Raw genomic sequence first — 115,343 nt, 5'->3', positions numbered from 1 at the left:
CTTTACTAGCACGTCCTTCTAGACTTTTAAAACCAGACATTATTCTTCTTTTCGTTTCACAACTAGATTCTGCATCTGATTTCTGCTTATTAAAAAGGCGCAAGGTATTGTTTGCTAGGAGTGTGTCTGTATTTATAGGCCCATCATCAGGAAATAAGTCAATAAAGTCATCCAAAGACTTTTTTTGCGGGAACATTAACTGACAAGTAAATATTTTCTCCGTAAGAAAATCACTTAAATCCTTATAGTCAACCTTAGTTGTGAAATATAGCTCATTATGAGGAGTTTTAACTATTGAGTCATTAAACTTTGAAATTATAGAATCTAGCTCTAACTGCTTTTTGGAAATAGAAGCATCAAACTCTATTATTTTCGCTTTTTTATAAGGATCATAAATTTTTCTTACAAGTTTTTCACATTTATCTTTAATTCGACTATTTCTTAGAACGTCCCCTTCACGCTCAAAAGGTCGCTCTCTTTTCATTAAATTAAAAGTGTCTTCTGAATTACCAGCACATGTATATTGAGAATAATTCATTAGGCTAAGATTTAAAGACGGAAATGATTTAATCTGCTCTAGCAAGTCAATGGTTTCTTTATCAGTGGTTTTAATATCTCTTTTCGATTTTAGAAAGAGAGATAATGAAAAACCAAAAGATTCTTTAAAAGATTTTTCTAGTAAACTTTTATCTTCAGACTTTTTATATTGAAAAATTTCAAAACGACTTTTATGTCCATCCTTAGAGAACAATAAGTTCTCACCATCTAATTCGAAACTTATTTCATTCGAGTAACCAAAGCTTACAAAGAAGAGAAGTGTAACAAGTAGTTTAGTAATAGGTTTCAATTAAGGTTCCCGATAACATATATGAACAAATTCACACAAGCACATCGGATTAGTAGACTTAAAACTGCAGTATTTTCAACAACTTAAGACATAATTAAGTTTGTATTTATAACTATCTAAATTTAAAGGGAATAAGCAGGCCATTTAATTCCACAGAAACATAAACGCCGAGCTTTGACTCGGCGTTCCATGTGGAGGATTCGATAGATTCGGGTCTTCTCGGTTCGCAGTGGAAACCTTAATACAAGACTAATTTACCCCACAAAATAAACATGGATATTCTCGTTTAAAATAGTTTTACCACAAACAATTTTGAACAAAGGAAATACCCATGCTTGAGTATAAGTTTAACAAGTTTTTATCCCTACCTGAAGTCAAATTTATCAAAAAACGTAACCTCACAAATCATACGATTGAATTTGAGGCCATTAAGCAATCTACTTTTGAAGTCTGCCCAAAGTGTGCAACAAAGTCTTATAAAGTTTACGATCATGTCTATGTAAACATCAAAGATACACCTATTCGTGACAAACAGGTTTTCCTTAAAATTAGAAAGAGAAGGTTTAAATGTCCTAACTGTTCATCAGTATTTCGTGAGCCAGTACAAGGCATTGTAAAGGGCTTTAGAAGCACACAAAGATTTAGATCTCACATTAGATGGTGTGCTTCTAATTTCACTGATTTAAAGCGTGTGAAAGACAAGTGTAAATGCTCTACTTGGATGGTTTACAAAGCCTATTATGAGCAGCTCAATTTAGAGGTAAAAAAACTTGATTATCCATGGCCTAAAACGATTGGGATTGATGAACATTCCTTTGTTCGAAACACAAAAACTCACTTTAAAGAATTTGCTACGATCTTTGTAGACTTCAATAACGATAGAGTTCGTGATGTAGCTCTAGGACGATCTTATAATGAATTATCAAGTTCACATATTATGGATATTAAAGGCCGTGAGAATGTAAAAAATGTTGTCATTGATATGTCTACAACTTTTAAAAAGTTTGCTCGCTCTCACTTCCCAAATTCAACCATCACAGTTGATAAATTTCATGTAATTAAGCTTTTTAATCATCACTTAAATACAATAAGAATTGAGACAATGAAGCATCGAGTATTTGAAAAGAGTCGAACTTCACCAATGCGAAGACTTTATCTAACAAACAGAAGTCGTCTTAATCGCTCTCAGCGCAATATTGTAGATCACATTAATTGGATGTTTGGTGAACTAGGAGAGATTTACGAGTTCAAAGAGCAGATGCTTAAAATTTACAATATGAGAGGTAAGAAAAGAGCTGAGAAGGCTTACATTAAACTTACCGATGCGATGGCATTATCAGGAAGAAAACAAGTGCAATCCCTTCGTCGAACTTTGATGAAATGGCGAAAAGAAATATTGAATTATTTTAGAACCAGGATCACCAATGGAAAGACAGAAGGGTATAACCGCAAGGCCAAACTAATACAAAGAAAGGCCTACGGATATCGAAAATTTGAAAATTATAGACTTAAACTGATTTACGACTGCCGATAGTCTGAGATTTAAAATTGTCTATTTAGCATGAATTATAGAATTCAAGTGGAGAGGTGCATTTAAAGTTAAAAATATTTAATAAGAAAACCGATACTTAAATTACTAACGGCAAAGTTATTGAAAATGAGAATGTTCAAGTTAATTTATTAGAGGTTTGTTTTGTTATTCTTCCACTGTCTACCGAGTACTTCCGGCAACCGCCAAAAGCAATTAGATCTGATACTAATATCAACAAAAACAAAAAAGCCCACTCGCAAGAGTGGGCTTTTTTGTTTTGGTGGACCTTAGCGGGATCGAACCGCTGACCTCTTCGCTGCCAGCGAAGCGCTCTCCCAGCTGAGCTAAAGGCCCATATGAAATGGTATAAAGTATAATAGGCCAACCCATGTAGGGTTGGCAATATTATAATTCCGGTAAATCACCACTTTGATCAAGTTCGCGAGCGATTTCTGCTTTCTTTGTGCTTACGGCCTCTTCGTAGTCACGATAGAAACACTGGTTCTTGTAAGCTTCGTTCTTTGTTGAGAAGCGCTCTTGGCCTTGGATGAGGTAAGGGATACCACCGCTCTTATCAAGTAGCTCCTTACACCTTTTGAGGACGTATTTCGCACGTAGGCCCATCCCTTTTTGTTTAATCATTGGGTAGTAGATGGCACAAGAGTGGAGAGTGTCGCGATAGATATCGTGACGGCTTCCTTTGTCTAAGGCAACTTTTACGTTCTTATTAAGTACCTTGATGATTTCTTTTGCGAAAACTTTTTCAAAGTTACGACGTGCTGTATTCATCAATGGAATATTACTTGCCCCAACGTTGTCTCCTCGTAGCAGACTTTCTTGAATGCTACGGTAAATTGGAACTAGGAAAATATACTTAGAGTAATTTAAGCTATCCTCGTAAGTTAGCTTTGGAGACTCTACATATGGAAGTCCATAGAGAAAGTACTCTTCCACAGTACGGATATAATTGTAAAAGCTAGCATCAATAGTTTCAACTGAGAGCACGTCACCATCTGAAAGATTATTTGCAAGGTATGTATAGGCGGCTTGAGAGAGATCCTTAAAACTACTACACTGACAAGTCGGATTATCAATATCGCAATCTTCTGGAGTCAGCCCCTGTGTATCTGTCACGACATTCTCAAAATTAACTAATGCCTTAAGCGCTTTTAGTGCTTTCCTGATTCTTATTGAGAATAAAGAAGTCGCCTGTGGCCTTGTTTCAGTATTATTTAAATCCTCTTCAAAGATCTGAATAACTTCAGTGATAGAGAAGTCTTTTTTGTTGTCACGCCAATTGTCTTCAGCTTCGATAATTTTATAAAGCCTTTCGACGTTTACTGAGTTTCTAAGTTTTTCAGAAAGTCTTTCCTTATCTGCTGCAAGGTCTGCTAAGGCAGGTTTTACAACATCTTGGATATATTGTGTACGATCTTCGTTACGTGCAATAGCATCTTCTTGGCAATCACTACTTTCTTTTACCCAGTATTTTCCGTTTTGGAATTCACGACAGTACACTTTTAGTTTTGAGTTGATATTTGAGTACCAAGTCAGCATATTAGACCACTGAGCCCATGGACGAATATTTTGGAAACTATCGTCCCAGTATTCAATTGAATACGGGTCAGGTTGGTAAAGTCTAAGCTTTGCCTGCTCTTTTTGAAGTGTGGCTATGGTAACAATCGTATCTTGCTGGTTTGCTGTTTCGTAAATATCTCGTAATTCACTTAGAATACGCTGTAGGCGAGGGTAGTGCTTTCTAAGGTCTTTAATTCGTTCAAAATCCTTATTCGGTGTATCTAGCTCTCTAATGTAATTGTAAAGCCACTTTGCTTCTTCTCTCGTTGCATTCTTACGACGGAGGTTACAAGTCATGGCATTGATATTCTTGTAGGCACACTTATAAGATACATAATAGTTACGACTATTGTAGAGGTCTTTAAGTGCTTGGTTTGCATCATTTCCTTTAAACTGAACGTATGAAACGAGGCTATCTACCATATTTGCTAGGCCGGTTGAAACTGCGGCCGTAAATAGGTTTGAGCCTGGATAAAGTGCTCCAGCAACTTGGCCCATTAGCATGATCGTTGGACGAATCATCTTTGTTCCAAGGTCCTCGTCACACTCCGGAGCCGCCCTGAGATCATCAAGGATTGTTGTGGCCATACTTAGAGAATCTACAACTCCATTATTGTGATGGTTGTCTTCGTCGAGAAGTTCTTGTCTTCTGCGCTGAAGGCTTAGAATCTCCTGGTCATATTCTCCTTCATATGAAGCATCGGTTATGCGTTTGTAAACTTCACTTGATATTGTTTCTAGGTTGGCATCTATAATTGAGAGTTCATTAGAGCTAGAACGGTATTGCTCACTTAAAGAAGCAAGGAATGCTTTTGAGTTTGCATAAATTGATTGGCAGCGATAGCGCTCATCATTGATATCTTTTATTGCAGTAATAAGTGTGTCTACGACCTCAAGGACTGCCTGATCACTTACAAATTGACATGAGTTAGCTAGGCGCCCGTTAAAGAGTATTGAGCTATTAAATTGAGCCTTAGAAAATGTGGCCACCATCGTGATGGCCACAATCTTAATTAGAATTTTAATCATTAAAAAAACCTGTGTGTTGTGTTCTTGTGTGTTTGTGTTAAGTTTTTTAATTTTTTTTAATTTTAAAGTCTGCGACGATCTACTTTACTTGGCCCCGCGATACATTTTTTAAGTGCACTCACAACCTCATCCTGATCATTGCATGAGTACTTTGACTTACACTGCGTCTCAAAGCAGGCAACATCAAAAGTACCAGTACATTGGTTTGTAATTGCTTTTAAATCTTCAAGGCTATCAAAGTCTCTTGACTGTAGTCTTGATAGGGCACTTGTTAAACAAGAGTTTTGAACAAGCCAAAGTCTTGAGTTAATAAATGTGACTTCTGAAAACTCATCGCGATCATAACGGTACATATTCTTCATGGCCGTTTGGTGAGCGTTTCCTGAAACATACTGACAAGAGCGAGCAATTGAGATCATCTCTTCTAGGTCATTTTGTTCATAGCTTGAGATTAGCTTCATTGAAAGATCAACACATCCTAGATCAAGTTGTCTTGAACATGCATCAATGATCATACGATGCTGCGTTTTTGAACTACATTCTCCTGGATTGTTTGCACATAGCTTCTCTACGCATTGAGCTTGTGTATGAGATGGAATTTGTGGTGCTTGAAATTGCGCCATTGTACTTGCCATTGTACTGGTAAGATAAACAATAGCCGCTAGCAAGATTACTGCTCTAAACATAAATACCCCCAAAAATTTCCTATTCTTATATAATTTTGGTGGGCCTATGCAAAGGTCTTTATGATACGGCGCGGAGCGAAGTGTTCGTAATCACATTAGGGGTTATAAAATTTATCGAGCCTAACCTTCATATTTGGATATATTTTAAGGGCCTGCTCATACCACTCTTGAGTACTTTCCTTTTTACGCTTCATTTCCACAGATCGTTTAATAATGATTTCGTAAAGTATCTCTGAAGTATAGCCACTATTTAACGTATCAATGGCCATCTTTAATGATTGAGAAGCAGTGGAGTCTTTGTCACAAACAAGGGCATCCATGAGAGGTGCATTCTCATATTGCGGAAATTTTTCTTTTTGCTTAATTTGAATATATTTAGTTGTTCTATTGTCTGGTGTGTGGGCAAGAATAACAAGCATGCGTTCTAAGATTGCTGGCTTTGTTGTACAAATAACAGAAGCCTCTTCTAAAAGTTTAAGTGATTCTCTGTATTTCTTATTAACTGCAAGATCTTGAATTGTTGCTTTGTCAAAATCAATCTTATCTAATTCACATTGGACATATATAACGATAGCTGCAGCAATTGCATCTTTTATATCATAGGCCGGCTCATTAACTTTCTTATAGGCATCATAGTAATTTAAAATAAGCTCATGCTTTCTTGCAGCTACTGCAACCATTGAAAGATCTCTTAGCATATCTGGAGAAATAGGGTAGGCTTCGTGCATCTTCAATGAATACTGAAGAGACATATTGTAATTTTTTAAATGTTTATATGTTTTAAAAAATAGCTTTAAAGTGTTGAAGTCCTTTGGGTTTAGTGCATAAGCCTGTTCTAGTGACTTGATAGCATCATCATATTTCTCTTCTTTATAGTTACATAGACCTTCTAGGTAGAACGTCTCATATGAATTTTTTTGCGAAAGTTCACGAGCTTTTTGTGTTATTTCAAAAACCTTGTCATGGCCTGTGCCCACGTATTCATAAGCTTCATTAATTAACTTTCTATACTCACTTGGAGAAGACTTCATTTTGTAAAGTTCTTCCATGAGTGCCTTTATACTATCAACCGTAAAAGGAATAGGAAGAACTAGGTCAACTTGTTGTTGAGCAATTCTTGAAATAGCATCAATAGAATCATTTTGTGTTAAAAGAATAAAGCTATTCTTTGTACGGTTAGGAAGAATTTTTAAATGTTCTTTCAGTACTTTATTGTAGCGTCCTTCAGCAAGTACTTCATACGAGAATACAAGAGTAGGCTTAAAGCTTTTCATCTCCCTAATAGCATCTTCGTAAGTCTTGGAAAATCGCACGTTCTTCCTCTGAACCCCCAGAGTTTTAAACGCATTTTCATAGGCTACGCGTGCGTTTCCTATCGATTCGACTACCAAAACTTCCATGTCGTTAAAAAATATATCTCTATTCATTTCTTCTGTTCCGTACTTGTCTCTAATTCTTATTCGTTGTGTGTGTTTCTATATTGATTTAAAAGTTCGTTGAAGCGCTCTTGTCTTTCTAAAATTACGGCCTCAAATTTCTTATGCTCTTTTAAATTGTCTTCAAGTAAACGAAAGACAACTTTATTTTTCTCTGGGCCATAGTCTTCAATCTCAATCACTTCGCTTACAAGCTTTATGACATTAGCAAGCTTTGTAATATTACCGAGCTGACCTTTTGGCACTTGCGAGCTTTGAATAATGTAGAGATTGATCTTGTGCCCGTTTGCACATGTTTTCTTAGGTATAATTGCACAAATACTACTAGGTGATTCCAGCATGAGTATTTGGTTCTTCTCTGTATCGTAGACGTTTGTATTACTTGTGATATTCTCAAACGCTAACATAAATTTATTGCTTTTTTCCGAAGCAATTTTAATAGCTTGCTTATCCATTTCTAAAGACTAGCTTAAGCTTAGATTTGGTGCAAAGGTGACCATTTTACCCACTTATTTAGTTGAGATCAGGGGGTTTTATCGACAAATTAAAGAGGCATTCCGTTTTTTTATTGACGTAGTTTAGGCCAGGTACTTAAAATTACATTATTACAAAAATTTCATTAAAAACACTAAACACGAGGTTTAAAATGGCAAAGAAAAAAGCTACGAAAAAAGCAGCTCCAAAGAAGGCAGCAAAGAAAGCAGCTCCAAAAAAAGCAGCTAAGAAAACAGCTAAAAAAGCAACTAAGAAAAAAGAAATGCTTCTAGTTGGTTCAAAAACTAAAGAAGCTCTTAAGGGTAAAGGATACAACGTATCTTCAGATGCTCTTGAAGCAATGAACGAGTACGTATACTGGCTAGTTGATCAAGCTCAAAAGAGATGTACAGCTAACGGTAGAAAGACAATTCGTCCATACGATATCCTAGGATAATCGACACGAATCAATTTCGTTAGAAATAAAAAAGCCTCGCTTTGCGAGGCTTTTGTTTTATCTGCTTACTTCTGTTTGTTCTCCAGACTCCATATGTTTTACTTGTAACACACCTTTTTCTTTTTCGGCCTCGCCATAGAAGATTACATTCTTTACTCCGCGTTTATTAGCGTAAGTCATCTGCTTCTTCATTTTTGCCGAAGTAGGGTAGATTTCAATAGAGTGGCCTTCTGTTCTAAATTTTCTAGCAATTTGAAGGTATTGCTTTTGGTCGTTCTCATCCATATTGATGATCATGTAATCAACACTTGCACTAATATCTTCAAATAAACCGCGATCTAGCATCACATCATAAATTCTTTCGGCTCCAAATGAGATTCCAACACCAGAAAGCTTCTCTTTTTGGCCAAACATACTTGTTAGGTCATCGTAGCGTCCACCGCCGCCAATGCTTCCCATTGAGCCGTCAACTAGTTTTACTTCAAATATACAACCTGTGTAATAATCGAGTCCACGGGCAAGAGTTGGATCAAAAACAAGGTTTTCAATACCAAGCTCTCTTACATTTGAAAGAACAAATTCCAGCTCTTCAAGTCCTAGCTTCCCAATCTCATCTTCACCAAGAAAGTCTTTAATCTTTGCTAGTTTCTCATCTGAGCTACCTTCAAGAGTTAGAAGAGTTGAAAGACGACTTACTTGGTCCTCATAGAAGCCACGATTAAGTAGTTCTTCTCCAACTTTCTCAGCGCCAATTTTATCGAGCTTATCAATGGCAATTGTCATATCTGTTAATTTATCACTAACACCTAGAACACTTGCAATTCCTTGTAGGATTTTTCTATTATTAATAACGATTTCAACACCGTCGATTTTTAGGTCTTTAAATACATCGTGATAGACTTCAACAAGTGATACTTCACTTAGAAGTGATTCTGTTCCGATGATATCTCCATCACACTGGTAGAACTCTCTATAGCGTCCTTTTTGAGGACGATCAGCACGCCATACCGGCTGAATTTGGTAGCGCTTAAATGGCAGTGCAAGATCATTTAGGTTTGCACACACATAACGAGCGAAAGGAATAGTGAGGTCGTAGCGAAGTCCACGCTCACACATCTTACTCGAAACGGCACTAAGGTTCTTTTCTTGAAGATCTTCAGGTTTAACTTTCTTTAAAAAGTCTCCAGAGTTCAAAACGCGAAAAAGAAGTTTATCTCCTTCCTCACCATATTTTCCCGTCAGTACGTTCAAGTTTTCAACGGCCGGAGTTTCAAGTGGCATAAAACCATGAGATTGAAACCTTTTTTTAACTGCTTCAAAAATGTGATTTCTTCTTGATGACTCAATTGGACCAAAGTCTCTTGTACCTTTTGCATTTTGCGGCTTAATAATCGCCATTAAATTACCCCTTCGAAATAAATATATTTGTTTATACCCTGATTTTTAGTACTTTTAAAGCAATAGGCCTTTAAAAAACGTGACTTCTTTGTCATAATTTTATTATGAGACAACACACAAAGCTATTACCACTTTTCTTTATTCTATTTATCTATTCATGTGCTGGAATCAGGCCGCTTCCACAACTTGGGACATATGAAGTTGAACAGCGAGTTGCCCATCCTGGTAAGGTCAATAAAATTGTCTTGGAATTGCCAAGTATTGGTGAGAAGTTTCGTGTAATTTGTGGTGAAGACACTCTCGGACACAATATAACAGGAAGTACTCTAGAGACTGTATGGGCTCCAGATTATTGGTACTTTGAAACAAAAGACGGAGAAAAGACAAACGCTGCGACTTCTGTTCATTGCTACTTGAAGTCTGAGGTTTACGGGCAAGAGATTCAGTACCATATCGCAACATTTGAAATAAAACCTTTTGATTATAAAAAATCTTATATCAAGGTTTCTAAGAAACATGTTGATCTATCTCCCGAGGCGGTAAAGCGCTGGCAAGAGGAAGTAAGACTTCAAAAGGAAGCTTATGCTTCAGCTGAATTAGAGAAGTCGTTAACGGATAAAGATTTTATTAAGCCTCTAAATTCTAAAATTACGGCCCATTATGGAAATCGTCGTGTCTTTAATAATAAGAAGAATAGTTGGCACTCTGGAACGGATATGCGTGCCAGAAGGCCAACTCCGGTAAAGGCATCGAATGATGGCAAGGTTATTTTAGTAAAAGATCTCTTCTTCAATGGAAATGCCGTCTTTATCGACCACGGAGCCGGTGTCATTACAATGTATTGCCACTTGTCAAAATTCAAGGTTAATCAAGGTGACACAGTAAAGCGTGGTCAAATCATCGCTTTAAGTGGTAATACTGGTCGATCTAGTGCTCCACACTTGCACTGGGGAGTTCGCGTTCAAGGTAAATGGATCGATGGACTACAATTTATTAAAGAAAAGGGGCGAGTCCAACAGGCCCAAAAATATGTCATGCCAAATGTTGAAGGGAAGAATTAATGACTCCAATTATTATTGTCATCGTTTTACAAGTTGCAATCCTAGCTTTCTTATTTCTTATTTTTAAGAAAGAACATACTGTTAATTTTGATGAAGTAACAAACCTCATCCGTTCTCAAAAAGATGATATTACTGAGACGCTTTTTAGAAATAATAATCAACTAGCAGAGAACTTTTCAAATCTTCGTGAGATCGTGGTTGAGCGCCTAATGGAGACGAAAGGTGCACTTAATAAAGATATGTTTAGTTTCAAGGACCAATTAACACAAGATCTTGAAAAGAAATTTGATAAGACTAATCATGCTATCCAAGAAAAGCTAGAGAAGATCAATAACAAGGTTCAAGAAAACTTAAATGAAGGTTTTAAAAAAACCAATGAAACCTTTACTGGGATTATTGCTCGTCTAGCAAAAATTGATGAGGCCCAAAAGAAGATTGAATCCCTTTCAACTAATGTTGTCAGTTTACAAGAAGTTTTAACAGATAAGAAATCACGCGGGATTTTTGGGGAAGTTCAGCTTACGTCGCTTTTGAAATCGGTCTTTGGAGAAGGAGATAAGTACTATAAGCTTCAGTACAAACTTAAGAATGATAAGCTCGTAGATGCTATGCTTGATCTTCCTGAACCCATTGGAAGGCTTTGTGTGGACTCGAAATTCCCTCTTGAGAACTTTAAGAGAATGTTTGAGGGCTCGGTCGAGGAAAAGACTGTTGCTCGCCGAGAATTTGTGAAGAACGTTAAAAAGCATATCGATGATATCTCTTCTAAGTATATTATTAAGGGGGAGACTTCTGAGCAGGCAGTTTTATTTCTTCCTGCAGAAGCAATTTTTGCTGAGATACATGCCTATCACGAAGATATTATCGCTTACTCTCAAAAGAAGAATGTATGGATTGCTTCACCAACAACCTTTATGGCCACATTAACAACTGTTCAATCAGTTCTGATGAATATGGAGCGATCTAAGTATATGTCGATTCTACACGAAGAGATCAATAAGCTGGGCGTTGATTTTGGCCTATATGAGAAGAGGTGGGGTGACCTGACTAAGCACTTAGCAACAGTAACTAAAGATGTAAATAATATAAATATAACGACTGGGAAGATTTCTAAGAGATTTCAAAAGATTATGGAAGTTGAAATCGATAAGGGGCAGCTTCCAGAAGTCGAATTATCTAGTCAGGAAAGCTTAAATGACTTATAATGGTCATTAGATTTCAAAGAAGTTTAGATTAAAAGGAATAATATATGAGTTTAGAAGTATTCGTAGCACTTAGTTTAGTTGGTTTCTGGGCCCTTCTTCCAGCTTCTCTTGCAATTGCATGCAAAGATTTTGATGATGCAATGATGGATGATCATCACTAGGAATAAAGGATAAGTTTTCCTTTATTTCAATTACTTAAATAAGCTCCTATAATAGTATTTAAATATATATTATAGGAGTTCAGATATGGCCAAAAACCGCCGCCGTCTAAAACAAATCTGGATAAACCCAGAATTTCAAAAACACTTTCTCGTTAAATTTGGATTTTTAAACCTCATCTCATGTGGACTCTTTGTTGCTACAATTTTGTCTTTCTTAGTTAATGTCAAAGAGATGGCAGAGGAGAGTGGTTTTTTTCAGAGTCAAGCATTTCAAGGATTTTGGGATGTGCAGGTTCAAATTATAAGTTTTTCTCTTCTAATCGCTGTGCTCGTTTCATTCTTGCTATTTCTTTATTTAGGCCTAACGATGTCTCATAAGATAGCTGGCCCACTGTATCGATTGGATCAGCATTTTAAAAAATTGGCCAATTCTCAAGAAGATAAAGAGCAATTTTTAGAGAAGGTAACTTTTAGAAAAGGCGATTACTTTAAAGAGATCGAAGAGTCGTTTAACGAGCTAGTAGATAAACAAGGTCTTCGTAAGTAAATTTTGTTACCTTGGTGCCAAGAATAGTTATCACATATTTTTAGGTACATAAGAGGTTTGTGTTGTTGAGTTTTGTGAATTCAGTAAGTTGAAAGTACTTAAATTAGTGATGTTAAACTAAAGAAAATTACTTACTGAAAGGAAATAGTGAAATGATAGCATTCTTATTTTTAATCATATTTAGTGGTCATCAGACTTTCGCTCAAGGAATTTCAGTTATACCTAATAATACAGCTCTTGGGGTCAAGCTAAATCAAGTCGGTAATGTTGTTAAGAAAAACTCTTGCGACCAATTTCGTTCTAAACATTTAAATATTACCCTTACACCGACATGTTATGGTGCGAATCTTCGTCACGCTAAGAGTTCAATTGATCCACGTGGCGGTGATATTAAAATGAACGTTAAGCTATCAAATGGTGGAAAGTTATTTGAAAGTAATACTATCTTCTCGCCTCAAGTTACTTGGCCAAATACTTATGGACAGTCTTGTAGTTGGGAAGCTGATACAAATAAAGTAAAGTGTTTAATTCAAAGTGGTAATTCATCGCGAAATGTCGATTATAATTGTTCTTATAATAGAGCAAAATTTTTCTTAAATGACTATCTTGATTGCTCTCGTAAAGGTGACCCTTTAGGACAGGCCGATCTTAATAAGAAAGTAAAATGTAAGTTTTTTTATAATTGGAAGGGGACAGGTTATGCTGCTAAGTCTTCTTATACCAAGAAGCCTGAAATTGCTAATTGCGGAATTCGCGGTAAAGAAACAATGGATGTAGAAACTAGTATTGTTTCAGGTGCTAATAATAATGCTGAAAGTGAAATTCATGAAGGGGAAGTTAATGTCCTCATACCTGAGGTACAGGTTCCTAAGCGTACAGGAGCAAGAGATTTAAGTACTGGGAGAGTTAAGTTTTCTGGTAAATCAAGTGATGTGAGTGTTGAGTTTTTTCAACATAATGTTGATGAAGATAAATGGGTTAAGTTAGATTACAAAGGTAGTATTGGCCTTAATGAATTTGAGGATTGTTTGAATATAAAAGCTGCTTTCTTGGGACGTAATCAATTCTGTGGCTCTTATTACTCGCCATTAATGTTATTTTTCGACTCTGAGCTACCACAATTTCTAGGTCGAAGTTCGTTTCCACTTATCAATGATGTTCCAGTCATAAATTGGGTTGAACCAAAATCGAAGGGATACTTTCTTGCGTTGGATCGTAATAGAGATGGAAAAATTAATAGTGCATTAGAGTTATTTGGTAATCAAAATACATATGAAAATGGTTTTAGAGCACTTGCTAAATATGATTCAAATAATGACGGTGTCATTGATGCTGATGACGACATTTATACAAATCTTATATTGTGGAATGATGTAAATGGAAATGGTGTAAGTGAAAGCTACGAGTTAACAACGCTCCTAAAGTTAGGAGTTACATCAATAAGCTTAGATTATAAGAAGGGGCATATCGCCTTTGAAGGAAGGGCCGAAGCGAGAGAAAGATCAATCTTTACTACTGAAGATGGACGAAATGGAAGTGTTTATGACATTTGGTTTTCTCCTGCTCTTTAGTAATTTTTTTGATTAAAAATGGAATTTTATGAAATTAATAAAAAATGAAAAAGGTGGCGCAGCCTTAGCATTCATAATTTTTGCCTCTGTTGCAGCAGCATACTTAACTATGAACCTTAATAAGGTTCTAGACGTGGTTTCGAAAAAGAAGAAAGATGGCCGTATAAACGCCGAAATTGATACTTTTACCCGAGGACTGATCTCTTATACTTCTCATGCATTAAAGAATCGTTGGTGTATGGATGATAGTTGGGAGCGTAGTGAAAAATGCTCTGGTGATATGCATGAGGTAATTAGTAATAAATATAATCTTGAAAGGCTTCTTTGGTCTAGTACTGCCGTAACAGCAATAAAGAAAGCATATCAAAATGAATATAATAGAGAAATTGGATTTGAGCCTGCCTTAAACGAAGTAGAAACAATCGTAAAAATTAAGTCATTAGAAGAGCTGAGCAAAAGTCATCCTATTAACTTATCCCTCACACATACTTTGCGAAACTGTATGGATGAAGTGCTGATTAAACTTAATCGTGCTGAAAGTAGTGCTCTTTATACATCTGGGGATGATCGTTATATAGAAATTTATATTGAAGCGAAGATGAAAGATGATTCACAATGTGAAGACTACGTTAAAAAGCCTTATGCACGTAGTTTAGTGGGGCTATACCCTCGTACTTTGAATCAATTTGCAATTATTAAAGGTGGAGACTTTGATATAACGAAGTACTCCGGTTCAAAAAGTGCTAAAGGATTAAATATTCATGCACCAATCTATGTCGATAATGATTTAATTATTCCGACCTCTTCATATGCCCCTGTTGGATTATATTCAAATATTCACTTAGGACGAGGGAGTATTAAAGGAAGCAGTGGAGATTTTGAACCGCCAAGTCATGGTGGATTCGATGACCAACTTTATTCAACTTATCCAATGGTTAAAACGATAAAGAGAGGGGTCATCTTTGAGGATGAGGTCGATGAGGGGATTGCTGTCTTATTTGGTAATGTTTATTATACAGATACAGGCCTTGCTAAGAAGTGTGATATTTGGCGAAAACTAGAAGAGAACTTTTCTGAAACTCGTGATTCTCGCTTATTTGGTAGAAAAGCGAGTAGTGGTTTCAGTGTTGGATTATCTAAAACGGACCTTCCGATTTCAAATGAGTTTAAGGAGTATGGCTATCCTAGTGCTTTGGTTAGTGAAAAAGAAGGTTATATAAAGATATTAGAGAATACTAAGAATACTGTTTCATATATAGATCCTGGAAAATCAGAAAAACCGATCATGAAAATGGATGTTACTGTACCTGTAAATGGTGAGTATGCAGAGATCTTATTAGCAAGAGATTCTCAGTTTAAAATTAATTTAAATTCTAATATTAACTTTATAAAATCTAAAGATGTTTTGAATCAAGAAACTGTTTCGGAAGAACAATTTGACGACACTTATAAAGAGAATGAATTTGAAGATATCGTTCGTCGTATGAAAGATAAATGTAATAGACTTGACTCAAGAAATTCAAATGTGAGATCTAGTCAATGTCTCCTCGTCAGTACCGGGTTTAATACTGATAAGAGTGGAAGTTGTTCAAGTGAGTATGCTGACAAACCTTTAAGAAAGGCCACTTGTGATACACGTGTAAGTGAAATTGAAAAGCTGTCAGATGATTATAAAAAGCTGAAGGATGATTCATTAAAAGAGATTGATGATTTTTTAAAAAATCAACCTAGTATTGATTTGAAAATGTCTGCATCTTCGACAAATATCACGAACTTTAATTTAGGCATAACAAATAAAGATCAGCTGAATACTGATGTTTATAAGAATATATCACAAATAATACTTTCAATAACAGCATTTGATTTTGCCATTGAAAATAGTTCGAACCCAGTTTCTGGTGCACGTCGAAGTGAGCCTCAAAGACCAGGTCCAAATGAGCTAGGAAATCCTAATATTATAAATATCGTGTTTTTAAGGGATAAAGTTGGAAAGTTTAGTGGTGTTAAGTTCACTAATGCCGAAGGTAGAGAGCTAGGAGGTTGGACACTTCTTAAAAAAGACAACTCTTCAAATGAACCACCAAGAAAACCTGAGGAAGGATTTTTTGATAAGTTAAGTGATGAGATTTATATTCCGGAGGACGGACTAACATTATCAGAAAGTAAGGAACTCAAAGATAAGTGTTCTGGTATACCTGATAATGATAATTTCTCTTGGGATATTTCTTTTACCAAGAATACTCTACATTCATGGATGTACGATGTTGGAGGTAATGGAGTAACCTTAACTGATGTCATGGAGATGCAAGATCTTTATCGCTTTAATCAAGGCAATATGTTTCCAGGAGATGCTGGTGGTATTCCAAATCAGTCAGTGACTAAGAAATGTATTATACCTAGTGAGGTTGATTTTATCTTTGGTTTCTATGCATGTCAGAACTTAGTAGTCGAAGCAAGGTCTACACCTTTAACATTTGTGGGGACATTACTTGTAAATAAATTAGAAATACCTAGTGGAGCTCTTAATGCTGGAGTTGACTTCTATAATATTTGGCATCCAGCTGCCATTGAAAAACTTCGAGAGTATAAATGGCTTGCTCGAAGAAGAGACAACGGAGATGTTTTAAATTGTAATAATAATATTACGGTTTGGGATAAGAATATCTCAAGACAAGAACAGTACGATTTAAGAACATGCTCTCCAATTCACTTTGTGCTTGAGGGCCCAAATAATTACAACTGGACAACTGTTGATCCAGAGATTGGCTTACCAGATGATGGTGGACTCGTGACAAAGTCTAAGATACCAAATCGTTATCGTCGTTTTAATATACAAACCTATTGGGTTGAAACGGGGAGTCTTTAGATGAAATTAGATAGTAAGGGACTTTCACTTGCTGAAATTGTTGTTACTGCAGGACTACTTGGTGTTCTTATTTATGCCTTCATTGGAGGTCAGAATGTATTTAGAAAAGCGAATAAGAAGTCACGAAGCCAAGTCGTTCAGTACAATATTGTGCACTCTCTTTATCGAAAAATTTCTTCAAATAGTGCATTATTTCAAATGAACCTAAATAGTGATGATTTCTTATCCATGACAAGTGTGCAAGACTTAAATGAAAACCTTCCTCTGGCCTGGAATGATAAGCTTGTTACTTCTGTGGAAGAGTGTCCTCTATGTCCGGGAAGACTAGGCTATGTTCTTATTCCACATCCAAATTACCGAGGTCTCTTAAAACTTGTCATAAGAGTTACCCACAGGTCATATATTGAAGGATTTAAAGATTATGAATTTATCATTTCTGGGGAATAAATGTTAAAGTTGTTAAAAAATAAGAAAGGCTTTACTCTTGTCGAAGTTCTTGTTGCATCTGGACTGGCCGGAGTTGTTCTCTTATCTGCTACTCATTTTTTTAGTCGATACAAGAAAGATAATAAGAAAGTAACACAAGAGATTTTAGAAACTATTAATTTGAGTCAATTTGAACAAGTAATAAGTAAAGACCTCTCTCTTGCAAAGCTTTCATTGGGGTCTTTGGAATTTAAAGATGAGAATAATAAGAATTTCTTCGACTTCTACTTTGATGTAACTTGTGAAAAAGATTGTGAAAGAAAGATCACATTAAAGACTCCTTCTGGAGTTGGTTCATATTCAACATCGATTTATTTCCTTATTCAAGATCCTTTCTTTTCTAAAGAAGTCATTTTAAACCCTAGTGAGGCATATAATGATGGAACAGAGTTTCACGGATTCAATTATAATAATAACTTAAATAATAAGCTCTATCGTCAAGGAGTTGAGGATGATGCGCAGGATTTAATTTGGCGAAAGGATGCCCTAATCTATGCATATACAAACCTGCCTGTTCGTAAAGATAGCAAAAAACCAGGAGAAAATCCTCCTGTAAAGTATAACTATCTTGGATGGGTTAAGTCTAAAAATTCTAAGAATTTGGTAAAGGAAAATATTGAAGACGATATGTTCATTAATTGGGATATTAGAAGTATGAATTATTACAATGATGAAGACGATTTCTTGCGTAATATTCCATTTGTTTATGGCCTTGCTAATTCTGTTAACATTGCAAGGGCCCGTATTATTCGTTATCGATTAAAGGCCTATAGGGATAACGATCAAGTTCTTGGCAAACTTTTTCGTGGGATCAAAAGGCCAAATGGAGAATATAAAGAGTTCGTTATAGGAGATGGCTTTAAAAGCCTTACCTTTAAGCGCAAGGATGTATCTCTTCCATTTATTGATGTGAATTTTGATGTCATTGAATAGCTGTCGCTTAAACAAGTCCCTGTGCTTGTGCTTGTTCAACAGTTAGAGTTTTCAGCTGGACCGCATGTAAGTCTTCACTTAACTTCTGCTTCAAAATATCCATAACCATTCTGTGCTGAGCTAGAAGCATTTTGCCTTTAAACTCATCACTAACGATTGTGATACCAAGGTGATCACCACCACCTGTTAGGTCATAGACCATTACTTGTGAATCTTTGATATTTTCTTCAATGATAGTTTTTACTTGTTCAAATAACATAAAATACTCGCTTTCTGCTTTCGCTTTTACTTATAGTGCAACTTTTGAAGCTGCATAGAAGCTTGTGATAAAAGTTAAAATTCTAAATGCTAGAGTCGTGATACCAAGGTAGCGGTGCTTTTTTATAAAGCCTGAGTTTCCTTTTAGAACCTTAAGGCCCGAAATAACCATAGCGATGTAAAGTAAGACACTAGAGACAGCAAAGAATAGGTGAATCTTAAGTGCTGTTTGCGATTGGAAAACTTCCATTGCTTTGTCTATAGCACTGCGGCTTAACTCTATTTGTAGAATTAAGATAACATCCCAAATCATCGCACCAGACATTATCTTTACGTGTTTTTGGCGCTTTTTGCTCTGGGTTACTCCATAAATCATTAAAGAAAGGATCAGAAATGATTGAATTTGAAAAAATGTCGCAGAAGACATGGCGCACCCTTACGTATTTAAAATATTAATAATATGTAGCCTAGAATAAGGCATAAAAAGGTGATTATCAATACGATTTAACAATGTTAAATTAAATAAAGGCCACGGGCCAATGGGAGCAGTAAAGAAGCATGGATACGATGAATACAGATAATAACACACTAGGCAAATGGGCACTTCTTGATATTGAAACAACGGGGGCAGATTGCAGTGTTGATGAAATAATTGATGTTGGTTTTCTTCAATTTGAAGGAACTAAACTTGTTCATAAATATGAATCTCTGTGTCGCCCAAGTTTTGAAATTTCTAAATTCATCCAAAAGCTAACTGGTATTGATAATAAGATGCTAAAACGTGCCCCGCTTTTAGATGATGTCATTGGTGAAGTTCTAGAGTTAGATGGCCATGACATTCTCGCTCATAACGCTGATTTTGAAGCCGGCTTCTTAGACCATCATTTTGAGACTTTGGACTTTAGAGAAGGCCATCGTTGGCAAGACTCTCTGTACTTCTTATCACTTCTTTTCCCACATATGTCTTCACTGAAGCTTGAAAACTTTATTGTTGGCTTTGGTTTGGCCGAGAAGGAATTACACAGAGGCTTCCAGGATTCAGTGGACCTTCTAAAGGTTGTCATTGTTGCTGCTCTGATGACAAAGAAGGATGCTGGAAAGTATAACTTCATGATGTCTTTAATGCATAAATACTCTCTTCAAGACTATTGGTTCTTTAGGTTTTTATGTCTTTATGAAGAAGAGTTATTTGAAATATCTGAGCAAATTGATTTTGAACCGACAGCTCATATTGAAATGGCATTAGAATGGGCCTACCCAAAGACACTTGAAGATAAGCAGGTATATGAACAAAATTTTGATATGACCTTTAATGGTCAGAATGTGAAGAATATCTTCAGTAATGAAGAAAAGGTTTCGACTCTATTTAATGGCTACCGATACCGTAAATCACAAGAAGATTTGGCCCTTAAAGTTGGTCAGTCTTTTAAGAATCACATTCACTCAATGGTTCAGGCCCCAACAGGGACAGGGAAGACCCTTGGTTACTTAGTACCAAGTGCTTTATTTGCTCTAAGTGAACAAAAGCAAGTTCTTGTTGCCACGGGAACAAAGACTCTTCAGGCACAGGCCATGAATAAGGATGTACCAGCTCTTCATAAGCTCTTAGGTGTCTCTCCTAAGGACTTAAAGATTCGTCAGCTTGTTGGCTCAAGTAACCACTTTTGTGAGCTTCTTTTCACCCAAAGACAAAATGAAGAAGATCTTTTTTCACAAAGTAGTGAATTAAAAGATAAGTTTTCAGATATCTACTTTGAATCTCTTTTTTATCACAACTCAAATAGTGCTCTTGAGCATATGATCTCTAAAGATGATCTTCCATTTGTTCTTCGCATGAAGCTTGAAAATTTTTCACAAGCTCAAAAAGACTTGGCCGTAGACTACCGTGCTTGTTCAAGTAAGCAGTGTCCATTCTACGCCAATTGTACTTATATTCGAGGTTTAAGAGATGCAAAGGAAGCCGATATTATTATTGGAAACCATGCACTGATGTTTTCTTGGACAAAGTCTTTTCCAAGACCTGCCTATGTCGTGGTAGACGAAGCCCATAAAATTGAAGGTGAGGCGACAAAAGCTTTCTCTGCTGAAGTTGCACAAAGTGATCTTGAAAGCCTTCATAAGCAATTCCAAAACCTACAAGGTTTAGGTTCTCTTTTCTATTTAATCAATACGATGATTGATGAGAATCAAGAAGAAGAGATTTCTTCTCTTCGTATGTTATCGATTGATACGGCCTCAATGCTTAGGGATCACTTATTCGAACTTCCTGAGAAGTTTGAGATGATCTTTAAAAAGATGCCTCGCTATACAGATAAGTTCTGGAATGAACTTCCAATGATTATGCCAACAGAAAAAGAAGCACTTCGCCTAAGTGTCTTCCACCATCTGGAGAGTATTTTCTATCTTCTAAAGTCTGTTCATGAAAGGTTGTACCCTTATACGATTCGCTGGCAGGTAAGTGATATGCAAGGCCAAGGTGAAATTACGGCCTGGACACGTTTTGAGGCATTTGTGGGACAGCTTGAAGATGTGATGAATGCACTTTCCGTTTTATTAAAGATTGAAAGTTCTTCTCAGCCTCATTCTCTTTCGATGAAATATCATGAACAGCAAGGATTCTTACTAAGTGCAGGACCAATTAATACTGGACGCATCTTACATGACCAACTTCTGCAAACTTCTTCATCGGTTGTTTACACTTCTGCAACGCTAGGAAATGAACACGGAGATCAAGGTAGTCGCGGGATGGAGTGGTCGACAGGTTACCTTTATAGCGAACCTGAAAGACGCTTTAGAACAGGGCTCTATTTACCTTCTGTCTATGATTATAAGAATCGTACGAAGGTATTCTTATGTGATGATACTCCGTCTCTTTATGATAAGGACTTTGTAAAAACAATTTGTGATCGCTTAACTCCATTTATTGAAGATATTGATGGTAGAAGTTTGTTATTATTTTCAGCACGTGCTCGATTTGAAAAGGCCGTGGAGTATATGCTTGATAAATTTGAAGGCAAGCTCCCTGTATTTGTTCAAGGTATGGGCGCCAATGTAGTTGAAGAGTTTAAAGATAGTGGAAACGGAATTTTGATTGGAATGGAATCTTTTGGCGAGGGGATTGATGTTCCTGGTGATGCCTTGAGATTTGTCTTTATTGATAAAATTCCTGACCTTTCTATGGAACAAGTTATTCGACTTCGTCGCGAATATTATGAGACAAATATTGGTAACGAATTTGAAGACTACTACCTTGCCCATAGAACAAGAAATTTACATCAAAAACTTGGAAGACTACTTAGAACAGAGACCGATGCAGGTGCTGTCGTTGTCATTGATTCACGTGTGAAAAAGTGGAAGAATTCTACAATGGCAAAGCTTACAAAACAGATGGAGCCGTACCAAATCCATCGCACAAATTTTAAAGAAGCTTTAGAGGCCTCTAAAGATTTTGTGAATACTCTGGATTAGAATCGATATCCAAACTCGAGTAGGTACATATAACGCTCACCGAAGCTTAGTTCTGTTGTTAGTCCAAACTCACGGTTAATCTCATAGTTTAGGCCAGCAAGTCCATGCCAACCACTAGATGAAAGGCTTACGTTAAGTACAATATCTTGGCGTGAGCCGGTGATTTGAATATTGCTGTCTATATACATTGCGCCTGTAAAAATTTGAAGCTTTCCAGCGTTATATCCGCCTCTAAATGCAATACTGTACAGATTTACATCAAGCTCGTTTTCAATGATTACATCGGTTAAGTTAAAATTAGTCATGACAAACCAGCTATTGTAACCAGCAACTAGGACTCCTCCAAGGTTTGCGACAGTTCCACTTGCTTTAAACGGGATATTGTGTTGTTGGCTACCGACTATGGGCCTTTGTGTTTTAAATTCAAGTTTTATATTGGAGTGAATTTGACCCAAACCAAGATATAAGTTGAAGAATGGTAGTAGCCAAAAATCAGTTCGAATCATATTTATTTTTGTTTCAGTATCGACCTTTACATCTCCAGTCACTGGAAGAGCTTCAAATAGGTCTTCACCATTTAAAGTCGCATTTTTTACACCAAATCTTTCATCATGTTCTACTCTTGAAATATTAACTCCATAGGGACGAGGAAGAGTGTAGCCTCGCTTTTTTGCCTCATCTCCCCAGATTGGAAAATAGCGTGGTTTCTCCTCGCTAACTCGATTCATTGGCATCTCTTGGGCAATTGTGAATAAGGGAATAAGAAGAATAATTAGATGTAATTTGCTCTTCATTACTTTGTCTTCCTTATGTATTTTTTTATATCATCAAATTCTTTGGGAGCTATTGTCTTGGCATAATCAATCTCCTCTTGAGTTAGGGGGATATAACCTCTGTCATAGTTCCATCCATATCCCCAGCGGTAGGAAGTTTGGTATTGTGGCCCTCCTCCGATACGAACTCCTAAATACATGATGATTGACATCCAATCAGTAAATTCTTCTTTTACACAGGCCTTTAATTGTTGATCAGCATTAAAACGTTGGCCTTCCGTACCTCCCAGCCAATACTGTTGGTCGTGAACAAAACAACACTTAAGCCATGCGTCCGGATTTGCAAGTGTTCCATTCGGCCATTTTGAACATCCATCTGACATAAAAGGAGAGAGCTGCTTTGAAAGGTGGAGCTGGCCCTTATTGCTTATATCACTTCTTTTAATAGAAATTTTCGCACAAGAAGATGTGATTAGGAGTAAAGAAAGTTTAAATGTAAAAAAATAACTTCTCATATATCTATTTTATACATTATTTGACGTTAATTATTCTTATGTTTTATGGAAACTAACTTTAAAGCTTTTATGTGTTTAACTGCGATCGAGGCTGTTAAGATATTTAATAGTAATATTAGTACCTTGCTTGTCTTTTATAATGTATGGAATAGTTTGATGCTGAGAGAGCCAGATGTTTAGAAAATCTGGTGTGACTTTTAAGTCTTTACTGTCTTCTGATTCTGTCTTTTCAAATAATTTGTACTGAACAGCTGTAACTGTTGTTCCCGCAATCTTTATTGATTCTGATGTTTGGGCCGCTCGTTCTACAATTATACTGTTATTGATAATTGGGCCCTCATACTTCCATTGATTATTTGTCGAAAAGAATGAGTAGTAGTTTTTTCCAACTGAATCAAACTTCTTTGACCAAAGAAAGAGCATACTGCAGCAACTTAGTGGAGTGGTTACGTAGAATTTTGGGGATGTTGTAATAGACTCTCGATTTACTTCACCATCACACTCAAATTGATATTTTAGTTCACTAGTTGAATGGTCAAATAAGAATATCTCTTTAGATATTTGCTCCCCAAGACTTTTTATGATTTGAACTTTTACAGGAGTGTATTCTTTATCAACAGTGTAAGCGACGTTGATCTTTAGTAGTTCTCCCGTCATAACTCGTGCGAGCATCTCTCCTTCAAAGTAGATTTGGTGGAGTTTGGGCCTGCGATAAACTTCAAATGTTTCTTCAGCATAGAGGTTGTCTTTGCGATAATAGTTATATGCACCGCGAAAGATCTTTTCTCCCTTATTGCTGTTTCCAAAATAGCTCATATTAAATATTATATAGTAAATTAAAATTTTGTAGAAGAGGTTAGTTTTGCGCTCAGGTTTTCGTGTATTTATAGAACGCTTTATCTATTTATTCAAAACTGTTGCCTTTTGGTTTATAACTATCATAGGTAACCTCGGTGTTGTTATTTTCGCCTACGTCTTCCTACATTTTGAAAATGGACAAAATCCAAAAGTTACTGAGCTTGGTGATGCTATTTGGTGGGCATTTACCACAATAACTACTGTTGGTTATGGAGATATTACTCCTATTACATTTTGGGGAAGAGTTACAGCTATCGTTCTAATGATTTTTGGTACGGGCCTATTTGCTACTTATACTGCAATTTTTGCCAATGTTATGCTTGGTCGACAATTTCTTACAACTGGAAAACGTGTACAGGCCCTGAAAAGAAATGTAGAAGGGATGCAAAGTAGTCTACATAGAGAAGATTTAATGTTAGAAAGAGAGCTAGCTAAAATAAATAAAACTTTAAGTATATTAAATGACAAAATGACGAGTCTTGAAGAGAGAAATGGAGAAAAGAAATGAGTTATGAATTTTACAAAGTACTTCACGTATTTATGGTTGTTCTTATGGTTGCGGCCTTTGCACCCCAATTTGTAAGTACTGAAGCGCAAAACAGAAAGTTGTTTAAAATTACTTCTGGTATTGCAAGTTTCCTACTTTTTGTAGGTGGTATGGGGCTTCTTGCTCGTATCGGTGTTAGTCATGGAGAAGGTTGGCCTCTATGGGTTAAAGTTAAAGTTGGATTATGGGTTGCAGTATCTGCTCTTGGGCCAATTCTTGCAAAACGCATGAAAGCAAATCGCCTTTTTGGTCTAGGTTTAATTCTTGCACTAATTTTTATTGCAATTTTCTCTGCAGTAACTAAATACTAATAAATTTTAAAAGAAGAAAAATTGAACCGTGATTGGTTAACATATAAGGGCCTTTGGGCCCTTTCTATTCCTTCTATCCTCGCATCGATGCTTGAGCCACTAAGCTCAATTGTCGATACGGCCCTTGTTGGAAATTTTGATACTAATATGCTGGCCGCTATGGCCATCGGTGTTTCAATTATGTCATCCATCACATGGATGTTTAACTTCTTAGTACACGCACCTATTCAAGCGATCTCTCAGAAACTTGCTAAAGGTGAGTATGAAAATGTTGTCTCGCTTATCAAACTCACATTTCTAATTGCTTTCTCGATTGGATTTCTACTCGTATTGATCTTTGTTCCGACTCGACACTTTATTTATGAATTTTTAAGTGTAACGAAAGATCTCTACTCTTTATGTGATGAGTATTTCTTAACGAGACTCTATGGACATGTTTTTATTTTATTATTCATGTCGGCCTTATCTGTTCTTAGAGGAATGGCAAAGGTAAATATTGTCTTGGGTATTATTGGTGTGGCCACTGCGGTAAATATTATCTTGTCTTACCTTGGGCTCTATCAACTCAATATGGGACTTTCAAGTGTTGCAGCCGCAACAATTATTGCTAATGCAATTGGCTTCTTTATTAGCCTCTACTACATACTTATCCATGAAAAGGTTCGCCATCTTTTCTTATCGCAAAAAATTATCCTGGCCGATGCGTTTCATATGGGAAAAAGCTCGATTAATGTCTTCATGCGTTCGGCCTTCTTAACATTAAGTTTTTTCTTGGCCACTAAAGTTGCAAGCTCTATCTCTTTAAAAGCGCTTGCGGCCCATCAAATTATATTAAATCTTTGGCTATTTGCTTCTTTCTTCACAGATGGTGTGGCCACTTCTGGAAATATTATTGGTGGAACACTTTTTAGAAATATAGGCCATGAGTATTTGAAGGAGATCTACCATAAATTACTTTTTATGGGTGGGGCCATCGGAGTCTTCTTTTGTCTTATTTTTACTTTTGCAAATGGTCCTCTAGTCTCACTTTTTACCTATGATGAAAGTATTCATGAGGCTATAAATGGGATTATATACTTTCTTGCCATTGCTCAGATTCCGGTGTCGATTGCCTATGTCTACGATGGCCTAGTCTTTGGAATTAATCGCTTCGACTTTCTAGGACGACACATGCTGATCGCCTTCTTTACATGCTTTCTTCCTCTGGCCTATTTAAGCTATTTGAATCAATCCTTCTTGCTCCTCTGGGGGGCAATTTTCTCGGTGGGTATCTACCGTTTTATTTCGAATGCATACTTAGTTAGAAAGACATTAAAGGTTAAATCAACATGAAAGAAAATGGATCACAAGGGTTCTCGAAAGACTATTGGGACGTCAACTACGAGGAAGCTGATCAAATGGATGGAATAGGTAATGTGGAACAACACGTTGGCTATATTAAAAATTTATTTGGTTTAGAGTATATTGATATTAGCTCAATTGTCGACTTAGGTTTTGGCCTTGGACACTTATTTGAAGCGCTTCTTGAAGAGTTTAAACCATACAAAGCGCATGGTATTGAGCCGAGTGAATATGCTTATAAAGTTGTTAGAGAACGTAAAATAAACAAAATTGAATCAACAAAGTTTAAGTTAGAACAAACAGATATTGTTAGCTGGTGTCGAAAGAATGAAAAGACCAAGAAGTCATTTGATCTTGGTGTGTGTACGAGTGTCTTTCAGTACCTGACTGATGAAGAGATAGAGTACTGTTTGCCAATTCTTGCTTCGAAGTTAAAGTATTTTTATCTAACTGTTCCAACGGATAAAGAGTTGGATCGCCAAATTGAAGACCTTGAGTTCAAAGACGAATACGCAATTCGCAGAAGTCGTACGAAATACCAGAAAATGCTAAGGGAGCATTTTACATTTATTTCTAGTCGACTACTAGAAAGCAAGGTATATTTTGATGAAACAAACACGAATTTTACCGACTTATTATATCGATATTAAATGGAGTTTATTATGAGTAATTCTGGTCTTGATACAAAGACATGTGAAGCAATTGTTAAAGGTGAGGCCAAGGCCCAAACTGCTGCTCAACTTATGAGTGCACGCTACTTTGCTTATACAATCGGCGATATTGATTTTATCGTTGATTCAACACATCCAGATCATAGAGAGGATATGGATGTAAATGAAATCAAGGCATGGTCATCACAATCTGAGTGGAAGGGCCTTGAGATCGTTGACACTGCAGAGGGGACAGAGAGGGACGACTGGGGAATGGTTGAGTTTAAGGCAACTTTTGGCCTAGGTGGACAAGACCATGTGCATTATGAGCGTTCTGAGTTTGTTAAAGTTGATGGAGACTGGTTCTTCGTTGACGGTGAGCCAATCGTAGCGCAGGTTAAGAGAGATGGCGTAAAAGTTGGACGCAACGACCCATGTACTTGTGGCTCAGGTAAGAAATTCAAGAAATGTTGTGGTCGATAATTGTCGACTCAATAGCCTTTGTTTTAATGCGTTGTGGTCTCTTAAACGAGTGCCGTGATTAGTTAAAATTAGGGTTACAACTTTATGTATTTCTGTTAAAAAACTAATAATTTCATAAATATTTTATTGTTAACAAACCAAGATAACGGGATTTGTCGCTATGATTCACATTAAGAGAGGATTGGATCTTCCTATCAGTGGGAAGCCATCACAAAAGATTGAGGTAGGACCTCAAGTGACTAAAGTCGCTCTTACTGGGCCAGACTATGTTGGAATGAAGCCAACTATGCTTGTTCAAGTAGGTGACGAAGTTAAAAAAGGTCAGGCGTTATTTTCTTGTAAGAAAGTTGAGGGTGTTCTTTATACAGCACCTATCAGCGGAAAGGTTATTGAAATTAACCGTGGTGCAAGAAGAGCGTTTGAAACTTTAGTAATTGAAGTTTCAGGTAACGAGCAAGTTACATTTGAAAACTACAAAGGCACGGGAGTAAAAGATTTAGCAAAAGAAGATGTTCAAGCTCTTCTCGTTGAATCAGGTCTATGGCCTACTTTCAGAACAAGGCCATTTTCTAAAGCACCAGCTTTAGCTTCTGAGCCACATTCGATTTTCGTAACAGCAATGGATACAAATCCACTTGCAGCTGATCCAGCAGTAGTAATTGCTGAAGCAAGCGAAGATTTCGTAAACGGTGTTGAGGTAATCTCAAAGCTGACTGACGGAAGAACTTTTGTTTGTAAGGCAGCTGGTGCAAATATTCCAACGCCTTCAACAACTAAAGTTGAAACAAAGGAATTCTCAGGTGTTCACCCTGCAGGAAACGCAGGAACTCACATTCACTTTATTGATCCTGTAAATGCAAATAAGATTGTATGGTCAATCAATTACCAAGACGTAATTGCTATTGGTAAACTTTTTGCTACTGGAGAATTATCAACAGAAAGAATTATCTCAATTGCAGGTCCAGCATCTGTAAACCCAACACTTGTTAAAACTGTTCCAGGAGCTCATTTAGGTGAAGTTACTTCTGGTAAAGTTGGACAAGGTGAGGTGAGAGTTGTTTCAGGTTCTGTTTTCAGTGGACGTGCAATGGTTGGAACTTTTTCTTACCTAGGACGTTTCCATAACCAAATTTCTCTACTTACTGAAGGACGTGAAAGAGAGTTCTTAGGATGGCATAAGCCAGGCCTTAATAAATTTTCTGTTAAGCGTACTTTCTTACACTGGTTAAAGCCAGGACAGATTTTCGATTTCACAACTGCTACTCACGGTTCTGATAGAGCTATGGTTCCAGTTGGGTCATATGAAAAAGTAATGCCTCTTGATATGCTACCAACTCAACTTTTAAGAGCACTTGTAACGAAAGATGATGACTATGCAATCGAGCTAGGTTGTCTAGAGCTAGATGAAGAAGATTTAGCGCTTTGTACTTTCGTAAGCCCTGGTAAAGTTGATTTCGGTCCAGCTCTAAGAGAAAGTTTAACTACTATTGAGAAAGAAGGATAATTACAATGTTGCGCAAACTTCTAGATTCTCAACATGATAACTTCGCCAAAGGCGGGAAATTCGAAAAGTTTTATGCTGTTTATGAAATGATCGATACTTTCCTTTATACTCCAGGTGGAGTGGCGAGAGGTTCAGTTCATGTTAGAGATGCACTTGACTTAAAAAGATTAATGATCACTGTTGCTATTGCTCTTATTCCAGCAATGTTTATGGCAATGTACAATACTGGTTTTCAGGCCAACTCAGCTCTAGCTGCAGCTGGTATGACTCCAGAAGGTTGGCGTGCTGATATCATCTTAGCACTTGGTGCAGGCTTCTCTCCAGATAGCCTAGTAGCAAACCTTCTGCATGGATTCCTTTATTTCTTCCCAATCTTTCTAGTGACACAAATTGCTGGAGGCTTCTGGGAAGCTCTTTTTGCGATCGTACGTGGTCACGAAATTAATGAAGGTTTTCTTGTTACTGGGATGCTTTTCCCACTAACTCTTCCTCCGACAATCCCTCTATGGCAAGTAGCTGTAGGGATCTCTTTCGGTGTTCTTATCGGTAAAGAGGTTTTCGGTGGGACTGGGAAGAACTTCCTTAACCCTGCACTAACTGCTCGTGCTTTCCTTTTCTTTGCTTATCCTGCACAAATTTCGGGAGATGCAGTTTGGACTGCTGTTGATGGTTTCACTGGTGCAACTGCTCTTTCTCAAGCTGCACTTGGCGGTGTTGGAGCAATCACAACTTCAATGCAAGATGCATTTTTAGGGTTTATGCCTGGTTCAATGGGTGAGACTTCTGCTCTTGCTTGTTTAATCGGAGCAGCGGTTCTAATCATCTCAGGTATTGGATCTTGGAGAATTATGCTTTCGATGGTTCTTGGAGCTGTTGTTACTTCGGCAATTCTAAATGCTATCGGTTCTGATACAAATATGATGTTCTCTGTAACTCCACTTTGGCACTTAGTGATTGGTGGTTTTGCTTTCGGTACAGTGTTTATGGCAACTGATCCAGTATCAGCTTCTATGACACACAAAGGACACTGGTTCTATGGTGCTTTAATCGGTTTCATGGTTATTCTTGTTCGTGTTATTAACCCAGCTTTCCCAGAAGGTACTATGCTTGCAATCCTTTTCGGAAACTGTTTTGCACCTTTAATTGATTACTTTGTTATTCAAGGAAATATCAAAAAACGTGCAAATGGATATAAAACGGTTTAAGGGGGCAGTGATGAGTAATGATAGTACTGCAAAAACTCTGATCGTAGCAACAATCCTATGTGTTGTTTGTTCAGTTGTCGTATCTTGGTCAGCGGTTTCATTGAAGCCACTTCAAGATGAGAATAAAGTTTTAGATGTTAAGAAAAATCTTCTGATGACTGCTGGTCTTGTAAAAGCAACAGCTCAAAAGAAAGAGATTTTAGATGCGTATAAACAAATCGAAGAAAAGCTAGTCGACCTTAAGACTGGTGATTATGTAACTGATATTGATGTTGCTTCTTACGATGCTGTTAAAGCAGCTAAAGATTCAAAGATGAATTATTCAATTCCTGCCAAAGAAGATAAGGCGGGAATTAAGTTCCGTGCAAAGTATTCGAAAGTTTTCTTTGTAAAAGATGGTGAAGAGACTAAGTCTGTTGTTTTTCCAATCCACGGTAAAGGTCTTTGGTCAACAATGTACGGTTTCCTAGTTCTTGAGACAGATCTTAATACTGTAAAAGGTATTGGGTTCTACTCTCACGGTGAAACTCCAGGTCTTGGTGGTGAGATTGATAACCCTCAGTGGAGATCAGTATGGCCAGGTAAGAAGATCTTTGGAGAAAATGGGAATCCTCAGATTCAAGTTATCAAAGGTGAAGCACGTGATGCGAGTAACTTTGATATCGATGGTCTTTCAGGTGCAACTCTTACAGCTAATGGTGTAACAGGAACTGTTCGCTACTGGATGGGTGACGATGCATTTGGACCTTTCATTGATAAATACACTCAAGATGTGGAGGTGAAAAGTGAACTTTAAAGAAACAGTCATTTCACCATTATTTGAAAATAATCCAATTGCACTTCAGATCCTTGGGATTTGTTCAGCTCTTGCGGTTACAACAAAGATGGAATCAGTAGCAGTTATGTGCCTAGCGGTAACTGTTGTTTGTGCCTTTTCAAATCTTTTTGTTTCTTTAATTAGAAACCACGTTCCAAGTGCAATTCGTATCATCGTTATGATGACAATTATTGCTTCACTTGTAATCGTGACAGATCAGGTTCTTAAGGCATATGTTTACGACGTTGCTAAGTCGATGTCGGTATATATCGGTCTAATCATCACGAACTGTATTGTTATGGGTCGTGCTGAAGCATACGCGATGAAAAACCCTCCAATCATGTCATTCTTTGATGGTATTGGTAACGGAATTGGTTATTCACTCGTACTAGTATTTGTTGGATTTTTCAGAGAGCTACTTGGATCAGGAAAACTTTTTGGAATATCTATTTTAGCAACAACTGGAGAAGGCGGTTGGTACCAAACTAATGGTATGGCACTTCTTGCACCATCTGCATTCTTCTTAATTGGTTTTTTCATCTGGGGATTACGTACTTGGAAGAAAGATCAAGTAGAAGAAATGTAAGGGTAGGTGAATTATGTTAGAACATTATTTAAGTTTATTTATTAAAGCAGTATTCATTGAGAACCTTGCCTTAGCATTCTTTCTAGGTATGTGTACATTCCTAGCAGTTTCTAAAAAGGTTAAGACTTCTCTAGGTCTTGGTGTTGCGGTTGTTGTTGTACAAACAATTACAATCCCTATCAACAACCTACTTTACAATTACTTACTAAAAGAAAACGCTCTAGTATGGGCAGGTATTCCAGGTACAGATCTTTCATTCCTAGGTCTAATTTGTTACATCGGTGTTATTGCGGCGATGGTACAAATCCTAGAAATGTTCCTTGATAAGTATATGCCAGCTCTTTATAACGCTCTTGGGATCTTCCTTCCTCTAATCACTGTAAACTGTGCAATTATGGGTGGGTCTCTATTTATGGTTGAGAGAGATTATACTTTTGGAGAGTCTGTTGTTTTCGGTCTAGGTTCTGGTTTTGGTTGGGCCCTAGCGATTGCAGCTCTTGCAGGTATTAGAGAGAAAATGAAATATAGTGATGTACCAGATGGCCTAAAAGGTCTTGGTATTACTTTTATCACTGTAGGTCTAATGGCACTTGGTTTCCTAAGTTTTTCAGGAATCCAACTTTAGTAACGGTAAGTAATAAAAAGGAAATATTATGAATGCAATTATTCTTGGTGTTTTAATGTTTACCGTTGTGGTTCTAGCACTAGTTTTAGTAATTCTTTTTGCTAAATCAAAGCTAGTATCAAGTGGTGACGTTAAGCTAACAATTAACGGTGAGAAAGTAGTTCACATCCCAGCTGGTGGAAAGCTACTAAATGCTCTTGCTGATCAAAAATTATTCGTATCTTCTGCCTGTGGTGGTGGGGGAACATGTGGTCAGTGTCTAGTTCACGTACATTCTGGTGGCGGTGAAATCCTAGAAACTGAAATGTCACATATCTCTAAGAAAGAAGCTCGTGAAGGCTTAAGACTTGCATGTCAGGTTGGTATTAAGACTGATATGGAAGTAGAAGTTGAAGAGTCTGTCTTTGGTGTTAAAAAGTGGGAATGTACGGTTAGATCTAATCATAACGTTGCTACTTTCATTAAGGAATTTGTTCTTGAGCTACCTGAAGGTGAGTCTGTCCCATTTAGAGCAGGTGGCTATATTCAAATTGAAAGACCTGCTGGACTTTCGATTGATTATAAGGACTTCGATGTTGAAGAAGAGTACCGTGGTGACTGGGATCATTTCAACCTTTGGCAGTATAATTCAACTGTTAATGAAGAAACGATTAGAGCTTACTCAATGGCAAACTATCCTGAAGAGAAGGGAATCATTATGCTTAACGTGCGTATTGCTTCTCCTCCTCCAAGAGCTCCAAAAGGAACTCCTCCAGGTAAGATGTCGTCATATATCTTTAGCTGTAAACCAGGTGACAAAGTAACAATTTCTGGTCCATTCGGAGAGTTCTTTGCACGTGATACAGATAAAGAAATGGTATTCGTTGGTGGTGGAGCTGGTATGGCGCCTATGCGTTCACACATCTTTGACCAACTTAAGAGACTTAACTCTAAACGTAAGATGACTTTCTGGTACGGTGCCCGTTCAGTTAGAGAAATGTTCTATGTTGAAGACTTCGATGGCCTACAAGCTGAGAACGATAACTTTACATGGCACGTTGCTCTTTCAGATGCACTACCAGAAGATAATTGGACAGGTTACACTGGATTCATTCACCAAGTACTTCACGATGAGTATCTTGCTAATCATCCAGCTCCTGAAGATTGCGAGTACTACTTATGTGGTCCTCCAATTATGAACAAGTGTGTTATCGATATGCTACTTGACCTTGGGGTTGAGAGAGAAGATATCATGCTAGATGACTTTGGTGGATAACTAAAACTAAAGTAATAAATTTACAAATAGAAATGGCCAGCTCTATCGCTGGCCTTTTTATTGGCAATTTCGATTAAAAGTTAAGCTAAGTTATCCTTTCTTCAATTGTTCATGCATTCTACTATGTTAGCTTTTATGTATGGATAATATGATAGCTCTTTATATCGTACTCTTATCATTTCTCCTTCTGTGTGTTGTCACCACTTATGTCGTTGCAATGGTAGATAAAGGGAGTGATTATCGGGAATTTAAGATAGCATTAATTCTTAATTTTATTCTATATGCAGCACGTTTCTATTTCGCACCATGGAAAGAGCTTGATGTTGTTTTCTATGCTTTAAAATTCATTCCACTATATTTCTTATGTAACTTCTTTTTAAATAATCGTTTAAATCAATATCGACTTGAGTTTGTTGGCCTCTTTATCTTTAGTAGCATTGCCGGAGCTTCATTGTATTTACTTGGATTTAAGTTTGAATACTATTCCTTGGTCATAGCTTTTGGAAGTTTTAGTCCGGGGTTCTATGCCTTGATTCACTTTGGCAGACGATTAAAACATATTGTGGATTTTTTTTATTTTTCTATTTTTGTCATAGCAGCTTTAGTCACATTCACATATCCCTTTGCTTTTATCATAAGAGGGTCTGGTACTTGGGGGTGGAGTGCAGGGGTTATTGCTTACATTGCAATTATGTTAGGTCTTTTGGTCAAAATTCTAGAAAAGAAAGTTGATGGTGATTATAAATTACAAGAAGAACTTAAACTTATAAATGCAATTTATAAGGCCGTTATTCATGATACTTCAAATGATCTAAACTTTTTGTCGTTAAGCCTTTCGAGGGCCCTGAAGGACGAGAACTTAGCTTATGTAAAATTGGCCTATGAACGCTTAAGTGAGCTAATCAAGTTTAAAGCAGAGATTCGCAAACAATTTAATCAAGAAAAGCTTTCTTATAATGTTGAACTTTCATTGATCTTAAAGTCAGTTGTGGAACATTATCAAGACGACTTTAAGAAGAAGCGAGTTCAATTGATCGTCACTTATCCTCATCAAAATACTGTGGCCTCTCTTCCAATAAGCAAGGAGAGCTTGGTTAACTCTATCCTTGGAAATCTTGTCTCAAATGCTTTGAAGTTCTCAGAGTCTCGCTCAAAGGTTTATCTTTCAATGATTTATGATGAATCACATGTTTACTTTAGTGTCGTAGACTCAGGGGAAGGTATTTCTGAAGAAATCATTTCATCAGTAACAAACTTTTCAAAGGTTAGATCGAGTTGTGGAACAAGTAACGAGCTAGGGAGTGGGATGGGGCTTAGCATCCTGTGTTATATTATCAAACGAATTGATGGTGATATTAGTTTTATGAAGATGAAAAGAGGAACTAAAGTGATCGTCAAAATCCCTTTTTTAAAGCAATTAACTGACATATTAAATAACAAAGATGATAGTCACGACAATAATGTTATATCACACGCTTAAGGCTTCTTTTCACCTGAGTTATAGGCAACTTCTGCTTCGCTATTAAGAAGTATTCCTAAGGGGTACAATATATATTGTGGTGTAAAGTTAAATAAATAACTTAAGTTGCCATTTTAAATCTTATAGTGATAATCAGTATTTATTGTTTGGTAAGGTGTATTAAATTGGAAGTAAGTAATAAGGCATTAGTCGCATATTTTGATGGTGTGAGCTCAATGGGAGATTCCGTTGAGGACTTTATATCTGAACTTCCTATTAAAAATGAAAATCTCCTGGATGTAAAATCACGCATCACATGGCAAGAGTTCAAAGAGATCACAATTTTCTTTTCTGAGAAGTATCCAAATTACACCGAAATTATCAGCAATACAGGTATTTCAAATAGAATTGTTAAGCCATTTTTTGACATCGTTACTTACTTCATTAGTTATAGCTTACTTTATGAATTCTTATTGAAACTAACTTTTAAAATGCTTTATACAAATATAAAGATAGATACGAAGAAAACTAGTTCTGATTCTTTTCAGATTATTTTTCAATTTTCGGACACTACACATATCTTCCATGAATTTATTAATATGTATGTTGAGCTTTTTAAAACAATACCTGTAAATTTTGTTGGGTGTCGTACTTATTCAAAAGTAAAGTACCTGGTTGTTGATGATAGAGTTGTATTTACTGTAAGAAATGCTGCCTTTGCGAAAGTCAGTATTCCAAACCTTTTATATAATTTCTTTTTTACGAAGAAAAAACTTCACGAAGTTATATTAAAGAACGTGGAATATGCAAATCTTCTAGAAAAGCAGAATCTTGAGCTTGAAGAGTACCGAAAGAACTTAGAGCTTTTAAATACAGAACTAAATCTGAGTAACCGTACACTTCATCATGATGTTGCAAATAAGCTACTAAGTCTTGAAGTTGCTAAAAAGAGAATTGAAAGTGGTAATTATGCTCAAGCTGTTCAAAAGATCAATCAATTTTCAAACTCGGTAAAAGGTATTATTCAAAACTCAATTGTAACGACACATATAGATGGTGAGTTTTTCGAACTCGAAGAGATCAAATTATATGATTTACTAATAGAGGCCGTTACAGAATATGATGATATTGCTATTCAAAAGGGTGTTCGAATTATTCATGATTTTAAAATAGATCAAAACTTAGCTATCTATACTAATAAAATCGCCCTTCAAAATAACTTGATCTCTAATGTTATGTATAACGCGATTAAGTTCTCACACATGAATGATAGTATTGTTTTCTCAGCGTCTGTGTGTGATGAAAACCTTTGTCTTCGAATTGTTGACTTTGGTGTAGGTATTCCAGAAGAAAAGCTTAAGTTAATTAAGAAGAATGTTGGTCTAATTGGTTCGACTAAGGGAGCTAATGGTGAACAAGGGTCTGGACATGGAATGAGCATCATCATGGATACTGCTAATGCTCTTGGATTCAAGGTTAATATTTCTTCGAGCCTAGGCAATGGAACCTCAATTGAGTTATTAAAAAATATTTCTCAAGAAGAAACTGATTTTAACAATGTTCTCTATCTCGATAGCCAAAGTTCAAAGTCTTAATTTAAACTCGTAAGTATCAAGTATTACTAGAGTGTGCCAAGTATTTTTGCTGAGAAATTAAAAAAGTCTGGTTGTAACTCCTCAAATTCTCCAAAAAATCTATTTTAATCTATACTCTCACGTTAACTGGAGGGTAGAGATGTTTTCAAGAAATATTGGTTTAATTACTCAAGAAGATCAAGATAAGTTGCAAGGAGCATCTGTTTTAGTTTGTGGTGTAGGCGGTATGGGAGGAGTCGCTAGTGAGGTCCTTGTTAGAATGGGAATCGGAAAAATTAAAATTGCGGACTTTGATCGTTATGAGGCACATAATTCAAATCGCCAAATTCATTGTAATGCAAATAATTATGATCGCTATAAAGTTGATGTTTTAGAAGAAGAGTTTAGAAGTATAAATCCAAATTTAAAGATTGAATCATTTAGAGAAGGTGTGACAAAAGAGAATATAGATGCGCTTTTAGATGATGTCGATATCGTGATTAACGGGATGGATGAAATGTTCTACTCGTTAATTTTAGAGCGAGCAGCTCGTCGAAAAAGCATTACTATTGTTGATGCTTGGATAACGCCATTTGCTTCGATATTTGTTATGACACCTGATTCTCCTCATTGGGAAGATTATCTTAACTTATGTACCAGAGACGTTGCTATTGAAGATTTAACCCCTGAGTTGTGTAATCAGGCCGTCAGGGAAGAAGTCGATTTTACTTTCAGTCACTTTTCTCCCTATAAATATATTTCCAAGGATCTCGTTGATAAAATTGTAACTAAAGAAGCTACTAGACCAAGCTTTACACCTGTAGTTTGGCTCTCTGGTGTATTAATGGCCAATGAAGCCTACAAAGTTATTTGTGGCCTTCCACATACAGATCACTTAGGTGTGTTTTTCGACCAATACGAGTTTCAACTAGTAAAAGCAGGGACAAAGGGCAAAAAAGGAATACGAATAAAGAAAGCTGGTTAGGGAGTAATTATGAACGAAATAAAATGGGGGAGTTACTCCTTTAAAACATATTTTAGGCCAGGTCTTCATTTAGATGATTTAAGCTTAAAGCGCTTGTACCGTTCAATTGTTGAAATTAATAATACTTCAAAGAAAAAAGTAAATATAAAATATCTTCAACTAGAGGATATGGATGAGGTTAAAAGCTTTCTGAGTCATATTATTGTTTCAGTTGTTCATACACGTGGAAAAGATATTTCATTTTTGATGAATTATATAATTGAAGATGGCGCTGTTAATATTCTTCATGTTGGGATTATGGTTGCAAATTCATATATGGGTAATGATGCAATGGCAATGCTGGCATGTTTTAATAAATTAGAATATTTTAAAAAACATAAGAGATTTTATACGACTAATATTTCCGCCACACCTGCTGCTATTGAAGCATTCGACAAAATAAGTCACAAAGTATGGCCGTCTCCTAAGGAACAAATTAAGAGGCCACCAAAAGACTATATTAACGTCGTTAAACTTCTCGAAGAGTTCTACATTAAGAAGTGGTTTGAAGATCCTACAGAGTGCAGTATTGATCCTTATCGCTTTATTCTTAGGTCACCGTGTAAGAAGATGGGGTTTAAAACAAATATGTTTCGGATGAGTCGAGCAAGTAGTATTGAATATCAAAAATTTTGTCATAGTATCATTGACTACGAAAATGAAGAAGATTTGGTACAAGTTTCAAAATCTAGTTATTTTGAACTTTTAAAAACTTATCTACTTACTAATATATTCCTATACTTTAAAAAACCTCCAAAATACTACGGCGAAGAGAGTAAATTGAATGAACATACAGAAGTAGAGAAGGCAGCTTAGTCAGCTTAAAATTGGGCCTGAGGTATGAGAGTTACACTTGGGCCAATTTTAAAAGTCTTATGTAAATAAAAAATATGGTTTACCGATAATTATTCATGTATTTGTTTAAAGAATTCTTAAAAAGTCTGTAAATTCAAATAGTTATATGCTGAAAAAGATTCACTATCTTAGTAAATCATATTTGTTTCTCATCGGTTTATGGTACTGAATACTCGTGGATTCAATTATTATTTTATACGCTATTTTATTAGGCTTTCTAGTGCTATGTACTGCGAGTGTATTTCTCGTATCTGCCGTCGATCGATATCAAGACTATCTTGATTTTAAAAAGTTTTTAGTCACGGTTATTATTGCGTATTTTATTAATTTTACTGTTGGTGTGACACCTCATTTGGCGGCGGCATCTTTTTGCCTTCAGTTCTTTCCGATATTTTTCTTGAGTAATTATATTTTAGCAGGACAAAATAGACTAAGTTTTCGCTACTTTGGCCTCTTGCACTTAATTGGGATTACCTTTAGTTTTCTTCTTGCTTTATGGACTGATAACTTTACAGTCTTTAGTCTTCCATTAGTTTTGAGTGCATATTCTCCAGGGTTTGCTGCAATATTTTATATTCTTAAAAGGAAGAGCTCTCTCACTAATTTCTTCTATCTCTTTGTTATGGCCCTAGGTGCACTGAATTTTATTTCTTTTTCCGTCTTTCGCTTTGTTCCTGGGACAGAGTTGTGGGGATGGAGTGCTGCGGTTTTAAATTATATTTTAATTATGTACTGCTTTTTTCTGATGATTTTAGATAAGAAAGTAATACTAGATGCTGAGTTAAAAGATGAGTTAAAGCTTACAAATACACTATATAAAACTTTGATACACGATACATCCAATGATTTGAATTATTTATCTTTTAGTCTAAGTCGAGCAATTAAAAGAGATGACATTTCTTTCGTTGAGAAGGCGAATGAGAGATTAAACGAGTTAATTAGGTTTAAAACAGAGGTTAGAAAACAGTATCAAAGTGAGAAAGGTGTAAGTCATAAAGTTAGTATGATTAATATTCTTTCTCGAATTGATAACAACTTCTTAGATATTTATCGTTTAAAAGGAATTCAGCTAGTTAAGTCGACAATGAACGAGGGCGATGACGTTAATATTCCTATAAGTGAAGAAGTTTTAATTAAAACTATTATCGGAAACTTACTTTCTAATGCATTAAAATTTTCGCCAAAAGGTGCACAGGTTCACTTAAGTATTAACGTGTGTGCGGATATGATGCATATACAGGTAATTGATTCAGGGAAGGGGATTCCTGAGCATATTGTAAACGAGGTTAAGGCCTATAGTAAAGTTACTTCTAGTAGTGGGACAAACCACGAAATGGGCACTGGTATGGGGCTTGGAATTGTTTGTTTCGTTGTTGATCGAGTTAAAGGTGAAGTTGAGTTCACATCTCGAAAAGGTAAAGGAACGACTATTGATATAAGAATACCAACAGTCGTTACTGAATTTATTAATGAATTAAAATTTAAAGATCATATAGCTCAGTCTACGCTACTGCAGTAAGTTCTTCGTAAATAGAGCTCAAATTTATTTCCAAGTTACTATTTGATTTAAAATTTTTAAATAAATGCTCTGTTATTTTAAAAATAGGATGCGTATACCGAAGTTTACTCATGATACTTGCATCTGTTGAGAGAATATCAACATAATCTTGGGTCCCATTTGAAAATTGAAATAGCTGGTTCTCCACTAATACTCGTGCACCAACAGATATACTGGCCTGTGACACTTTTTTGTTGGAATTAGTGCAAGAAATAATTGGCCCGTTATTTTGCATTAATGATCTCTCCATTAATGTCACAAGTACTAATGCCTTCCATGGGAATTCATCACTCTTGGTATTAAACTTTGATGTGATGGTAAAGTTTCCACATGCCAGAATATGATTTCCTTCAATCCTTTTCAATACTTGTTTTTTAATAAGATCATTCCAATTCTTAAAATATGATGAGTTTTGATCGATATTACTTTCTAGATTAAAGACTGTATTGGCCCCTCCTCCAACGAATTCTCCCTTGTAGTAAATACCAACTAACTCATCTTGTTTGTATAGTTCATCTGAATAGAGTTCAATTTCTCCCTCACTAAGTCCAAGGTTTTTATATGCACTAGTCCATGTACTCTTCCATTCATTATAAAATTTTTCATAGTAACAATAGAGAGGGTCATTAAAGTCTGTATTTCTTGGTGATAGAATAATAAGTTCTAAGTCTCTAATATCGATACTCTTCATTTTCTGCTCCTACTTATGCCGCGTTGTTAACTTTCTTTCCTATGTTTGATTCAATTTCATCTAAGATTTTGAAAAATATTTCTTGTGAGTATCTTTTATTTTCAGCAATAAGGTTTTGTATATTCTTGGGAAGGGATTCGATTAATTTTCGGGCCTCTTCGACATGATCTTCATCTTCTTCATAATGTAGTTTAATAAAGCTAGAGACCTTTCCACTTGAAGCATTTATTTTCTCATGGACGTATGGGCCAGCCTTTGCAACTAAGTCTTCTAAAAAAAATATATAGCCCATTAATGCAAGAGGGTGTTTATACTCAATTTGATAGTACTGGCTTTGGTAAAATGCTTTAGTTAAAGAATGCTCCTTATGACCTTCAATATTTGATCCAAATCTTTTTAGGTCTCTTAAGGCCAATTTGTCGTGAGCACTTTCTTCATTCAAATGCTCTTTAAACCGACGAAATATTTTGTCATCATCTAGTCGTGCCATTGCTAAACAAAGTAGCTTCTCTGAATGAGATACATAAAAGTAGGTTTGTGCCAGATACTCTGCTACAAAACACTCATTCTCCCACGGGTAACTTTTTACTCTTTCATAAATATCAATTTTACTTGTCATACTACGTCCTTCGTTAAGTTAACTGATAGATGGTAACTGAATTTTGTTGTCACCTTGTTTTATTGTGTTAAATGTGTGGAAATAGTTTGTTCAATTAAATTTGTTTCCTTGTTTAGTGCCAAATTTATCGGGTGATAACTCAGCAACTATCTGTATTTATTAGATTATTTTTCTTCATTGATTAGCTCTCTTTTGCTAGTCTTTAGAGATGAAGTTTAAACTAAGGGATTATCAAGTAGAAGCTGTAGACAAGGTTGTGTCTCACTTTAGAAAATGTGCTGATCCTTCTCTTATTGTTCTCCCTACTGGCGCCGGAAAGAGTTTAGTAATTGCTGAGCTTGCGCGTATTGCTCGTGGTCGAGTTCTTGTCATGGCCCATGTCAAAGAACTAGTAGAACAAAATCATGCAAAGTATGAGTCTTATGAGCTAAGTGCTGGGATATTTTCGGCTTCCATGAATCGAAAAGACATGGACGATAAAGTTATCTTTGGTTCTATTCAATCGATTGCACGTGCACCAGAGGATTTTTTTAAAGATTTTTCCCTTGTTATTATTGATGAATGTCACAGAATTTCACTAGAAGAAGAGTCTCAGTATCAACAAGTATTTGATAAGCTTAAAGAAATGAATCAAAAGGTTTTCTTTCTTGGCCTTACTGCCACACCATACCGCCTTGGAATGGGCTGGATTTATAATTATCATTACCATGAAATCTTAAGAACAAAGCAAGAGCGCTTTTTTAAACATTGTATCTATGAGCTACCTCTAAGTTACATGATTAAAAATGACTATCTCACAAGGCCAATAAAAATAGATTCGCCAGTTGCCTGTTATGACTTTTCAAAACTTGAAATTAACGAAAACTCTGGAAGATTCTTATCGCAAGAAATTGAAAAAATTTTAAATGATAGTGCACGTGTTACACCTGGGATTGTAAAGCATATCGTTCAAGAGGCAAAAGAGCGTAATGGAGTGATGCTTTTTACATCAACTGTAAAGCATGCCAATGAAGTCTTGAGTCTTCTTCCTAAAGGGGAGAGTGCAATTGTAACAGGTGAAACTGATCAGAAAATTCGCGATCAAATCATCGAAGACTTTAAGAATCAAAAAATTAAATTCTTAGTAAATGTCTCTGTTTTAACGACAGGTTTTGATGCACCTCATGTGGACTTGATTGCTATCCTTCGCCCCACTGAGTCCATTAGTCTTTATCAACAAATTGTTGGCCGTGGACTTAGGCTTTATGAAGGTAAAGAAGACTGTTTGATTCTCGACTACACGGGACTTGATCACGATATATTTAAGCCGGAAGTTGGTGAGGTGCGACCTCATAGCGATACACAAGAGGTACAAGTGATGTGTCCTGATTGTGGCCATGCCAATATCTTCTGGGGAAAGGTTGATAGTGAGGGTGGAATCACTGAACACTATGGCCGAAAGTGTCAGGGGATTCATATTGATGAAAGTGATATGAGTGTCGAAGAGTGTGGTTTTCTCTTCCGTTTTAAAAGTTGTGACAATTGCGGACAGAGTAATGATATTAGTGCACACATTTGTGCGCATTGTGAACATGAGTTACGTGATGCTGATAAGAAATTAAAGGAGGCCATGCAGCTTAAAGATGCACATATTATGCGAGTAGAGGAGATGATCTTTGCCGAGCATCAAGGTAAGAAGGGGCGCTCGCTAGAGGTTAGTTACTTTGATGTGAATGGAGAGTCTCTTAAAGAATATTATCAGTTAAATAATAAATCACAACAGATGGCCTTCTATCATGCTTTTGTAAAAAAACACTTAAAGACACCAGAGCTTAAGTATTATATTGATGACCTAGACAAAGTTTTGAAAGATCGAAAATACTTTAGAGGGCCAAAGTTTGTAATTGCTCGTAAGAAGCAGCGTTTTTGGCAAATAAGAGAGAAGATCTTTATTGAAGAGCTAAAGTCGGCGAGATACACGAAATAATTTTTCCATTGCAAGCTCTCCCAAAGTTTCAGAAAACATTTCAAAGAGTGCATCAGGAATAGAAGACTTTTCTCCTTTCCAGTAGCTCTTAGAAAAGAAGAGGCACTTTCCATTTGAAAGCTGTCTCACATTTATTTCGCCTTTTAGTCCTTTTAAAAAACCTTTATTAAATGTGAACGGATAAGTTCCTGGTTTAGTGATACGTGGGATTCTAAAATTTAGAGACATGGGAAATGGCATTAAAGTATGATCGAGATAGAGATAAATTTCTTTCTTCTTTTCTGAGTAACCCGATAGTTTTACTAGGTCGATATATTCATTGAATTTTTCGTAGCGCGACAATTTTCTTAATGCGACTTTGCATTTATTTGGATGAATTCCATATATTTGGTAATCTAAACTTTGTTTGTTTTCTTCGGTCTTAACGATGGCCTTTCGGTAAATTCTTTTTTTATCAACTAAAATTTCTTTGATATCTGCATCGATACCCTTGAAATCAGAGGCGATGGCGAGATTTGAAAATGTCAAAATCAAGTAAAAAACTGCTGTAATTATCAATGGTTGACGCGTTGTAACTTTCAAGGCCTTTAAGTTTCCCTTATTCTTTATAGTAAATTCATTATAGCACGAAGCTAAGATAGGGGAAAATTTAAGCATGGGACGCAGCATTGAAAAAGTGAATCGTAAAGGTAGGACGAAAGACGCTGTCATTGAGAGTAAAGATCAAAGATGGCACTGTCGAAACCGTATTACGCTCGTCTTTGGTTCTAATGATATTGAAGATTTAGAGACATATGTCTACGAAGATAAGTCAGTCGATTTTAAAACGGTAAAATTTCACCAAGCAAAGTCAAAGGCCATTGAAGAGCTTTTAGATAACTGTATTGACGAATATTATCGTGGACACGTTACAGAAATTCACACTTCACTAAGTGAAGATGGGAAAACAGTTACAGTTGCTGATAACGGAATTGGCTTTCCTCTAAATAAAGTGAAACAAGTTTACTCTGAATTTAGAACTGGTTCTAAATTTAAAGATGAAGAAACTGATGAGAAAGGCTTTCTTCATCGAACTCTTGGACAAAACGGTCTAGGTGCCGCTGCAACTTGTCTAACGGCAGATGAGTTTTTTGTAACGATTAAGCACTATAACTCTAAAAAAGAGCAAACAACGAAGTTCATTGATGGAGCTCTTAAAGTTTCACAAACTAAGCCGAAAGCTTTTAAGGGTGCTTCAGGTGTTTCGATTCAGGTAACACTGGCCAAAGAGGTATACAAAGACAATAAGATCGATGAAAACCTTTTAAGAAAGCGTATTATTGACCTTGCTTATAATAATCCGGGACTTGCTTTCTACTTTAATGGTGAGAAATATCACTATCAAAAGGGGCTCTATGAGCTAGCTCAAAGAATTGATGAAGTAAATGCTCACGATTTTGGTGAAACAGCTTATATCTACGAGACAATAAATACGAAAAAGAAAAAAGTTAAGGGAAAGATCGATATGTCTCTTTCTCTAACAATTGATAAAGGCAGCGAGGAAAGAGAAAAGTTTATCTCTTTTGTTAACTCAACTCCTACATATGACGGTGGTTTTCACCATGACCGTGTAAGAAGAATTTTTATCAATGCTGTAAAAGACAAGTTAGAGCGTCAGGCAAAGAAAGAGAAAATCAAGTTAGTTGATAATGATGTTCTTTCTGGCCTAACTTTCGTTCTTGGTGTGACAATGCCTAATCCAAGATTTGAGTCACAAACGAAACGTAAACTCGTTCGTGATGTTCATCTTGAAAAGGCACTTGAAGAACTCATGAGCAAGTCGATAGATAAGTTCATGAGAAAAAATAAGGACTATCTTGAAGTCGTTATTGAAAGAGGGAAGTCACGCCATAAGTATCAGGTTCTAAAAGAAGCAGCTTCAAAAGGCCGTAAGCAAAAAAGACAAAGAGTTGAAAAACTTCTTGATGCTAACGAAAGAAAGAAGCGTGAGTTGTGTACACTATTTATTTGTGAGGGGGACTCGGCCATCGGTGGTCTAAGGTCAGCTCGTAATAAATTATATCAAGGTGGGATTGCTCTTCGTGGTAAGCCGATGAACGTTGCTCAAGCTGGTATCAAAGATATTTTAAATAATCAGGAATTCTCTGACATCATGGCATCAATTGGTCTTGTTCTAGGGCAAGAAGTTGATGAGAAGAAACTTCGTTATTCGAATATTGTCTTCCTTGCCGACTCGGATGTTGATGGTGGACACATTAATACACTTTTAACAAACTTCTTCTACCAGTTCTGGCCTGAATTATTTGAGATGGGTGCAATTCAAATTGCTAAAGCTCCACTTTTTGAAGTCGTGACAGACAAGAAAACTCTCTACTTTGAGTCAGATAAGGAACTTGAAGAATTTAGAGATGCTGGTGAAGTAAAGATTAAAGAAATTCATCGAAATAAGGGACTTGGTGAGATGTCGCCAGAAGCCTGGAAGTATGTTTTATCTAAGGATGAGTACACTAAGATTGTAATTGACCAGAAGTCTAAGGCCAAAGAGATGCTTAATATCTGTTTTGGTAAGGATACAAACCTAAGAAAAGATCTACTTCTTGATGAAGATCAATCTGAAATAATGTCTGAAGCAATTTCTGAAGATAAGGTTGTAACAAAGCCTAAGCCTACAAAGAAAGCGGCAAAGAAAGCGGCAAAGAAAGTTGCAAAAAAGACTGCTAAGAAAGCTGTAGCGAAGAAGTCAGCAAAGAAAGCCGCTAAAAAAACCGCAAAAAAAGCTGTAAAGAAAAAGGCAAAAAAGGCCGTTTCTAAAAAAGCGGTCACTGGTGGCCTAGCGGATATGATTGATTACCTTGATTAAAAAGTATTAGGAAGGAAATAAATAATGCAAGAAACTTATCTTCATTCACTTGAATCAGTAAACTTAGAAGATATCGTAAGAGATGAGTATCGTACATATCAGATCTATACTCTTATGGATCGAGCGATTCCGTATCTTCAAGATGGGCTCAAGCCGGGGCAGAGACGTATTCTCTATACTCTTTGGAAAAATCAGTCGAAGGGACTTTTAAAAGTATCTGCGGCAACTGGTTTAGTTCTAACACTACACCCGCATGGACCAGCTTCAATCGAATCGGCGATTGTTAATATGGCCCAAGATTATACCTTTTCAAATAACTATCCACTTATTGATAAGAAAGGGTACTTCGGTGAGCGTATGGAGACTGATCCTGCGGCCGGAAGGTATATTGAGTGTAAATTAGGTAAGGTATCTGATATCTTATTATTTGATGATATGAACCAAGTTGAAATGGTTCCTAATTACGACGAACGTTCAATGGAGCCTGTAGGTCTACTTCCAAAACTTCCACTAATGTTACTTAACGGTGCAGAGGGGATTGGTACTGGCTTTTCTTCGACTATTCCAAGTTTTCATCATAAAGATTTAATCAAGTCGATGATCTCTTTTATTGAAACTGGAAAAGTGAAAAAAATTAAGCCTTATGTTCATAATTACTCACTTCCTATTCATGTGGATAAAAAAAGTGGCAAGCTCACTTTTGAAATGAGTATTGAAGAAAAAGATGGAAAGTTTTTTATCACAGAACTACCACGTGGATATGATGCTAAGAAAATTTATCGTCACCTGACAAAATTCATTGATAGTGGCTTCATTAAGGATTTCGTTGATGCATCAGTTGATAACGAAATTAATATCGAGCTTCTTTTTAAAAAAGGACAAGAAGTTACTCTTAAAGAAGTACAGGATACTGTTGGAGCAACTTCATCTCTTTCACCGAACTACACACTCATTTCAGAGCGAGGTGTTAAGATATTTGAGCAGGCCGAAGAGATTATTGAGATTTTTACTGGTGAAAGACTTAAAGTCGTTACTCGTCGTTATGAACTTCTATGTCTTGATCTTAAAGACTCTATCACAAAGAATAATGAAATCATTAAGTTCATTAAAAATAAAGAATACGAGAAGGCGACAAAGTCTAAGAATAGAAAGTCATTTGTTGAATACCTAGATAAGAAAAAGTACGTCTATTCTGATTATCTAGCAGATATGCCAATATATCGTATGACTAAGGATGAAGTAGAAAAGCGTAAGCTTCTTGTTAAGGACGAGACTAAGAGACTTAATGAGTATACAAAAATTGCAAAGTCTCCAAAACTTGTAGCTAAGAAGCTTGTCGAAGAGCTAAATGAAGTTGACACAAAACTAACTGACTGGCTCAAGAAGAAAGACGCTGAAAAGCTTAAGCTTCTAAAGAAGATTGCTAAAGATCAAGAAAAACTTGGTAAGAAAAAGGCCAAGAAGAAAGCCGTTAAGAAAAAATCTAAGTAAAAAAGTCAGAAATAAAAAATCCCCAGCAGAAGTATAAAACTTGTGCTGGGGATTGTTCATGTCAATACGCCAATTTGACAAGAAGAAGTTGATATAATCATGTTACATGGTATTTATTTAGTCGTTCAACTTAAGCTTTTCTTAAAACTGGCTTAATTGACGATTTAACACCAAAAAAGCCTAAGTTATTAAAATGAAATATATTTCCCACAAAATTTTTTTTGTTAAATATTCATAATTCTGCTAACCTATTAATATATAAAGGTTCTTTTGATTCATGGAGGAATGCAATGAGCTTGACTAAAGCTGATATTGTCGAACGAGTTTATAAGGAAGCAGGGTTTTCTAAAAAGGAAGCTTCTGATCTTGTCGACTTAGTTTTTAAAGTAATTAAAGATACTTTGGCCCGCGGGGAGAAAGTAAAAATTTCTGGTTTTGGAAACTTCTCAATTCGCGATAAAGCATCAAGAGTTGGCCGTAACCCACAAACAGGTGAGGCGATGGAAATCTCTGCAAGACGTGTTCTTACTTTTAAACCATCACAGGTTTTAAAGGAAGATATTACTGGACGCTACGTACACCGTATCGACGATAAAGGTAAGGAAGACACTTCGATTGCACCTAAAGAAGGAACTCCGAAAGCACTTACATCATTTAGAAATGATACTGATGATGACTTCGAGAGTGAAAACGGATTTTAAATGCTAGAAACATTATCGATTCCACAGAAATCGTTATTTAAACTTGATGAAGTTTGCTCAATTATTGGTGTAAAGCCATACGTATTAAGATTTTGGGAAAGTGAATTTGACGAAATTTCACCTCTCGTTTCTTCTACTGGTCAAAAACTTTTTGAACAAAAAGATATTCAAATGCTGGCAAAAATTAAAGGCCTTTTATTTGAAGAGAAGATGACTATTGAAAAAGCTAAACTAGTTTTAAGAGGTCAACTTGATCCTTCTAAAGACACTAGTGGAGCTACTAAGAAGAAATTAAATACAAAGCCTGTAAAGTCTTCTAAATCAAAGGTTGCAAATTATAATATTGATTTAGATAAGCTTGAGCAAGCTAAGAGCATCCTTAATCAATTGAACCTAAAGAGTCAAAGTATTCAACAAAGAAATAATTGGATCTAAAGAGGCGGGCCTAGTGCCTGTCTCTACATTTAAGTGATCAGTTATTGTTTCTTTATTAGGTTCGATAATACCAAGTATCTTTCCAAGATATTCTCCGTATACTAGACGGATATTTTCGCACGCGAACTTTTCAAAAAATACTTTCATATACTCAAGGTTAGATTGTAATTCTACAAAGCAGTCCTGTCCTCTCGTTTTCCATGGATTGATGGCCTCTTCATGTTCACTTAAAACTTCATCTTCAAGCTCACAAAGATCATCAAGTAGCTGAAAGGCTATTCCCATATGGTGTCCGAGACGGTGTAGTGTTTTGGCCGTTTCTAAGTTTGCCTCATCATTAAAAAGATAAGGGCCTACAATTGAGAGTTGGATAAGACGTGCCGTTTTCAATTTATGAGTAAGGATTAAGTTCTTAAAGCTCTCAGTCATGTGGTGACCAAGGTCTAGGGCCTGGCCAAGAATGAGGCCTTTTGCTCCTAAGCACCAATGAGCATAATTTAAAATTTCATACTTATTCTTTACGTTAATCTTATTAATTAAATTAAAACTAAGAGATTGAAGTGCATCTCCTGCTAGGAGTGCTTGCCATTGGCCAAACTTTGCATGAGTTGATAATCGTCCACGGCGATATTCATCGTCATCCATACAAGGCATATCATCATGAATTAGTGTATATGTATGATGAATTTCTAATGCACATGAGAAGCTCTTAACTGACTTTCTAAGCCTTTCTTCATTAAAGTCTATACCAAAGTCTTTAGCTGTCGCATAAGCGAGCATAGGGCGAAACAACTTTCCAGCAGGCAAGAGGGAGTAATCATAAATCTCACTAAAGAAATTTTGATAATTATTCTGATCGATAAATAATTTTAGGTCAGCTTCAATTTGCTGCCTTGCTTCTTTAAGCTCTAATACAGATTGATTTTGCATTGAATTAAGATGCTTTAAAGTTGGCCTTTAGTCAACTAGCGCTTAATCATTTTCGGTGTGTTTGGACGGCCAAGCGTACCATCAATTTTCATATGATAGAAACCTTGCTCATCAGGAGTTCCATTGCCTAGAAGAAGATTGATAATAGCAAAACTTTCAATAAATTCAGGAGTAAACTTTACCTGTGCTTCGATATCAAGACGAGAGTTTCTGATATTTCTTTTATCAAGAGTTATAGTACCACTGGCATTTGCACGAATAGGCGAGTTGCTGTCCCCAATAATAAGCTCTTGAATTTCAACTGCTCCAGCGTCCTCAGAATGGGCCTTGAAAGAGAGATTGTTAATTGCAAGAGTTGGTAATTCAAAACTTTGTATTACTTGTGTGGGAATTGAAAAGTCTTTCGACGTTAGATAGATATCAAGATCCTTAATGGCCTTAAGGTCTGTGCTAACAAGAGCATTTAGATTGATTGTTCCATCAAGTTTAAAGTTATTCATTAGTGGAGCAAGAGCATCAAAGCTAATAACTGTATTTTCAACCTTCACGTATTGAGTTGAAAAATTATGAATTGATTTAACGTTAATCTGATTATCAAGTCCTGCGATCTTATTAATTTCAGTATTGAAAGTAAATCCCATTGGAGCAATGCTTGGCAGCCCTAGAGAAATATCAGCTTCTGAAATTAAAATTCCAGAGCGTGAGTTTAAACAGCGAGAAGATATATCAATCTCTTTTAAATTAATCCCTGGCAAAAAGTAGCTTAAACTAGCATTTTGATAGTAAATAGGGCAGCTACGATTCTTTCTTAGTCCATCGTAAACGAGATTCATAATCTTGTCTTCGACAGAAAAGTTAAAGATAAAACCAAAAAATAATGACAAGAAGGAGAAGATAGAAATTAAAAAGATTGTCTTCTTATTGATCTTATAAATATCTGTTTGTTCTGCTGCTTCGCTCATATTATTCTTTTGATTACCTAAGTTATTTTGCATTAATTAACCTTTGCGTAAAACTCAACAAGGAACTTTCCTGAAACGAATTTTCCATCTGTTGTTTTTTCAAGGTCGATCTCTGTGATTATAATTTTAAACTTGCGGTGAAGTTCATTTAAGAGTCCAACGAATGCCTTATTTGTGAATTTCTCAATCATGATACTTGTTTCAATTCGATTTATTGATCCACCAAGGTTTTCTTTTTGAAAACCATCAACATTAAGTTGATTTCCTTTAATATTAAGCCTTGAAGTTGCATTGTTTAATTTGCTTATAAAATCAGACTTCTCATAAATAGCCTCATTGATAACAATAGGGCCTTCTTGGGCCTTAAGCTTTATATTACCTTCTTTAAAGCTTATTATTGTCTGCTCTAATTCTTTTCTTGTATTTAAGTCACTTACTTTGATAGTTCTAAAGATAAAAACACCAATTAGAGCGATAATAGGAATAATAATGACTAGACCAGAAAGGGCCTGGTTAATTATTTTTTGTTCAGTTTCTGAAAAAGAGCGAAGTTGATCGGCAAAGGATTGAAAAACACCAGAGTTCCTAGCTTCTTCAATTTGCTTATCAATAGCGACATCAATTTCTTTAAATACGCTTTTCTGTGTCATTATTTACCTTTAAAGCTAATTGTAATCTTATCTTTATTTGTATCGTCAATATTTGCATCGTTTACATTAAGGCCCTTAAGGACTTTAAGTAACTGCTTCGTATCGCGATCACTCTTACTTTGGAATTGTGCAAAGCCAGAGTTAAGATCACCTTTGTATTTTGTCAGGGAAACTTCTTCATTTCTTTTAATTGCACTTGTGACAGTGTGTAGATTAGCAAGAGCACTCGACTTTGGCACACCAGCTAGTACTTTTAAATCAACTTCTATCGCTTTATTTTTTTGCTTAATAATCTTTGTTAATTTATCAGGTGATTTTCTAAGATATCTTTCCTGCTTTTTTGTAATATTAAGATCGCTCGATTTAATAAGCTTCTTAATCTCTCTGTCGGTTGCTTTGATGTCGCGGTTTACAAAATAGAGTGACTCTACTAAAAAACCAGCACACAGTATGAGACAGACTAGAGCAAGACGATAGAAAGTAAATATTGTATTTTCTAATTTAATCCCATCTTTTAATGCCGATGCGAATTCTTTTGTGAAAAAGTTCTTTGCTGGCTCTCTAAATGTATTAGATACACCCATTGTATAGGCCAATGTTAGAGAGTTGTACTCTTGTGGAGATATCATTCTTTCAAGACCTGGTGTCATAAATTGTGACACACTAACATGCAGTCTTTCTGTAATATAATTATCTATATTCTTAATATTGGCACATCCACCAGTTAAGTAGATATGTTCAATACTTTGACCCGTTTTAACTCGATGACCCAATAACCAGCGATCAATTTGAGAGAGTAGATCTTTAAATGTATGGTGCATCATCAGAGCAAAGTCTTGTTGCTCTTTTGTTACGCTGTCCAGTTGAGACTTCGTTAAGAAAAAGCTATTTTCATGTTTGAAGATTCTAGCTTCGGCCGGACCAATATTATAAGTTTTAGAAATTGCCTCATCAATGGCCGCACCTGCGACATATGAAATATGATGCGTATAGATTATACCGTTATAAATTAAGTAGGCCTTCGTCGTTTGATGACCGATATCGAGAATGCAAACATTTGATTCTAACTTCTTTTCTTCAACAAAACTTTGGTAAACACTAAGTTCTGAAGTTAAGTTTGAAGGTACCGTATGATAGGCCTGTAGAAAGTTTCGATAAGTTGCAAATACACTCTTTTCCGCAATTTGAACTATTGCAGAGAATTGGCCATTAATTTTTTTATAAAGATTAACAATATAGTGAGTATCAGAGATATTAAACGGTAAGTCTTCTTCTAATTGGAAGGGGATCATTAATTCCGCATCTTTCTTGCTTTTAGCAGGTAGATCAAGATAGCGATTCGTTAAAAACTCATTAGGTAATTGAGTAATAATACGACCGTTATAGTGTTGGTCTTTTAAAAAACCAGAGATAATTCTTTGTTGAAGTTCATGTACAGAGACTTCTTGGTCACTAGGGCCACGAACATCTTCGAGTAAAACTTCTTCAATATCGTCAATAATGAATCTTTTTTTGTGTACTCGGCCTTCAACAAATTTAATACTGTAGGCACCACAGTCTATTACTAAAATACTCATAAATTTATTTTACCAAATTTCAATAACTTTGCTGTTTTTTTTTGAATGAAAAATTTGCCATTAGTAAGTGCGTATTTCAACAACTCTAGGGCGTAGTAGGTAGCTCTTTCCAGTCGATTTTTGTTCTTGAGAGGCTGATCCTGACTGCTGTTGTCCATTACCTCCGTCGTCGTCATCATCTAGGTTTTGGGAGCCGCCGGCCTGCTGTCCACTTTGACCTTGAGACGTCGTTGATGGGGCCTGAGGCTTTATTGGTAAGTCGATAAAAGCAGTCAGTTTATAGATCGTATCGGCGTAGCTTCCAATTGATTCTAATTTGAATAATTTCCCACCTGTTCCAATGATGATATCGGCATCGGCAAATTCTTTAATTCTCTTATCGAAGTCAGAAGATTCTACTGCGCCAATTCGATTTGTGATTAGTTCTTTAAAATCTTTATCGCTCTTAAATGAACTTGGTGATGTCCCATTTTCTTCATCTCCGTCGCGATACTTAAAGAATTCTTCAAGAGCAACATCTGACATTTCTGGAAAAAGTACTTTAAGCTGATTAATCGTAATTTCGTTCACATTTATTACAGAGACATTGTGAATAGAAATTCGATCCTTAATTAAATTTACGATTTCATCATCCCAGCCAGCAAGAGAGTAGAGTTCATCAGCTGTTTCAAAAGCTGCATGCTTTGCTTCCACACCAAGGTTTTGATAAGTTCTTTCAATATCGGCCTTTTCAGGCTCTTCGTAATCTTCTTTGCCTGAAACATAATACTTTAATTCTTTTACAAGTAGCTTTGGATCTAAGTTTGAATAGTGGAGCGCAAAGTCTTCATTATTTTCAATCTCATTTCTAAAAGTTCTCTCAAGCATATCTGTGAAAGTTTTCTCCATGAATTGGTGTGGAGTAATTGATGAACTATCTTGTCCACTTTGGCCCGAAGATGACTGAGAAGAATTTCCATTTACAGGCTTAATAACTCTTAATGTATTTGGATTGAGAAAGCCTGTGATTGGCCTTAGGCTTACTGAAATTGATCCCTGAATAAGAGATTCTTTTTCAAATTCAGCAATGGCATTCTTTTGTAGTGCATTGAGCTCTGTTGATACTGGAATAGGGACAATAAAAGGCTGTGTTGCAATTGCTTCGATATCGCTTTTTGAAATTGTGGACTGAAGAGAAGTATTATCTTCAAGTTTATTCCATGCTTCGCGGTAAACTTTCAGCACTGAAAGAGCGTAGTGAAGACCCGCTTCAGCATTAAGCTTAGCTTGAACCTTATCTACTTGTCCTTGAATTCTTATCTTGTTGAGTTTTGTCTCATATGTGAACTGTGCAAGTAGTACTGTTAATATAGCAACTGCTGTGGTTACCATGATAATGGCAATCCCTGACTCATTTCTAAGTATTGTCTTCTTATTTTTTAAAGTCATACTTTTCCTTTAAGTCTTCGCTAGAATTAAATTCTGGCCACATAACACGTATCGTTCGGTTAAGTTGAAGTTCATCTCCGTTCTTTGAAACATAATCGATATTCATACGAATAAGTCGTGGTGTATTTCTAAGTTTATTTAACTCTCTAAGAGACGAAACAAACTTTTCTTTTTCTGGACTGTAGAATTCAAATGAAAAGTCTCTAAGATTTTCAATTACTGGATATTCTTTGGCTTTCCCCCAGTCGAGATCCTTATTGTAAATATCAACAGGGATGATTGTTCTGGTAAGTGAGTAAGGGGCCTCAGTATTCTTTTCTTCTTCCTCTTGGCCTTCCGTCGAAGTTGTCACGACACGGTAGCGTACCCACATTAAGTTAGACTGCTTCATATTTTTTACAAGTCTTCGGTTAGCAGATGATAGAAAAACCAACGAGCCTTTTTCTTCATTCAATATAATCGGAATAGGGACATTACCTGCTGAAAGATTGTCAAAATTCTTATTCTTATATAGATGGGTCGTCATGACATAATTTTTAGATTGCTGCTGTTGTTGCTGCTGTTGACTAGAACTTCCAAGTCTTGATTGGGATTGAGACTGTGATGTATTATAGGCCTTAGCAAATGCCTTATTGTCATCGGCCTTTGATGATTCATAGTATAGGGGAGAGTTGATCAGCTCAATATCCCTTTCTATTCTCATCATTCCAATTTCTAGCTGAAGTCTTTCTCGGTCTTCTTTTGTAACTCGATCATTCGTGTTTACACTACTGTCAACAATTGTATAAATGGCCGTCATAAGAACAGAAAGAATGGCAATAGCGATAAGAACTTCAATTAATGTAAAGCCATTTTCATTTTGGTGAATATGATTTCTTTTTATGCCTTTCATTAAAACCTAGAGTCCGTTTATCTGCACCTTATACTTATCATTTGATAGCCATGTACTAATTGTAAATGTTTCATCAGTAGTATCATCTTTAACCGTCACACTGACTTGCCAAAGAAGCTTCTCAAGATTCTTTTTTACAACGCCAAAAATTTGTTTTTGAATAGCATTATTACTGTCATCACCATCGTCAGGTGTTTCCGATCCCGAAATTTTTTCAAAATCTGGAACAGTAAAATTCTTCCATTCGACGCTATAGCTGATATTATCGTTACTTTCAAATTTTCCAGTCTCTGGTTTTAGTGTGATGCTATCTTTTAGCTCTGGAGGATATGCTAGAATTTCATTCATCTTCTCGATGCCGTATTCACGTAGTGTGATTTCGGTACGCATCTCCATTGAATCAGTAATATTTAAACCTTGGGCAGTAATGTATGAAGTGATAAAAACAGCGAATATTGCGAGCGCAATAAGAACCTCTATGAGGGTAAATCCTGAATTATTTTTTAATTGCTTAACCATTCGTTATAAAGTTCTTCTGCTCTTGTTGTTAGTTTTTCAATATAGTCGTCACTAGAGAAGTTCACATCTTCAAGGCCTACATATTCACGATTGATTACTTGAGTATATGGCTCTGTTGATAGTGCGACCATTTCATCTTCAGTTGCAAGAATAATTATAACAGAATCTTTCTCACCTGTGGGGTAAAAGTAGACATATGGTTTGCCAGTTGTGTGCAATTTTTGTGTCAGGGTACTGCCTATGGCAACAATACGAACTCCGCCTGTTGGACGAAACTCGTTCGCATCAAAGTCGGGAAGTGGCATAAATCTTCCTTGCTTATTTGCTTCTTTTTGTTCTTCCTCTGTTAAGTCATCATAATTCTTTGTCGAGTCCATATCGATAACAAAGTCATTACTTTGGGCCATTTCGAGAGAAAGCTTTTGGTCGATATCTTCAATATCAAAACCTACACGTAAGAACTTATTTGTTAAGCTCGCTTCATCACTTGAGAAGCGAATAATACGTTCAATGTTTTCAATCGTATCATCAAGGTTGCGGCGAGAGGAAAAGGTTGATCCTGCAACCATGTATAGAAGTAGGGAAGCTAAGGCCATGGATACCAGAATTTCAATTAATGTAAAACCTGATTGTCCATGTGCCTTATACATAACTACCCTGACTTTTAATTTAAATTACTTCTTGTCTCTTAGATAGATATCGGCAGCGAAACCTTCTCCACCTTCTTCGTTATCATTACCATAAGACATGATATTGTAAGTCTTTCCATCTGAAGTATACACATACTCCATATCCCATGGATCTAATGGAATTTCATCTGCATCGATAAATCCATTTGGTGGATAATTCTTACACTCGCGTCCCCCAGACGGCTTTGAAATAAGTGAGTCTAATCCCATTTCTGATGTTGGGTAGAAGTTACACTTTCTTCTAAAGTCTTTAAGTAGTGACTCAAGTGACTTCATTTGAATGTTTGCTGACTTTACACGACCTTCTTCTAGTGAGTCGAATACCTTACCTGCAATAAATGTCCCCATTAGTGAAATTAGGGTAAGGGCAATTAGGATTTCAATTAGTGTCATCCCGGCCTGACTCTTCATTACTTGGCGCTTTAAAAAATTGTTCTTCATTTAAAATCTCCTTAAATGTCTTCTTTTTTTATATCCTCTAAAAAAGCTTAATTGATTGAGTTTAGTTCCATCATCGGTACGACAACTGACATAACAATGAAGGCAACGGCTCCACCCATTCCGACCATCATAATTGGTTCGAGTACAGATGTTAACCCACTCAATTTAGATTCTACCTGATCTTCGTAGTTTTCTGCAATGATGTTAAGCATTGGTTCGAGTTCACCTGATTTCTCACCTAAACTAATCATATGGGTAACCATGATAGGGAAGTATCCTGATTGTGCAAGGGGCGCTGCCATGGAAGAACCTTCCGATATATTAACACGAGCACTTTCGATTGCATCTTGCATATGGACATTTCCGATTAGGTTTTTGACAATCTTCATGGAAGCAAGAATAGGAACGCCTGAATTTAAAAGTGTTGCTAGTGTTGAAGCAAAGCGTGAGACGTTCACCATTGTGATAAGTGAGCCAAAGACTGGAAGTTTTAAAGTAACGTAGTCCCATTTCGCGCGACCATTTTTGGTATTGATATAGCGATTAAATAGCCAGTAAAGCCCGAAAGCTCCAATAATTACGGCCCACCAATACTGTTGTAGAAAACCAGATAACCAAATTGAGATCTTAGTTGGTAATGGTAATTCTTTTTTCATGGAAACAAAGATTTTTGTAATCTTCGGAATTACCAGTACGAGAATGACACCCATAACAAGAGCACCAACAAGAAGCATGATGATTGGATACATCATGGCACCTTTGACTTTATTTTTTAATTTAACTTGAGCTTCTGTAAATTCTGCAAGACGAAGAAGAACGATGTCTAATGTTCCAGACTGTTCACCGGCCTCAACCATGTTGACATAGATATGATCAAAGATTTTAGGGTAGTCAGAAAAAGCTGAAGCAAGGGAGCTACCTTCATTAACTTTTTGACGAATCTCTGAAAGGACAACTTTAAGTTTCGGGTTCTCACATTGTTCAATGAGGGCGTTAAAGGCCTCGACAATTTGAATCCTTGCTTTGACAAGAGTGGCCAGCTGTCTTGTCATGAGAGAGAGATCGTTGATTGAAACGGTACTTCCGAAATTTAGTTCAAAAGAAGCCTTACTAGAAGACTTATGTTCTTTAATCGCTGTAAGCATAATACCTTGTGCACGAATCTTGGCCTTTGCTGCCTGTTCGTTTTCTGCTGTGATATTACCTTTCTTTTCAGTACCGGTGCGATCAATACCTTTGTAATCAAATATGGCCATTTCTTCTTACTCTTTTGTTATTCGTGACTCTCGTCTTCGCCTTCAATATTAATAGCACGGTTCATTTCTGCAATTGAAGTAATTCCCATAAGGACCTTTTCAATAGCATCGTCTCTAAGAGTTTTCATCCCGTACTTTTGGGCAACTTTTTTAATTTGTCCAGATGGGGCAGAGTTAATAATTAACGAGCGAATTTCATCGTTAATCATAAGAAGTTCTGCAACAACAGTCATTCCCGAGTAGCCTTTATTGTCACAACTTGGACAACCTGCGGCTTCGTATACTGTTGAGCCTTCTGGTATTTTATTAATCCCTAAAACTTCGAGATCGAAATCTGTTATATCTTTTGGCCTCTTACACTCTTTACAAAGAGTTCGAATAAGTCTTTGTGCTAGTGCACCAGAAAGGGAAGAGGCAATCATGAATGGCTGAACACCCATATCAATCAGACGGTTTGGAACCGATGAAGCGTCATTGGTGTGAATTGTTGAGAGAACAAAGTGACCAGTAATTGAAGCCTGAATTGCCATTTCCGCAGTTTCGTAGTCCCTTGTTTCCCCAACCATAATAACATCAGGGTTTTGACGAAGGATGGCACGAAGTGCTTTGGCAAATGAAAGTTCAATCTTATGGTTTACCTGAATTTGTGAAATTCCTGGTACTTCATATTCCACTGGATCTTCTACTGTGATAATCATTCTATCAGGTGTGTTAATTCGACTTAACATCGCAAATAGAGTTGTCGACTTACCGTGACCTGTTGGACCTGATACATACACAATCCCATCTTTTCTTTGTGATAGGGCATCAAGGTTATCTAGAACCTTTCCATGGAACCCAAGATGGTCTAGCTGAAGAATATTATTATCTTTTTCAAGAATCCTCATAACGATACGCTCACCATTTTGAACAGGTACCGTCGAAAGACGAATATCAATATCTTTACCGGCCATTTTAATAGGAATACGCCCATCTTGTGGAAGACGTTTTTCTGCAATATCTAGCTTTGCCATAACCTTAATACGTGAGGCGACAGCGGAGTGAGTCTTTAGAGGTTGTCTTAAAACTTCCGTCATAACTCGGTTAATACGAAAACGATAAATAGACTCTTTTTCATAAGGCTCGATATGAATATCGGTAGCGCGCTCTTTTACTGCTCTAAAGATTATTGAGTTCACGAAGCGAATAACAGGGGCCTCGTCTGCTCCTGCATCTAAGATGTCAATTGGTCCATCGAGATCAAGAGACTCATCGAACTCATCTTCAAGAGACTGAACCATATTCTTATTGGCCTTCTCATAAACACGGTTAATGGCATCATTAACTTTTAGAGGCTGGGCAACAGAGATATGAATATCTTTTTTAAAGATCTCTCTTAAATCGTTAATAGCATCAAAATTGAAAGGGTCAGTGATAATCACTGAAACAAAGCGGGGAGTTTCCATCACTGGAATAAGCTCCTGAGTCTTTGCATAATTGATGGGAATATTTGTAATAAGTTCCGGGTCAATTGAGTCCACGTCAATTTCAGACTCATATGGAATTTCAATTTGGTGACAAATTACTTTTGTTATATCGTGAGGGTGAATATAGTTCTTTTTTAATAGAATTTCACCAATAAGCATTCCAGACTCTTGTTGAATCTCTAGCGCCTCATCTAATTGCTCACGCGTAAGAGAGGTGTGCTTAATTAAAAGCTCACCAATCTTTTCTTTACCGTGTTCAAATGTTTCTAGCATTTGGTTTCTCATTAACATTAAGCCTTTTTAAATTACTTCTTAATCACAACTTCTTTATTTGAAGACTTAACTTTTACAGCTGGTGCCTTCTTCGTTGCCGATTTCTTTGCGTTTACTTTTTGAACGATATCATTGTAGCTTGGCTCATTTACAGATTCGTTCATAACGCTATCCTGATTTTGTTGCTTGTAATACTTATTACGTTGCTCATCATATAGTGGACCTTGCTCTTGTTTTTGTGCCTTGTTGTAAAGACCTTTCGCTGTTGACTTGAATGGGTCTTTTTCACCGTGGAACTCTTTGAGGTGTGAAGCACGACGGTTTAAGTTCTCTTTTACAGTACTTGCAACATCTTCTTGGTAGTTATCAAGAATCTTTGGCGTTAGGAACATTAACATATTGAGTTTTTCTGTTTGAGTCGTCGTGTTCTTAAATAACCAACCAAGAACTGGGATATCACCAAGTAGGGGAACCTTACTTACAGAATCAGTTGTTTTATCTCTCATCATACCGCCCATTGCAATTGTATCGCGATCACGAACAGTTACTGTCGTTACAGCACTTCTTACAACAGTACCAACACCTACAGCTTGTACACCAGATGGTAGTGCTCGACTTGAGAAATCTTCAAAGTTTTGGTCAATTTTTAGCTTAATATATCTCGTTACCTTGTTTATCTGAGGAGTTATCTTCATTTTTAACGTAACGTTTTGTGTTTCAAGTGATGTTGTTGTTGAACCGTTTGATGCTTGCGTTTCCTTCGGTACAGGAATTTTTTCACCAACTTCAAATACACCTTCCGTATTATCTTGAACAAGTAGTTGAGGTGTCGATAAAACATTTGTATCACCGTTGCTTGCAATAGCTGATACTAGAGCGTTAACAGAGTCGATCTTAACAGTTTGACCATTGATCTCTGTCTCAATTTCGTTACCAAGTCCAATTCCTGCAAATAGACCCCCAATCGAAGTCCAAGTCCCAGAGATTAGTTGAGTAAGTATTGAGCCTGAAGTACCGTTAATCGAACCAGCTTTATCAACTGCACCTGAACCGTATGCTCCAACAATAGAGACACCTAGGTCACGTGACTTTGAGATATTTGTTTCCATCACAAGACCTTCGATAAATACTTGGTCTTTTGGTTGATCTAGTTTCTTAATAACTTTTTCAAGTGTAAGCCAGTCAGTAGGTGAGGCCGTAACAACAAGAGCGTTATTTGATTTATCGGCAGTGATTCTTACTTCTGCATTGAATAGTTCGTTATTGTCATCATTTGAAGTTCTAGAAAAACGAGAAGTCCTTCTCGTACTCGATGATGATCTCGACTTTGATCCACTAACAAGCTCAGATAATGTTTTTGACATATCTTCTGCATCACCATGATAGAGGTAGTAAACGTGGATTTGTTCGTTATTTGAAGCAACTAACTCAACATCAAGCTTATTAATAAGCTCCTTCAGTCTCTTTGCTCCACTTGAGTTTGCCATGGCAATAATTGAGTTTGTACGTGGCTCAGCTGTAAGTTTTGAAATAACTTGCCCTCCACCGTCTGAACTTCTTCTTGAAGAAGTCTTCTTCGATGTATCATCTTTTAGAATCTTATCTAATAGTTTAGCAATTTCAGAAGCTGAAGTATTCTTAACAGGAATAATTTGAAGAGTTTCTTCGTGTCCTGGAACATCGATAAACTTAATTAAACTCATTAAACGATTAATGTTAGAACCAGTATCCTGAATGATAATTGTATTTGTTTGTTTGATCTCAATAATACGCCCGTAACGAGACATGAAAGGTCTAAATGAACGAGAAACTTCAGTCGAATCAATATTTTTTAGAGCAATAATCTTCATTAGGTAATTTTCTGTTTCTGGAACATAGTTACCTGTGTAAATTTTTGTTGGGATGTAGCGAATATCTCTTGCTTGTACGATCTTGTAAAAAGCACCAGATTTAACCATTGTTAGGCCATTCATATTAAGTGCCGCTAAATATGCTTTCCACGCATCACCAACCGTAATTGGAGTCGGTGCCGAAATTGAAATCTTTCCTTTAAGGTCTTTGTCGATAATAAGATTAAGACCCGTAAGCTTTTGCATATGTTTTGTTAGGTCTTGTAGGGAAGTGTCTTCAAAATCAAAGCTTGTAACAATCTCTGGCCCGAATGCAGTTTCTGGGTTTAAGTTAACGTAAGCATCGTCAGATTTTTTTGGTTGGACCGCTGTTCTACCAAAAGCATCACTTCCTGATTGTGGATTCCCACTATTGAGTAGATTGGCAGCAGAAGGAGTCGTATCTCGATTAACCTTCGTTTTTGATTTAAATTGTCTAAACTGTGCCTGTGCCGGATCTGCGGCCAGACATAGTAAAGATAGTGCTGAGAGATTTAAAAATAGTTTCTTCATCCATGATCCCTATAATTATTCGACAAAATTGTAGTTGTAGCTTTGCTGAACTCCGTTTCTTTTAATACCGAGTTCGTAATAGTCCGTAGACTTAATTTTTCCAAACATTCCCATAATTTGATTCATGTTTTCGATCTTTGCGCCGTTAATTTCACAAATTATGTCATCATTTTGAACATTTAAATATGAATAGATTGAACCAGGTTTTACTTCTGTCATTTTGAAGCAAAGTGATCCATCTGGATTCTTAATTGTTATGGCCTTGGCCTGAGTAAGAACGTCTCCAATATTGCTTAGAAGAGAGTCACGAAGTTCTTTCTTGATTTTAAAGTTATTTCCTTCAACCTTAATATCTTTATTGAATTCAGGCATAACTTCTTTCGCTCTACTTGGAGGTAGAATTTTCGTGTTGGCCTTGCGTGCAAAACGTTTCGCTTTCTCATCAACATTTGCAATGAATTCACATTCACCAGTTCTTAAGTTTTTAAAGATAACTTTTTGGCGAGTGATGCTTCCAATCTCTGCGATATTATTGATCTTCCCACCAACACGTACGTTTTCAACTTTTCCACGGTTAGAAATACTGGCAACTGACTTCTTTGAATTTTGTAGAACGATCGTATTTAACAGCTTAAAGCCAAGCCTAGATTCTTGATCGGCCGAGATACAAACCTTAACAACGTTCTTTGGACGTTTAACTTTTGTTTCTGTTTTTTCATTTTCATCTTCTTGAATATTAAAAGGGTTGTAATTTCTAATATTAGCAATCGATGGATTGTGGTCGTATGTAGTAGGGCGACTAAAGTTTGTTTGGAATTTTGCGCTGCTATCTTTTCCACTTAGAAAAAGAGCGGCAAACTTTCCAATCTGATATAAGAAGGCACAAGTTAAGAGAATTAAGAAATAGTGATGAATCTTTGGACGAGACTCATTACTTAGAAGGTTTGGAAGAAAATATTGGGCACCTGACTGGTGAGCTTTTCCTCTTTTGCCAGCGCTTACTTTTGATAAGTCAAAGTCTTCTGTTTTAGACTTAATCTTATCAAGCATGCGTTGCATGACATTGTACTTATTGTCTGAGTCTGCTTCTAGTTCGTCTTCTTCATCATCTGAAAATTCTTCAGAGTCTTCGTCTTCTGTATTATCTTTCGATTTGTTAGAAAGCTTACTCTTTAGCTTTGATAAGAAGCCAGCGTCTTCTTCTGAAGCTTCAAGATCATCAATATAGACTTCTAGAGTTGGATCTTCCAACACATGCTCATCTTCTTGATGATCGTCTAGTTGAGCTGCTGGTGGAGGAGGAAGTGGGACGTCGACATCTTCTTCGTAGACTTCGCCTTCATACTCTTCCTCGTACTCTTCGCCATCGTGAAGAGTTTCTTCATGCTCACTATATTCACTGTCATCCTGTTGCTTGGATAACTTTGATTTAATTTTTGAAAAGAATCCTTTCTTTTTCGTCATTAAGTTTCTTCTTGAAAGTTTTTATATTTTAATACCTTATAGTATTTTAAGGTTGTTTACCCAAAGCATCAACCATTGATATATTCGGTAAGAATTTTCTTCGTTGGCAGTTGAGTGTTTTTGTCAGACAAACTTTAATAAGTGTTTGCTTTGATTATTTGACGTATGTCGTGCTAAAATGTCAGGGAATTCTAGTCAATCAAATTTCTACCCATATAGATGGATTTAAAAAAGGACTTAATGATGAGTGAAGAAAAGCAAATGATGGACTCCATTGTTGGAGATCTATTCTTTGGTGAAGTTAAAGAAGACAATGTATTTCCATACCCTGGTTTTACTGATGAGCAGCAAGACTTTGGGCGAGAAATGGTGAACGCTGTAAATAAGTTCTGTGAGGGGACTTTAGACGGTGAGAAAATGGATCATGAGGGTGTGATCCCACCAGAAGTAATGCAAGGTCTAGCTGAACTTGGGCTTTTTGGAATGGGTGTTCATGAAGATCTAGGTGGTCTTGGCCTTGACTATACTCTTTATAGTCGCGTTTTTGCAGAAGTTGCCTCTTTTGATGGTGCAGTTGCAACAATGATTGGTGCTCACCAGTCAATTGGTTACCGCGCATTACTTAATGAAGGAACTGAAGAACAGAAGGCAAAGTGGCTTCCACAACTTGCTTCAGGTGAAAAGTTAGCGGCATTTTGTTTAACTGAGCCAGGATCAGGTTCTGATGCATATTCGATTAAAACAAAGGCCGTTGATAATGGTGATGGTACATATACAATCACTGGACAGAAACTTTGGATCACTAATGCTGGAACTGCAGAGTTCTACTCAGTATTTTGTAAGACAGATCACGAAGTAGACGGAGAAACAAAAGAGAAAATCTCTTGCTTTGTTATTGAAAAGGGAATGGAAGGTCTTTCATTTGGTGAAAAAGAAAATAAGATGGGAATACGTGCATCTGAAACACGTGCAGTCTACTTTGATAAAGTAATTGTTCCTAAAGAGAATATTCTTGGTGAACTTGGGAAAGGTTTTAAGATTGCGATGAACGTTCTTAACTCTGGACGTCTATCACTTGGCGCTGGATGTGTTGGTGGAATGAAAACAATTCTTAAACTTGCAACTGAGCACGCAAAGGGCCGTAAGCAATTTGGTGCGCCTATTGCTGAGTTTGGTCTTATTCAAGATAAGCTTGCTCTTATGGCAGCAAGAATCTATGCTACAGAGTCAATCGTATACATGACTACTGGTAATATGTGTAAAGGTCTAAATGATTACTACCTAGAAACTGCTGTTTGTAAAATTTATGGTTCTGAATCTCTATGGGAAGTTGTTGACCAGGGGATGCAGATTGCAGCTGGTAATGGTTATATGAAAGAGTATCCGTATGAAAGAATTATGAGAGACTCACGTATTAATATGATCTTTGAAGGAACAAATGAAATTCTAAGAATCTTCCTTGCTCTTTCTGGTATTAGAAACCCGTCTGAAAGTATGAAAGCACTTGGTAAAGCGGCTGACGTTTCAAAGGCACTTCAAGATCCGATTAAGTCTGTTGGTGTTTTAACGAACTTTGCAAAAGGTCGTCTATCAAAGATGATTGGACAACGTCTAATTACTAAGCACCACGCAAAACTAGATAAAGAAGCTGGTAAGTTTAACTCTCTTTTAGGTCAATTTGCGATTCAAGTTGAAAATACTCTAATGAAGTATGGGAAGAATATTATTGGAAATGAGCTTCCACAAAAGAGAATTGCTGAAATGGCAATGAACCTTTACGTTATGCTTGCTGTAATTTCTCGTACAACTTCAATACTTAACAGTGATAAAATTGAACAAGATAAGAAAGACTACGCCCTAAACCTTGCGCGTGTAGCACTTAAAGATGCAAGAGCTATTGTCGTGACAAACCTTAAGGCAATGACTTCACATGATGACAAAGTTGTTAAAGAAACTTCTGATCAAGTTTGTGCAAATGATGGTTACGGTCTAGATATCATCAACTTCTAATTATTTTAAGACAATTTAAAAAAATAATCTCTTAGGCCCTAGTAAAAAATGCTAGGGCCTATTAGAATATTGATATGAAATATTCTCTCCTGTTACTTTCTTCGGCCTTACTCGTAACTTCTTGCTCTAGTAGGGTTATCAAAAAGAAAGAAAAGAAATCAAAAACTAAACAAGTAAAGCTCAATTATGGGCCAAGTAAGTCCTCTTCAAAATTTGTCGATGTGACAGAAAAAATGGGCCTAAGTGGTATTAAGGCCTCACGTGTTTACGTTTATGATATTAACAGTGATGGAAGAGAGGATCTCGTTTTCTTAAATGGAAATTATTCTGTTCCTCAGTTTTACTTGGCCACAGACGAAGGCTTCGTTAAAGCTAAGAATATCTATTTTGAAGATGATGTTCAGGTGACATTTTTACAATTTGCAGACCTTGATAAGGATGGGATCGTTGACGTTGTGACAGGGATTCATAACCAGAAGTCGGCCTTAACAAAAAAACCTCTTGTTTCATATAAGGGAAGCTCGTCCCGAAATAATGGAATTGTATTTAGAAAGTTTGGTGAAACTAGCTTTGACTTTATAGCACCAATTTCCAATGTAAATATCTTTGACTACGACAATGATGGGTACTTAGATTTTTTTGTCGCTAATTGGTTTGATCGCAATAAAGAAGGGGAGGCAATTGAAAACCGTCTCTTTACTTATAAGAAAGGTAAGGTCTTCGAAATCTCAGGTGCTCTAACAAGTGAACTAGACCAGCGTGGTGATACATATATAAATATAGCTCCTACCTTTTCTTCAAGTATTTGTGATATCAATAATGACGGAGTCCCTGATATTTTAACGAGTAACTCTGCTGGTCATCCAAATAAGCTTTGGCTTTCAACAAAGCGTGGGAAAAATACTGTCTACACTGATGCTGGCCAGAGTTCTGGTTACAGCATGGATACAATCACTAGTGGTGGCCGCTATAACGGAGGGAATTCTACCTTTGCCATATGTGGTGATTATAATAATGATGGCTACTACGACATTGCCATGGGAGAAATCTCTCACTCGCTTGATCTAGCCTCGCGCGATCGTTCAAGTATTTTGACGAATAAGGGCCTTAAGAAGATATCATTCATCCGTACTGAGTATACAAACGATGAGGCGAAGGCCAATTGGAACCAAGGTGATATGAGAGGGCTTTGGAGTGACTTAAATAACGATGGGCTTATTGATTTAATTGTTGATAACTCTGGCTTTCCGCCTCACTCAAGACTTGTCTCATTTGTACAAGAAAATGATCATGAGTTAGTTAACCGTGCGCCAGATCTTGGAATTGATATTGTTAATCCAAGCTCAACTGTCGTCCTAGACTTTAACGATGATGGTAGAATGGATATTCTAACGATTCAAACAAATACTCGTGATTTTAGAATAGGACCGAGAGTTTATTTATTCGAAAATCAACTCCCGCAAAAGAATTTTATCAAACTTAAACTCATTGGAAAAAAGTCTAATAAAGAAGCTTATGGTGCGAAGATCATCGCAGATACTGATAAGGGGAGTACTCTTACTCGCCAGCATTTTCCGTCATTTGGTCAATTTCAGCCACAAAACACATCTTATATTCATATTGGTCTTGGAGAAGAAAAGGTTAATGAAGTCGTCGTTGAATGGCCTTATTTGTTAAAAAATGGGAAGAAGCTTAGAAAAACATATCCTGTTTTAATGAACTCAACGACAATCATAAAAGAGTAGGTGCCAAGAGTAGGTGCCAAGAGTAGGTGCCATGCTCCTTTGGTTTCGCACATGCTAAATACGCCTAGAGGTTCTATTATTTTTTATTTTAAATTCAGGCCTTGTTAAAGCATCTTTAATTTTAGTCGCTGAGAATTTATCATCTTCTTGGTTTACCCATTCTAAAAAAGTTTTAGTTTCTCCAAATATTGGTTCTTTTAATTTAAAACCTAAATCTTCATTTTGTATAACATAAGATAGTGTCGAAAATTTATAGTTTTGACATTCTTGTGTAATACCTTTTCGATTCGGGTTTTGATAAATATAACGTAGTACGGTTTGATAATATTTTTGGTCTTTAACAATTGACCACTTATAGCGATCTCCAAAAATACGGTTAATCCGACCTGTCTCTCTTCTTATCAATTTACTTAGGTGAGAATTCATAAAGAACATGAATCGATCGATGTCACAATTTGGAGTCCAGATTAAGAGGTGATAGTGGTTTGTCATTAAGACAAATGCTTGAATTTCGACAGGATGATGGTTTTGTGCATATTTGATTGATTTCAAGCAATAGTTCCAAACGGTCGACATGGGAATATCAAACCACTCTTTATTATTTGTTCGGATATAAATGTGGTATGGACAAAGGTTCGTTCTAATTATTGGTTTTCTTGGCATTCAGAACTGATAACTGAGTTTTATAATGATTAAAATTTAAAACGGAAAGTTATTTTGAATATTTCGAATGTGAAAACTGGGGAGAGTGGCACCTGCATGTTAGCAGGTGCGAAACCAAAGGAGCATGGCACCTACAAATTCTTTTTAATAATTGCAATCATCTCTTTCACCTGGGCAGCACTTGCTTTTCCATTGATCTTGTAAACAAGGTTACCAGACTTATTGAAAACTAGGATATTTGAATCGTCATCTTTAACGATTCCTTTCCATTTTTTAACGATTACTTTTTCAAGGTCTTTTACATAAAGTGTGTTGGGATATTTCTTTTGCTTATCTTCTAGTGCACCCTCTAAGATTGAGTTTGGAAGCCAAGTTGCATCCATATTTATAATTGCAATTGAAGCATACTTTGTTAGGTCAAACTTTTCACGTGCAAGGGCCTCTGAAGCATGATTATTAAGGTCTTTTTCGTCAGGATCGACGTAGAATAGAACATGAACTTTATCTTTTAGCTCTGATGAAGACCAGGCCTTCCCATTTAGTCGACCGCCATTTTCACCTGAGATTTCAACAATTGCAGGCTTCATTGCTAAAGTCGATACACATAAAAGTGCCATTATAATAATCTTATTCATTCAGTTCTCCTATTCGATAAAAGTTTTATTAAATATTTGCTTTAAGTTTAGACTAAATTTAGAGTCTTTTTGAACTGTCTTCTTTAACACTTTTGCACGAAGTTGGTCATTATATTCAACTAGTTCCTGCATCAGTTCATCAAACTGGTTTAGCTCGATAACATTTGGCACTCTCGTTTGAAAGAAATCTTTTAATTGCTTGATACGATTTTTTTCAATATCGAGAAAGTTTGTTAGCTTGTGCTCTTCGTTACCGGAAGTCTGTTTCTTAGGAGGCGGAGCAAACTCATCTCCTAATACTTTTTTTATATGCTGATCAATTTTTTTTAGATCATTATTTTCATTATCTTCTGACATTTTCGTCTTCCATGATTGAAATTATCTTTTCAAGTTTCGCACCTTCTTTAGCAAGTGCTTTAATAATTCTCTGCGAAGAAATTGTTCGTCCGAACTCATCAAGACATAACTGCACATCTTCATTTCTTATATTAGAAGCTGAGATATCTATGAAGTCTAATATTTTCTGTTCTTTATTTGTAGGTCTGGCCGCTTCAAATTGGTAATACTTAGGAAGATCTTCAAGTGACTTAAAAATAGGGAAACGGGTCCAAATATCTTCAATATCTGAAATGATATAGAAAGGATAAGGAAACTTTGGAGAAAGATTTTCTTCTTCTAATATATTAGATAAGAGTCCTAGTAACTTTATGAGTCGATCTCTTTGGAGCTTCGATGCATCAAGGTAAAGTGGTTGATGACCAACACGATAGGTTTTCATCGCTAATCTTATTTCCTCTTTACCAATGGCCTTGAGTTTAAATTCTTCTAAAATAGGTGTTTTCATAGATCTATTATAACAGCAGCAGCTAATTAATATAAAGCTGGAATCTCACCTAATTCTCATTTATCATAGTTTTATGGAATTAGATTATGTAGAACTTCCCGAGAGATTTTGTCAGCTACTTTTGAATGATGTTTCAAGCTCGAGGAACACATCTGTCGATTTTCAAAGATTTCTCTTTGAATCACCTGCAATGGCCAGGATTCTCTATCGTATTTTAAATGGCGGTGTGGAGACTGATTTAACTTCACTTGTAAAGAAGTATGGCTGGCATGGAATTCGTGATCGTCTCTTGGCCTACTACATGAACTTTCTCTACAATAGTAATCACCCTCATGCTGTTGTAACCGAAGAGGTTGAGGATATAAAAAAAATTGAATCACGATTTCGTGATAAAACGGTAAGTGGTTATTCTCGTTTAATTTCACTTGGTATGTATCTCAAAGTTTCTTGTTATGAGTCTGATCTTGAAAGTATTGAAGATCATCCTTATTTCCCTGATCGAAGAATTGATCAATTATTAGCTTTGTCAAAAAATAGAAATATTCGAATTGATATCTTGATTCTAATGCTTGTTCATTTTTTAAAATACTTAGGTGAAGAAAAACTCTTTGGACTAATAAGGGCCAAGCAGAGCTTTGATACTATTGAGTCATTGCTTTCTAATGATCAGAAATATCAATTACAAAAGAATATAATCAATTACGCCTTAAGTATTGGAGACACTGACTTGATTGCGTCACAAACAGTTTAAGACAGTGTGAAAAAGGAAAAGTATGGCAGAAAATAGTGTGTGGAAAATGTTAGAAGACCTTTCAACGAAGAAAGGAATTTCTGAAATCGTGATTAACGGTTCAAAGAATGTTTTTGTTGAAAGAGCGGGAGAGTTTATTGGACTTAATGTTCCTCTTAATAAAAAAGATATTCTAGAATTTTCTAATGAAGTCGCACTGTTTAATAAGAAGAAGTTTTCAAATGAGAACCCAATCTTAGATGGAAGGCTACCAGACGGCTCACGTATTAATATTATAAGTGAACCATACTCTTCTCAAGGTACTTCTATTACAATTAGAAAGTATCTTTCAAATAACTTCGAATTAGATAAGCATTCTCAATTATTTGGTATTAGTGAAAAATATATACCTTTTTTAAAATCACTTATTAAGGCCAAAAAAAATATCTTAATCTCTGGTGGTACAGGTTCAGGGAAAACGACATTTATGAATATGCTTCTAAAAGAAGTTTCTCAAGATGAGAGAATTATTACAATTGAGGATACGTTAGAGTTAGTCGTTGGTAATTCAAATTGTGTAAGACTTGAGGCCGGTTTAACGAGTGGCAAAGAAGGTCTTTCAATGAGTCAGCTTGTAAAGAACACTCTTCGTATGAGACCTGATCGAATCTTTATCGGAGAGGTAAGAGGTGCCGAAGTTTTTGATATGATTCAGGCGATGAATACTGGGCACGATGGCAGCATGACTTCTATTCATGCTAATTCTCCAGTGGAGTGCTTACAAAGAGTTGAAGCACTATTTTTAATGGCCGGTTTTGATCTGCCATATCATGTTGTACGAAAATATATTTCAACTGCTGTCGACTTTGTTATTCAACTTGGAAGAACTGATGATGGACGAAGGCAAGTAACTCAGGTGATGGAAGTAAATAGTATGGAAGGAAGTAATATTCTTACGACCTCTGTTCTTGAGATAGAAAATGGTGAACTTATTTTTAGTGGAGCGGTACCAAGTCTTGCTAATGAGTTAGCGAAAAAAGGGGAGCTTCCAACTAATTATTGGAATAGTTTATAAGATCATTGTTGCATCAATCTTGGTAAAGATATTATCACTAAGTTCATCTTTGTTCACTGCCGTTATTAGGCAATAACGATCAATATCGAGAATAAAGGCAGCTTCATCAGTGATTACTAAGGATTCTTTTGAACCTTTTAACTTTAATTTATGAGCAGCTTCATTTAAGCGACAATAGTCGATTTCACTAAAGTGAATTTGGCGTTCTAGAAGCCTCTTTTTTGCATGTTTTGAAATTGTTAATTGGTGTGTGACTCTCTCCATATAACCTTCCTGGCCTTGGCCTAAATGACTCTCATGTCATTGTGGCACTTTGCTAGACGCAATAGTAGGTAGGCAAGGGTAAAGAAAATCTTATAACTTCTTCAACTCATTAAGCTCTAGTAAAAGACCAAGCTGTTGGTGTCTAAGGTTCTGGCAACCTGATTTGAAGTAGTAATTTCTCGTGTTCTTAATAAGTGATTTAATTCGATTTCGAATGTCATCATTTACTTGAGAATTCTCTGTGATTTTCTTTTTGATGCTTATGAATTCACGAGTATTTTCATAAGCTAGGTTTTGGTCGAGCTGCTCACATGGCAGACTGGCGTATGCCTTAATTGAAACTAAAGTAACAGTTGCTGATAGCAAAATAGACTTCATGAAAACTCCTTGTGCGAGTCCCTCTCTCATCCACGTTCTATCAATAGCATACTAAGATGCAAACTTACACATTAGTAAGAAGTTGTGATATTTTTTTCACCTTCCATTATTGCGACGCCAGAACTTGTTCCGAGTCTTTTAACACCCATTTCTAGATATTTACGTGCATCTTCTAGACTTCTAACTCCACCAGAAGCCTTAATTTCACACTTTCCTTGAGCCTCATCAATCATTATTGAGACCACTTCAGGGTTTGCACCCCCACTTGAGAACCCTGTCGAAGTTTTAATAAAGCTAGCTCCAGCACTTATTGATGCTTTGGCCGCTAAACGAATTTCTTTTTCATTCAATAGACATGTTTCAAAAATAACTTTTACAACCTTTCCGCTTGCGGCCTTAACAACTGCTGCAATATCTTGCTCAACATATTCAAGATTGCCTTCTTTTAATCTCCCTATATTTAAAACCATGTCGATTTCATCAGCACCTTTTTCAATAGCATCCTTTGTTTCAAAAACTTTTGTTTCTGTTGTCATGGCACCAAGAGGGAAGCCAATCACTGTACAAATAAGAGACTTTGTTGGATCTAGGTGCTTCTTTGCTTCAAGGATATTACTAGGGTTTATGCATACCGACTTAAAGCCATACTCATTAGCTTCTTGGCATAGCTTCTTAATTTGTAGGCTACTTGCTTCAGGCTTTAATAAAGTGTGGTCAATAAATTGAGCGATGTCTTGCATAAATTCCTCGATTTAAATTCTTTGATATATTATTGAGATTATTTCCTTAACTTATAGTGCCAATAATTGCTAATATTTGCAATATGGCACTTATTAAACGCGGACCATTTTTTATCCATCCACTCTTTATCTTTATATCGAGCTTGGTGGCCTTAGGGATTTCTTTATATCTCTATATTTCTTCTTATTTAGAAGTAAATGCAAAGTTAACGGACTTTGTGAAGAAGTCTAATATCCCACTTGTGCAGTTTCAACAGACTGAGACATGGGTTATGATTCTTATTCTTTCGATACTTGTGTCATTGATAATTATAGGCTTTAGTATGGTTTTCTATTACTACCAAAAGCTTCGCCAGCTCTACCGTATGCAGCAAAATTTTATTAATGGATTTACTCATGAGTTAAAGACGCCCGTTGCCTCGATCTCTATCTTTATTGATACCTTGAAGCGCCACAGTTTTGAAAGAGAAAAGCAGTTAGAGTATCTTGATATCATGAGGCATGATACGGAGAGGTTAGGGGATAATATTGAACAAATCCTTCAATTAGGTCGTCTTGAAGAAAAGAAAGTTGAGCCAGATCTAAGACAGATTAATATTCGCCAAACAATTGAAGAGTTTGTTCATCGCAATCGTCATAATTTTTCTGAACTTGAGGTTTCCTTTGTCCATCTCGATGATGAAGAGTCTATCGAATTTGATCGTAAACTATTCGATATTCTTTTAATGAATATCCTGACCAATGCCATTCGCTATAATAGCAAACAGGTTAAGACTATGGAGATTATCTTTCAAAAGGGTAAACGCTTTAGTGAATTGTTCTTTGTCGATAATGGGGATGGAATTGACAGTAAAGATATTAAGAATATCTTTAAAAAATTCTATCAAGCAGGTAAGTCTTCAAAAGGGAGTGGTGTTGGACTCTATATGGCCATGCAAATAATGAGAATACACGGTGGCCGCATAAGTGCAGAAAGTGTAGGCATAGGCGATGGGACAACTTTAAAATTAATATTTAAAAATAAGGTTAGTTAGTATGAGTCGTATTTTACTTATTGAAGATGAGCAAAATATTGCAAAAGGAATTATCTTAAATCTTGAACTCGAAGGCTACGAAGTTGTTCATGCAAGCCGTGGTGACCAAGGGATTAACTTCTATCGTGAGCAGGATTTTGATCTTGTGGTTCTTGACCTTATGTTACCAGTGTTAAGTGGTGAGGATATTCTCGTACAAATTCGTGAGATTAATGAGAAGACACCTATTCTTGTTCTGTCTGCTAAAGATAGCTCTAAGTCAAAAGTGCGCTGCTTTAATTTGGGCACAGATGATTATCTATCAAAACCTTTTAATCTAGATGAGTTTATTTTACGTGTTAAACGGCTTTTAAAGCGCTCGAGCTGGACGAAGAAGGAAGTGTCAGTATATCAATTTGGTGCCAATGAGATCAATTTTTCGGACTTTAAGGCCAGCTCACAAGGAGAGGAATATACCCTTACTGAGCAGGAAGTGAAGATTTTGACACTTTTAACGCAAAATGAGGGTGAAGTGGTGACGCGCGGTGAGTTACTTGAATTATTAGGCTACAAAAAGGATTCAAATACTCGTACCATTGACAACTTCATCGTACGTTTTAGAAAATACTTTGAAGTAAACCCAAAGCAACCAAAACATATAATTAGTATCCGCTCTGTCGGCTACAAATTTATTAAATAATAAAATAAAAATGGAGTAATAAATGGGAATTTTAGAAGGAAAGAAAGTTCTAGTCCTAGGCCTTGCAAATGATAAATCAATTGCATGGGGAATTTCAAAGCAAATGAAAGAACAAGGTGCACGTCTTGCATTTTCATACCTAAATGAAGCTCTTCAAAAAAGAGTTGAACCTCTCAGCGCCGAAATTGGTGGAGAGTTTACATTTGAGCTTGATGTTCAAAACGAAGATCATATGTCTCAAATGGCAGATATCGTAAAAGAAAAATGGGGTGAGGTTGATGTTATTGTTCACTCACTTGCATTTGCAGATAAAACAGACCTTAAGGATCGTTTTCATAAGACAAGCCGTGAAGGTTTTAAGATGGCACAAGATATTTCAGCATACTCACTACTTGGTGTATGTAATGTTCTTAAACCACTTATGGCAAAAGACTGCTCTATCATCGCTCTTACTTATCACGGGTCAGTAAAGGTTCTTAACGGATACAATGTAATGGGTGTTGCTAAGGCATCTTTAGAATCAACAATGAGATATCTTGCTGATGACCTAGGTCCAGAAGGAATTCGCGTAAACTGTATTTCAGCGGGGCCAATTAGAACTCTTGCTGCTTCTGGTGTTCCAGGACTTAAAGGTTTCTTAAATGACGTTGAAGAGAAGTCGCCACTTCGTCGAAACGTAACTCAAGAAGATGTTGGTGGAGCTGCTGTGTTCTTAGGCTCACGCCTTGCAAATGGTGTAACTGGACAAGTTCTTTACGTTGACTCTGGTATTTCAATTTTAGGAGCTTAGTTTTGACTAAAATTTCTAGTTGGAACGTCGCAGGTCTTAGGGCCTGCGAAAAGAAAGGTTTTTACGATTGGTATTTAGAAGATGATTCAGATGTAATCTGCCTACAAGAAACAAAGGCCTTACCTGAACAGTTAAGTGATCGCTTAAATAATCCTGATCATCATGAAGTGCTTATTGCGCCGGCCGAGAGAAAAGGATACTCTGGAGTCGCTACTTGGGTTCGAAAAGGTGTTAATGTTAAACACACGATTGGACTTGGCATTGCAGAGTTCGACTGTGAAGGACGAACGATTATTTCTGAATTCGATGACTATATTCTTTTTAATTGCTATTTCCCAAATGGGCAAAGAGATCACGGACGTGTTCCATATAAAATGGACTTCTGTCGTGCCGTTGCTGATAAGGCCTTAGCTCTTAAGAAGAAAACGAAGAAAGAAGTCGTGATCTGTGGTGACTACAATACTGCTCATACTGAAAATGACCTAGCGAACCCAAAGACTAATAAAAAGACAACGGGCTTTCTTCCTCTTGAGCGGGAATGGATGGATGAGTTTAAGGCCCAGGGCTTTACTGATCTCTTTCGCGAATTCACTTCTCCTGATGAGAATGGCCACTATACTTGGTGGACTTATCGTGGAGACTGTCGTGCAAGAAATGTTGGCTGGCGTATTGATTATTTCTGGTCAACAGATGATTTTGTATCACGAGTGAAAAACTGCTGGCATCAGCCAGATGTTATGGGGAGTGATCACTGCCCACTTTCAATAGAATTTAAGTAATCGACATAAAAAAAAGCCAGCATAAGCTGGCTTTTTTATTTTTATCAAAGTTGAGAGATATCCTATCTATCAAGTTCGATTGTGAATGCTAGTGCAAGTTTCGCAAACTTTAGAGCATGATCAGCAGTTCCACCCATATTATCTAGAGTGTCACGAGAAGAGTGGATTCTTCCATTCATTTCACGTTTGCGCGTTTCAAATGGTGTTGAAGCAGGGAAGCCTTGTGCAGTCCATGAAGCATGATCTGAACAAGCGTAACCACAAGTATCACGTCCCCAAGAAAGTTCTGGAAGGTACTTATCTAATAAAGAACCTAGGAAGTTATTTTGTGCTTCATTTGTATAATCAGTAATGATTGTGATGTCATCGTTCGAACCGTTGAAGTTCGTCATATCAAGCTGCATAACTCCAACAACATTCTTTCCTTGTCTTTTAAAAGTCTGAGCAATTTCTTTTGAACCTAGAAGGCCAACTTCTTCTGCTGCATAAGACATAAACATAATTGTCTTTTCTGGTTGATAGCCACTTTGAGCTAGAGTCTTTAGTACTTCTGTAACTGTTGCTACACCAGAAGCATTATCATCGGCACCTGGTGCGTGAGCGTTTGTGCGTCCCCACCAACCTGCGATTGAATCACCGTGACCACCGATTACAATAACATCGTCAGACTTTCCTTTGATTGTCGCGATAACTGATGGCTGTGGGTATGAAGAGTGACTGAAGAAATCAACACTGATATCAGAACGGTGTGATGTTAGGCTTGTCCAATGGTCTTTAAGCCACTGTTGAGAGTCAACACCCGTTTGAGACTTGTAGTATCTATTGTTGAAACTTGATAATTTTTCAATAACAGCTCTAATTGAGCTTTCTTTTGTATTTGCAATGGCCGATCGAACAAGGTCTTCTTGATTGATTGTATAGTCAGCTAAGAAGGCATTAATGTTAGAGTTTTCTTTTTGCTCTTTTACAAACTGAAGTGCTTCTTCTTTTGTTTGGAACGCAAAGAAACCACCACATCTTTGGTGCTCTTCGTGAGCTAGGTGTGAGATTTCGGCCTGCTCGCTCATTATTTTTGTTTTTGCAATAACAAGGTCTTTTTCAACCTTGATAATATCGATTTGTAGATTTGAGTGTAGACTTTGAGTTGATTGGAATAAATCCTTTCCTGTAACAATATAGTTGTGCTCAAATGCATAAGAGTTAAATGTTAGTAGTGAGAGTCCTGCTAGTAACTGAAAACAAATCTTGCGTGTAATTTTCATCTAACCTTCCTTGGTTATTATATAACTGTAACTAAATTATTTTAGGGGCATTCGGATAATTAAAATAGAGATAGATTCTATTATCTTCTTACATAGATGGTGAAGAAGGCTTGTAGGAAGGGGGTTTGGGCGCTTTGCGCCCAAATAATTAATATTGGAATCTTGTTTGAATTAACTCGACACTCTTGCGTACATTTTCTTGGTCAATCCATTGAAGACAGCCGTGGCCAAGTCCGCAAATCCATTTATTCATCGGTGCATTGGAATTTTGTACTGATTCGTATAGATCCATCCATTTCTTCTCTAGAGTCTCCCAAGGAAGTCCTAGGTATGCTGGTTCTAGGTTTCCTTGAATATAATAGTCATTTCCTAGAGTATTTAAAACATGACCAAGATCATGACGCCAGTCGATACCTAAGACATCAATATTGTCATCTTCGATAGCTTGTAGGTATCTCAGGTGAGTCATTTTCGAGTAGTAGATTACTTTTTTATTTGGGAATTCTTTTTTGAATTCAGCTGTGACTCTCTTTAATACCGGAAGAACTTTTTGTGTGTAATCTTCAAAGTTCAGCTCACCTGCTGCTGTATCAAATAGACACATTGCATCCGCTCCACCAATGGCCTGTGCTCTCATTTCTCCAAGTAGTTCAGGGATAAGTAGGTCAACAAATGCATCCCAACGTCCGTCGTATAATCCAATTTTCGAGCTATAAAGTGCTCCTGCGTGTGAGCCTTCAACTGCATATGTGTATAGAGTAAATGGAGCACCTACAAAGCCTAGAAGTGTTTTATTACTTGGAAGAGCATCCTTTAGAAGAGTACATGCTTCACCTTGAAACTTATAGAAATTCTCTGCTGAGTCTAAGAATTTAAGACCTTTTACATCTGCAACTGTTTCAAGCTTCATTTCAAGCTTTGGCCCTGGTGCATATTCTAGTCCCATTCCCATTTGTTCTAGTGGGAAAAGTAGATCTGAGAAAAGAATAGCAGCATCAAACTTAAAATCATTGATTGGTCCCATTGTAACTTCACAGGCAAGTTCTGGTTTCTTACAAAGCTCCATAAATGTATTTTCTTTTTTCATGCCTTGGTAGTGATCATGATAGCGCCCAGCTTGTCTCATAAACCATACAGGTACAAATTCTTTTCCATTTTCATTTTTGCGATCGTTAAATAATCCCATTTTTATTCCTTTATAATAAGCTTGTAGCCAATCCCACGAACACTTTGAATCTCTAGTGAATTCTTAGAGTCGCTCTCGGCCCATTTTCTAAGTTTAACAATATAGTTATCTACAGTACGTTGTGATGGGAATTTATCCTCACCCCATACTTCATCAATAATAAAATCTCTTTCTACTGCTTCATTCTTTTTCTTTAATAAGATTTCTAAAATGGCACACTCTTTTTGCGTCAAATTTAGAATCTTACCGTCACCATCTTGAACCTCAAAACGCTTTGGCCATATCTTGAGGTCACCAATTAAAATTTCTTCATCTAGTGAGTCAATATTTGTCTTAAAGCTTAAGAGTCGATCAAGTCTTATTGTTAGCTCCTTAAGTGCAAAGGGCTTTGTAATATAGTCTTCACCGCCTGCTTCAAAGCCTTCAACTTTTGTTTGTGGGTCATTTAGGGCAGATAAGAAAAGCAGAATAAAGTCTTTTCTAATTTTTCGAAAGTCTTTTGCTAAATCGATTCCATTACCATCAGGAAGCCCAATATCCATTAAAATGATATTAGGCTTAAATTCTTCAAAATAGTAACGAGCATCTTTAACATTCTTTGCTAATCGGCACTCATGGCCAATATCTCCTAAGTATTCACTTAGCGTATCTCCAAGATTGTTATCATCTTCAACGACAAGAATTTTCCCAAAATTACTCATCTTTTCCTCCATCGCTTTGTTCAGATATTGGTAGCTGAATATCGAAGATAAGTCCTTTGTCTAAAGTGATATTAAATTGTCCTTTCATTGTTTCAATAAGCTTCTTAGATAGGTAGAGACCTATTCCTGAACCTTTCGTCGATTGATGCTTATAGAAGAGCTTTCCAAGCTTTTTGACATCGCCACTGAAGTTGCCACGGTCATGATATCTGATATGAACGGTTTCGCTTTTTGTGCTAATGTGAATCTCCACCTCATTTGAATCGGTATGGGAGATCGTATTTTCTAAAAGATTTTTAAAAATAATGCTTAGGGCAAACTCATCTGCTTGTAGGCTTATATTTTCGGCGTCTTTATTTATCGTAACCTGAAGCTTTTCTTGGTAGCCACCTTGAATAATTTTTTCAAGGAAGTGATTAATTTCTATATCTGTCGAGTTTAAATTCCCACCGCGCTCAATTCGAGAAAGCTGCAGGATTTTATCCATTTGGTTTTCAAGGCGAATCGTGTCGTCAATGAGGCGAGTCGTAAGTCTCTGTAGTCTTTGATTAGAGTCTTTTTCAACTTCATCTTTAATCACTTCTGATTGAAGCTTGATACTTGCAAGTGGGGTCTTAAGTTCATGAGTAAGACCGGCAAAGAAAGCTGCAATTGAGCGATTTTTTCTCTGATCTCTAATAAAGAGGAGAGTGTGAGAACTCACTAGAATGAGTATAAGAACTAAGAATGTAATTCCTTCCCATTTAATAAGTGAGCCAATATCTGGGCCTTCTGTACTATTAAGTTTTGCCAAGCGATCACTCATTTTAAAAATTAAAAAGAGCCACCACAGGCCAAAGAGCCCGATTAATCCCGTTGTTATCGTCGAGATCAGAAAGAATGGAGAAGAAGATTTCTTTAGTTCCAAAGTCTGTTCTCTAAATCCTTAGCAACTTCTTCATTATGTGCAAGTGAACCAAATCCAACTTCATATGCATTTGGTGATAGATAGATTCCCTTTTCAAGTAGTAATTCAAATAATGGAACAAAGTCATCACCAATATTACCTGGTATATTTCCAACAGACTTAATCTTGTCTCCAGGAACAATCCAGAATAGAGAAGAGTGGTGAATTATATTGTAGTTTGAAAACTGGCCATCATTATACTCTGCAAGCCACTTTTTAAAGATATTCACAATTCTAAGAGTGTTATTTTCGAGTTCTTTGTAGCTTTCTTTTGTCATCTGTTTAAGTGTTTCAAGTCCACCAACCATCGCAAGTGGGTTTGCACTTAGAGTACCAGCTTGATAAACACCACCAACTGGAGCAAGATGTTCCATAATTTCTTTCTTCGCGGCAATTGCACCAACTGGAAGACCGCCTCCAATTACCTTACCGTAAGTTACGATATCTGGTGTGATTCCTGTAAGCTCTGCCATACCACCAAATGCAACACGGAAACCAGATATAACTTCGTCAAAGATTAAAAGAGCATCATTTGCTTTTGTGATTTCTCTTAAGCCTTCAAGGAATGCTTGATCTTGAATAAGAAGACCATTATTGGCCGGCAGTGGCTCGATGATAATTGCTGCAATTTCACCTTTGTGATCTTCAAAACACTTCTTCACACCTTCAAGATCTTCAAGCTCAAGGATAAGCGTGTCATCAGCTACTCCTTTAGGTACTCCAAGTGAAGAAGATTCAGCTGCTCCTGCAAGACCTGAGCCTGCTTTAATTAACATGGCATCAACGTGTCCGTGGTAACAACCATTGAACTTGATAATTTTATTCTTACCTGTCACACCACGAGCAAGACGAAGAGCTGTCATAACTGCTTCTGTTCCCGAGTTAACAAATCTAATTTGATCAACATGTGAAAGACGAGAAAGTAAATACTCTGCTAAATCTACTGAGTATGGTTCACATGCTCCGTAGCTCCAACCACGGCCTAGGGCCTCTGTTAGTTTTTCTTTTACAGTATCATTTTGGTGACCAAGAACAAGTGGCCCAAAGCTCATACAAAAGTCGATATAATCTTTACCTTCAATGTCTGTAAAGTAAGCACCATTAGCACTTTGGAAGAACTTGGGAGTTGAGGTCATACCTTTGAATGAACGAACAGGAGAGTGAACTCCACCTGGAACCATTTTCTTACTCTTTTCAAAAATTTCTGTGTGCATACTACTCATATATATTCCTTTAATTTTGTTATCTTATTTTTTAAGCCAGACTTTAAATTCTTCCATACTGGCAAATGGACGTACTGTGATATCTTCTTTCGAAAGTTGCTCAAATGTCTTTCCTAGGCCACATGCATGAAATTTATCTTTAAGCTCTGGTAAGCGCTCAACGTAAGTTTTGTACTGAGAGTAGCTTGTCCAAAAGAATACATCGCACTGTCTAAGTTCATCGAAGAAGTTTTCACGTACTTCATTGTCGCTCTTTTCGTATGATTCAAATACTTGGCCATAGTCAGAGTAAGAGTCTTTATGAGTTAAAATTGTTAGCTCTTCTTTTGGCCCATTCATTACTTCAATGGCCTTTGAATCGCGAATTTTATCTAGTACATCTTCACCAAGTCCGTCACATGATCCATGAACCCACTGACCGTTTTGTGCCAAGAGCTTCCAAGTAGAAGTACCAGCTGTGTAAACAGATTTTCCGTGGTTCTTTAGAAGACTTACACCATAGCGAGCAGAAAGAAGAATATCGTTATTTGGCACGCGCGCATTCTTTAGTGCTTCTTTGTGAATTAACTCACAATAAATATACTCTTGTTCTCTGTGCTCTGCATGTGGCAGACCAATAAAGGCCTTCGCTTTTGAATCAGGTGATGGAAAGCTTCCTTCAAGGTGTCTTTCATAGATGACCTTGTCGTCAACTTTTCCTTTGTGAGTATGAATATAATAGTCGCCCTTCTTCGTTACATTGATACCAACTGCTAGGTGGCAACCTCCTCCGTAGCTTGCAAATGCTTTACGCTCACGGCTTACTTCACTTACAGTGTCTTTATCTTGAAGTTTTTGAAGCTTTTCTTCTAGCGCCCCATTGTCATCACGATTCTCTAGGCATTCGATTCCAAGAGCTCCTTGAGAAGCTGCTGCTGGAAATTGGCTATGAGGAAGAACTGCATAAGTCATCCCTGCCAGTAATACCTCTAATTCTTTTCTTGAACTCTCTGTGATGGCAAGTCTTTCAATACCTGGCATAGCAAGAACAATGGCATCGTAATTATCTTCTCTAAGTTTTTGAATACGAGAATTTACGTTTCCACGAAGCATTTTTGTCGATACCTTTACGTTATCTCCGTAAGGAAGAAATTCAGAAAGAGAACTTTCAATATTTACAATTCGACGCGGAGAAGATGTTCCAACAACAAACTCTGTCAGTTCTTTGGCCATAAGCTTACTAACAGTTTCTTCTTTTATTAGAAGTATATCGTAAGCGTATGCTCTTTTAGAGATTGCTGCTAACTTAATTCCTTCTGGCCTATCACTTCCTAGGTCTTTGTATGAATGGACAACTAAGTCGATTTCTCCCTGAAGCAGGGCCGCATCTAATTCTTTTGTAAAAAAATCTTTTCCCTCAAGTTGCCAAAGTGGCTTATCAACAATCTGGTCACCTTGAGTTTTAATTACTTTTAATTCAAACTCGTCACCAGTCAGTTCTTCGAGTTGATCCTTTACTTGATTACACTGAGTCAGGGCCAATAGAGAGCCACGTGTTCCGATGATGTATTTCAAAATAAATCCTTGTTTATGGTGTGAACGTAAAATACCTTAGATAACTTACTTTTTTGTCATGAAATTGTCATTAAAACCAAGTATGCGCGACGAGTCTATTGTTTGATTTTTAATCGAAGTGGTCCCATCTCCGAGTGAAAATGTAAGAAAAAGACATTTTCTATATTGATTTTTTATGGATACACTCAAGTCATTGAAATTTTATTAGCAAAAGGAATTGCAAATGAATCGATCGATCTTAATAGGGACAGTCCTAATTTTATTAGGTTTCTTCCTAAATATCACAGCTAAGGCATCGTCTCTTAGCATCAATCCAAAACGTATAATTGTAAAGTTAAAGAATGGTAAAGAAATACCATCGATAAATGGAATAAAAAAGTCAGTACATTTTTTTGAAACTACTTATGTTCTTTATACAAATGGCGATGAATCCCTTCTTAATAAATTAAGGTCTCACCAAGATATTCAAGATGCTCAGTTTGATACATTTTCAAAACGAGGGCCGCTACCTACACCTATAGAAGCGATTGAATCAGAGACAACTGAGGAAGGTGATGAAGTTATCGGCTCCGTATTAAATGATCCTAAATTAGCAAAGCTATGGGCCTTCAAAGATGCAAGTAAGCATGGAATGAGTGTAAGCAGAGTCTATGAAGAAATGGGAGGAGCGCAGTCAAGTGAGCCGATCATTGTTGCTGTCGTCGATACTGGGGTTGATTACAACCATGAAGACTTAAAAGATGTTATGTGGACAAACGTAAATGAAATTCCAGGCAATGGAATTGATGATGATGGGAATGGTTATATCGACGATATTCATGGTATCAATACTCTAGAACGTGACAGTGATGGAAATGCGACAGGGGATATGATGGATGGCCATTCGCATGGAACTCATGTTTCTGGAACAATTGCGGCAACTCAGAATAATGGAGTTGGTATTGCTGGTGTTGCTTCCAATGTTCGTATTATGGGACTTCGCTCAGTTCCGAGCTATGGTGATGAGACAGATGTTGATATCGCTGAAAGCTTTCTCTATGCTGCAAGAAATGGAGCAAAAGTAATTAACTGCTCTTTTGGTAAGTCTCATAATGAAGGCGGAATGTTAGTAAAAGAGACAATCGATTATATTGCTAAAACTTATAACACTCTGGTTGTTGTGAGTGCAGGTAATAGTTCTCAGAATATTGATACAAAGTTAACTTATCCTGCCTCTTATGACAGTGAGGGGATGTTAGTTGTCGCTTCTTCAACTCGTTATGGACGCTTTTCTTATTTTTCAAATTACGGTTTTGTAAACGTTGATGTTGCAGCACCTGGTTCTTCTATTTATTCAACTACTCCAGGGAACCGTTATGGAAATATGTCAGGGACTTCCATGGCCTCTCCTAATGTAACAGGAGTTGCTGCTGAAGTTCTTTCAAGGCATTCTTATTTAACGGCCATTGAATTAAAAAATGTATTAATGAATAGTGTGACAACAAAGTCCTCAATGGATGGTGATATTCTAACAGGTGGAGTTGTCGATCTATACTCTGCTTTAGAAAGCCTTTAATTTATATAGGCCCTAGTGTAGGGCCTTCTCATCTTTCGCTTTGATCCTAATGCCATAGTTTAAATTTTTCTTGATGTGGAATGTTGATTTCAACAATATTGCCAGGGCCAATATATTTTAATTCTATTCCTTTCGTACTATTGGCAGTTACAATACCTTTTTGAGTCTCCTTAATCGAATTACTTAGATTAGGCTTTAAATATTTTTTAAAATTAAAACCATCCCCACCATCTATAACGGAAATACGATATGTGTCCTCTAGCTTTTCATAAGTTACGATGACAGCTTCTTTATTTCGATCGCAAAGTATATCGAGGTAATTATCATAGTCGCCATTATTCTTTACTTTCTGTCGCTTTTTTTTATCAATCTTTAACTGGCCATGCTCTAACGAGTTTAAAATGATTTCAAAGAAGGCCCTTTCTTGTGTAATAGTAGCATTTGTAAATAACTTCAGAGTACGGGCACAACTTGCAACATCGACCAATGTTCTAAGATGCATTTGTGCATTAGTGACGATGTCCAGGCCACTATTGTGGTCAATAGAGTAATTAATAATTGAGTTTATTTTTGATTGAAGTTTTATTTTTGAATTTGCTAGTTGCTTGATAAGAGGAAAACTTTGAAGATCGATAAAGTCATTTAAGTCATTCTCGAGATAATGTGATTTTCGCTTTTCTGTAATTTCTTGTGCTAACACAATAATGGGAATATTTGAGAAACGTGGATACTTTCTTAAAGTTGAAAAAAAAGAAAGATCTTTACTTAAGTCAGAATCATAAAAGAGAATAAGCTCTATGTCATTTTTCTTAACATTTGCAAAAACTTGCATAATCATAGAGATACTTTCTCGTTGAACAATGTCGTATGTATCATTAAGGACTAGAGAGAGTCGATCAGTAATGCTTTCGTTATTACTAATAATAAGAACTTTAGACTTTTTTGACTGATCGCCACGTTCTTTTGGCCCTTTAGTAGTACTTGCTTCACTTGTAAGTTCTTGAACCGCTTGTTGTAATCTTTTAAACATATCATCTCTCCGTTAATGCGTAACTTAGTGAAGTATCAATTGGCTTGAGTAGGTAATTTAGGATACTTCTTTTAGATATTTGTATAGCTGCATGAACTTGCATTCCTGGTAGGATTAAATTGCTTTCCTGATTATGTCCAAGGTAGTTTTTAGAAAGTAGGACCTTGGCCTGATAATAACTTAATCCGTTTTTTGTATAAAAAATATTTGGGGAAATCGACTCTATCCGCCCCGAAATAATTTGATTACGATGTGTTTGATGAGAAGTGACTTTTATCTTAACTGTCATACCTTCTTGTATGAAGCTGAGGTCTTTTGGTGTGAATTTTACCGTAGCTATTGGGGAATCACTTATCGGATAGATTTTTACAATATTCCTATCTTTACTTACATTAGTTCCAATTGCTTTGTAGTCGACCTCATTTACAATTCCAGTTATGGGAGAGCGAATCAAGAGAATCTCTTTTGTGACTGAGTTTGTACCCTTATTCTTTCGTTCATCAACAAGGGTGTAGAGTAAATCACCTGCCTTAACATATTGCCCAGTCATAACTTCGAGAGAGTCTAGAACTCCTGGTTTATTGTGCTTAATGAAGTGTATTGTAGCTGTCGTTTCAATTTCTCCATTGGCCTGAACGATTTCGTTAACTGTTGAGAAAGAAGACCATACAAAAAATGCGACTATTGCAAATAATGAGAGTAGGATAATTGACTTTGACACATATGGTATTCTTGCTTCTTCTAAGAGAAGGTCTTGCCCTATGTAGTCTGTTTGCTTAGCATAATCAATACTGCTGCTAAACGAGAATCTATTTCTTTTACTTTTCATTATTTTGTTCCTTAGATGAGTGCGTTCTCTTCTAGATATTTAAAAATCTTGTCCTTGGTACCGGAAGAGAACTCTTTGTTAGGGGCCATGTAAATTATATTATCTGCTTCTTTTAATATTTCTTTATGTTCACTACAAAAGACTACTGTAAAGTTTTTCTTAGATAGATTTAAAAACTTTTTGAGTAGTTTGAACTGTTTGTTGATTATGCTCGTCGGAATATCTTCTATGAGAACGACTTTTGCCTGGGTGCAAAATGGAATTGCTAAGACAATTGATGAGTATAATTCGTTTGAGATCTTTAGCCTTGTTGCACCACTTAGAGGGGTATCAATTGTTAGTCCGCTATCCTCAAGAAGTTCTCCAATTCCAAAGAATCCTAAATGTATCATGATATCATCACGTGTGATTAGAGGGTTGATACATTTGATATTTTCGTAAATGCTCATATCTTTTAATAATGACTTCTTTAAGTTAAGAGTTAGGATTTGCTGTCTAAGATAGAGTGTGTCGAATTGTCTGTGATCAATTCCCCCTATAAGAATAGATCCAGACTGGGGGAGGTAGGTTTTATTGAGTAGTTTTATAAAGGCTCTTTTCCCTGAGTTTGCACTTCCATGAATGCCATAAACCTGATTTGGCTTTATGTTAATATTAATACTGCTAAAAACAATTTCTAATGTATCTGGGTACTGAAAAGAAACTGATTTAAAATCTATTTCAAAGTCTCTAGTATATAGCTCCTTACTTGAACGATATGTTCTCTCCTCACTATCTTTGCAAAATAGCTTATGTAATTTTCTAAATGAAAATGATATTGAATCTAGTTTCTGTATTGAATTAGGTAGCTGTTGTGCTGTTGTGAGTATACTCCACATTAAAACCAGAACAGCAATAAAGTTAGCGATAGCTAATTCTTGATTCCAGACAAGTAACAAGCCAATTATTGTCGATGCCAAGACAATCGTAACTGTGATGACTTTAGAGAAGAACTCTGTTCGATAAGCATTCATCTTATATTGTTGTTCCTTAAAGTAAGACATTGAGCTAAGGGATGATAAGCGTTTCGAAAATATTGGAAATAAGTTCTCCAAGTAAATCTCTTCAGAGCCTCTTTTAAGTTCATTGACTAGGTTGTTCTTGTTTTCATGCAATTGATCATAAGTCTCTTTCTTTATTCTTATCTTTTTAAGATTAGAGTAATAAAGAAAAGTTACCATTGGTGCGAGAAAAGCCAGAGGAATGGCCATTTCCCATGACAAGAAAAAAATAGGGAAAATGAGTAGAGTGTTAAAGATTGTGTCAATCAGCTTTAGGTTATTTTCAGATGTAAGGAAGTTGACAGCATCTTTAATATCCTCAAAACGGTTAACATGGAAATCAACTTCTTCAATCTCTCTTTGATGATCTGACATTGTCGATGATTTTTCTAGAATTGCGGTTTCGAGAATGTAGTCAATTCGATTTGTACACCAGTTGATAATATTTGACCTGATACCACGTGCAAAATAACTAATCACTTGTAGTAGGATTATGCCAGTAGTCGCAGGGATAAGGAGTTCTGATGGCCTATCTCCAGTGATCACTTTGTAAGTAATAAGAGCATAAATGGCAAAGGCCAGTGTGTTTAGTGTATTGATTAAAGATAGAATGATTAATTTCGAAAATGCTTTGTTAAACCTTCTTTTAATCGCTCTTGTCCAAGAAGAGAATTTCATACTAGTATTTCTTAATATCTTTTCATTTCTAAACTCTACTTCATTAAACTCTCTAATAAAGAGAGCGTACTTAATAGGGAAGCGATCAACTTCAATTTGTCTTTTAAGATCATGGTCATTTATGAGATAAAACTGTTCTTCCCTTTTATCGTGAGTAAGTATTAAATGATCGTTCTTAGAGCAGAAGTTTTCAATATCGATATTTGATATTAATAAACAAGGAAGAGCGTCTACTTCAATATTCTTTAGCTGTAGCTCTATTCTTCTAGTTTCAAGGCCAATTGTTGCTAATGCGTTTATTAAGTCGACTTCTTTCATATGTCGATAGGACATTAATATTTCATTAACATCTTCACTATAATCATCATGGTATTTTAGCTCCATGAAGTTATGAAAGATCATTTTTATATTTGACATATATCTCCTCAGGCCAAGTAAGTATCAATCTCTCCGATACGATTATTCAGTAGATCACGGTTGCATAGTTTTAATAGATTTCTATCTTTTGTGTTTACGAAAATTATTCGGGACTCTCGAATACTTGCTATATAATTGAAGATGTAAATGTAGCTTTCACGATCAACACCCGCTTCAAATTCGTTTAGAATGATGACTTCAGGGTCAAGTGAAAGTTGTCTGGTAATGTATATAAGAGATTTTACTTCATCAGAAATATTATCCTCTTTTTCAGAAGTAAGCTTTGTATCTAATCCATTAGGTAACTTTTTTATGATTTCTCCTAGTCCTAAAGTATCGATATAGCTTTGGGCCTTTTTCTCACTAACAAACCCGAATGAAGTAATATTATCTCTTATTGTTCCATTCCATATGTTTGGCCTGGCATTGATTATTGCAATATTTTTATAAAGACTTAACTCGTCAATATCTGATAGTTTTAAATTATCAATATAAACTTTGTTTGCAATGGACTTAAGGTTTGGAGCAAATAGAAACTCTTTTGTGTCTTTATCTTGATCCTTTAAAGAGACAGTATCTCCCTTCATGAAAGGGATCTCATGTTTCCTTCCTCTAATGTAGATTGGGATTACCATTGAGTAGATCTTATCGATATTTTCCTTTTCTTTTTCTTGAGATTTCCCTCTTGGGTAAACTAGAGTATCCGTCATGACTTTTACTTCATGAATTTTTCTCAGGACCTTAAAAAACTTTTCTGTTGGAGCTATACAACGGTTTGCCAAAATTAGAGATGCTGCAAGGGAACCAATACTCATTAGGCCGTTAATTACTAAATACGCTCCTGTCGCTAGGATTGTGACGGAGGTGAGTTGTAATATTAGTTGATTCAAATTGAATTGAAAGAATGCGTAGCGAGCAAGTAAAAAATTATTCTTAGTTACCGCTGCTTGATTCTTTTTAAAACGATTATTAAATAGGTTAATCCGACCAAATTTTCTTAGGAGTGTGAGGTTATCTAAAATTTTATATAGTAGATTGTTTTGTTCGATATCTGTTATATGTTTAAGCTGAATGATTCGTGTCATTTTGCTTACTGTATAAAAAGAAACTATCATATAGATTGAAAACGCCAGAAAAGGAATGAAGGCCATTAATGGATTGAGGTAGAAGAGAAAACCAAAGTAAAGAGATATAAATGGTAGCTCTAATAACGAAACAAAGCCTTTTCCTGTAAAAAAGTCCTTATTTCTTTGTATTTCCTTTAGTGAGTATTGAAATACCCCAACATCGTAAAAGTCTGTGTCGGTAATGATTTTCTTAATTAGCTCTTGTGATTTTTTATTTTCAAATCGAGCGGATGCAAAGGTTACAAAATAGTAACGTAAGTATTTTAGTGCTGATTCGAACAGGATGAATAGTGTAAGCCCAAAGATAAGTACTATGGCGCTACCTGTATTATGGCCTGGAATGATACGATCAAAGAGCTGCATTAGAACAGTTGGAAGTGCCAGAGATGTTATACTAATGACAAGAGTCAACGTTAATAAAACTCTTAAAGAAATAAGATCATTACTAAAGATTTTTGAATTTTCACTAATCCATTTTAGTGTCGTGGATGGAGTATGATCGATACTGCTTGTGCTCTTAATTTCCATGACGTCTCCTACAGTAGTTTACTGTAGAGGACTGATCGACTAAGTTAAGGGGGCTTGTGAGTTAATTAAAACTAAAGATTTACGCGAACATTTGCCAGATGTCTTGCTCTCTTTTCAACAAGATTCTCAATGGCCAATTTTGCTTGATCTAGTTTCTCAATTTTTTCTTCGTCTAACATTTTACCGTGGTTAAGAATATCTCCTAAGCGGTAAACACCTTGTTTCTTGTCAAATTGTGTATCAATAACAGAAGGTGAGCCAAGGTCGACAAAGATTGAGTTACTAGGGCAGTGACCAGCAAAGAACTCTTCAGCAAAGATCTTGCCTGAACATCCAATAGTGTTCACATAGCTATTGAATTTAAAGTACTCACCATAATTCTTCCATTCAATAGCAGTTATATTGATATTGGGAAAATCATTGATGATTTCTTGTACTTTCTGTGGGTTTCTTGCACTAATGTAAACATTGTATTTTTTCATTAAGTGCTTAATTGAATCTCTTGCGAGTTGTCCTGATCCTAAGATTAGGACATCACCAGAGTCATACTTGGACTGAATGATTCTTCTTGTAATTCCAGCATAAGATTGTTGTCCAATCTTAATGAGGTGTTCTTTTCTTACTTCTTTAGCATCTTTAAATAGTTTTTCTAAGACCCTAAGGATAAGTGAAGAACGAATATCTTCTTTAAGATAATTTGAAAAAGCTTCTTTAAACTGAGCAACGATTTCACTCTCACCCTTAAGCTTACTTTGTAGGCCGCAAATTGTTTCTAGTAGAAAGTGATATGCTTTTTTGCCAAAGTAGTATGTACCTAATTGAATGTCTTCTTGAGAGAATTCCGATGTCGTTAAGATAATCGTTCTTTGACATGTAATGAGAACAAACGCACCTGGCATTTTTAGTAGGTGAGTTGGTATATTTTCACTCTTCGTTTGAATGTTTAATAGGTGTATTTTTTGTAACAAAAAATCGTCCTTGCACTGTGTCGTCTATGGTCCCTGTGACTAAGATTACCGAAATCGATACTTAAAAGTGTCATGGAATTGTAGACCCTGTTTTTCTTTATCCGTCTTTATAATTTCTATGTGATATTGATCTAATTTGTATTGTCTGAGCGTATTAGTCAACATCTTCTTCCATAATATTACTATCTTATATATCTGGATTGAGTACCAATAGAAAATCTATATGGCGTCATTAATACTTGTTCAAAGATGCCTAAAATCCTTTTCACAGCTACAATTCTCTGCTAGTTTGTGGCTATCATGAGCACAATTTCTAAAAATGCAAACGAAGTCGATAAGAAAAAAACAGAGCAGAAAACTGCCCTTAGATCCTTTTTAGAGAAGCTTAAGCGCCCTTTCTTGGCCTTTGATCGTAAGGTTGATGGAGCTATCTCGTTCTTTATTGCTCACTATGGTAAAACAAAATTTATGGTGGCCATGTCTAAGAAGATTCAATATTTAGGTATTGAAGGACTTTGGAATAAGGGCCCAAAAGCTTTTATTTATTTTTTCCTATTTTACTTAATCCGAGATACAATACTCTATATTATTATCCCTATTTGGCTGGCCAAGGCCACTTCGTAAATCACATAAGGATTTGTATCTAATAAGTCATGGAATACTTGCAAACGATTTTATTTTTCATCTCGGGACTCGCTATTTTTTATTATGGGCAACGAATCATATCCGCTGGTATTCAGAGTTTGGGCTCTACTGCAATTAAACATATAGCATCGGATATTGATGGTAAGAACTTTGTTGTCAATTTTTGGAATGGAGCAAGGTTGAGTCTTTTGGCGTTTTCTCCGACAATGGCAAATATTGTGACTGTGGGCTTAGTTAATGCAAACTTGGTGAGAAAACAGCGCGTGGTTCCGATGCTGTTTGGCTCGGCCATTGGTGCCGTTAGTATCTTTCTCATTTTGATGCTTGCCAAGCAAGAGTTGGCCCTTAATCTGATGGCTTTTGCTCTTATCATAGGTCTCGTTTTCACTCAACATTTCGTAAGAAAACTCACGAAGCTACTATTTGGCCTGGCGTTCCTATTCTTAGGAATCTCGGTTATGCATGAGAGCTTTGTGTCTCTTTTGACTTGGAATTTCGTCCAAGATATTGTGATGAGATTTGTCGACTACTCATTATTTACAAATCTCTTAATTGGATTTGTTATTGGATGTTTGATTTCTTTCATTCTAAGAAGCCAAACAATGACGTTAGCAATTTCAGTTGTTATGATATTTACACGAGTTTTTCCTGCAAGTGTATGCTTCTCAATTATTTGTGCATCAACACTAAGTTCGTTCTTTGTTAATTTTAATACGGCCCGAAAGGTGGCAAGGCCTCTTGCTATAAGACTTTCTCTTCATCCTCTTGTACATTATTTAGTTGCGACATTTGCAAGTTTCTTACTTATAGTCATTATCGACCACAATGTTGAAACAACAGTGGGCAACCTAGGCCTGATTATAGTGGGGCAGTTCTTTGTTATCTCACTTGCAATATTAAATTATTTTTTCTTTAAGAATATCGTGTCAGAGTTGATTAAAGGAATGTATCCAGACGCGAAGTTTAAGGATCGTCCTAAGCTTAAGTTCTTAGGAGAGAGAAGACATATTTCATCAACAATGGCCTATGTTTTAGTCGAGCTAGAAATTGGAAAGTTATTAGATATCGTTTCAAGAATGTTTGATAAATGTCACGAGTATATAGAAAGTCCTACTAAAGGTGCACGGGCACTTGCTAAAATTAAAGATTACGAAAAAATCATTGATAATATTCAATTAGAGATAAATGATTTTATCTCAAAAGTAATTGCTAATGGAGCTGAAGAAGTTGAGAGTCGCAATGCTATCAAGTTGATGCAAATTGCTTCAGACCTTGAACAATTAGCAGATAGTCTTGATAAGCTTACAACGATGCTAACTAAGTACTATGAGAATTGGAAACTCTCAGCTGATGAAACAGATCGTCTGCTAAGTTACTTTTCTGAAGTACAGTCTCTTTATCAAAGAAGTATCTCTGTCTATAAAGGTCAAGTTGCTACTGAAGAAGAAATTAACGAAGTCGTTGTTAGCACTCGTGAACTTAAGAGACATCTTATGACTGAAAGAGAGGACTTTGCGAAAGTTCACCATAAAGAGGATGGGCGTAAGCATATCTATTACTCAGATATGATGACATCGATCTCTGTAGTACGTGCAAATGTTAGAGAGGTCTACTTACTCTTAACTGGTGTAATTTAATTCCACTTATTAGTTAATTCATTCTTACACACAATAATAGGTAACTCTTTCACGATTGTGTTTTGATTCTTATTAATTTCGTAAGGAAAGAATTTTTTTGTCGAGGCTATTTTTCGTTCAATCATACTTTCCTTGTGTCTTCGAGAAGCCTTTACATTACGATAGCGAATACACTTCTTTCCTCGCATACGAACACACTGTTTTATAAGAGCAACTTGATCAATTAGGTTCTCATAATATTGAATTTCTTTTTCGAGCTCAATTTTTGTATTTGTTATAGGAATAAACTCTTCTCCCTTAGTCGTACTTATACGATACTTTCCAAATGGCCGATTTGGTCTAAGTGTTAGCAGATCTTCTTTTGCTCGTAAGTTAATGTCTAACTTATATTCGTAACAATTATAATTTTCGTCTATGACCTCACTATGGACATCAATGGAGACAATTTCAATATCGAAGAAGTTTGGAATCTCATAGAAGCTTCTCGTTATCTCAGATAGGCGTGTTTCTTTAGGGCGCTCTTGATTACAAGAGATCGCCACTAGTAATAGTAAGGGAATGATTAGTAGAGCTTTCATAGAAATATGATAGGTTCTACCTAATCTTAATTTAAAGGTCGGTAAGGCTTAAATTAGTTAAAGATTCCTAAAACCAAAGGGCCTGCATTCGTCTAAATGAGATATCAGTATATTCGATCTCTTCAGTACTTGACGCTAGCCCTCGTCCAATATTAACTTTTTTCTTCGTTGAGAGGTTGTCGATTAGAAGCTTATTAAAAACTAAACTTGTCTTAACTAGTGAGTTTGCACCCTCGCTTGTACCTGCTCCTACCTTATCACTCTTTGCAAGTGTGATATAGTTTTCAAAAACGTAGTAATTATCGGAGAAGCCATTGTCGCATAATTTTGTTAGTTCATAGTGAGTTCTATCCATATGCTCTTGCATCGCAAGTGGGAGAGTACTCTTAGTCGCACGCTCTCCATCATATGGTAGATGCCAAACGATATTTTCAATATTATCATCAATCTCTTCTTTCAACTGATAATCCCAAAGGCGTGGCCTATCATTGTAAGAGATAAACTCTTGGTGAAAGTACGCACAGGTCTTTACCGTTTTTTTAAAGCTTGGATAAAGTTGAGAAAAAGTTAGATATTGTTCATAGAGTGAAAGAAAGTAAACTTTCTTATTATCAAGTTTTGAAATATCTTTTGTGGGCTCTTGTCCAACACTAGCTGGCCCACGACTTTTCTTTTTAAAAGTTCTAATTTTATAAGAAGGGATTGGGTTAATTTCACTACCTGAGCGGTCTTCAAAACCTGCAATTTTGTTTTCAATTGTTTCAGTATGATGTGTGCTAGTAGCACAGCTCATGAGTGAAGATAGTAAGATTAAAGTTGCTAATTTGTTCATATGGTCCACCTCTTATCTATTCTTATCGTCAAAATAGATAAGAGGTTTAGGCAAAATATGCTCAATTCATATGAATTTTTACCCTAGAAGTTATTTGAAATAATAACGAGCAAGCCCCAGGGCCGCCTCATGGTCGAGGGTTCCACCACTTGTACAATAGCTGCTTAGGCTAGTCAGTTTTTTGGCCGACTTCTCTAGTATGTCTTTAACGACAGATGCTTTAATATCTTTCTTGTAGAATTGGGCCATGGCAAAGATCATGGCAGCAGTATTTGTAACTTGTGGCGCAGCTTGTGATGTACCATTAATTGGAATATAGCGATCTCCTGGAGAGCAAGAACTAATGGCCACTCCTGGTGCAAAGATAGTCACCGTTTTCTTTCCATAATTTGAAAAATAGGCCTTATCCTTATTGTGTTCATCAATTGCTGCTACTGAGATGACATTATCTGCAATGATTGACGAAGGGTAGTGAAGAAAAGTGTCGGTATCATCCTTCTTATTTCCAGCAGAGAAAACAAAGAGCATTTTTGGATACATTTTTACAACTGCAAGGCCTTTGCTCATCAAACCACTCATGTACTCATCACGCATTTTAGAAATGATTTTTTCGTATTTTTTATTAACTTCTTTTTCACTTAGTGCAAATTCTTCTTGAAAATGACCATTGATCATATCGTAGGCCGGCCCCCAACTTTGTCCCCAAGAGGCATGGTATATATTAGAAAACTTTGATGAGTAATTCACTGTCTCACTCATCTTAGCGATCATCCAATCCTGATAATAAGCAAGATAGTTTTTAATATTTCTAATCTTAAGATATGACTTCTTATGCTTGCTAGCTACAAAGTCTTTCTTCGCAAATAGGCCGACTGGATTATCTCCGAGGTAGCGAATAGGTAGAAATTTAATATCATTAGATTTTAACTCGTATGGTAAGGCCTTTGTGTTCATGGCCAAGCAGGTAACATGTGAGCCGTGAGTATATGAAGAGAAGTCATCTCGGCTATTCATGAAATCATCATCTTTTCGAATTTCTTTATACCACTCTAGTTCACTTTCGGTGGCCGTTTTAAGAGTTTTTCTTTTTCTAATTTCATAGTACTCAAAAACTCTAGGATCAAATGTACCAATTAGACTTGAATCAAAAACTTCTGCAGAGTTTTGAATGTAATTCCACCCATTAATGTCGTCGACTTTTCCATTACGATCACTGTCTTTGCCATTGCTATACTCATGTTGATTTGTATAAAGTTGATCTTTAAGATCGATATGGTTGATATCAATTTGATTATCACTAATAGCAACAACTGATGTTGCAAAAGTTTGTAACGCAAGAAGCCAGATTAGTATGTGTTGTGTGATTTGATGCATAGAAAATTTTTAAATGATCTTTTTCATCCTTGCAATTGCATCGCGTAATTTTAAGATTCACTAATCTTATTTCAATAGCTTATAAATTACATAGACAGGGTAGTGATCAGAAGGATTATTCCAAATATCAGAGCGTTTACGCGGCGGGCCTAGTACCTTACCCACTGAGTTACGATAGCGATAAACGGCCGCATCTTTAATTTGAGATTTAAATCTTTCATCGATAAATAGGTAATCTAGCTGTAAAGGGTGTGCTGTCTGAGCGACAAATTGATAAAAGGTTGTTCGGTACTCGAGTGGTAGCTGGAAGAGGCCCAAAACATCCTTGAGATTTGTTTCACTATAAAGTGAAGAGAATTCTTCGTCCGTATTGTCACTTGAAGCGTTACCGTTAAAGTCACCACATAGAATAATAGGGGTTTCATTATAGACAGAGCACTCTTGTTTATAAACGTGTATCAATAATTCAAGTTCGGCCTTTCTTCGTCTTGCTGAACGAAAGTCATGACCGGTGTCATCATCACGTTGTGACTTTAAGTGAACATTTAAAAGACTCATTAAATGTTGAGTCTTTTCTTGATCTTTAAAGATTCGTAGGTGAGAAAAGTCTCTTGAGAGAAAGTAATTAGTTTCATCTTCATCGTGTAAGGTAAAATCAATTTCCTTTTCTGTGTGAGATAGATGCTCAAAGTAAAAAGGAAGCCCTTTTCTTACCAAAAATGCATTTTCGATTCCACGGTCACTATTACCTTGATTGTGGTAGACTTCATATTCGTTAGCTAAGTATTTATCATTAAAGTAATGGAGGCTTTCAATATAGCCAATTTCTGTTAATGCATAGATATCGGCATTAATTTCGTTAAAAACAGTACGAAGCTGATTAAGATTTAATGGTGATTTGAAATAGTTGAGATTTGGTGGATGATCTAAAGCATCCTTGATAAAGAGGTTTTCTAGGTTATAAACACAAAGTTCAATTTCTTCTATTTGTTTCTGTTGCAATTAACAGCTCCACCCAAAAATATAGCGAAAGTACTTTTTCGCTCTTACATCATAGATAAGCTTACAGTATGCACTCTGATAGAGCTTTTGACTATTGATTTCCTTAAACTTAGTTAAGAGCTCCTTGCTACAAGCTGCGCTTTGTATTTCATGGTTCTCAAGCGCCGCTGTGTAGAGAGAGACTCTTTCATTTTCAACTTTAAATTTAAAATCGACACCGCGGAACTCTTGCTGAAAGAAGATAGCGTCCCCGTTTGTATAAAATGGAAGACTATGACGAGGTATAATGATAGGCTTTTGTTGTCCTTCTTTAAGCATAATATTTGGAAGAATATCTTGCGAATCTTTTAAATTTTTGGTGCTTTTAAGAAATCGAATCCCTTCATAGATTGGTTGCCTGTCGCTTATGATCTTTCCAAATTTATCTTTTTGTGGATGATGAAAATTACACTTAGATTGATATGTTATCGTATCATTTTCTTTTGGAAGAGTTGTCCAGAATGTGAAAGGAAGGCCATGCTTGTCTGCAAACTCCATTTTCATCTTGAGAGTGCCTTTTAAGATAGTATTCTTAAACTTCTCTGATATATCACCCATTTTTGATGAACATTCTGAATTTTCAGGACATCCCTTAATAAGGTGTTCAACCATATGAGGCTTAAACTCAATCTCTTGAATCACTTTTGGTGGTACCTGAGGACTTAGTGCAATTGAGAAATGAGTGATACTAGTAATGAGTAGTATTTTAAAGTAATTATTCATATCTAAATTGTATATGGTATTTGAATATTTCTCAAAATAAAAAAAGCCCGCTCGAGGCAGGCTTTTAAAGGGGGAGGGGTATTTTATTATTGTGATCTTGAGTTAACTTTTCCTCGAAGGATAAAGTCAATTTGATCATCAACTGTGTACTTTTCTGTTGTTTCGCCTCTGCGGATATCATTGATCGTTGGCTGATTTGGATTAGCATTATCACTATTTCCTTTCTGGGCCATGAAGTTTTGCTTTTCTTGAGCTTCAAATTTTACGATAACCTTTTGCTCATCTTCATCGCTATCAATCTTTGCAGAGTTTACTCTTGTTTCTACCGTAGTCTTTGTTTCAATATCATCTAAATTATCTTTATCATTTACTGGGTTGTTTATACACTCTAGCTTCGAGAACTCAAGTGCTCTTATATCACTTGCAAATGTTGAAATTTTACCGTTGGCCTGTAGAACTCTAAGGTCTGCATTAAATTCCATACGCTCTTTTCTCGAGGTTTCAAAATCTTCTGTAACAGTTCCTGCCTCTACATTGTCTCCAAGATCAAAGATTCCTCTTTTAGTGATTTTAAAGGCTGCAGATGATCCTGCACCATCAAATCTCGATTCTAGTTGATCGCTAACTTCTTGTGGTGTGCGAACTTGCCCCATATGCTCTTTTTCAGCAATTGAAACTATTGCACTCTTTGCTTTGGCCTTCTTGTCTCCTAGGATGTTTTGGCAAATTGCATTTGCATCAGAAATCTTTTGAAGATAAATTTCTTTATTACCGTCAAACACCTTATACTTTAGTGATGCACGGTAAGCGATAATAGGTGAGTTATCATAGTAGTCTCGTAGATCTTCTGTTGTAAGTTCAATAGACTCACGGTCTTTGATAAAATCAGCATGTTTCTGCTCATCTTTCGCAATATCAGTTTGTTTCTTTTGAAACTTTTCTTCTGCGATCTTATACTTTTCTAGGTCACATCTCTCTTTATACTTATTGTATCTTTCTTGGAAATCTTTATCGAAGTCACTAATCTTCTCAAAACCTTTCCTTTCAAATTTTCTCTCCACAATCGTACAAATATTTGCATAGGCCGAAAGTGGAATTAATCCAGTGAAGATGGCAATTTTAATCAGTTTCGATAGATTTTGCTTTTTCATAGTTTCCCCATTTGCTTTTAATTTTTAAATTTAGATACTATGTATAAAGCAACAAGTGTGCCAAAAAACAGAAAGGATAAGTCATTGAATTTTAATTTAATATGAAGATTGTACTGTCTAAAAAATGAACAGTGTTTGAATCTTATTCACAGTAGAAGTGGTGATTCCAACGGAAGCCTTTAATAAAGCTTGAGTAATTTGCATCATCAGCTGTTAAATCATCCATTGAATCGACAATTGAGTTATAGCCTTGAAGTTGTGTATCTTCTGTAAAATAACCAGCAGCAGGCTGTGGGTAGTAATTATCAAAGGCGCTACCTGTTCTTACTTTTCCAAGTTGACAGAAGCGATTACCGATTTGGTTTAGTTTTGATTTAACTTGATCGGCATTGGCACCCTCAACAAGTGGGAACCCTGTTCTTAGGTCGTAGTGCTTCTCTGGATCAAGTGACATATCTGCACTTTCAGTTACGATACCTTCAGAAGAGATAAATAGGTTTAGATATGTGTTGATATTTGTCCCACTAGGTAGACGGCATTCATATGTATTATCTTCGTTTAAGACACCAAATCCTGAACAGCACATTGAACCAGGGTCTGTTACATTTGTTCCAAGCTTTGAACAACATTTAAAGTCATTTGCTGCAAAGATCTGTGGTAGGGCAATCGTTGATCCATCTGTCTTATAGTAGATCTGGTTATCAATATCATCAGCAGTTCCAATATTTGGATCCGTTGCCGGAATTCGATCAGGATCTGTAAAGAACGGATCACTTACTTCATTATAAATACCTTCAATAAGGCGTCCTTCATTTGAAGTATGAGCTAAAGGGTTGGCCTTTTCATCATTACAACGGATGGCCTCATATGTAACTTGTGGTACACCAAGAAGTTCATATCTTTCAAAGATACTTTCGTAGTACTTTTGCCCACCAGGAATCGTTCCAAAAGCACTTGCTGGAAAGTTATATCTAAATGATACCCATCCAATTTGCATTGGTGTAGGGGCCGAAAGTAGGTCATTATTAATTCTAAAGAACATATATCTTAAGTTGTTCTCTGTAACTGTACAGTAAGCAGGTTGACCAATTGATGCTAGTGCAAGCTCCGCTCCTGCAACCGATGGACAGATAACTTCTGTCATCGCTGCCTCATCATGTGTAGAAAGATCTGAGAAATCAGTGGCATCTGGATCAGTGATATAGTTTAAGATAACGTCGTTAATTGATGCCCCATCTACATAGTCAGGGATATAAATTGCAAGTGTTTGTTGCTCTAGATCATCAGCACCAAGTGCTGGAGCGATAGGGTTATTGAATCCCGCCGGCTTTACAACGACTGGTGAGTAAGGTGCATTAAATGTATCATTAAAGCCTGTGTTTTGGTAAAGTCCAAAAGCAATTTTTGTATTAAATAGTGTTCCTGACTCATCAGCAGGGTAGAAACTAATACGGCCATCAATTGCTGAAGATGTATTTATATTTTCAGGAGTTGCACTAGAGCTTGGATCAATATTTGCTTGAATACTTCCAATAGGGTCGCCTGGTCTAAGCCATACAAATGGCTGTCCAACTTCACCATTATAAGTGCGATATCCACCAATTGAACTCATAAAAGAGTATTCCATTAGCCAGTTATTACGATAGAGTGGTTGAAGCTCTTCACGCCAAGACTTCATCGAATAGTTTAGACATGCTAATTTTGTCGGCGAAAGGTTTAAGCGTCCACCAGCAGTCCAGTTATTTGTTCCATCTTCAAATTTTCTAATGAAGCCACCACCACAACAGTTTGATTGTCCTGTTTCATTAATGATTAGGGCCTGTCCTGTATCGGGAAGAACTCCTGGCTCAACCTTCATTTGAATCGTACTAGTGTTATAAGTCTCTGAGGCAATATAACGCGAATAGCGTCCTGTTGCATCCGGAGAGTCATTAGATGTTGTTCTTGTGTTTAGAACTTCATTTTGTGAGTCATAACCAGGGAACGAAGTATTTGTCTCCACCTGTGTATACATTGTGAAGTCTTTTGAAATTTCACGACAACAACGATTTTGTCCCATGTCGTAGTTATAATAGTTACCAGCAAGAATCGTGTTTAGCAGAGGCTCTTGTTGGCTTTGGCCACATACTAGTTCTTCTTCCCAGTATTTTTGTTCAGCTATTGTGTCACCAAAGCTAGAAGGAGAGAGTCCTCTTGCAATATCTGCATGAAGACGATTAGGGCCACAATCTAAATTTGTATGACAAACAGCTCCTGCCCTTCTTATACAGGCGTTAGCTGCGAGTGTTTCAGTTTGTAGTTGAAGGATATCTTGAATAAGGCCAGCTTCAATTGATTTAAAAGAAGAGGACTCGTCAGTGTCTACTGAAGCAGCAGAACACATATTTTGTAGAATAGAAGGTACATTGATTGAAGCATCTTCAACCGTTACATAATTACCATCAGTGTCAAATACTGGACATGATCGTGTACGATTAACCCCTGTAGCATCTTCATTACATGCTGCTATTTGAGAGATATAGTCTGTACGGTTTTTATTATCTTCAGACTCATGGCGACTTTCAAAACCATTTGTTGTATCAGTAGATCGTCCTGGTACACAAAGACCAACATCTCCTGGACCAAATGTTCCAGAAGCTGCATAAATAGATAGGTTAGCTGCGATGGCCTGTTGAATATTTGTAGGTAACTCTTCACCACGATTACTATAAGTAATTGGTCTTCCTAAAATACTTGCCGCTTGTCCGTAGAGAATTGCTGTTGGCTCATTTGGTGAGCGAATAAGCTCCTTTGAAAAGCTTGCTGAATCTAGGGCCGCACAGTAAAAATTTGGTGCACAAGTTAGAAGCTTTGTATGAGATGTTTTCTTTACATTAGTTGTTGGACTTAGTTTACAAAGAGAACCGGCTCCACGATAAACACATCTCTTATTCTGCCCACTACTAATATTTGTATTTAAGATAGATGAAAGTGAAACGCCTTCTCTTGAATAGTTATTTCTTTCAAATGCATCAATATCAAATTTTGGCCAATTTGTTTTAACGTCTGTTACTTGGGCACAGGCATATTCCCAACCAAGCTTGGCAACACAGTCACTATCAACATTACATGCATGCATATATTGGCAACTGGCCCCATAGCCTTGTCCTGCCGCTGATGGGTCTTTTGAAAAATCCCAGTCATAATCAGCTGCTGTTTGTCCACCAAGGTCTTCGACCACTGATACTGTATAATTTGTATTCTGAGCAAGGTCTGCAAAAGGAGCGTTGATTGCTAGAAAAAGCTTTTGAGTTGTTGAGCGAACACGTCTTCCTGCTCCAACAGAGAACCATGAAACTCCATCGAATGAGCCAATGAGTGCTCCTTGATTAAAACCATACCAATCTCTTTGGTAACCATTTACAAACATGGCCGCTTGAGTTTCAAGACGATTTCTTCTTTGAACGCCAGCATCTGCATAGCTAATATGTGAACTTGGTAACATTGTTGGTGGAACCCAACATGCACGTCCAAACACAGTATCTTCATAATTACCATACGTCGTATTACTTCCAATGGCCGCTCGATCTGTCGTGTATCCACGCCAAGTAAGCCCGTAGCCCTTACTCGTCTCAGGTTGAGAGCTAAAAACTTTTTGCCAAGCATCTTGTTGACAGTATGGACAAGGGGTCGCGTATCCACTTGTAACTGAAACGATATAAACCTTATCAACTTCAACATCAAGTGCCTTGGCCGGTTGAGCTTGTTGCAGATCAAGTGTCATCTGACCAATAACTGCATTCATATTATATGTTGTTTCTAAAGGTCCTGCTTTGTTAGCATCATCTAGATAATAAAATGTTTCTCCCTCTTGATTTGTTCCTTCTGGAATCTCTGTAAGATCATCATAAGGTGTGCCCGCAAGAGAGAAGAAGCGGTGAGGGGCACTTTTTCCTGATACGAGTACTGATAAGTTTTGGAAAGGCTTATCTTCGTTTTCAGCAACAGGGATATCACATTGAATATTTAAAATATTTCCGTTAGCATTTTTTTGCGCCTTTAGTCCGTAATCAATACAGCGAGAGTCAAGTTGAAGTTCTCCACCGATATAAGTCGGCTCAAATGAACATCCACATTTCTGCCATACTTTTACACGAACACTGTCAAGGTCAGGATCACAACTATCAAGCTGTCCAAGTAGGCACTTGTAGTCTTCGATATCTTTTAATAACTGTTGATTTGCATCGTCGATAGGATCACCATCAGAAGCGTCACCATCATCTTCATCGGGGTCAGTATTAATCGGACATACATAGAATAGTTCAGGATAATTTTTGAAGCTATTAGCATCTTCTAGAATCTCTGCTAGAGCAGTTTTGTACTCAGAGCTATTTTGATCAGTTTCTGGTCGAACTTCACCATCAATAACACATTGTCCATTTAGACAACAATTATATCCTTGTTGCTGACATGAAGTATTCGTACAACTACCACCAGGTGTTGTCGAAGATCCATTAACATTCGTCGTGATAGATAGGCTAGTGAGATTCACCGATGTATTTGAAACCGGTGCTTGTTTTAAGATACCAGAAACTGATTCGTGAAGTGTCAGTGCTATCGTTGTAAAACTTGTTGAACACTCAGGGCAAATCGTCGCTAGACTATAGGCCGCTTCATTTGCATCAACTAGAACAGATGAGCCTGTTGTAGTATAGCTTACGATATTATTCCCACCACAAAATGCAGCGTTGTCAGCAGCATTCGCAATATTAATTCTTAAACTTGTTTCTTGTGATTTACTTGATTTAATAGGAGTGGCCACGAGTCTTACTTGAGGTTTTTTATCTACACCTGTCGAACTCACTGTATTAATTGATCCTATTAGACAGAAAACTGAGTTCTTCTTATCTTGTGAAACAATATAGTTATTAATAATACCGCCAACAAGATAGATACTGCCTGTATCTTCGGAGTTAAGGGTAAGGGCACCATCAACATATTGGCCTTTGGCATACCATGAAGGATCAGTAGGATTTTCGACAATATGATCAGAAGACTCTTGTTCCGAGTCATTTAAGTCTAGATCTGAGCGGCGGTTATTGACCGCTTCCATACAAGATGTAAGGAGCATCAATGTGCTTATGAATGTGAGCAAACTTATTTTAAATTTCATTGGTTTACATTTTCCTACCCATTCACTCTTCGTGAAATTCGACGCCTTTCTTTATATTAACCTGTTGATATTAAAGAAAAGGTAAGAAATACCTAGTTTTCTCTAAGCCGTTGATATAACTAGGCTTCAATGCCTCTCGTTTAGAGGTGAAAGTAATTTAGACGACAAGAATTTGTGTGGTTTAGGGCCACTTAGAAGCTATAGCCGTAATTAGCGTAGAAATCATATGAGCTGTAGAATGGGCTATTACTACCACTAAACATTCTTTGATTGGAGAGGTCGAGTTTATTCATGTACCAATCGTAGTACTGTTGTTGATACGCTAGTTGTTGCTGTTGCACACGGCCTGTATAGATATAGCCTGGAAGTTGTGCTCTAAGCTGTTGTGTTGAGATCATCGGACCTATAAAGGCATAAGAGTTATGAGCAGCATACATGGCAACTTGAGGCCAGAAGCTCTTTCTGTGTTTTCTTTTTACCATTCTTTCTGAAACTGGGTCCCAGTCAAAATACTCGTTACTTTCAAGTTGAACACTACTTTTAGCAAATGAGTTCTTCTTTAAGTTACAAGTTCGTACGTGAAGAGCACGACAAGCGTAACTGAATTCATCGTCGCGATTATCCTCATCATCTCCATTTGCTCCATTCTCGACAACAGCTCCGTTACAGCGTTTGTTCTTCTTTTTGTGACAGTATTCAAGAAGGTATCGATCTGTCATACGATAATCATTTGGTTCTTGTTCACCATAGAAGTAGCGCGAGTAGTCCTCTGTAATTAACTTATCATCTATTCCATCACTTAGTTTTGTGAGTATTGAAATACCTTCATTGCCAGTTTCAAGTGCTGGCATGCAAGAGATATTAGCTTCCTTGAATCCACGGCAATTTAACTTATATGTCTTTAGGTTTAAGGCCTTGAGAACTTCTAAGTCTTTCATTGACCTAGTCGTGAAAATCGATGCAATCTGTTTTTCAACGTCAACTAGTGCCTCTTCACGTTCTTTTATTTTTTGGTTTATAGATTCGGCATTTAAATCACTTTCTACGCAACTATAGAGGATGTCTGTTGTTGAAGCTCCTGTTGTTCCAGGACAAAGTTCTGCAAGGTTATCCGCTAAAATTTGACCAAAGTTCTGATTATTTTTACTTGTTTTATTTAATGCCTCGACCTTGTCATTAGCATTTTTTAAAAATGAGTGAATGTCATTTTTTAACTTATCCCTTCTATTTTCATCAGCTTTCTTTTCTTCCTCACTAGGGTAGAGAGAGATACTTTCAAGTGTATTGTAATTTCCAATTGCCGCCCTAGAGTCGTTAATAGCATTCTTGATCTTTTCAAGATCGCTACTTGCATCGCATTCTTTTATTTTAATACGACAACTTTTAAGGCCAGTTAGTGCAGACGATAGATCACTAAATGACTGATCAGAGATTCCACTGTCTAAGTAGAATGAAGCGTATGAGCCTTGTTGAGTGTTGAAAATATTAGGGTCATCATTATGGTCAAAAGTTTCTTCGTATAGCTTTAAAATAGTATTCTCATAGTAGTGCTTAAGCTGATCATTATGAGAGAGGAGATTTAAGCTATTTCCTGATGTGTTGATTTTTATTGAAGGTGTACCTTCTTTTGTCGTTGTTAAAGCAACATTTACAGTATCGTCCTTAAGGGCTTCTAGGTGAGCCTCTAGAAAATCATTTGCATCACTTTCTGTCGCGCTACCAGCGTAAATCTTTTGTAGGATAACACCATAATTATTAATCGTATCCTTGGCCATATCTTCATAGCCTTGGTCCATTTCAAAGTTATTTGTAAAATCATTAAAGACCTCACACTCTTTTTGAACACTCGCGTCCTTTCCTCGACAGGCAGACTTAACATATGAGAAGAGATCTTTTCCGTTTCCGTCCTTTAAGTGGTTAAAGAGCTTTACAAAGGCATTGTCTTCTTTATTATTCTCAGCAATACTTGCGGCCTGCTTCTTTGCTAGTGCTGACACTGTGGAATGAATGACAGCATACTTGGTCACTGCCTGTGTATGAGTTTCAAGCTCTTTTAAGGCCTTTGCCGTATTTGTATCAAATAATTTCGCAACATCTAGAACTTCTGCTTCTTTTTTAAAATTGAGGTATTCACTGCGAATCTTCTTTAGTGCCCTTAGAGCAACGACTTGGGCCATTTGAGCGTCGCGAATTTTTTTGAGTTCGATAAGTGTAGGAGAGTCTGCCTTATCGTCTTTTTTCATCTGGTCTTGTTTCGCGTGAATGGCAGAGATTTCTACTTCAAGATCAGTACACATATCCGAAGCCGTTGCATTGAAGGCAAACGTACTTATGAGTACTGTATTAAAAATGTTCTTGAAAAGTCTCTTCATCTCTAAAATTAAGTATAAAGTAATTTACACTATCTCCACGTATGCCTCTTCGACATTTCAAGTGGAAAACTTTAGTATAAGAAGTAATTTCGGAGTCTTAGCCGTGTCCACCGGCCATGAAGGCCTGAGTTAGATCTAATTTCTTGTGATCATTTTTTATGGCATCGAAATATTCACGAGTTACCTTCATCGTTTCTTCGATATCAGGGGTTTGGAACATTACATTTCTAAAGTGAGTAACATTTGGGAAGCCTGCGGCCATCCAAACGATATTCTTTCTAAGAGTGATAAGAACTGTTCTTTCGCGATCTGTATACTCTTCCATATAGTCACGAAATCTTTCGATAACTTCAAGGTAGTCACTTGGACTAAAGCTGATATCGTCATCTTCATTTAAAAAGCTTTCTAAGAAAATAAAAGGATTTCTAAGAGGGCCACGTCCTAACATTAGTGCCTGGCAACGAGTTGCCATGAGGCGCTGCTTTGTTAGAGGGGCCGAGTGTAGATCTCCATTTCCAATAATTGGCAGGGGAGAAGTCTCTGCAATACTCTCAAGTAGATCCCAATTTGCAGAGCCTTTATAGGCCTGAGTTCTTGTTCTACCGTGAATTGCAACAAATTCTACACCTTCTTCTTTGGCAATATGAATGACTTCCTGGGCATTTATTGAATTTTCATCCCAGCCAGTTCTAATTTTAATTGTAAGTGGAACCTCAATAGCATTCTTCATTTGATTAAAGAATTTCCCAAGCTTTGATGTATCTTTTAGAAGAGCGGAACCACCACCCTTTGTTACAACTTTTCGTACGGGACACCCCATATTAATGTCGATAAACTTAGGCTCTCTTTCCTCTGCCACTTTTGCAGCTTCGGCCATGGCAGATCCATCTTCACCAAAAAGTTGAAGTCCAATATTCTTCTCTCGTGGATGAATCTCAAGCATTTTAGTGGTTTTTTCATTCTTGTAATTGATTCCGTGACAACTTACGAGCTCACTTACTGTACCACCGCATCCCAACTCTTCCATCAATAAACGATATGGGGCCGTGCAAATACTACTCATAGGGGCCAGTAGAAGTGGTGAATCAAATGAAATATTACCAAGTTTGACCTTTGGGCGTCGTGCCATTAGAGTGTCAATCTTAGCTTGAAGAGATGGTGAAAAAGTGCGATTATTGGCCATGCGTTTATTTAGCAAGTAGCTAGAATTAGGTCAACATATTTCAATAATTTGGAAATAATTACTAATGTTTTTTGAGAATCCAAGAGGATATATTGTTTTTGATTGCGACGGAACTTTAGTTTCATCTAAAGAGGCCGTTATTTGTGCCGTGGCCGAGATGATGACGATTATTTTAAATCGTGAAGTTTCGATTGATGAGGCCCGTTCAAAGTATGGGCCAGACCTTGTTTATACGGCAAATCAATTTGGACTTGATCCTGTCAACTCTGAGCTACAGAGAAACAAGCTTATGACGACTTGGAAAGAAGTGACGGCAAAGCAGAGCAATAACTACAAGCTCTTTGATGGGATGAGAAAGCTAATCTTAGATCTTCTTGATCACCAATTCCAACTCTATGTTTGGACGGCACGTGATCGCAGGTCTACTCTTAGAATCTTAGATGACCAAAATGTACTTCAGCATTTTTTAGAACTTCGTTGTCTTGATGATACGACTCCTAAGCCACATCCGCAGGGACTTAGTGAGATGCTTGAAGATATGCCTAAGAATAAGATTATGATGATTGGTGATAGTTTCACGGATACGCAAGGGGCAAAAGGTTTTGGTGTTGAGTCTATTGGCGCACTTTGGGAAAGTGGAATTACTAAAGAAGGCTTTGGTGATCATAGTGCTGACTATTGGGCCTCGCATCCTAGTGAATGTTTAGAAATAATTTTGAATAAAATAAAATAAGGACGACAAGAATGTTTGATAATTTAAGTGATAAGTTTTCAGAAGCGTTTAAGAATATCTCGGGTAAGGGAAAGATTACTGAAAGCAATATTGAGGATACTCTAAAACTTGTAAAGACTGCGCTCCTAGAAGCTGATGTTAACTTTAAGGTTGTAAAGAATTTTATTAACAACGTTAAAGAAGAAGCTCTCGGTGAAAAAGTTATCAAAGGTGTTAACCCTGAAGAGCAATTCATCAAGATCGTTCATGATGAACTTGCAAAAACAATGGGGGATAAGAATACTGAACTTAACTATGTTGAGGGTGGTATTACTCCAATTCTTGTTGTTGGTCTAAACGGTCAAGGTAAGACAACTTTTTCTGGTAAGCTTTCACTTTTCTTAACAAAGAAAGAAAAGAAGAACGTTCTCCTTGTTCCGGCCGATACTTTCAGACCTGCTGCTAAGGACCAGCTAATCACTCTTGCTAAGTCAATGAATATGGATTGGTTCGATTCAGACCTTGGGAAGCACCCTAAGGATATCGCTGCTGATGCCATGGCCTACGCAAAAGAGCACGGTAAAGAAATCGTTATCATTGATACGGCCGGACGTCTTCACGTTGATGAAGAACTAATGGGGCAAATCAAAGAAGTTCGTCAAAGCCTAGAAGGTCTTAATCCTGAAGTTCTAATGGTTGCAGATGCAATGACTGGTCAAGAGGCCGTAAATGTTGCTAAGAGCTTTCACGAGGCCGTAGGACTTACTGGTGTTGTTCTTTCAAAAATGGATTCAGATGCTCGTGGTGGTGCCGCACTTTCAATTAAGCACGTAACAGGCGTACCAATTAAGTTCATCTCAACAGGTGAAAAAATGAAAGATCTGGAACTCTTTCACCCTGATCGTCTTGCGGGACGAATTCTTGATATGGGAGATGTTCTAACTCTTGTTGAAAAAGCAGAAGCTGCAATTGACAAAGATGATGCCGAGGGAATGATGAAGCGTCTAGAGAAAGGTAAATTCTCTGTTAACGACTTCATGAAGCAAATGGATATGATGAAGAACTTAGGTTCGATGGCATCAATTATGAAAATGATCCCTGGTATGGGTGGTATGCTTAAACAAGTAGGGGACTTAACTCCTGCTGAAAATGAAATGAAAAGAATGCGCGTTATTATCAACTCGATGACGAAGAAAGAGCGCGATAATTATAAGATCATGAAAGACTCTCACATCAAACGAATTGCAAAAGGTTCAGGAAATACTGAAGCTCAGGTACGAGACTTCATTGCTAAATTTAAGCAAATGGAGCAAATGATGGGTGGCCTTTCTCAAATGATGAAAGGTGGAGGAATGCCGGGGATGCCTGGTATGCCTGGAATGGGGGGAGGTGGAATGCCTAATCTTCCTGGTCTTGGTGGGAAAAAGAAAAAGCCTCGCAAGAAGGGCGGCCCATGGGGCGGTGGCTTCTTTTAATTCTTTAGGTCTCACTCCGTCTGCTGCGCCTGACTTCGGTCGGCGTAGCAAACTACGCCTTCCCTCGTCTTACGCTAGCATCCGAAGCAAGCCTTAAAGAATTAAATATCATTTCAAAATTTGTTTTACGGCTTCGCCGGTGGCTCAGGCTGCGCCTGTCGCTGCTAGGACTTCGTCCATCGCTGGTTTTGTTGATGGGAGAGGGACGTGTTGTCGCTGCTAGGACTTCGTCCATCGCTGGTTTTGTTGATAGGAAGGAGCGTGTTGTCGCTGCTAGGACTTCGTCCATCGCTGGTTTTGTTGATAGGAAGGAGCGTGTTGTCGCTGCTAGGACTTCGTCCATCGCAAAAAATAGCGACACCGAAGTGTCGCTTAGAAGTATTGAATTATTTTAGGATGTATGGAGTTAGAGTTGACTCTTTTCTGTCGTGACAGATGTCGTAGCTGTACTCTCTAAGTAATGAAATTTTTGTGATTTTTACTTCTCTGTATCTTGCTTCAAAGTTAACTTCAAGCTCTGCATCGAAAACATAGTTAAATGCTTCAAATTCGTCACAACGGTAACCGTTAGCAACAACGTCTCTGTCTAGAGATCCTTGAACTTTGTATAGGTAATCTGATCCAACAACTTCACGCTCAACGATCTTTCCTGTGAAAGACTTTAGTTCACCGTTAAGTACTGCTCTAAAAGTAACAGTTCTAGCAAAGATGTCAGAGTTAAGGTGCTCAACATCTGTAAGTGTGATTGTTTCTAGAACTTTGTAGTCATAGTTTGCTTCAGAAGCAACTGTGTTTGAAAGTTGGTAAGTATTAGCAAAAGCTGAAAGTGTAACAAATAATGCGATAACAAGTTTCATAATAATCTCCAAGTTTGTTTATGCTGGTTAAGTACCAATCAGAGACTCAAAAGAAAAGTTTGGTTTCTGTTAAGATTTGAGCATTGCTTTAAAGAAAAGACGTGGCACAAGTGCCACGCCAGATACTTAGAGAAATAGAGCTCAGGCTCGCGTACCTGAGCTCTAAAAAAAATATATAATTTAAAGTAGTTGGATAGGTTATATAGCGGCACACTAGAAAACGGTTGCTCTAGTGAAGTAAACTTTATATCCCCCTACAGATATATCTAAATTTTATTTGTAGTAACAATTAATTGATCGAATGAAAAGAGAAAAGTTGAAATGGAATCGCGGCAAGATTCAGGGGTCTTGCCGCGAGTGTGTTCTCTAAACCTGATTACTCTATGCATATGTAATTAAGTGGAGAGGATATTGTTCTTGTGTTCTCAAAGAAAATAACAAGATCCTCTGCTCTTGCAAAGTTGAGATTCTGTTAAGATTTAGAAAAAGTAATAACCGATATCGAGAGTTAAAGTTCCATGTTTATGAAAGTCATCGATGATAAGAGCGTGATCATTATCACCAGATTGGGCCGCTGTATAAGTTGCATAAAGTTCAACAAAGCCATCACCCTTTGCATATCTTAAGTAAGGAAGCCAAGCTACGAATCGATCGTCCCCTGATTTTCTTTCACCGTCTCTGTGGTCAGTATACCACTCGCCACCAAAGCCAAGAGACCAGTTGTCATTAAAGTTGTAAAAAGCAAAAGTTCCAAACATTGTACGCCATGTGTTTGCATTAGGATTCCTTCCGTTCTTGTTATAAACCTGCAAGTAAGTATTTGCTTCTAGAGTTAGCTTTCCATCCGCAACTGTTTTCGATGATAGGAAGTAGGCCCTATGATAAGAGTCGTAACCACTGTTGCGATCTTCGCCATCAAAAATATAATTTCTATTTTGAAAGTTTAAATTAATACCATGCTTATCTTCTGTAAGGATGTTGTTTACATACCATCTTAATGAAGAGTAAGCGTACTCACCTTGAAGAGTTTTCTTTCCTTCTTGCCCGATTGATTGCGTGTATACAGGAACCCAACGAATATTTTGATTCTTTGTTAGGTTGTAACGGAAGTAGAAAAGGTGATCCATTGTGAAGCCGTCTCTATTCTTTGCATTCATCTCAGTATAAGTTGAGTTTAAATAAAGAAATTTAAAATTCTTTGATAGGGAATCAAGAAAAGAAGCTTCTTCAATTGAAATTTCATTTACCTGTGCATAGGTAAGGTTTATTACTAATGAAAGTAATAGTGTTGCTATCTTTTTCAAATATGCCTCCAAGCTTACTTAAATAGGGTTCGACCCTGAACTTAGAGGGAGTATGATAGTTAATAGAATTAATCACAAAAAGATGCGGGTAAAGTTAGTGAGGGTTCACGTTCTTTACCCACAATCGGGTATATTATTTACACTTTGAGAACTTAGATTCGATTTCAACCTGAACAACGTTCCAAGTTTTACCTTCGTGTAGAGCTAGACATGCTTTATTGATGGCCGAAAGATTTTTTCCTAGAGCAAAGTCAAGAACATCAATTGTTCCTTCTGCTTCTAGTTCACCATCTTCAATGTCATACTTCATTGGAACTTTCACAGTTTTTCCTGCTAAAGTCATATCAACATATAGGTAGTTGCTATCTACTTTATTTACAACACCTGAAATCTTCATGTCTTGAAAGAAGAACTTTTCAATCTTAGCATCACGAGATTTATCTTTTGTGTGTACAGAATTTACGTCGATAGTAAAACGTGCACCACGAATAAGTTCTTCAATCTTGCCTTGTTTCTTAGTTGCCTTAATGTCGAATTTCTTAAATTCACCTTTTACACCGACTTTCTTAGCAGTCTTGTAGGCTTCCCACTTTATCTTCGTATTCGCATTACTTACTTCGTAACAATTTGCAAATGTCATACTAGAAAAGAGGAGCCCAGCAATAATAAATTTCATTGTCTTTCTCCTTTGAATTAGATAAATCAAGTATATGAAACAAAATGATTATCCGAAAGATTTTTATGTAACTTTACAAAATAATGACAATCTCATTGGTCAGATTGAAGTTAATAAAACATCTCGTGGATTCAACGCAGATATTGCAATCGTCTATAAAGAGACGAAAAAAATTTTCAAACATGTAGATCAAGTTTTTAACGCAGAGGATGAAACAGAAGCTTGCGACATTGGCATGATGAAACTTTCTCGCTTTTTAAAGTCAGTGAAGTCAATTTAACAACACAAAGACTATATGTGTCAGTCATGAATATGACACCGTCTATTTTCTTCTTTATATAAAATCAGCACCTTTTCGATGCGTCAATGGTTTGCAAAAGTTGGCACGGGCCTTGCTTATATATAAACGTGTGTGTGTTGGAGCAGAAGAAAGGATTTTTTCACTCCGTCAAAATGTCTCTCTTTAAGAAGCCGGATCCCTGATCCGGCTTTTTTTTGGAAGCGGCATTTGCCACGATGGCAAAATGACGCTGAACAACGCCGACCGACCAGTATGGGAGGTCAGGTGAACCAACTTTGCAATCTAGAAATCACCCTTACCAAAATTCGCAAGGGTTTTGGTGGAATCACCACATTTAATTCATAAGAATTTTAAATCATTTCAATTAACTTTCAGTAGGTTAGTTCAAGTCGCCCACTGCCAATGTTACTGGAAATGTCTCGACATTACTCTCGTTGGCTTAGTTTTGGCTTAGTTCAAAAATTTAGTCGTCTCTATTTGGACTACACGTGTAGGAGGTACCCTTAAAAATAAGGATAAGTCTCTATTATAACAAGGACTACACGTGTAACAAACAAAGGGCATCTTCGTTAATTTTTTATGGAGATGTTTTATGAAAACAACAAAGAAGAAAGTAAGAAGAAGTGATCACAAGATCATAACCAAAGAGGCCAGTGTCTTAAAATACTTAAGAGAGTCTCGGAAATTATCTATTAGGAAAGCTGCAAAAGTCATTGGTATTTCTGATACTAAATTAAACCATACTGAAAATGGCCGTTGTGACCTTAATCCTACTTTAATACTAAAGGTATTAAATGGGCTTGGTTACAGCTATGAAGAATTTATTGCTTTAGTAAATAAGAGTGTTCCTCTGCCTGAGAATACGTACGCTGATTGTGTTGAAATTTTGAAGAGGCTTGATAAAGAAAAGCTAAAGACTATTAATGCGATTTTGGAAAGTTTTTAGCGACTAAAGGGAGATTTGATGAATACTCTTAAGTCGCTTGCGACTTTATTATTAAATTTATTAGCTTCCATATTATCTAAATACTTAATGTACTTTAGATAATATGGAAGGCTGTTTACTTAATTTGGTTAATCTTTAGATTTTTGAATACTGTATTCTAAAGTTAAATATACTTTGGATTGAAACTTATTTTTATGTTAAATTTATATTATATGAGAGTAGAACCAGATGAATTCATAAAATCCTATTTTTCAAAATTTAAACGTAAGGACACTTTTTTTGTAGACTTCAATACAAAATATAAGAAACTTCCTAGTTCTTTTAATGTTGATAAATACTTCCAAAGAGGGAAGAAAAAACTATATATTGATTCTATGATGGAAAATTTTCAACCTTATATATTTGATTACGAGTATGTTGTTTGGACTTCCCCACCAAAAGTAGACACTTTCAACATGTGGTATAATCACCACTAGGAGAGGGATATGACTAAGAAAAAGAACAGCTACACTGATGAATTCAAGCAGAATGCTGTCGAATTATCAAAAGAGCTTGGAATTATTAAGGCCGCCCAGGAGCTAGGTGTTTCTGAGATGTCGATCAGAAATTGGCAAAAGAAAATACTCTCTTCAACATCGTCTTCAAGAAAAACAGAAACAGACCTCTTAAAAGAAAATAAAAGACTTCAAAAAGAAATTCAATACTTGAAAAAGATTAATGATGTTCTAAAAAAAAGCACAGCGATCTTTTCTCAGGACGAATTTCCACCTTTCAAGTAATTCAGGCGCTATCAAGTGAGATAAGCCTTACTTTTCTTTGTGATCACTTCTCAGTAAGTCGTAGTGGCTACTATGCTTGGCTGAGGAGGACTGCCTCAAGGCGGAATATCACCTTGAGCGAGTACAGAGGCTTAGTTAAGAATACATTTAAGAAGTTTAAGGGCAGGTACGGCTCTCCTCGAATACATATTTACTTGAAGAGTAAGGGGATCAGTATTTCTGAGAATACAATCGCAAAGCTTATGAATGAGGAAGGTCTTGCAGCGAGAAAAAAGAAGAGTTTTAAAGCTGTCTCACTTGATGAGAGAGTTTCAAATGAAGCTCACGAGCGTATCTTTAAGATTGAAGAAAATAAAGAGTTTAAACGAAATGAAGTGTGGGCGGGAGATATTACATATATCCCAGTGGATAATAAGTTTCTTTATTTGTCTGTAGTGATGGACCTGAAGAGAAGAAAGATAGTTGGATGGTCAATTGATGAAACGCTAAGCTCTATCGGTGTAATTAAGGCCCTAGAGAACGCCTGTAAGCGAGAACGAGAAGTAGCATCA

General features: G+C 36.6%; 105 protein-coding genes and 1 tRNA gene (2 of these 106 cut by a window edge). 48 read left to right on the top strand and 58 right to left on the bottom strand.

The window, feature by feature from the left end; translation table 11 throughout:
* Nucleotides 1-847, bottom strand: partial view of a hypothetical protein gene (locus M902_RS06180; RefSeq protein ID WP_021266620.1) — the 5' portion only. 569 nt of this gene lie to the left of the window's left edge; 847 of the gene's 1,416 nt are visible here — the first part of the coding sequence; its start codon is at nt 845-847; its stop codon lies beyond the left edge, outside the window.
* A 331-nt stretch (nt 848-1,178) separates the two neighbouring features.
* On the opposite strand from M902_RS06180, the gene M902_RS06175 reads away from it, so the two are divergent.
* Nucleotides 1,179-2,381 (top strand): ISL3 family transposase, encoded by a 1,203-nt coding sequence (locus M902_RS06175; RefSeq protein WP_021267095.1) that lies wholly within the window; start codon nt 1,179-1,181, stop codon nt 2,379-2,381.
* 275 nt (nt 2,382-2,656) lie between these two features.
* Here the strand turns inward: M902_RS06175 and M902_RS06170 are convergent.
* From M902_RS06170 to M902_RS06150, 5 genes are all read right to left on the bottom strand, one after another.
* A tRNA-Ala gene (locus tag M902_RS06170) sits at nt 2,657-2,732 on the bottom strand.
* Between the two features lie 51 nt (nt 2,733-2,783).
* A complete protein-coding gene (locus M902_RS06165) occupies nt 2,784-4,985 on the bottom strand; it encodes a hypothetical protein (protein ID WP_021267026.1) in 2,202 nt (733 codons plus the stop codon).
* A gap of 62 nt (nt 4,986-5,047) precedes the next feature.
* Entirely contained in the window at nt 5,048-5,671 is a 624-nt protein-coding gene (locus M902_RS06160) for a hypothetical protein (RefSeq protein ID WP_021267091.1), read from the bottom strand.
* A 95-nt stretch (nt 5,672-5,766) separates the two neighbouring features.
* Complete coding sequence (locus M902_RS06155) at nt 5,767-7,071, bottom strand: M48 family metallopeptidase (protein WP_198011870.1); 1,305 nt, start codon at nt 7,069-7,071, stop codon at nt 5,767-5,769.
* 56 nt (nt 7,072-7,127) lie between these two features.
* Entirely contained in the window at nt 7,128-7,562 is a 435-nt protein-coding gene (locus M902_RS06150; protein ID WP_040314202.1) for a hypothetical protein, read from the bottom strand.
* A gap of 191 nt (nt 7,563-7,753) precedes the next feature.
* Here M902_RS06150 and M902_RS16470 point away from each other — a divergent pair, with 191 nt between their 5' ends.
* Entirely contained in the window at nt 7,754-8,038 is a 285-nt protein-coding gene (locus M902_RS16470; protein ID WP_021266565.1) for a hypothetical protein, read from the top strand.
* 57 nt (nt 8,039-8,095) lie between these two features.
* On the opposite strand, the gene hisS is transcribed toward M902_RS16470, so the two are convergent.
* Nucleotides 8,096-9,436: a histidine--tRNA ligase gene (gene hisS, locus M902_RS06140; RefSeq protein WP_021266978.1), complete on the bottom strand. Its 1,341-nt coding sequence runs from the start codon at nt 9,434-9,436 to the stop codon at nt 8,096-8,098.
* A 104-nt stretch (nt 9,437-9,540) separates the two neighbouring features.
* On the opposite strand from hisS, the gene M902_RS16760 reads away from it, so the two are divergent.
* The 7 genes from M902_RS16760 to M902_RS06105 all read left to right on the top strand — a co-directional run bounded on the left by M902_RS16760 (nt 9,541) and on the right by M902_RS06105 (nt 18,266).
* Nucleotides 9,541-10,497, top strand: a complete 957-nt coding sequence (locus M902_RS16760; protein WP_021267005.1) for a M23 family metallopeptidase — start codon at nt 9,541-9,543, stop codon at nt 10,495-10,497.
* Nucleotides 10,497-11,702 (top strand): DNA recombination protein RmuC, encoded by a 1,206-nt coding sequence (locus M902_RS06130; RefSeq protein ID WP_021267076.1) that lies wholly within the window; start codon nt 10,497-10,499, stop codon nt 11,700-11,702. Before M902_RS16760 ends, M902_RS06130 begins: the two co-directional genes overlap by 1 nt.
* 246 nt (nt 11,703-11,948) lie before the next feature.
* Nucleotides 11,949-12,410 carry a hypothetical protein gene (locus tag M902_RS06125; RefSeq protein WP_021266708.1) on the top strand — a complete coding sequence of 154 codons (462 nt, stop codon included), beginning with the start codon at nt 11,949-11,951 and terminating at the stop codon, nt 12,408-12,410.
* Between the two features lie 152 nt (nt 12,411-12,562).
* Nucleotides 12,563-13,981: a hypothetical protein gene (locus M902_RS15805; RefSeq protein ID WP_021267090.1), complete on the top strand. Its 1,419-nt coding sequence runs from the start codon at nt 12,563-12,565 to the stop codon at nt 13,979-13,981.
* 28 nt (nt 13,982-14,009) lie between these two features.
* The gene (locus M902_RS06115) at nt 14,010-16,847 is read left to right on the top strand and encodes a hypothetical protein (RefSeq protein WP_021266556.1); all 2,838 of its coding nucleotides are present in this window, start codon (nt 14,010-14,012) and stop codon (nt 16,845-16,847) included.
* Complete coding sequence (locus M902_RS06110) at nt 16,848-17,294, top strand: hypothetical protein (protein WP_021267027.1); 447 nt, start codon at nt 16,848-16,850, stop codon at nt 17,292-17,294.
* The gene (locus M902_RS06105) at nt 17,295-18,266 is read left to right on the top strand and encodes a type II secretion system protein J (protein WP_021266852.1); all 972 of its coding nucleotides are present in this window, start codon (nt 17,295-17,297) and stop codon (nt 18,264-18,266) included. It abuts the gene before it with no gap.
* Between the two features lie 7 nt (nt 18,267-18,273).
* Here the strand turns inward: M902_RS06105 and M902_RS06100 are convergent, their stop codons facing one another.
* Together M902_RS06100 and M902_RS06095 are read right to left on the bottom strand one after the other, a co-directional pair.
* Nucleotides 18,274-18,525: a BolA/IbaG family iron-sulfur metabolism protein gene (locus tag M902_RS06100; RefSeq protein WP_021266574.1), complete on the bottom strand. Its 252-nt coding sequence runs from the start codon at nt 18,523-18,525 to the stop codon at nt 18,274-18,276.
* Nucleotides 18,526-18,555: 30 nt separating this feature from the next.
* On the bottom strand, nt 18,556-18,951 hold the full coding sequence (locus M902_RS06095) for a hypothetical protein (RefSeq protein ID WP_021266750.1): 396 nt from the start codon (nt 18,949-18,951) through the stop codon (nt 18,556-18,558).
* A gap of 131 nt (nt 18,952-19,082) precedes the next feature.
* On the opposite strand from M902_RS06095, the gene M902_RS06090 reads away from it, so the two are divergent.
* The gene (locus M902_RS06090) at nt 19,083-21,992 is read left to right on the top strand and encodes a helicase C-terminal domain-containing protein (protein ID WP_021266780.1); all 2,910 of its coding nucleotides are present in this window, start codon (nt 19,083-19,085) and stop codon (nt 21,990-21,992) included.
* Here the strand turns inward: M902_RS06090 and M902_RS06085 are convergent.
* From M902_RS06085 to M902_RS06075, 3 genes are all read right to left on the bottom strand, one after another.
* Nucleotides 21,989-22,786: a hypothetical protein gene (locus tag M902_RS06085; RefSeq protein ID WP_021266968.1), complete on the bottom strand. Its 798-nt coding sequence runs from the start codon at nt 22,784-22,786 to the stop codon at nt 21,989-21,991. The genes M902_RS06090 and M902_RS06085 overlap by 4 nt on opposite strands.
* Nucleotides 22,786-23,280: a hypothetical protein gene (locus tag M902_RS06080; RefSeq protein WP_021267110.1), complete on the bottom strand. Its 495-nt coding sequence runs from the start codon at nt 23,278-23,280 to the stop codon at nt 22,786-22,788. Before M902_RS06080 ends, M902_RS06085 begins: the two co-directional genes overlap by 1 nt.
* 75 nt (nt 23,281-23,355) lie before the next feature.
* Nucleotides 23,356-24,096, bottom strand: a complete 741-nt coding sequence (locus M902_RS06075; protein WP_021266877.1) for a hypothetical protein — start codon at nt 24,094-24,096, stop codon at nt 23,356-23,358.
* A 46-nt stretch (nt 24,097-24,142) separates the two neighbouring features.
* Here M902_RS06075 and M902_RS15800 point away from each other — a divergent pair, with 46 nt between their 5' ends.
* The 16 genes from M902_RS15800 to M902_RS05995 all read left to right on the top strand — a co-directional run bounded on the left by M902_RS15800 (nt 24,143) and on the right by M902_RS05995 (nt 39,893).
* Complete coding sequence (locus M902_RS15800) at nt 24,143-24,646, top strand: potassium channel family protein (RefSeq protein ID WP_021266634.1); 504 nt, start codon at nt 24,143-24,145, stop codon at nt 24,644-24,646.
* A complete protein-coding gene (locus tag M902_RS06065) occupies nt 24,643-24,996 on the top strand; it encodes a SirB2 family protein (RefSeq protein WP_021266984.1) in 354 nt (117 codons plus the stop codon). The genes M902_RS15800 and M902_RS06065 overlap by 4 nt, the downstream gene beginning before the upstream one ends.
* Nucleotides 24,997-25,017: 21 nt before the next feature.
* Nucleotides 25,018-26,328 (top strand): MATE family efflux transporter, encoded by a 1,311-nt coding sequence (locus tag M902_RS06060; protein ID WP_021266746.1) that lies wholly within the window; start codon nt 25,018-25,020, stop codon nt 26,326-26,328.
* A complete protein-coding gene (locus tag M902_RS06055; protein WP_021266858.1) occupies nt 26,325-26,987 on the top strand; it encodes a class I SAM-dependent methyltransferase in 663 nt (220 codons plus the stop codon). Before M902_RS06060 ends, M902_RS06055 begins: the two co-directional genes overlap by 4 nt.
* Nucleotides 26,988-26,999: 12 nt before the next feature.
* Nucleotides 27,000-27,470 (top strand): YchJ family protein, encoded by a 471-nt coding sequence (locus M902_RS06050; protein ID WP_021266912.1) that lies wholly within the window; start codon nt 27,000-27,002, stop codon nt 27,468-27,470.
* A 160-nt stretch (nt 27,471-27,630) separates the two neighbouring features.
* Nucleotides 27,631-28,974: a Na(+)-translocating NADH-quinone reductase subunit A gene (locus M902_RS06045; protein WP_021266856.1), complete on the top strand. Its 1,344-nt coding sequence runs from the start codon at nt 27,631-27,633 to the stop codon at nt 28,972-28,974.
* Nucleotides 28,974-30,179, top strand: a complete 1,206-nt coding sequence (locus M902_RS06040; RefSeq protein ID WP_040314200.1) for an NADH:ubiquinone reductase (Na(+)-transporting) subunit B — start codon at nt 28,974-28,976, stop codon at nt 30,177-30,179. Before M902_RS06045 ends, M902_RS06040 begins: the two co-directional genes overlap by 1 nt.
* A gap of 10 nt (nt 30,180-30,189) precedes the next feature.
* A complete protein-coding gene (locus tag M902_RS06035) occupies nt 30,190-30,975 on the top strand; it encodes a Na(+)-translocating NADH-quinone reductase subunit C (RefSeq protein WP_021266650.1) in 786 nt (261 codons plus the stop codon).
* On the top strand, nt 30,965-31,582 hold the full coding sequence (locus M902_RS06030; RefSeq protein WP_021266549.1) for an NADH:ubiquinone reductase (Na(+)-transporting) subunit D: 618 nt from the start codon (nt 30,965-30,967) through the stop codon (nt 31,580-31,582). The genes M902_RS06035 and M902_RS06030 overlap by 11 nt, the downstream gene beginning before the upstream one ends.
* A 13-nt stretch (nt 31,583-31,595) precedes the next feature.
* On the top strand, nt 31,596-32,207 hold the full coding sequence (nqrE, locus tag M902_RS06025; protein ID WP_021267064.1) for an NADH:ubiquinone reductase (Na(+)-transporting) subunit E: 612 nt from the start codon (nt 31,596-31,598) through the stop codon (nt 32,205-32,207).
* 28 nt (nt 32,208-32,235) lie between these two features.
* Nucleotides 32,236-33,462, top strand: a complete 1,227-nt coding sequence (gene nqrF / locus M902_RS06020) for an NADH:ubiquinone reductase (Na(+)-transporting) subunit F (protein WP_021267009.1) — start codon at nt 32,236-32,238, stop codon at nt 33,460-33,462.
* Nucleotides 33,463-33,601: 139 nt separating this feature from the next.
* Nucleotides 33,602-34,942: a sensor histidine kinase KdpD gene (locus M902_RS06015; protein ID WP_084710468.1), complete on the top strand. Its 1,341-nt coding sequence runs from the start codon at nt 33,602-33,604 to the stop codon at nt 34,940-34,942.
* Between the two features lie 164 nt (nt 34,943-35,106).
* Nucleotides 35,107-36,516, top strand: coding sequence for a HAMP domain-containing sensor histidine kinase (locus tag M902_RS06010; RefSeq protein ID WP_021267057.1), 1,410 nt, complete (start codon nt 35,107-35,109; stop codon nt 36,514-36,516).
* Between the two features lie 139 nt (nt 36,517-36,655).
* The gene (locus M902_RS06005; RefSeq protein ID WP_021266718.1) at nt 36,656-37,480 is read left to right on the top strand and encodes a ThiF family adenylyltransferase; all 825 of its coding nucleotides are present in this window, start codon (nt 36,656-36,658) and stop codon (nt 37,478-37,480) included.
* Nucleotides 37,481-37,489: 9 nt separating this feature from the next.
* A complete protein-coding gene (locus tag M902_RS06000; RefSeq protein WP_021266917.1) occupies nt 37,490-38,335 on the top strand; it encodes a hypothetical protein in 846 nt (281 codons plus the stop codon).
* 214 nt (nt 38,336-38,549) lie between these two features.
* Nucleotides 38,550-39,893: a sensor histidine kinase KdpD gene (locus tag M902_RS05995; RefSeq protein ID WP_156979731.1), complete on the top strand. Its 1,344-nt coding sequence runs from the start codon at nt 38,550-38,552 to the stop codon at nt 39,891-39,893.
* Here the strand turns inward: M902_RS05995 and M902_RS05990 are convergent.
* Both M902_RS05990 and M902_RS05985 read right to left on the bottom strand, forming a co-directional pair.
* Nucleotides 39,877-40,623 carry a hypothetical protein gene (locus M902_RS05990; protein ID WP_021267122.1) on the bottom strand — a complete coding sequence of 249 codons (747 nt, stop codon included), beginning with the start codon at nt 40,621-40,623 and terminating at the stop codon, nt 39,877-39,879. The two genes, M902_RS05995 and M902_RS05990, sit on opposite strands and share 17 nt — an antisense overlap.
* 13 nt (nt 40,624-40,636) lie before the next feature.
* The gene (locus M902_RS05985) at nt 40,637-41,242 is read right to left on the bottom strand and encodes an iron-containing redox enzyme family protein (RefSeq protein WP_021266681.1); all 606 of its coding nucleotides are present in this window, start codon (nt 41,240-41,242) and stop codon (nt 40,637-40,639) included.
* Between the two features lie 208 nt (nt 41,243-41,450).
* On the opposite strand from M902_RS05985, the gene M902_RS05980 reads away from it, so the two are divergent.
* On the top strand, nt 41,451-43,208 hold the full coding sequence (locus M902_RS05980; protein WP_021266817.1) for a DEAD/DEAH box helicase: 1,758 nt from the start codon (nt 41,451-41,453) through the stop codon (nt 43,206-43,208).
* Here the strand turns inward: M902_RS05980 and M902_RS05975 are convergent.
* The gene (locus tag M902_RS05975) at nt 43,182-43,790 is read right to left on the bottom strand and encodes a hypothetical protein (RefSeq protein WP_156979730.1); all 609 of its coding nucleotides are present in this window, start codon (nt 43,788-43,790) and stop codon (nt 43,182-43,184) included. The genes M902_RS05980 and M902_RS05975 overlap by 27 nt on opposite strands.
* Nucleotides 43,791-43,863: 73 nt before the next feature.
* Between M902_RS05975 and M902_RS05970 the strand changes: the two genes are divergently transcribed.
* The 4 genes from M902_RS05970 to M902_RS15795 all read left to right on the top strand — a co-directional run bounded on the left by M902_RS05970 (nt 43,864) and on the right by M902_RS15795 (nt 48,695).
* Nucleotides 43,864-46,068, top strand: coding sequence for a toprim domain-containing protein (locus M902_RS05970; protein ID WP_021266685.1), 2,205 nt, complete (start codon nt 43,864-43,866; stop codon nt 46,066-46,068).
* A gap of 24 nt (nt 46,069-46,092) precedes the next feature.
* Nucleotides 46,093-47,559, top strand: coding sequence for a DNA gyrase subunit A (locus tag M902_RS05965; RefSeq protein WP_021266744.1), 1,467 nt, complete (start codon nt 46,093-46,095; stop codon nt 47,557-47,559).
* A gap of 296 nt (nt 47,560-47,855) precedes the next feature.
* Nucleotides 47,856-48,260, top strand: a complete 405-nt coding sequence (locus tag M902_RS16755; RefSeq protein ID WP_084710483.1) for an integration host factor subunit alpha — start codon at nt 47,856-47,858, stop codon at nt 48,258-48,260.
* Nucleotides 48,261-48,695, top strand: coding sequence for a MerR family transcriptional regulator (locus M902_RS15795; RefSeq protein WP_021267104.1), 435 nt, complete (start codon nt 48,261-48,263; stop codon nt 48,693-48,695). It begins immediately after the preceding gene.
* Here M902_RS15795 and M902_RS05950 read toward each other — a convergent pair.
* The 13 genes from M902_RS05950 to M902_RS05890 are packed head-to-tail and all read right to left on the bottom strand — an operon-like array spanning nt 48,654 to nt 63,644.
* Nucleotides 48,654-49,625, bottom strand: a complete 972-nt coding sequence (locus M902_RS05950; protein WP_021266998.1) for a polyprenyl synthetase family protein — start codon at nt 49,623-49,625, stop codon at nt 48,654-48,656. The genes M902_RS15795 and M902_RS05950 overlap by 42 nt on opposite strands.
* Before the next feature lie 35 nt (nt 49,626-49,660).
* Nucleotides 49,661-50,620, bottom strand: coding sequence for a type II secretion system protein N (locus tag M902_RS05945; RefSeq protein WP_021266986.1), 960 nt, complete (start codon nt 50,618-50,620; stop codon nt 49,661-49,663).
* Entirely contained in the window at nt 50,620-51,237 is a 618-nt protein-coding gene (locus M902_RS05940; protein WP_021266937.1) for a hypothetical protein, read from the bottom strand. Before M902_RS05940 ends, M902_RS05945 begins: the two co-directional genes overlap by 1 nt.
* A complete protein-coding gene (pilM, locus tag M902_RS05935; RefSeq protein ID WP_021266906.1) occupies nt 51,237-52,814 on the bottom strand; it encodes a pilus assembly protein PilM in 1,578 nt (525 codons plus the stop codon). The genes M902_RS05940 and pilM overlap by 1 nt, the downstream gene beginning before the upstream one ends.
* A 60-nt stretch (nt 52,815-52,874) precedes the next feature.
* Nucleotides 52,875-54,242, bottom strand: coding sequence for a hypothetical protein (locus M902_RS05930; RefSeq protein WP_021266589.1), 1,368 nt, complete (start codon nt 54,240-54,242; stop codon nt 52,875-52,877).
* Nucleotides 54,226-55,134 (bottom strand): type II secretion system protein J, encoded by a 909-nt coding sequence (locus M902_RS05925; protein ID WP_021266721.1) that lies wholly within the window; start codon nt 55,132-55,134, stop codon nt 54,226-54,228. Before M902_RS05925 ends, M902_RS05930 begins: the two co-directional genes overlap by 17 nt.
* Before the next feature lie 6 nt (nt 55,135-55,140).
* A complete protein-coding gene (locus tag M902_RS05920; protein ID WP_021267034.1) occupies nt 55,141-55,653 on the bottom strand; it encodes a prepilin-type N-terminal cleavage/methylation domain-containing protein in 513 nt (170 codons plus the stop codon).
* Nucleotides 55,638-56,303: a Tfp pilus assembly protein FimT/FimU gene (locus tag M902_RS05915; protein WP_021266569.1), complete on the bottom strand. Its 666-nt coding sequence runs from the start codon at nt 56,301-56,303 to the stop codon at nt 55,638-55,640. Before M902_RS05915 ends, M902_RS05920 begins: the two co-directional genes overlap by 16 nt.
* A gap of 24 nt (nt 56,304-56,327) precedes the next feature.
* A complete protein-coding gene (gspG, locus tag M902_RS05910) occupies nt 56,328-56,783 on the bottom strand; it encodes a type II secretion system major pseudopilin GspG (RefSeq protein WP_021267053.1) in 456 nt (151 codons plus the stop codon).
* Between the two features lie 47 nt (nt 56,784-56,830).
* On the bottom strand, nt 56,831-58,039 hold the full coding sequence (gspF, locus tag M902_RS05905) for a type II secretion system inner membrane protein GspF (RefSeq protein ID WP_021267133.1): 1,209 nt from the start codon (nt 58,037-58,039) through the stop codon (nt 56,831-56,833).
* A gap of 17 nt (nt 58,040-58,056) precedes the next feature.
* Nucleotides 58,057-59,796 carry a GspE/PulE family protein gene (locus tag M902_RS05900; RefSeq protein ID WP_084710467.1) on the bottom strand — a complete coding sequence of 580 codons (1,740 nt, stop codon included), beginning with the start codon at nt 59,794-59,796 and terminating at the stop codon, nt 58,057-58,059.
* A gap of 14 nt (nt 59,797-59,810) precedes the next feature.
* On the bottom strand, nt 59,811-62,180 hold the full coding sequence (gene gspD / locus M902_RS05895) for a type II secretion system secretin GspD (protein WP_021267075.1): 2,370 nt from the start codon (nt 62,178-62,180) through the stop codon (nt 59,811-59,813).
* A gap of 15 nt (nt 62,181-62,195) precedes the next feature.
* Nucleotides 62,196-63,644: a type II secretion system protein N gene (locus M902_RS05890; protein WP_021266895.1), complete on the bottom strand. Its 1,449-nt coding sequence runs from the start codon at nt 63,642-63,644 to the stop codon at nt 62,196-62,198.
* 243 nt (nt 63,645-63,887) lie between these two features.
* On the opposite strand from M902_RS05890, the gene M902_RS05885 reads away from it, so the two are divergent.
* Both M902_RS05885 and M902_RS05880 read left to right on the top strand, forming a co-directional pair.
* Nucleotides 63,888-65,654, top strand: a complete 1,767-nt coding sequence (locus M902_RS05885) for an acyl-CoA dehydrogenase family protein (protein ID WP_021266951.1) — start codon at nt 63,888-63,890, stop codon at nt 65,652-65,654.
* Nucleotides 65,655-65,728: 74 nt separating this feature from the next.
* A complete protein-coding gene (locus tag M902_RS05880; RefSeq protein ID WP_021266763.1) occupies nt 65,729-67,399 on the top strand; it encodes a VCBS repeat-containing protein in 1,671 nt (556 codons plus the stop codon).
* 54 nt (nt 67,400-67,453) lie between these two features.
* On the opposite strand, the gene M902_RS05875 is transcribed toward M902_RS05880, so the two are convergent.
* From M902_RS05875 to M902_RS05860, 4 genes are all read right to left on the bottom strand, one after another.
* A complete protein-coding gene (locus tag M902_RS05875; RefSeq protein ID WP_021266738.1) occupies nt 67,454-68,062 on the bottom strand; it encodes a transposase in 609 nt (202 codons plus the stop codon).
* 131 nt (nt 68,063-68,193) lie between these two features.
* Entirely contained in the window at nt 68,194-68,697 is a 504-nt protein-coding gene (locus M902_RS05870) for a YtfJ family protein (RefSeq protein WP_021266829.1), read from the bottom strand.
* Between the two features lie 9 nt (nt 68,698-68,706).
* Nucleotides 68,707-69,054 (bottom strand): hypothetical protein, encoded by a 348-nt coding sequence (locus tag M902_RS05865; RefSeq protein ID WP_021266639.1) that lies wholly within the window; start codon nt 69,052-69,054, stop codon nt 68,707-68,709.
* Nucleotides 69,041-69,541 (bottom strand): hypothetical protein, encoded by a 501-nt coding sequence (locus M902_RS05860; protein WP_021267000.1) that lies wholly within the window; start codon nt 69,539-69,541, stop codon nt 69,041-69,043. Before M902_RS05860 ends, M902_RS05865 begins: the two co-directional genes overlap by 14 nt.
* A gap of 73 nt (nt 69,542-69,614) precedes the next feature.
* Here M902_RS05860 and M902_RS05855 point away from each other — a divergent pair, with 73 nt between their 5' ends.
* Complete coding sequence (locus M902_RS05855; RefSeq protein ID WP_021266617.1) at nt 69,615-70,292, top strand: hypothetical protein; 678 nt, start codon at nt 69,615-69,617, stop codon at nt 70,290-70,292.
* 22 nt (nt 70,293-70,314) lie between these two features.
* A complete protein-coding gene (locus M902_RS05850; protein ID WP_021266809.1) occupies nt 70,315-71,346 on the top strand; it encodes a CpaF family protein in 1,032 nt (343 codons plus the stop codon).
* Here M902_RS05850 and M902_RS05845 read toward each other — a convergent pair.
* The 3 genes from M902_RS05845 to deoC all read right to left on the bottom strand — a co-directional run bounded on the left by M902_RS05845 (nt 71,341) and on the right by deoC (nt 72,728).
* A complete protein-coding gene (locus tag M902_RS05845; RefSeq protein WP_021266552.1) occupies nt 71,341-71,610 on the bottom strand; it encodes a putative flagellar operon protein in 270 nt (89 codons plus the stop codon). The genes M902_RS05850 and M902_RS05845 overlap by 6 nt on opposite strands.
* 90 nt (nt 71,611-71,700) lie before the next feature.
* The gene (locus M902_RS05840) at nt 71,701-71,988 is read right to left on the bottom strand and encodes a hypothetical protein (RefSeq protein WP_021266732.1); all 288 of its coding nucleotides are present in this window, start codon (nt 71,986-71,988) and stop codon (nt 71,701-71,703) included.
* Between the two features lie 71 nt (nt 71,989-72,059).
* A complete protein-coding gene (deoC, locus tag M902_RS05835; protein WP_021266837.1) occupies nt 72,060-72,728 on the bottom strand; it encodes a deoxyribose-phosphate aldolase in 669 nt (222 codons plus the stop codon).
* Between the two features lie 83 nt (nt 72,729-72,811).
* Between deoC and M902_RS05830 the strand changes: the two genes are divergently transcribed.
* From M902_RS05830 to M902_RS05815, 4 genes are read left to right on the top strand one after another with little or no spacing between them, the layout of a single operon-like run.
* A complete protein-coding gene (locus M902_RS05830; protein WP_021266759.1) occupies nt 72,812-73,762 on the top strand; it encodes a sensor histidine kinase KdpD in 951 nt (316 codons plus the stop codon).
* A gap of 1 nt (nt 73,763) precedes the next feature.
* Nucleotides 73,764-74,441 (top strand): response regulator transcription factor, encoded by a 678-nt coding sequence (locus M902_RS05825; protein ID WP_021266992.1) that lies wholly within the window; start codon nt 73,764-73,766, stop codon nt 74,439-74,441.
* 22 nt (nt 74,442-74,463) lie between these two features.
* Complete coding sequence (locus M902_RS05820) at nt 74,464-75,231, top strand: enoyl-ACP reductase (protein WP_021266926.1); 768 nt, start codon at nt 74,464-74,466, stop codon at nt 75,229-75,231.
* Between the two features lie 2 nt (nt 75,232-75,233).
* On the top strand, nt 75,234-76,010 hold the full coding sequence (locus tag M902_RS05815; protein ID WP_021266611.1) for an exodeoxyribonuclease III: 777 nt from the start codon (nt 75,234-75,236) through the stop codon (nt 76,008-76,010).
* 62 nt (nt 76,011-76,072) lie between these two features.
* On the opposite strand, the gene M902_RS05810 is transcribed toward M902_RS05815, so the two are convergent.
* The 6 genes from M902_RS05810 to hemC all read right to left on the bottom strand — a co-directional run bounded on the left by M902_RS05810 (nt 76,073) and on the right by hemC (nt 82,882).
* Nucleotides 76,073-77,272, bottom strand: coding sequence for a M20/M25/M40 family metallo-hydrolase (locus M902_RS05810; protein WP_021266733.1), 1,200 nt, complete (start codon nt 77,270-77,272; stop codon nt 76,073-76,075).
* A gap of 148 nt (nt 77,273-77,420) precedes the next feature.
* Entirely contained in the window at nt 77,421-78,458 is a 1,038-nt protein-coding gene (locus tag M902_RS05805) for a uroporphyrinogen decarboxylase family protein (RefSeq protein WP_021266866.1), read from the bottom strand.
* Between the two features lie 2 nt (nt 78,459-78,460).
* Nucleotides 78,461-79,159 carry a response regulator transcription factor gene (locus M902_RS05800; RefSeq protein ID WP_021266950.1) on the bottom strand — a complete coding sequence of 233 codons (699 nt, stop codon included), beginning with the start codon at nt 79,157-79,159 and terminating at the stop codon, nt 78,461-78,463.
* Complete coding sequence (locus tag M902_RS05795) at nt 79,152-80,066, bottom strand: sensor histidine kinase KdpD (RefSeq protein ID WP_021266886.1); 915 nt, start codon at nt 80,064-80,066, stop codon at nt 79,152-79,154. Before M902_RS05795 ends, M902_RS05800 begins: the two co-directional genes overlap by 8 nt.
* Nucleotides 80,057-81,328, bottom strand: coding sequence for a glutamate-1-semialdehyde 2,1-aminomutase (locus M902_RS05790; protein ID WP_021266938.1), 1,272 nt, complete (start codon nt 81,326-81,328; stop codon nt 80,057-80,059). The genes M902_RS05795 and M902_RS05790 overlap by 10 nt, the downstream gene beginning before the upstream one ends.
* 24 nt (nt 81,329-81,352) lie before the next feature.
* On the bottom strand, nt 81,353-82,882 hold the full coding sequence (gene hemC, locus M902_RS15790; RefSeq protein WP_021267092.1) for a hydroxymethylbilane synthase: 1,530 nt from the start codon (nt 82,880-82,882) through the stop codon (nt 81,353-81,355).
* A gap of 223 nt (nt 82,883-83,105) precedes the next feature.
* Between hemC and M902_RS05780 the strand changes: the two genes are divergently transcribed.
* Nucleotides 83,106-84,437 (top strand): S8 family peptidase, encoded by a 1,332-nt coding sequence (locus M902_RS05780; RefSeq protein ID WP_021266561.1) that lies wholly within the window; start codon nt 83,106-83,108, stop codon nt 84,435-84,437.
* 46 nt (nt 84,438-84,483) lie between these two features.
* On the opposite strand, the gene M902_RS05775 is transcribed toward M902_RS05780, so the two are convergent.
* The 5 genes from M902_RS05775 to M902_RS05755 all read right to left on the bottom strand — a co-directional run bounded on the left by M902_RS05775 (nt 84,484) and on the right by M902_RS05755 (nt 91,054).
* A complete protein-coding gene (locus M902_RS05775) occupies nt 84,484-85,467 on the bottom strand; it encodes a hypothetical protein (protein WP_021266627.1) in 984 nt (327 codons plus the stop codon).
* Between the two features lies 1 nt (nt 85,468).
* Nucleotides 85,469-86,296 (bottom strand): HlyD family efflux transporter periplasmic adaptor subunit, encoded by an 828-nt coding sequence (locus tag M902_RS05770; protein WP_021266771.1) that lies wholly within the window; start codon nt 86,294-86,296, stop codon nt 85,469-85,471.
* A gap of 11 nt (nt 86,297-86,307) precedes the next feature.
* Nucleotides 86,308-88,431, bottom strand: a complete 2,124-nt coding sequence (locus tag M902_RS05765) for an ATP-binding cassette domain-containing protein (protein WP_021266869.1) — start codon at nt 88,429-88,431, stop codon at nt 86,308-86,310.
* 8 nt (nt 88,432-88,439) lie between these two features.
* The gene (locus M902_RS05760) at nt 88,440-90,086 is read right to left on the bottom strand and encodes an ABC transporter transmembrane domain-containing protein (RefSeq protein WP_021266739.1); all 1,647 of its coding nucleotides are present in this window, start codon (nt 90,084-90,086) and stop codon (nt 88,440-88,442) included.
* Between the two features lie 71 nt (nt 90,087-90,157).
* Entirely contained in the window at nt 90,158-91,054 is an 897-nt protein-coding gene (locus M902_RS05755; RefSeq protein ID WP_021267014.1) for a glutamyl-tRNAGlu reductase, read from the bottom strand.
* Nucleotides 91,055-91,354: 300 nt separating this feature from the next.
* Between M902_RS05755 and M902_RS05750 the strand changes: the two genes are divergently transcribed.
* Both M902_RS05750 and M902_RS05745 read left to right on the top strand, forming a co-directional pair.
* Nucleotides 91,355-91,678, top strand: coding sequence for a hypothetical protein (locus tag M902_RS05750; protein WP_021266952.1), 324 nt, complete (start codon nt 91,355-91,357; stop codon nt 91,676-91,678).
* Nucleotides 91,679-91,707: 29 nt separating this feature from the next.
* Nucleotides 91,708-93,336 (top strand): PhoU domain-containing protein, encoded by a 1,629-nt coding sequence (locus tag M902_RS05745; RefSeq protein ID WP_021266751.1) that lies wholly within the window; start codon nt 91,708-91,710, stop codon nt 93,334-93,336.
* Here M902_RS05745 and M902_RS05740 read toward each other — a convergent pair.
* The 9 genes from M902_RS05740 to M902_RS05700 form a co-directional block, all read right to left on the bottom strand.
* Nucleotides 93,333-93,914, bottom strand: coding sequence for a hypothetical protein (locus tag M902_RS05740; protein WP_021266885.1), 582 nt, complete (start codon nt 93,912-93,914; stop codon nt 93,333-93,335). The genes M902_RS05745 and M902_RS05740 overlap by 4 nt on opposite strands.
* Nucleotides 93,915-93,981: 67 nt before the next feature.
* Nucleotides 93,982-94,746 (bottom strand): hypothetical protein, encoded by a 765-nt coding sequence (locus tag M902_RS05735; RefSeq protein WP_021266747.1) that lies wholly within the window; start codon nt 94,744-94,746, stop codon nt 93,982-93,984.
* 90 nt (nt 94,747-94,836) lie between these two features.
* The gene (locus M902_RS05730; RefSeq protein ID WP_021266637.1) at nt 94,837-96,120 is read right to left on the bottom strand and encodes a S8 family serine peptidase; all 1,284 of its coding nucleotides are present in this window, start codon (nt 96,118-96,120) and stop codon (nt 94,837-94,839) included.
* Between the two features lie 66 nt (nt 96,121-96,186).
* Nucleotides 96,187-97,122: an endonuclease/exonuclease/phosphatase family protein gene (locus M902_RS05725; protein ID WP_021266550.1), complete on the bottom strand. Its 936-nt coding sequence runs from the start codon at nt 97,120-97,122 to the stop codon at nt 96,187-96,189.
* The gene (locus M902_RS05720; RefSeq protein WP_021266768.1) at nt 97,123-97,884 is read right to left on the bottom strand and encodes a hypothetical protein; all 762 of its coding nucleotides are present in this window, start codon (nt 97,882-97,884) and stop codon (nt 97,123-97,125) included.
* Nucleotides 97,885-97,970: 86 nt separating this feature from the next.
* Nucleotides 97,971-99,035, bottom strand: a complete 1,065-nt coding sequence (locus tag M902_RS05715; RefSeq protein WP_021267002.1) for a hypothetical protein — start codon at nt 99,033-99,035, stop codon at nt 97,971-97,973.
* Nucleotides 99,036-99,177: 142 nt separating this feature from the next.
* Complete coding sequence (locus M902_RS05710; RefSeq protein WP_021267080.1) at nt 99,178-104,127, bottom strand: hypothetical protein; 4,950 nt, start codon at nt 104,125-104,127, stop codon at nt 99,178-99,180.
* A 251-nt stretch (nt 104,128-104,378) separates the two neighbouring features.
* Nucleotides 104,379-106,559 carry a hypothetical protein gene (locus M902_RS05705; protein WP_040314185.1) on the bottom strand — a complete coding sequence of 727 codons (2,181 nt, stop codon included), beginning with the start codon at nt 106,557-106,559 and terminating at the stop codon, nt 104,379-104,381.
* A gap of 97 nt (nt 106,560-106,656) precedes the next feature.
* A complete protein-coding gene (locus M902_RS05700) occupies nt 106,657-107,742 on the bottom strand; it encodes a tRNA-dihydrouridine synthase (RefSeq protein ID WP_021267031.1) in 1,086 nt (361 codons plus the stop codon).
* Between the two features lie 64 nt (nt 107,743-107,806).
* On the opposite strand from M902_RS05700, the gene M902_RS05695 reads away from it, so the two are divergent.
* A complete protein-coding gene (locus M902_RS05695; protein WP_021267078.1) occupies nt 107,807-108,475 on the top strand; it encodes an HAD family hydrolase in 669 nt (222 codons plus the stop codon).
* A gap of 11 nt (nt 108,476-108,486) precedes the next feature.
* The gene (ffh, locus tag M902_RS05690; RefSeq protein WP_021266882.1) at nt 108,487-109,929 is read left to right on the top strand and encodes a signal recognition particle protein; all 1,443 of its coding nucleotides are present in this window, start codon (nt 108,487-108,489) and stop codon (nt 109,927-109,929) included.
* 386 nt (nt 109,930-110,315) lie between these two features.
* On the opposite strand, the gene M902_RS05680 is transcribed toward ffh, so the two are convergent.
* The 3 genes from M902_RS05680 to M902_RS05670 all read right to left on the bottom strand — a co-directional run bounded on the left by M902_RS05680 (nt 110,316) and on the right by M902_RS05670 (nt 112,766).
* Nucleotides 110,316-110,786 carry a hypothetical protein gene (locus M902_RS05680; RefSeq protein WP_021266943.1) on the bottom strand — a complete coding sequence of 157 codons (471 nt, stop codon included), beginning with the start codon at nt 110,784-110,786 and terminating at the stop codon, nt 110,316-110,318.
* A 479-nt stretch (nt 110,787-111,265) separates the two neighbouring features.
* Nucleotides 111,266-112,090 (bottom strand): hypothetical protein, encoded by an 825-nt coding sequence (locus M902_RS05675; protein WP_021267112.1) that lies wholly within the window; start codon nt 112,088-112,090, stop codon nt 111,266-111,268.
* A gap of 133 nt (nt 112,091-112,223) precedes the next feature.
* Complete coding sequence (locus M902_RS05670; protein ID WP_021267069.1) at nt 112,224-112,766, bottom strand: YceI family protein; 543 nt, start codon at nt 112,764-112,766, stop codon at nt 112,224-112,226.
* Nucleotides 112,767-112,800: 34 nt separating this feature from the next.
* Between M902_RS05670 and M902_RS05665 the strand changes: the two genes are divergently transcribed.
* From M902_RS05665 to M902_RS05645, 4 genes are all read left to right on the top strand, one after another.
* Nucleotides 112,801-113,046 (top strand): hypothetical protein, encoded by a 246-nt coding sequence (locus tag M902_RS05665; RefSeq protein ID WP_021266900.1) that lies wholly within the window; start codon nt 112,801-112,803, stop codon nt 113,044-113,046.
* 613 nt (nt 113,047-113,659) lie between these two features.
* On the top strand, nt 113,660-114,013 hold the full coding sequence (locus M902_RS05660; RefSeq protein ID WP_021266942.1) for a helix-turn-helix transcriptional regulator: 354 nt from the start codon (nt 113,660-113,662) through the stop codon (nt 114,011-114,013).
* Nucleotides 114,014-114,498: 485 nt separating this feature from the next.
* Nucleotides 114,499-114,792 (top strand): transposase, encoded by a 294-nt coding sequence (locus M902_RS05650; RefSeq protein ID WP_021267047.1) that lies wholly within the window; start codon nt 114,499-114,501, stop codon nt 114,790-114,792.
* A protein-coding gene (locus M902_RS05645) for an IS3 family transposase (RefSeq protein WP_156979729.1) crosses the window boundary here: on the top strand, nt 114,774-115,343 show its 5' portion. Its footprint extends 300 nt past the window's final position; only the first 570 of its 870 coding nucleotides appear in the window; it begins with the start codon at nt 114,774-114,776; its stop codon lies off the right edge, out of view. Before M902_RS05650 ends, M902_RS05645 begins: the two co-directional genes overlap by 19 nt.

Source organism: Bacteriovorax sp. BAL6_X (assembly GCF_000443995.1).
Taxonomy (GTDB): Bacteria; Bdellovibrionota; Bacteriovoracia; order Bacteriovoracales; family Bacteriovoracaceae; genus Halobacteriovorax_A.
Note: the sequence above shows the minus strand (reverse complement) of the source record. Positions and strands in the feature narration are given on the sequence as shown.

What these genes read in the sequence shown, in the direction of transcription:
- M902_RS06175 (WP_021267095.1), top strand. Translation starts at nt 1,179, where the DNA reads ATGCTTGAGTATAAGTTTAACAAGTTTTTATCCCTACCTGAAGTCAAA.
- M902_RS06165 (WP_021267026.1), bottom strand. Translation starts at nt 4,985, where the DNA reads ATGATTAAAATTCTAATTAAGATTGTGGCCATCACGATGGTGGCCACA.
- M902_RS06160 (WP_021267091.1), bottom strand. Translation starts at nt 5,671, where the DNA reads ATGTTTAGAGCAGTAATCTTGCTAGCGGCTATTGTTTATCTTACCAGT.
- M902_RS06155 (WP_198011870.1), bottom strand. Translation starts at nt 7,071, where the DNA reads ATGGAAGTTTTGGTAGTCGAATCGATAGGAAACGCACGCGTAGCCTAT.
- M902_RS06150 (WP_040314202.1), bottom strand. Translation starts at nt 7,562, where the DNA reads ATGGATAAGCAAGCTATTAAAATTGCTTCGGAAAAAAGCAATAAATTT.
- M902_RS16470 (WP_021266565.1), top strand. Translation starts at nt 7,754, where the DNA reads ATGGCAAAGAAAAAAGCTACGAAAAAAGCAGCTCCAAAGAAGGCAGCA.
- hisS (WP_021266978.1), bottom strand. Translation starts at nt 9,436, where the DNA reads ATGGCGATTATTAAGCCGCAAAATGCAAAAGGTACAAGAGACTTTGGT.
- M902_RS16760 (WP_021267005.1), top strand. Translation starts at nt 9,541, where the DNA reads ATGAGACAACACACAAAGCTATTACCACTTTTCTTTATTCTATTTATC.
- M902_RS06130 (WP_021267076.1), top strand. Translation starts at nt 10,497, where the DNA reads ATGACTCCAATTATTATTGTCATCGTTTTACAAGTTGCAATCCTAGCT.
- M902_RS06125 (WP_021266708.1), top strand. Translation starts at nt 11,949, where the DNA reads ATGGCCAAAAACCGCCGCCGTCTAAAACAAATCTGGATAAACCCAGAA.
- M902_RS15805 (WP_021267090.1), top strand. Translation starts at nt 12,563, where the DNA reads ATGATAGCATTCTTATTTTTAATCATATTTAGTGGTCATCAGACTTTC.
- M902_RS06115 (WP_021266556.1), top strand. Translation starts at nt 14,010, where the DNA reads ATGAAATTAATAAAAAATGAAAAAGGTGGCGCAGCCTTAGCATTCATA.
- M902_RS06110 (WP_021267027.1), top strand. Translation starts at nt 16,848, where the DNA reads ATGAAATTAGATAGTAAGGGACTTTCACTTGCTGAAATTGTTGTTACT.
- M902_RS06105 (WP_021266852.1), top strand. Translation starts at nt 17,295, where the DNA reads ATGTTAAAGTTGTTAAAAAATAAGAAAGGCTTTACTCTTGTCGAAGTT.
- M902_RS06100 (WP_021266574.1), bottom strand. Translation starts at nt 18,525, where the DNA reads ATGTTATTTGAACAAGTAAAAACTATCATTGAAGAAAATATCAAAGAT.
- M902_RS06095 (WP_021266750.1), bottom strand. Translation starts at nt 18,951, where the DNA reads ATGTCTTCTGCGACATTTTTTCAAATTCAATCATTTCTGATCCTTTCT.
- M902_RS06090 (WP_021266780.1), top strand. Translation starts at nt 19,083, where the DNA reads ATGGATACGATGAATACAGATAATAACACACTAGGCAAATGGGCACTT.
- M902_RS06085 (WP_021266968.1), bottom strand. Translation starts at nt 22,786, where the DNA reads ATGAAGAGCAAATTACATCTAATTATTCTTCTTATTCCCTTATTCACA.
- M902_RS06080 (WP_021267110.1), bottom strand. Translation starts at nt 23,280, where the DNA reads ATGAGAAGTTATTTTTTTACATTTAAACTTTCTTTACTCCTAATCACA.
- M902_RS06075 (WP_021266877.1), bottom strand. Translation starts at nt 24,096, where the DNA reads ATGAGCTATTTTGGAAACAGCAATAAGGGAGAAAAGATCTTTCGCGGT.
- M902_RS06065 (WP_021266984.1), top strand. Translation starts at nt 24,643, where the DNA reads ATGAGTTATGAATTTTACAAAGTACTTCACGTATTTATGGTTGTTCTT.
- M902_RS06055 (WP_021266858.1), top strand. Translation starts at nt 26,325, where the DNA reads ATGAAAGAAAATGGATCACAAGGGTTCTCGAAAGACTATTGGGACGTC.
- M902_RS06050 (WP_021266912.1), top strand. Translation starts at nt 27,000, where the DNA reads ATGAGTAATTCTGGTCTTGATACAAAGACATGTGAAGCAATTGTTAAA.
- M902_RS06045 (WP_021266856.1), top strand. Translation starts at nt 27,631, where the DNA reads ATGATTCACATTAAGAGAGGATTGGATCTTCCTATCAGTGGGAAGCCA.
- M902_RS06035 (WP_021266650.1), top strand. Translation starts at nt 30,190, where the DNA reads ATGAGTAATGATAGTACTGCAAAAACTCTGATCGTAGCAACAATCCTA.
- nqrE (WP_021267064.1), top strand. Translation starts at nt 31,596, where the DNA reads ATGTTAGAACATTATTTAAGTTTATTTATTAAAGCAGTATTCATTGAG.
- nqrF (WP_021267009.1), top strand. Translation starts at nt 32,236, where the DNA reads ATGAATGCAATTATTCTTGGTGTTTTAATGTTTACCGTTGTGGTTCTA.
- M902_RS06015 (WP_084710468.1), top strand. Translation starts at nt 33,602, where the DNA reads ATGGATAATATGATAGCTCTTTATATCGTACTCTTATCATTTCTCCTT.
- M902_RS06005 (WP_021266718.1), top strand. Translation starts at nt 36,656, where the DNA reads ATGTTTTCAAGAAATATTGGTTTAATTACTCAAGAAGATCAAGATAAG.
- M902_RS06000 (WP_021266917.1), top strand. Translation starts at nt 37,490, where the DNA reads ATGAACGAAATAAAATGGGGGAGTTACTCCTTTAAAACATATTTTAGG.
- M902_RS05990 (WP_021267122.1), bottom strand. Translation starts at nt 40,623, where the DNA reads ATGAAGAGTATCGATATTAGAGACTTAGAACTTATTATTCTATCACCA.
- M902_RS05985 (WP_021266681.1), bottom strand. Translation starts at nt 41,242, where the DNA reads ATGACAAGTAAAATTGATATTTATGAAAGAGTAAAAAGTTACCCGTGG.
- M902_RS05980 (WP_021266817.1), top strand. Translation starts at nt 41,451, where the DNA reads ATGAAGTTTAAACTAAGGGATTATCAAGTAGAAGCTGTAGACAAGGTT.
- M902_RS05970 (WP_021266685.1), top strand. Translation starts at nt 43,864, where the DNA reads ATGGGACGCAGCATTGAAAAAGTGAATCGTAAAGGTAGGACGAAAGAC.
- M902_RS05965 (WP_021266744.1), top strand. Translation starts at nt 46,093, where the DNA reads ATGCAAGAAACTTATCTTCATTCACTTGAATCAGTAAACTTAGAAGAT.
- M902_RS15795 (WP_021267104.1), top strand. Translation starts at nt 48,261, where the DNA reads ATGCTAGAAACATTATCGATTCCACAGAAATCGTTATTTAAACTTGAT.
- M902_RS05950 (WP_021266998.1), bottom strand. Translation starts at nt 49,625, where the DNA reads ATGCAAAATCAATCTGTATTAGAGCTTAAAGAAGCAAGGCAGCAAATT.
- M902_RS05945 (WP_021266986.1), bottom strand. Translation starts at nt 50,620, where the DNA reads ATGCAAAATAACTTAGGTAATCAAAAGAATAATATGAGCGAAGCAGCA.
- M902_RS05940 (WP_021266937.1), bottom strand. Translation starts at nt 51,237, where the DNA reads ATGACACAGAAAAGCGTATTTAAAGAAATTGATGTCGCTATTGATAAG.
- pilM (WP_021266906.1), bottom strand. Translation starts at nt 52,814, where the DNA reads ATGAGTATTTTAGTAATAGACTGTGGTGCCTACAGTATTAAATTTGTT.
- M902_RS05930 (WP_021266589.1), bottom strand. Translation starts at nt 54,242, where the DNA reads ATGACTTTAAAAAATAAGAAGACAATACTTAGAAATGAGTCAGGGATT.
- M902_RS05925 (WP_021266721.1), bottom strand. Translation starts at nt 55,134, where the DNA reads ATGAAAGGCATAAAAAGAAATCATATTCACCAAAATGAAAATGGCTTT.
- M902_RS05920 (WP_021267034.1), bottom strand. Translation starts at nt 55,653, where the DNA reads ATGGTTAAGCAATTAAAAAATAATTCAGGATTTACCCTCATAGAGGTT.
- M902_RS05915 (WP_021266569.1), bottom strand. Translation starts at nt 56,303, where the DNA reads ATGTATAAGGCACATGGACAATCAGGTTTTACATTAATTGAAATTCTG.
- gspG (WP_021267053.1), bottom strand. Translation starts at nt 56,783, where the DNA reads ATGAAGAACAATTTTTTAAAGCGCCAAGTAATGAAGAGTCAGGCCGGG.
- gspF (WP_021267133.1), bottom strand. Translation starts at nt 58,039, where the DNA reads ATGGCCATATTTGATTACAAAGGTATTGATCGCACCGGTACTGAAAAG.
- M902_RS05900 (WP_084710467.1), bottom strand. Translation starts at nt 59,796, where the DNA reads ATGTTAATGAGAAACCAAATGCTAGAAACATTTGAACACGGTAAAGAA.
- gspD (WP_021267075.1), bottom strand. Translation starts at nt 62,180, where the DNA reads ATGAAGAAACTATTTTTAAATCTCTCAGCACTATCTTTACTATGTCTG.
- M902_RS05890 (WP_021266895.1), bottom strand. Translation starts at nt 63,644, where the DNA reads ATGACGAAAAAGAAAGGATTCTTTTCAAAAATTAAATCAAAGTTATCC.
- M902_RS05885 (WP_021266951.1), top strand. Translation starts at nt 63,888, where the DNA reads ATGAGTGAAGAAAAGCAAATGATGGACTCCATTGTTGGAGATCTATTC.
- M902_RS05880 (WP_021266763.1), top strand. Translation starts at nt 65,729, where the DNA reads ATGAAATATTCTCTCCTGTTACTTTCTTCGGCCTTACTCGTAACTTCT.
- M902_RS05875 (WP_021266738.1), bottom strand. Translation starts at nt 68,062, where the DNA reads ATGCCAAGAAAACCAATAATTAGAACGAACCTTTGTCCATACCACATT.
- M902_RS05870 (WP_021266829.1), bottom strand. Translation starts at nt 68,697, where the DNA reads ATGAATAAGATTATTATAATGGCACTTTTATGTGTATCGACTTTAGCA.
- M902_RS05865 (WP_021266639.1), bottom strand. Translation starts at nt 69,054, where the DNA reads ATGTCAGAAGATAATGAAAATAATGATCTAAAAAAAATTGATCAGCAT.
- M902_RS05860 (WP_021267000.1), bottom strand. Translation starts at nt 69,541, where the DNA reads ATGAAAACACCTATTTTAGAAGAATTTAAACTCAAGGCCATTGGTAAA.
- M902_RS05855 (WP_021266617.1), top strand. Translation starts at nt 69,615, where the DNA reads ATGGAATTAGATTATGTAGAACTTCCCGAGAGATTTTGTCAGCTACTT.
- M902_RS05850 (WP_021266809.1), top strand. Translation starts at nt 70,315, where the DNA reads ATGGCAGAAAATAGTGTGTGGAAAATGTTAGAAGACCTTTCAACGAAG.
- M902_RS05845 (WP_021266552.1), bottom strand. Translation starts at nt 71,610, where the DNA reads ATGGAGAGAGTCACACACCAATTAACAATTTCAAAACATGCAAAAAAG.
- M902_RS05840 (WP_021266732.1), bottom strand. Translation starts at nt 71,988, where the DNA reads ATGAAGTCTATTTTGCTATCAGCAACTGTTACTTTAGTTTCAATTAAG.
- deoC (WP_021266837.1), bottom strand. Translation starts at nt 72,728, where the DNA reads ATGCAAGACATCGCTCAATTTATTGACCACACTTTATTAAAGCCTGAA.
- M902_RS05830 (WP_021266759.1), top strand. Translation starts at nt 72,812, where the DNA reads ATGGCACTTATTAAACGCGGACCATTTTTTATCCATCCACTCTTTATC.
- M902_RS05825 (WP_021266992.1), top strand. Translation starts at nt 73,764, where the DNA reads ATGAGTCGTATTTTACTTATTGAAGATGAGCAAAATATTGCAAAAGGA.
- M902_RS05820 (WP_021266926.1), top strand. Translation starts at nt 74,464, where the DNA reads ATGGGAATTTTAGAAGGAAAGAAAGTTCTAGTCCTAGGCCTTGCAAAT.
- M902_RS05810 (WP_021266733.1), bottom strand. Translation starts at nt 77,272, where the DNA reads ATGAAAATTACACGCAAGATTTGTTTTCAGTTACTAGCAGGACTCTCA.
- M902_RS05805 (WP_021266866.1), bottom strand. Translation starts at nt 78,458, where the DNA reads ATGGGATTATTTAACGATCGCAAAAATGAAAATGGAAAAGAATTTGTA.
- M902_RS05800 (WP_021266950.1), bottom strand. Translation starts at nt 79,159, where the DNA reads ATGAGTAATTTTGGGAAAATTCTTGTCGTTGAAGATGATAACAATCTT.
- M902_RS05790 (WP_021266938.1), bottom strand. Translation starts at nt 81,328, where the DNA reads ATGAGTAGTATGCACACAGAAATTTTTGAAAAGAGTAAGAAAATGGTT.
- M902_RS05780 (WP_021266561.1), top strand. Translation starts at nt 83,106, where the DNA reads ATGAATCGATCGATCTTAATAGGGACAGTCCTAATTTTATTAGGTTTC.
- M902_RS05775 (WP_021266627.1), bottom strand. Translation starts at nt 85,467, where the DNA reads ATGTTTAAAAGATTACAACAAGCGGTTCAAGAACTTACAAGTGAAGCA.
- M902_RS05770 (WP_021266771.1), bottom strand. Translation starts at nt 86,296, where the DNA reads ATGAAAAGTAAAAGAAATAGATTCTCGTTTAGCAGCAGTATTGATTAT.
- M902_RS05765 (WP_021266869.1), bottom strand. Translation starts at nt 88,431, where the DNA reads ATGTCAAATATAAAAATGATCTTTCATAACTTCATGGAGCTAAAATAC.
- M902_RS05760 (WP_021266739.1), bottom strand. Translation starts at nt 90,086, where the DNA reads ATGGAAATTAAGAGCACAAGCAGTATCGATCATACTCCATCCACGACA.
- M902_RS05750 (WP_021266952.1), top strand. Translation starts at nt 91,355, where the DNA reads ATGAGCACAATTTCTAAAAATGCAAACGAAGTCGATAAGAAAAAAACA.
- M902_RS05745 (WP_021266751.1), top strand. Translation starts at nt 91,708, where the DNA reads ATGGAATACTTGCAAACGATTTTATTTTTCATCTCGGGACTCGCTATT.
- M902_RS05740 (WP_021266885.1), bottom strand. Translation starts at nt 93,914, where the DNA reads ATGAAAGCTCTACTAATCATTCCCTTACTATTACTAGTGGCGATCTCT.
- M902_RS05735 (WP_021266747.1), bottom strand. Translation starts at nt 94,746, where the DNA reads ATGAACAAATTAGCAACTTTAATCTTACTATCTTCACTCATGAGCTGT.
- M902_RS05730 (WP_021266637.1), bottom strand. Translation starts at nt 96,120, where the DNA reads ATGCATCAAATCACACAACACATACTAATCTGGCTTCTTGCGTTACAA.
- M902_RS05720 (WP_021266768.1), bottom strand. Translation starts at nt 97,884, where the DNA reads ATGAATAATTACTTTAAAATACTACTCATTACTAGTATCACTCATTTC.
- M902_RS05715 (WP_021267002.1), bottom strand. Translation starts at nt 99,035, where the DNA reads ATGAAAAAGCAAAATCTATCGAAACTGATTAAAATTGCCATCTTCACT.
- M902_RS05710 (WP_021267080.1), bottom strand. Translation starts at nt 104,127, where the DNA reads ATGGAAGCGGTCAATAACCGCCGCTCAGATCTAGACTTAAATGACTCG.
- M902_RS05705 (WP_040314185.1), bottom strand. Translation starts at nt 106,559, where the DNA reads ATGAAGAGACTTTTCAAGAACATTTTTAATACAGTACTCATAAGTACG.
- M902_RS05700 (WP_021267031.1), bottom strand. Translation starts at nt 107,742, where the DNA reads ATGGCCAATAATCGCACTTTTTCACCATCTCTTCAAGCTAAGATTGAC.
- M902_RS05695 (WP_021267078.1), top strand. Translation starts at nt 107,807, where the DNA reads ATGTTTTTTGAGAATCCAAGAGGATATATTGTTTTTGATTGCGACGGA.
- ffh (WP_021266882.1), top strand. Translation starts at nt 108,487, where the DNA reads ATGTTTGATAATTTAAGTGATAAGTTTTCAGAAGCGTTTAAGAATATC.
- M902_RS05680 (WP_021266943.1), bottom strand. Translation starts at nt 110,786, where the DNA reads ATGAAACTTGTTATCGCATTATTTGTTACACTTTCAGCTTTTGCTAAT.
- M902_RS05670 (WP_021267069.1), bottom strand. Translation starts at nt 112,766, where the DNA reads ATGAAATTTATTATTGCTGGGCTCCTCTTTTCTAGTATGACATTTGCA.
- M902_RS05665 (WP_021266900.1), top strand. Translation starts at nt 112,801, where the DNA reads ATGAAACAAAATGATTATCCGAAAGATTTTTATGTAACTTTACAAAAT.
- M902_RS05660 (WP_021266942.1), top strand. Translation starts at nt 113,660, where the DNA reads ATGAAAACAACAAAGAAGAAAGTAAGAAGAAGTGATCACAAGATCATA.
- M902_RS05650 (WP_021267047.1), top strand. Translation starts at nt 114,499, where the DNA reads ATGACTAAGAAAAAGAACAGCTACACTGATGAATTCAAGCAGAATGCT.